This window comes from Micromonospora sp. NPDC005291, from assembly GCF_040607415.1.
GTDB lineage: Bacteria > Actinomycetota > Actinomycetes > Mycobacteriales > Micromonosporaceae > Micromonospora.
The window spans coordinates 1-113865 of sequence record NZ_JBEXGR010000022.1; the positions used below are offsets into that span (position 1 = coordinate 1).

111 protein-coding genes and 2 pseudogenes (1 of these 113 only partly in view) are annotated in these 113865 nt (G+C 70.8%); 42 read left to right on the plus strand and 71 right to left on the minus strand.

Features of this window, described 5'->3' with window-relative positions; all coding sequences use genetic code 11:
- The first annotated feature begins 1168 nt into the window (after positions 1-1168).
- Positions 1169-2062, plus strand: a complete 894-nt coding sequence (locus tag ABZT18_RS25105; RefSeq protein ID WP_354993133.1) for a hypothetical protein — start codon at positions 1169-1171, stop codon at positions 2060-2062.
- 110 nt (positions 2063-2172) lie between these two features.
- Here the strand turns inward: ABZT18_RS25105 and ABZT18_RS25110 are convergent, their stop codons facing one another.
- Positions 2173-3177 carry a D-alanine--D-alanine ligase gene (locus ABZT18_RS25110; RefSeq protein WP_354992993.1) on the minus strand — a complete coding sequence of 335 codons (1005 nt, stop codon included), beginning with the start codon at positions 3175-3177 and terminating at the stop codon, positions 2173-2175.
- A 7-nt stretch (positions 3178-3184) separates the two neighbouring features.
- A complete protein-coding gene (locus ABZT18_RS25115; protein WP_354992994.1) occupies positions 3185-4498 on the minus strand; it encodes a PLP-dependent aminotransferase family protein in 1314 nt (437 codons plus the stop codon).
- A gap of 292 nt (positions 4499-4790) precedes the next feature.
- On the opposite strand from ABZT18_RS25115, the gene ABZT18_RS25120 reads away from it, so the two are divergent.
- Positions 4791-5456, plus strand: coding sequence for a GNAT family N-acetyltransferase (locus ABZT18_RS25120; protein ID WP_354992995.1), 666 nt, complete (start codon positions 4791-4793; stop codon positions 5454-5456).
- 33 nt (positions 5457-5489) lie between these two features.
- On the opposite strand, the gene ABZT18_RS25125 is transcribed toward ABZT18_RS25120, so the two are convergent.
- The 7 genes from ABZT18_RS25125 to murJ form a co-directional block, all read right to left on the minus strand.
- A complete protein-coding gene (locus ABZT18_RS25125) occupies positions 5490-6653 on the minus strand; it encodes an N-acetylmuramoyl-L-alanine amidase (protein WP_354992996.1) in 1164 nt (387 codons plus the stop codon).
- Between the two features lie 170 nt (positions 6654-6823).
- Positions 6824-7147 (minus strand): thioredoxin, encoded by a 324-nt coding sequence (gene trxA / locus ABZT18_RS25130; RefSeq protein WP_354992997.1) that lies wholly within the window; start codon positions 7145-7147, stop codon positions 6824-6826.
- Positions 7148-7180: 33 nt separating this feature from the next.
- Positions 7181-8131 (minus strand): thioredoxin-disulfide reductase, encoded by a 951-nt coding sequence (gene trxB / locus ABZT18_RS25135; RefSeq protein WP_354992998.1) that lies wholly within the window; start codon positions 8129-8131, stop codon positions 7181-7183.
- Positions 8132-8314: 183 nt separating this feature from the next.
- A complete protein-coding gene (locus tag ABZT18_RS25140) occupies positions 8315-9325 on the minus strand; it encodes a hypothetical protein (protein WP_354992999.1) in 1011 nt (336 codons plus the stop codon).
- Entirely contained in the window at positions 9322-10038 is a 717-nt protein-coding gene (sigM, locus tag ABZT18_RS25145; protein ID WP_354993000.1) for an RNA polymerase sigma factor SigM, read from the minus strand. The genes ABZT18_RS25140 and sigM overlap by 4 nt, the downstream gene beginning before the upstream one ends.
- A 43-nt stretch (positions 10039-10081) precedes the next feature.
- On the minus strand, positions 10082-11689 hold the full coding sequence (locus tag ABZT18_RS25150) for a protein kinase family protein (RefSeq protein WP_354993001.1): 1608 nt from the start codon (positions 11687-11689) through the stop codon (positions 10082-10084).
- 447 nt (positions 11690-12136) lie between these two features.
- Entirely contained in the window at positions 12137-13888 is a 1752-nt protein-coding gene (murJ, locus tag ABZT18_RS25155) for a murein biosynthesis integral membrane protein MurJ (RefSeq protein WP_354993002.1), read from the minus strand.
- 126 nt (positions 13889-14014) lie between these two features.
- On the opposite strand from murJ, the gene ABZT18_RS25160 reads away from it, so the two are divergent.
- On the plus strand, positions 14015-15475 hold the full coding sequence (locus ABZT18_RS25160) for a CCA tRNA nucleotidyltransferase (RefSeq protein ID WP_354993003.1): 1461 nt from the start codon (positions 14015-14017) through the stop codon (positions 15473-15475).
- Positions 15476-15524: 49 nt separating this feature from the next.
- Here the strand turns inward: ABZT18_RS25160 and ABZT18_RS25165 are convergent, their stop codons facing one another.
- Both ABZT18_RS25165 and ABZT18_RS25170 read right to left on the minus strand, forming a co-directional pair.
- Positions 15525-17060 carry an SPFH domain-containing protein gene (locus ABZT18_RS25165; RefSeq protein ID WP_354993004.1) on the minus strand — a complete coding sequence of 512 codons (1536 nt, stop codon included), beginning with the start codon at positions 17058-17060 and terminating at the stop codon, positions 15525-15527.
- A gap of 28 nt (positions 17061-17088) precedes the next feature.
- A complete protein-coding gene (locus tag ABZT18_RS25170; protein ID WP_354993005.1) occupies positions 17089-17610 on the minus strand; it encodes a hypothetical protein in 522 nt (173 codons plus the stop codon).
- A gap of 78 nt (positions 17611-17688) precedes the next feature.
- On the opposite strand from ABZT18_RS25170, the gene ABZT18_RS25175 reads away from it, so the two are divergent.
- The gene (locus ABZT18_RS25175) at positions 17689-18174 is read left to right on the plus strand and encodes a methylated-DNA--[protein]-cysteine S-methyltransferase (RefSeq protein WP_354993006.1); all 486 of its coding nucleotides are present in this window, start codon (positions 17689-17691) and stop codon (positions 18172-18174) included.
- Positions 18175-18280: 106 nt separating this feature from the next.
- On the opposite strand, the gene ABZT18_RS25180 is transcribed toward ABZT18_RS25175, so the two are convergent.
- Entirely contained in the window at positions 18281-19360 is a 1080-nt protein-coding gene (locus ABZT18_RS25180) for an inositol-3-phosphate synthase (RefSeq protein ID WP_354993007.1), read from the minus strand.
- A 23-nt stretch (positions 19361-19383) separates the two neighbouring features.
- A complete protein-coding gene (locus ABZT18_RS25185; protein ID WP_354993008.1) occupies positions 19384-20022 on the minus strand; it encodes a PadR family transcriptional regulator in 639 nt (212 codons plus the stop codon).
- Positions 20023-20198: 176 nt separating this feature from the next.
- On the opposite strand from ABZT18_RS25185, the gene ABZT18_RS25190 reads away from it, so the two are divergent.
- The 4 genes from ABZT18_RS25190 (at position 20199) to ABZT18_RS25205 (ending at position 25764) form a co-directional block, all read left to right on the plus strand.
- Positions 20199-20648 (plus strand): DUF5318 domain-containing protein, encoded by a 450-nt coding sequence (locus tag ABZT18_RS25190; RefSeq protein ID WP_354993009.1) that lies wholly within the window; start codon positions 20199-20201, stop codon positions 20646-20648.
- Positions 20649-20845: 197 nt separating this feature from the next.
- A complete protein-coding gene (locus tag ABZT18_RS25195; protein WP_354993010.1) occupies positions 20846-23758 on the plus strand; it encodes a transglycosylase domain-containing protein in 2913 nt (970 codons plus the stop codon).
- Positions 23759-23883: 125 nt separating this feature from the next.
- Positions 23884-25404, plus strand: a complete 1521-nt coding sequence (locus tag ABZT18_RS25200; protein ID WP_354993011.1) for a glycosyltransferase 87 family protein — start codon at positions 23884-23886, stop codon at positions 25402-25404.
- Positions 25405-25482: 78 nt separating this feature from the next.
- Positions 25483-25764 carry a hypothetical protein gene (locus ABZT18_RS25205; protein WP_354993012.1) on the plus strand — a complete coding sequence of 94 codons (282 nt, stop codon included), beginning with the start codon at positions 25483-25485 and terminating at the stop codon, positions 25762-25764.
- Here ABZT18_RS25205 and ABZT18_RS25210 read toward each other — a convergent pair.
- On the minus strand, positions 25721-27832 hold the full coding sequence (locus ABZT18_RS25210) for a hypothetical protein (protein ID WP_354993013.1): 2112 nt from the start codon (positions 27830-27832) through the stop codon (positions 25721-25723). The two genes, ABZT18_RS25205 and ABZT18_RS25210, sit on opposite strands and share 44 nt — an antisense overlap.
- Positions 27829-28620, minus strand: coding sequence for a deoxyribonuclease IV (locus ABZT18_RS25215; protein ID WP_354993014.1), 792 nt, complete (start codon positions 28618-28620; stop codon positions 27829-27831). The genes ABZT18_RS25210 and ABZT18_RS25215 overlap by 4 nt, the downstream gene beginning before the upstream one ends.
- A gap of 644 nt (positions 28621-29264) precedes the next feature.
- Here ABZT18_RS25215 and rpsF point away from each other — a divergent pair.
- The 4 genes from rpsF to rplI all read left to right on the plus strand — a co-directional run bounded on the left by rpsF (position 29265) and on the right by rplI (position 30924).
- Positions 29265-29555 carry a 30S ribosomal protein S6 gene (rpsF, locus tag ABZT18_RS25220; protein ID WP_117668160.1) on the plus strand — a complete coding sequence of 97 codons (291 nt, stop codon included), beginning with the start codon at positions 29265-29267 and terminating at the stop codon, positions 29553-29555.
- Between the two features lie 81 nt (positions 29556-29636).
- Positions 29637-30182, plus strand: coding sequence for a single-stranded DNA-binding protein (locus ABZT18_RS25225; RefSeq protein ID WP_354993015.1), 546 nt, complete (start codon positions 29637-29639; stop codon positions 30180-30182).
- Positions 30182-30463 carry a 30S ribosomal protein S18 gene (gene rpsR, locus ABZT18_RS25230; RefSeq protein WP_051723758.1) on the plus strand — a complete coding sequence of 94 codons (282 nt, stop codon included), beginning with the start codon at positions 30182-30184 and terminating at the stop codon, positions 30461-30463. The genes ABZT18_RS25225 and rpsR overlap by 1 nt, the downstream gene beginning before the upstream one ends.
- Positions 30464-30477: 14 nt before the next feature.
- Entirely contained in the window at positions 30478-30924 is a 447-nt protein-coding gene (gene rplI / locus ABZT18_RS25235) for a 50S ribosomal protein L9 (protein WP_354993016.1), read from the plus strand.
- A gap of 116 nt (positions 30925-31040) precedes the next feature.
- On the opposite strand, the gene ABZT18_RS25240 is transcribed toward rplI, so the two are convergent.
- On the minus strand, positions 31041-32573 hold the full coding sequence (locus tag ABZT18_RS25240) for a hypothetical protein (RefSeq protein WP_354993017.1): 1533 nt from the start codon (positions 32571-32573) through the stop codon (positions 31041-31043).
- Positions 32574-32968: 395 nt separating this feature from the next.
- On the opposite strand from ABZT18_RS25240, the gene dnaB reads away from it, so the two are divergent.
- Together dnaB and ABZT18_RS25250 are read left to right on the plus strand one after the other, a co-directional pair.
- Positions 32969-34372, plus strand: coding sequence for a replicative DNA helicase (gene dnaB / locus ABZT18_RS25245; protein WP_354993018.1), 1404 nt, complete (start codon positions 32969-32971; stop codon positions 34370-34372).
- A gap of 153 nt (positions 34373-34525) precedes the next feature.
- Complete coding sequence (locus tag ABZT18_RS25250; protein WP_354993141.1) at positions 34526-34747, plus strand: hypothetical protein; 222 nt, start codon at positions 34526-34528, stop codon at positions 34745-34747.
- On the opposite strand, the pseudogene ABZT18_RS25255 reads toward ABZT18_RS25250, so the two are convergent.
- The 5 genes and pseudogenes from ABZT18_RS25255 to ABZT18_RS25275 form a co-directional block, all read right to left on the minus strand.
- Positions 34703-34864, minus strand: a pseudogene (locus ABZT18_RS25255) (hypothetical protein); the annotation flags it as partial. The gene ABZT18_RS25250 and the pseudogene ABZT18_RS25255 sit on opposite strands and share 45 nt — an antisense overlap.
- A gap of 161 nt (positions 34865-35025) precedes the next feature.
- A complete protein-coding gene (locus ABZT18_RS25260; protein ID WP_354993019.1) occupies positions 35026-35397 on the minus strand; it encodes a zf-TFIIB domain-containing protein in 372 nt (123 codons plus the stop codon).
- 22 nt (positions 35398-35419) lie between these two features.
- Entirely contained in the window at positions 35420-36052 is a 633-nt protein-coding gene (locus ABZT18_RS25265; protein ID WP_354993020.1) for a phosphoribosyltransferase family protein, read from the minus strand.
- Positions 36053-36093: 41 nt separating this feature from the next.
- The gene (locus tag ABZT18_RS25270; RefSeq protein ID WP_354993021.1) at positions 36094-37446 is read right to left on the minus strand and encodes a glycosyltransferase family 87 protein; all 1353 of its coding nucleotides are present in this window, start codon (positions 37444-37446) and stop codon (positions 36094-36096) included.
- A gap of 50 nt (positions 37447-37496) precedes the next feature.
- A complete protein-coding gene (locus ABZT18_RS25275) occupies positions 37497-39899 on the minus strand; it encodes a bifunctional diguanylate cyclase/phosphodiesterase (RefSeq protein WP_354993022.1) in 2403 nt (800 codons plus the stop codon).
- Between the two features lie 1080 nt (positions 39900-40979).
- On the opposite strand from ABZT18_RS25275, the gene ABZT18_RS25280 reads away from it, so the two are divergent.
- The 5 genes from ABZT18_RS25280 to ABZT18_RS25300 all read left to right on the plus strand — a co-directional run bounded on the left by ABZT18_RS25280 (position 40980) and on the right by ABZT18_RS25300 (position 46780).
- Positions 40980-43823, plus strand: coding sequence for a BTAD domain-containing putative transcriptional regulator (locus ABZT18_RS25280; protein ID WP_354993023.1), 2844 nt, complete (start codon positions 40980-40982; stop codon positions 43821-43823).
- Between the two features lie 260 nt (positions 43824-44083).
- The gene (gene moaC / locus ABZT18_RS25285; RefSeq protein WP_354993024.1) at positions 44084-44575 is read left to right on the plus strand and encodes a cyclic pyranopterin monophosphate synthase MoaC; all 492 of its coding nucleotides are present in this window, start codon (positions 44084-44086) and stop codon (positions 44573-44575) included.
- Positions 44572-45042, plus strand: coding sequence for a MogA/MoaB family molybdenum cofactor biosynthesis protein (locus tag ABZT18_RS25290; RefSeq protein ID WP_354993025.1), 471 nt, complete (start codon positions 44572-44574; stop codon positions 45040-45042). Before moaC ends, ABZT18_RS25290 begins: the two co-directional genes overlap by 4 nt.
- Before the next feature lie 53 nt (positions 45043-45095).
- A complete protein-coding gene (locus tag ABZT18_RS25295) occupies positions 45096-46355 on the plus strand; it encodes a molybdopterin molybdotransferase MoeA (protein WP_354993026.1) in 1260 nt (419 codons plus the stop codon).
- Positions 46352-46780, plus strand: a complete 429-nt coding sequence (locus ABZT18_RS25300; protein ID WP_354993027.1) for a molybdenum cofactor biosynthesis protein MoaE — start codon at positions 46352-46354, stop codon at positions 46778-46780. The genes ABZT18_RS25295 and ABZT18_RS25300 overlap by 4 nt, the downstream gene beginning before the upstream one ends.
- A 6-nt stretch (positions 46781-46786) precedes the next feature.
- Here ABZT18_RS25300 and ABZT18_RS25305 read toward each other — a convergent pair whose 3' ends face one another.
- Positions 46787-48232 (minus strand): glycosyltransferase 87 family protein, encoded by a 1446-nt coding sequence (locus ABZT18_RS25305; protein WP_354993028.1) that lies wholly within the window; start codon positions 48230-48232, stop codon positions 46787-46789.
- Positions 48233-48446: 214 nt separating this feature from the next.
- The gene (locus tag ABZT18_RS25310; protein ID WP_354993029.1) at positions 48447-48992 is read right to left on the minus strand and encodes a DoxX family protein; all 546 of its coding nucleotides are present in this window, start codon (positions 48990-48992) and stop codon (positions 48447-48449) included.
- 134 nt (positions 48993-49126) lie between these two features.
- Here ABZT18_RS25310 and ABZT18_RS25315 point away from each other — a divergent pair, with 134 nt between their 5' ends.
- A complete protein-coding gene (locus tag ABZT18_RS25315; protein WP_354993030.1) occupies positions 49127-49675 on the plus strand; it encodes an N-acetyltransferase in 549 nt (182 codons plus the stop codon).
- Positions 49676-49693: 18 nt separating this feature from the next.
- Here the strand turns inward: ABZT18_RS25315 and ABZT18_RS25320 are convergent, their stop codons facing one another.
- The 3 genes and pseudogenes from ABZT18_RS25320 to ABZT18_RS25330 form a co-directional block, all read right to left on the minus strand.
- On the minus strand, positions 49694-50935 hold the full coding sequence (locus ABZT18_RS25320) for an ATP-binding protein (RefSeq protein ID WP_354993031.1): 1242 nt from the start codon (positions 50933-50935) through the stop codon (positions 49694-49696).
- Between the two features lie 136 nt (positions 50936-51071).
- On the minus strand, positions 51072-51521 hold the full coding sequence (locus ABZT18_RS25325; protein ID WP_354993134.1) for a hypothetical protein: 450 nt from the start codon (positions 51519-51521) through the stop codon (positions 51072-51074).
- A 371-nt stretch (positions 51522-51892) separates the two neighbouring features.
- Positions 51893-52360: pseudogene (locus ABZT18_RS25330) on the minus strand (flagellar basal body protein FliL); the annotation flags it as partial.
- A gap of 462 nt (positions 52361-52822) precedes the next feature.
- On the opposite strand from ABZT18_RS25330, the gene ABZT18_RS25335 reads away from it, so the two are divergent.
- The gene (locus ABZT18_RS25335; protein ID WP_354993032.1) at positions 52823-53827 is read left to right on the plus strand and encodes an EamA family transporter; all 1005 of its coding nucleotides are present in this window, start codon (positions 52823-52825) and stop codon (positions 53825-53827) included.
- Positions 53828-53837: 10 nt separating this feature from the next.
- Positions 53838-54479 (plus strand): prepilin peptidase, encoded by a 642-nt coding sequence (locus tag ABZT18_RS25340; RefSeq protein ID WP_354993033.1) that lies wholly within the window; start codon positions 53838-53840, stop codon positions 54477-54479.
- A 25-nt stretch (positions 54480-54504) separates the two neighbouring features.
- Here the strand turns inward: ABZT18_RS25340 and ABZT18_RS25345 are convergent, their stop codons facing one another.
- The 5 genes from ABZT18_RS25345 to ABZT18_RS25365 all read right to left on the minus strand — a co-directional run bounded on the left by ABZT18_RS25345 (position 54505) and on the right by ABZT18_RS25365 (position 61199).
- Positions 54505-57696, minus strand: coding sequence for a UvrD-helicase domain-containing protein (locus ABZT18_RS25345; protein WP_354993034.1), 3192 nt, complete (start codon positions 57694-57696; stop codon positions 54505-54507).
- A gap of 61 nt (positions 57697-57757) precedes the next feature.
- Complete coding sequence (locus ABZT18_RS25350) at positions 57758-59002, minus strand: metallophosphoesterase (protein ID WP_354993035.1); 1245 nt, start codon at positions 59000-59002, stop codon at positions 57758-57760.
- Between the two features lie 13 nt (positions 59003-59015).
- A complete protein-coding gene (locus ABZT18_RS25355) occupies positions 59016-59264 on the minus strand; it encodes a MoaD/ThiS family protein (protein WP_354993135.1) in 249 nt (82 codons plus the stop codon).
- Positions 59265-59274: 10 nt separating this feature from the next.
- Positions 59275-60288 (minus strand): GTP 3',8-cyclase MoaA, encoded by a 1014-nt coding sequence (gene moaA / locus ABZT18_RS25360; protein WP_354993036.1) that lies wholly within the window; start codon positions 60286-60288, stop codon positions 59275-59277.
- The gene (locus ABZT18_RS25365; protein WP_354993037.1) at positions 60285-61199 is read right to left on the minus strand and encodes a fructosamine kinase family protein; all 915 of its coding nucleotides are present in this window, start codon (positions 61197-61199) and stop codon (positions 60285-60287) included. The genes moaA and ABZT18_RS25365 overlap by 4 nt, the downstream gene beginning before the upstream one ends.
- A 163-nt stretch (positions 61200-61362) precedes the next feature.
- Here ABZT18_RS25365 and ABZT18_RS25370 point away from each other — a divergent pair, with 163 nt between their 5' ends.
- A complete protein-coding gene (locus ABZT18_RS25370) occupies positions 61363-62409 on the plus strand; it encodes a DUF4192 domain-containing protein (protein WP_354993038.1) in 1047 nt (348 codons plus the stop codon).
- A gap of 188 nt (positions 62410-62597) precedes the next feature.
- Positions 62598-62915 (plus strand): helix-turn-helix transcriptional regulator, encoded by a 318-nt coding sequence (locus tag ABZT18_RS25375; RefSeq protein WP_354993039.1) that lies wholly within the window; start codon positions 62598-62600, stop codon positions 62913-62915.
- Positions 62916-62949: 34 nt separating this feature from the next.
- Here ABZT18_RS25375 and ABZT18_RS25380 read toward each other — a convergent pair whose 3' ends face one another.
- Positions 62950-63153 carry a DUF397 domain-containing protein gene (locus ABZT18_RS25380; RefSeq protein WP_354993040.1) on the minus strand — a complete coding sequence of 68 codons (204 nt, stop codon included), beginning with the start codon at positions 63151-63153 and terminating at the stop codon, positions 62950-62952.
- Positions 63141-63890 carry a DUF5753 domain-containing protein gene (locus ABZT18_RS25385; RefSeq protein ID WP_354993041.1) on the minus strand — a complete coding sequence of 250 codons (750 nt, stop codon included), beginning with the start codon at positions 63888-63890 and terminating at the stop codon, positions 63141-63143. Before ABZT18_RS25385 ends, ABZT18_RS25380 begins: the two co-directional genes overlap by 13 nt.
- Positions 63891-64145: 255 nt before the next feature.
- On the opposite strand from ABZT18_RS25385, the gene ABZT18_RS25390 reads away from it, so the two are divergent.
- Both ABZT18_RS25390 and ABZT18_RS25395 read left to right on the plus strand, forming a co-directional pair.
- Complete coding sequence (locus ABZT18_RS25390; protein WP_354993042.1) at positions 64146-64391, plus strand: flavin reductase; 246 nt, start codon at positions 64146-64148, stop codon at positions 64389-64391.
- Between the two features lie 149 nt (positions 64392-64540).
- Positions 64541-65254: a GAP family protein gene (locus ABZT18_RS25395; protein WP_354993043.1), complete on the plus strand. Its 714-nt coding sequence runs from the start codon at positions 64541-64543 to the stop codon at positions 65252-65254.
- Here the strand turns inward: ABZT18_RS25395 and fdhD are convergent.
- On the minus strand, positions 65244-66098 hold the full coding sequence (fdhD, locus tag ABZT18_RS25400; protein ID WP_354993044.1) for a formate dehydrogenase accessory sulfurtransferase FdhD: 855 nt from the start codon (positions 66096-66098) through the stop codon (positions 65244-65246). The genes ABZT18_RS25395 and fdhD overlap by 11 nt on opposite strands.
- Before the next feature lie 102 nt (positions 66099-66200).
- Between fdhD and ABZT18_RS25405 the strand changes: the two genes are divergently transcribed.
- The 3 genes from ABZT18_RS25405 to ABZT18_RS25415 all read left to right on the plus strand — a co-directional run bounded on the left by ABZT18_RS25405 (position 66201) and on the right by ABZT18_RS25415 (position 68270).
- On the plus strand, positions 66201-66818 hold the full coding sequence (locus tag ABZT18_RS25405; RefSeq protein WP_354993045.1) for an NTP transferase domain-containing protein: 618 nt from the start codon (positions 66201-66203) through the stop codon (positions 66816-66818).
- Complete coding sequence (locus ABZT18_RS25410) at positions 66815-67081, plus strand: DUF6457 domain-containing protein (protein WP_354993046.1); 267 nt, start codon at positions 66815-66817, stop codon at positions 67079-67081. The genes ABZT18_RS25405 and ABZT18_RS25410 overlap by 4 nt, the downstream gene beginning before the upstream one ends.
- 82 nt (positions 67082-67163) lie before the next feature.
- Positions 67164-68270, plus strand: a complete 1107-nt coding sequence (locus ABZT18_RS25415) for a hypothetical protein (RefSeq protein ID WP_354993047.1) — start codon at positions 67164-67166, stop codon at positions 68268-68270.
- Here ABZT18_RS25415 and ABZT18_RS25420 read toward each other — a convergent pair.
- A complete protein-coding gene (locus ABZT18_RS25420) occupies positions 68267-69223 on the minus strand; it encodes a zinc-binding dehydrogenase (protein WP_354993048.1) in 957 nt (318 codons plus the stop codon). The two genes, ABZT18_RS25415 and ABZT18_RS25420, sit on opposite strands and share 4 nt — an antisense overlap.
- 71 nt (positions 69224-69294) lie before the next feature.
- Positions 69295-69756 carry an Lrp/AsnC family transcriptional regulator gene (locus ABZT18_RS25425; RefSeq protein WP_354993049.1) on the minus strand — a complete coding sequence of 154 codons (462 nt, stop codon included), beginning with the start codon at positions 69754-69756 and terminating at the stop codon, positions 69295-69297.
- A 59-nt stretch (positions 69757-69815) separates the two neighbouring features.
- Between ABZT18_RS25425 and ddaH the strand changes: the two genes are divergently transcribed.
- On the plus strand, positions 69816-70649 hold the full coding sequence (gene ddaH / locus ABZT18_RS25430; RefSeq protein WP_354993050.1) for a dimethylargininase: 834 nt from the start codon (positions 69816-69818) through the stop codon (positions 70647-70649).
- A gap of 75 nt (positions 70650-70724) precedes the next feature.
- Here the strand turns inward: ddaH and ABZT18_RS25435 are convergent, their stop codons facing one another.
- Complete coding sequence (locus ABZT18_RS25435; RefSeq protein ID WP_354993051.1) at positions 70725-71912, minus strand: ABC transporter substrate-binding protein; 1188 nt, start codon at positions 71910-71912, stop codon at positions 70725-70727.
- A gap of 80 nt (positions 71913-71992) precedes the next feature.
- Complete coding sequence (locus tag ABZT18_RS25440) at positions 71993-72790, minus strand: alpha/beta hydrolase (protein WP_354993052.1); 798 nt, start codon at positions 72788-72790, stop codon at positions 71993-71995.
- A gap of 84 nt (positions 72791-72874) precedes the next feature.
- On the opposite strand from ABZT18_RS25440, the gene ABZT18_RS25445 reads away from it, so the two are divergent.
- The gene (locus ABZT18_RS25445; RefSeq protein WP_354993053.1) at positions 72875-73477 is read left to right on the plus strand and encodes a bacterial proteasome activator family protein; all 603 of its coding nucleotides are present in this window, start codon (positions 72875-72877) and stop codon (positions 73475-73477) included.
- A gap of 9 nt (positions 73478-73486) precedes the next feature.
- Here the strand turns inward: ABZT18_RS25445 and ABZT18_RS25450 are convergent, their stop codons facing one another.
- The 3 genes from ABZT18_RS25450 to ABZT18_RS25460 all read right to left on the minus strand — a co-directional run bounded on the left by ABZT18_RS25450 (position 73487) and on the right by ABZT18_RS25460 (position 76132).
- Positions 73487-74299, minus strand: a complete 813-nt coding sequence (locus ABZT18_RS25450; RefSeq protein WP_354993054.1) for an HAD family hydrolase — start codon at positions 74297-74299, stop codon at positions 73487-73489.
- The gene (locus ABZT18_RS25455) at positions 74299-75120 is read right to left on the minus strand and encodes an HAD family hydrolase (RefSeq protein ID WP_354993055.1); all 822 of its coding nucleotides are present in this window, start codon (positions 75118-75120) and stop codon (positions 74299-74301) included. The genes ABZT18_RS25450 and ABZT18_RS25455 overlap by 1 nt, the downstream gene beginning before the upstream one ends.
- Positions 75121-75388: 268 nt before the next feature.
- Entirely contained in the window at positions 75389-76132 is a 744-nt protein-coding gene (locus tag ABZT18_RS25460) for a hypothetical protein (RefSeq protein WP_354993056.1), read from the minus strand.
- A gap of 131 nt (positions 76133-76263) precedes the next feature.
- On the opposite strand from ABZT18_RS25460, the gene ABZT18_RS25465 reads away from it, so the two are divergent.
- From ABZT18_RS25465 to ABZT18_RS25475, 3 genes are all read left to right on the plus strand, one after another.
- Positions 76264-76695, plus strand: a complete 432-nt coding sequence (locus ABZT18_RS25465; RefSeq protein WP_110564777.1) for an OsmC family protein — start codon at positions 76264-76266, stop codon at positions 76693-76695.
- A 145-nt stretch (positions 76696-76840) separates the two neighbouring features.
- Entirely contained in the window at positions 76841-77188 is a 348-nt protein-coding gene (locus ABZT18_RS25470; protein WP_354993136.1) for a metallopeptidase family protein, read from the plus strand.
- Between the two features lie 116 nt (positions 77189-77304).
- Positions 77305-78027, plus strand: coding sequence for an AIM24 family protein (locus ABZT18_RS25475; RefSeq protein WP_354993057.1), 723 nt, complete (start codon positions 77305-77307; stop codon positions 78025-78027).
- Positions 78028-78073: 46 nt separating this feature from the next.
- Here the strand turns inward: ABZT18_RS25475 and pheA are convergent, their stop codons facing one another.
- From pheA to ABZT18_RS25500, 5 genes are all read right to left on the minus strand, one after another.
- Positions 78074-79030 (minus strand): prephenate dehydratase, encoded by a 957-nt coding sequence (gene pheA / locus ABZT18_RS25480; RefSeq protein WP_354993058.1) that lies wholly within the window; start codon positions 79028-79030, stop codon positions 78074-78076.
- 10 nt (positions 79031-79040) lie between these two features.
- The gene (locus ABZT18_RS25485) at positions 79041-79667 is read right to left on the minus strand and encodes a hypothetical protein (RefSeq protein WP_354993059.1); all 627 of its coding nucleotides are present in this window, start codon (positions 79665-79667) and stop codon (positions 79041-79043) included.
- Positions 79668-79752: 85 nt separating this feature from the next.
- Entirely contained in the window at positions 79753-80142 is a 390-nt protein-coding gene (locus tag ABZT18_RS25490) for an ACT domain-containing protein (protein WP_354993060.1), read from the minus strand.
- Between the two features lie 74 nt (positions 80143-80216).
- Positions 80217-80675 carry a hypothetical protein gene (locus ABZT18_RS25495; RefSeq protein ID WP_354993061.1) on the minus strand — a complete coding sequence of 153 codons (459 nt, stop codon included), beginning with the start codon at positions 80673-80675 and terminating at the stop codon, positions 80217-80219.
- Positions 80676-80843: 168 nt separating this feature from the next.
- Positions 80844-81581 (minus strand): hypothetical protein, encoded by a 738-nt coding sequence (locus ABZT18_RS25500; RefSeq protein WP_354993062.1) that lies wholly within the window; start codon positions 81579-81581, stop codon positions 80844-80846.
- Between the two features lie 163 nt (positions 81582-81744).
- On the opposite strand from ABZT18_RS25500, the gene ABZT18_RS25505 reads away from it, so the two are divergent.
- Entirely contained in the window at positions 81745-82968 is a 1224-nt protein-coding gene (locus tag ABZT18_RS25505; RefSeq protein ID WP_354993063.1) for an arginine deiminase, read from the plus strand.
- Between the two features lie 2 nt (positions 82969-82970).
- Here the strand turns inward: ABZT18_RS25505 and ABZT18_RS25510 are convergent, their stop codons facing one another.
- From ABZT18_RS25510 to ABZT18_RS25570, 13 genes are all read right to left on the minus strand, one after another.
- Positions 82971-83858, minus strand: coding sequence for a DUF5926 family protein (locus ABZT18_RS25510; protein ID WP_354993064.1), 888 nt, complete (start codon positions 83856-83858; stop codon positions 82971-82973).
- Positions 83859-83917: 59 nt separating this feature from the next.
- Complete coding sequence (locus ABZT18_RS25515) at positions 83918-84334, minus strand: ATP-binding protein (protein ID WP_354993137.1); 417 nt, start codon at positions 84332-84334, stop codon at positions 83918-83920.
- Between the two features lie 61 nt (positions 84335-84395).
- Positions 84396-85850, minus strand: a complete 1455-nt coding sequence (locus tag ABZT18_RS25520) for a PAS domain-containing sensor histidine kinase (protein ID WP_354993065.1) — start codon at positions 85848-85850, stop codon at positions 84396-84398.
- An 89-nt stretch (positions 85851-85939) separates the two neighbouring features.
- A complete protein-coding gene (locus ABZT18_RS25525) occupies positions 85940-86728 on the minus strand; it encodes a glycerophosphodiester phosphodiesterase family protein (RefSeq protein WP_354993066.1) in 789 nt (262 codons plus the stop codon).
- A 10-nt stretch (positions 86729-86738) separates the two neighbouring features.
- Positions 86739-87074: a rhodanese-like domain-containing protein gene (locus ABZT18_RS25530; RefSeq protein ID WP_354993067.1), complete on the minus strand. Its 336-nt coding sequence runs from the start codon at positions 87072-87074 to the stop codon at positions 86739-86741.
- 58 nt (positions 87075-87132) lie between these two features.
- Positions 87133-88095, minus strand: a complete 963-nt coding sequence (locus ABZT18_RS25535; protein WP_354993068.1) for an LCP family protein — start codon at positions 88093-88095, stop codon at positions 87133-87135.
- Between the two features lie 174 nt (positions 88096-88269).
- Positions 88270-89460 carry an LCP family protein gene (locus ABZT18_RS25540; protein ID WP_354993069.1) on the minus strand — a complete coding sequence of 397 codons (1191 nt, stop codon included), beginning with the start codon at positions 89458-89460 and terminating at the stop codon, positions 88270-88272.
- A 237-nt stretch (positions 89461-89697) separates the two neighbouring features.
- Positions 89698-90924 carry an LCP family protein gene (locus tag ABZT18_RS25545; RefSeq protein WP_354993070.1) on the minus strand — a complete coding sequence of 409 codons (1227 nt, stop codon included), beginning with the start codon at positions 90922-90924 and terminating at the stop codon, positions 89698-89700.
- Between the two features lie 76 nt (positions 90925-91000).
- Complete coding sequence (locus ABZT18_RS25550; protein ID WP_354993071.1) at positions 91001-91978, minus strand: NAD-dependent epimerase/dehydratase family protein; 978 nt, start codon at positions 91976-91978, stop codon at positions 91001-91003.
- Positions 91979-92068: 90 nt separating this feature from the next.
- Entirely contained in the window at positions 92069-93760 is a 1692-nt protein-coding gene (locus ABZT18_RS25555) for a cation acetate symporter (RefSeq protein ID WP_354993072.1), read from the minus strand.
- Positions 93738-94103 carry a DUF485 domain-containing protein gene (locus ABZT18_RS25560; protein ID WP_354993073.1) on the minus strand — a complete coding sequence of 122 codons (366 nt, stop codon included), beginning with the start codon at positions 94101-94103 and terminating at the stop codon, positions 93738-93740. Before ABZT18_RS25560 ends, ABZT18_RS25555 begins: the two co-directional genes overlap by 23 nt.
- 186 nt (positions 94104-94289) lie before the next feature.
- Positions 94290-95042 (minus strand): flavin reductase family protein, encoded by a 753-nt coding sequence (locus ABZT18_RS25565; protein WP_355252617.1) that lies wholly within the window; start codon positions 95040-95042, stop codon positions 94290-94292.
- 157 nt (positions 95043-95199) lie between these two features.
- Positions 95200-95427: a hypothetical protein gene (locus ABZT18_RS25570; protein WP_355252608.1), complete on the minus strand. Its 228-nt coding sequence runs from the start codon at positions 95425-95427 to the stop codon at positions 95200-95202.
- A 197-nt stretch (positions 95428-95624) separates the two neighbouring features.
- Here ABZT18_RS25570 and ABZT18_RS25575 point away from each other — a divergent pair, with 197 nt between their 5' ends.
- Together ABZT18_RS25575 and ABZT18_RS25580 are read left to right on the plus strand one after the other, a co-directional pair.
- Positions 95625-96410, plus strand: coding sequence for a helix-turn-helix transcriptional regulator (locus ABZT18_RS25575; RefSeq protein ID WP_354993075.1), 786 nt, complete (start codon positions 95625-95627; stop codon positions 96408-96410).
- Positions 96407-96613 (plus strand): DUF397 domain-containing protein, encoded by a 207-nt coding sequence (locus ABZT18_RS25580; RefSeq protein WP_355168646.1) that lies wholly within the window; start codon positions 96407-96409, stop codon positions 96611-96613. The genes ABZT18_RS25575 and ABZT18_RS25580 overlap by 4 nt, the downstream gene beginning before the upstream one ends.
- On the opposite strand, the gene ABZT18_RS25585 is transcribed toward ABZT18_RS25580, so the two are convergent.
- Together ABZT18_RS25585 and ABZT18_RS25590 are read right to left on the minus strand one after the other, a co-directional pair.
- Positions 96610-98313 carry an ABC transporter permease gene (locus ABZT18_RS25585; protein ID WP_355252611.1) on the minus strand — a complete coding sequence of 568 codons (1704 nt, stop codon included), beginning with the start codon at positions 98311-98313 and terminating at the stop codon, positions 96610-96612. The two genes, ABZT18_RS25580 and ABZT18_RS25585, sit on opposite strands and share 4 nt — an antisense overlap.
- Positions 98298-99062, minus strand: coding sequence for an ABC transporter ATP-binding protein (locus ABZT18_RS25590; protein ID WP_354993078.1), 765 nt, complete (start codon positions 99060-99062; stop codon positions 98298-98300). The genes ABZT18_RS25585 and ABZT18_RS25590 overlap by 16 nt, the downstream gene beginning before the upstream one ends.
- A 115-nt stretch (positions 99063-99177) precedes the next feature.
- Here ABZT18_RS25590 and ABZT18_RS25595 point away from each other — a divergent pair, with 115 nt between their 5' ends.
- Together ABZT18_RS25595 and ABZT18_RS25600 are read left to right on the plus strand one after the other, a co-directional pair.
- Complete coding sequence (locus ABZT18_RS25595) at positions 99178-99645, plus strand: hypothetical protein (protein WP_354993079.1); 468 nt, start codon at positions 99178-99180, stop codon at positions 99643-99645.
- Positions 99642-99995: a hypothetical protein gene (locus tag ABZT18_RS25600; protein ID WP_354993080.1), complete on the plus strand. Its 354-nt coding sequence runs from the start codon at positions 99642-99644 to the stop codon at positions 99993-99995. Before ABZT18_RS25595 ends, ABZT18_RS25600 begins: the two co-directional genes overlap by 4 nt.
- A 26-nt stretch (positions 99996-100021) precedes the next feature.
- Here ABZT18_RS25600 and ABZT18_RS25605 read toward each other — a convergent pair whose 3' ends face one another.
- The 5 genes from ABZT18_RS25605 to ABZT18_RS25625 all read right to left on the minus strand — a co-directional run bounded on the left by ABZT18_RS25605 (position 100022) and on the right by ABZT18_RS25625 (position 105566).
- Entirely contained in the window at positions 100022-101662 is a 1641-nt protein-coding gene (locus ABZT18_RS25605) for a cation acetate symporter (protein WP_354993081.1), read from the minus strand.
- Between the two features lies 1 nt (position 101663).
- Positions 101664-102074 (minus strand): hypothetical protein, encoded by a 411-nt coding sequence (locus ABZT18_RS25610; protein ID WP_354993082.1) that lies wholly within the window; start codon positions 102072-102074, stop codon positions 101664-101666.
- A 44-nt stretch (positions 102075-102118) separates the two neighbouring features.
- Positions 102119-103819: a DUF4153 domain-containing protein gene (locus ABZT18_RS25615; protein WP_354993083.1), complete on the minus strand. Its 1701-nt coding sequence runs from the start codon at positions 103817-103819 to the stop codon at positions 102119-102121.
- Positions 103816-104817: a HAMP domain-containing sensor histidine kinase gene (locus tag ABZT18_RS25620; protein ID WP_354993139.1), complete on the minus strand. Its 1002-nt coding sequence runs from the start codon at positions 104815-104817 to the stop codon at positions 103816-103818. Before ABZT18_RS25620 ends, ABZT18_RS25615 begins: the two co-directional genes overlap by 4 nt.
- Positions 104818-104885: 68 nt before the next feature.
- Entirely contained in the window at positions 104886-105566 is a 681-nt protein-coding gene (locus ABZT18_RS25625) for a response regulator transcription factor (protein ID WP_354993084.1), read from the minus strand.
- Between the two features lie 248 nt (positions 105567-105814).
- Between ABZT18_RS25625 and ABZT18_RS25630 the strand changes: the two genes are divergently transcribed.
- Entirely contained in the window at positions 105815-106336 is a 522-nt protein-coding gene (locus ABZT18_RS25630; protein WP_354993085.1) for a sigma-70 family RNA polymerase sigma factor, read from the plus strand.
- Positions 106323-107582 carry a hypothetical protein gene (locus tag ABZT18_RS25635; protein ID WP_354993086.1) on the plus strand — a complete coding sequence of 420 codons (1260 nt, stop codon included), beginning with the start codon at positions 106323-106325 and terminating at the stop codon, positions 107580-107582. Before ABZT18_RS25630 ends, ABZT18_RS25635 begins: the two co-directional genes overlap by 14 nt.
- A gap of 92 nt (positions 107583-107674) precedes the next feature.
- On the opposite strand, the gene ABZT18_RS25640 is transcribed toward ABZT18_RS25635, so the two are convergent.
- The 5 genes from ABZT18_RS25640 to ABZT18_RS25660 form a co-directional block, all read right to left on the minus strand.
- Positions 107675-108337, minus strand: a complete 663-nt coding sequence (locus ABZT18_RS25640) for a DUF5701 family protein (protein WP_354993087.1) — start codon at positions 108335-108337, stop codon at positions 107675-107677.
- A 64-nt stretch (positions 108338-108401) separates the two neighbouring features.
- The gene (locus tag ABZT18_RS25645; RefSeq protein ID WP_354993088.1) at positions 108402-109163 is read right to left on the minus strand and encodes a LytTR family DNA-binding domain-containing protein; all 762 of its coding nucleotides are present in this window, start codon (positions 109161-109163) and stop codon (positions 108402-108404) included.
- Positions 109164-109194: 31 nt separating this feature from the next.
- Positions 109195-110421, minus strand: coding sequence for a histidine kinase (locus ABZT18_RS25650; protein WP_354993089.1), 1227 nt, complete (start codon positions 110419-110421; stop codon positions 109195-109197).
- A 39-nt stretch (positions 110422-110460) separates the two neighbouring features.
- Entirely contained in the window at positions 110461-112032 is a 1572-nt protein-coding gene (locus tag ABZT18_RS25655; protein ID WP_354993140.1) for a sugar transferase, read from the minus strand.
- A 267-nt stretch (positions 112033-112299) separates the two neighbouring features.
- Positions 112300-113160 (minus strand): DNA-formamidopyrimidine glycosylase family protein, encoded by an 861-nt coding sequence (locus ABZT18_RS25660; RefSeq protein ID WP_354993090.1) that lies wholly within the window; start codon positions 113158-113160, stop codon positions 112300-112302.
- A 136-nt stretch (positions 113161-113296) separates the two neighbouring features.
- Here ABZT18_RS25660 and ABZT18_RS25665 point away from each other — a divergent pair, with 136 nt between their 5' ends.
- On the plus strand, positions 113297-113865 hold the start of the coding sequence (locus ABZT18_RS25665; RefSeq protein ID WP_355252614.1) for a glycosyltransferase family 4 protein. It continues 700 nt past the right edge of the window; the window shows 569 of its 1269 coding nt (coding positions 1-569); its start codon is at positions 113297-113299; its stop codon lies off the right edge, out of view.

Here is a 113865-nt window from a genome sequence, read left to right on the forward strand (position 1 = left end):
GCCGCCGCCCGCCGCCGCCGCCCGCCGCCGCCCGCCGCCCGCCGCCCGCCGCCGTCCGCCGCCGCGCGTCGTCCGCCCGTCCGCCGCGCGTCGTCCGCCGTCGCTGCGCGCCGCCCTTCATGTCGGCCGTCCGTAGTCCGGGCCTTTCTGTCCGCCGACGGCGGGACCCGAGCGCCCGCCGTCGCTGTGACTACTGGTCCCGCTCCTCCAGCCGGCGGCTGGAGGACCAGCGATGCCGGCGTACCCCACCTCGCCTGACCGGAATGCCGTGGCCCGCATTCCGCTGGCGCCCGCTGAGCCGCGAGCATTCGCGCCTCCTGCGGCCCATGCAGCGACTGCTCCGGCATGGACCATGTGCCCAGCGGCGACCATGCGTGGCAGGCCGCCACGGCCCTGGCCCACCGGGGCATGTCCTTCACCGGCGTAGAGCACAGGGCAGGACCGCACTACCGTGGCCGACCAGACATGGCTGGGGAGGCTGACGTCGGCCGCGCTGGAGCGTCTTGGCAGCCATCCTTGACGCACTGCGCTTCCGGAGTCGCTCTGAACGTCGATCAGCCACGGCGGTCCCCGTCCCGCCTTTTCCCTGAGGTGCGGGCCGGCTTACAGCTCCAGGCGCGACAGCTCGACCACGTTCAGAGAGCCGACGGTGGGGAGCCGCACACCGGTCGGTTCAGCGGTTCGCTGACAACGACCGACGAGCCGAAAAGTTATCCACACCCGTTGTCCACAGGTACCCCCTGTTTCACGTGAAACAGCGCGTGAGAGCGGGTGTGAGCCTGTGGATGACGGGCTGTGTTCAGGATCTCGGCAGCCTGTGGATATCGCTCAACGGCGCGATGGTGACCCCGCGCACGTCATCGACGAGAGGCACTGATCCGGTAGGCCGGGACCGATCAAACAGGTAGGGACAGCGGTGCCAGACTCGGTTAGGGTCAGCGTCGTGCACGACACCCCTCCCTCAGTCCCGGACTTCACCCAGTGGCCGTCGTTCCCCTTCGAGGGTGACCTCCACGTGAAGCAACTCGATGATCCGGTCCCGGTCGAACCGCCCCGGAAGGGCGAGGGTCTCCGGGAATGCACCGCCTGCAACGCACCCGACGACGCCTACATCTGGGTGGGTGAGCGGTGGCGGGTACGCGCCATGGACCGGCCCACCGGGCTGCCCATGGTGCTCATCCTGGAATCGCGAACCCACCTCGACCTCGGTGACCTGCCGAACCTGCTTGCTGCCGAGTTGGGTGTGATGACCGTACGTCTGGAGCGGGCCATCCGGTCTCTCGACGGCGTGGCTCGGGTGCACGTCAACCGGTGGGGCGACGGCTCGGCGCACCTGCACATGTGGTTCCTCGCCCGGCCGTACGGCCGACTTCAGCTGCGGGGGACCTTCCTGTCACTGTGGGACTCGATCCTGCCTCCGATCTCCGAGGCACAGTGGCGGGAAAATCTCGCGCTCGTCGCCGCCTGGCTCGCCGAGTTTGGTGGTCGTCCGCTCGCCGAGCCACCCCGCATCCAGTGGCAGGCACCGTCCAGCCTGCTGGCCCAGTCGGCTGCCGCCGACGCTGCCGCCGCGGACGCCGCTGCCGCGGCGGCGGCTGCCTCGGTCATCGAGGCGGCAGAGGAGATCCCGGAACCGGCGATCGACTCCACTTCCGGCGCCGAACCGACCGACGGCGAGACGGCCTCCTCAGCCGATCCGATCGCCGTGGACACGAACGCCTCCTCGGTCGACGTCACCGACCCGACGGGTGAACCCACTCTGTCGGCCACCAACGTGGCGAGCGGCGCGTCCTCCGGCCTACCGTCCGCCGTCTCCGTGGGGCGGCCCACCAACGGACCCGCAGTCCTCCGCAGCGCAGCGGACGACACCGTCGACGAGGCCGGAGCCGGGACCGTTGACGAGACCGGACCCGACACCGCTGACGAGGCCGCCGCTGGCACCGCAAACGAGGCCGCCAGAAAGGCGGCCCCGGATACCGGTACCCCGGCTGCGGCAGCTGCCGCAGCCGCAGCCGCACAGACCAACGGCCTCGGCGCACCGGGCGTCGGCCCCACCCGCTGATGCTGGACCGACCATGAGGTTGGCGACGGCACCCCGGCGTGCGGCGCCCGCCAACCTCATGGTCGACCTATGGGCAGCACCGCGTCATAGCTGACGCGTCGGCGAGTGGATCAGGAAGTGGCGAGGCGGGCCGCTGCCCGGGTGACCAGGGAGCCCAGGAGCCGGCCGAAATCCAGCCCCGCCGCCTGTACGGCGAGCGGCAGCAGTGACGTCTCCGTCATGCCCGGCGAGACGTTGACCTCCAGCACGTGCGGCTGGCCGGCAGCATCCACGATCACGTCGACGCGGGAGAGATCCCGCAGACCGAGCGCGGTGTGCGCGGCGAGGGCCACGTCAGCGACCGTCGCGGCCACCTCCGGGTCCAGCCGGGCCGGCGCGTGCCAGGTGGTCCGCCCGGCGGTGTAGCGGGCGGCGTAGTCGTACACGCCGTTGCGGGGCACGATCTCCACCGGCGGCAGTGCCTGTGGTCCGTCGCCGAGGTCGACCACGGAGACCGCCACGTCCATGCCGGGCACGTACCGTTCCACCAGCGCGGTGGAGTCGTACGCGAAGCAGCCGACCATTGCGGCGGGCAGCGCCGCCGCGTCCCGGACCACCGCGCCACCCAACCCTGAGCCGCCCTGCGCGGGCTTGACCATCAGGGGGAGGCCCAGCCGGTCGGCGATCCGGTCCAGCACGGCGACCGCACCGAGCTCGGAGAAGCGATCGTGCGGGAGGGCCACCCAGTCCGGGGTGGGGATGCCCGCCTCGCGGAGCACCGACTTGGCCGAGGGCTTGTCCCAGGCGACACGGGAGGCGCGGGCGTCGCAGCCGACGTACGGGATGTCGCACAGGTCCAGCACCCCGCGCAGCGAGCCGTCCTCGCCGGTGGCGCCGTGCAGTGCGATCACCACAGCGTCCGGCGGGTCGGCGGCCAGCGCCGGCAGCAGCGCCACGTCGGCGTCCCGCAGTTCGGCTTCCACGCCGACGGCGCGCAGCGCGTCGAGCACCCGGCGACCGGAGCGCAGTGACACGTCCCGTTCGTAGGAGAGCCCACCCGCGAGCACGACAACGCGCAGGTCGGCCGAGATGGCGGAATCGGTCACGAGGAGGCGCTCAGCGGCAGTCGTACCCATGCCGGCATCATGCCAAGTCAGGCCCTGGCACATCGGAGCCGGCCTGGCCGCGTCGGCCGGTGGCGCCGCCCACCGCCCCGAAGACCCGGCGCATCGCGATCTCCTGCTCCATCACGCCGGACAGCCGGCGAATGCCTTCGCGGATTCGCTCCGGCGGCGGGAAGCTGAAGTTGAGCCGCATGGTGCCGGTGCCGGTGCCGTCGGCGTAGAAGCCGGTGCCGGGCACGTAGGCGACCCGGGCGGCGACCGCTCGCGGCATCATGGCCTTCGAGTCGAGCCCTTCGGGCAGGGTGGCCCAGACGAACAGACCACCGGCCGGCCTGGTCCAGCTGGTGCCCTCGGGCATCAGGTCGGCCATCGCGTCGAGCAGGGCGTCACGGCGTTCCCGGTAGACCTCGCGATAGACCTTGAGCTGCTGCCGCCAGGGCATGGTGCTGAGGTAGGTGGCCACCGCGGCCTGGGCGTAACCGCTGGGGCAGAGGATCTGCGCCTCGCTGGCGATGACCAGCTTGTCGCGGACGGCGTGCGGCGCCAGGATCCAGCCGACCCGCAGCCCGGGCGCGAAGGTCTTCGAGAAGGTGCTGAGGTAGAAGACCCCATCCCGGCGGCGGGCCCGCAACGGCGCCGGCGCCTCACCCTCGAACCCCAGCTGACCGTACGGGTCGTCCTCGACGACGAGCAGGCCGGCGCGTTCGCAGATGTCGAGCACCCGTTCCCGGCGCTCCTCGCTGAGCGTCACGCCGGTGGGGTTCTGGTAGGTGGGGATGGTGTAGAGGAACTTCACCCGCCGGCCCGCGCGGGCCAGGTCGGCGATGGCCGTCTCCAGTGCCTCCGGAATGAGCCCGTCCGCATCCATCGGTACGTGCACAACCTGCGCCTGGGCGGCCTGGAACACTCCGAGCGCACCGACGTAGGTCGGACCCTCGGCGAGCACCACGTCACCCGGGTCGAGGAAGAGTCGGGCCACCAGGTCCAGTGCCTGCTGCCCGCCGACGGTGACCACGACGTCCTCGGGAGACGCGCCGCACGCGGCGTCGATCCCGGAGAGCGACATCACCTCGCAGATCCGCTCGCGCAGCTCGAGGGTGCCCTGACCGATGCCGTACTGGAGGGTGGTCACGCCATGCTCGGACCCGAGCCGGCCGAGCATCTCACCGACCGCGTCCAGCGGCAGGGCGGCGATGTACGGTGCGCCGCCGGCGAGCGAGACGACCTCAGGGCGGCTTGCCACCGCGAACAATGCTCGGATCTCTGAGGCGGTCATCCCGCGTACCCGCCGGGCGTACCGGTCGGTGTAGTCGTCGAGCGTCGTACCGGTCATGACCTCACCTCGATTGCTGCTCGGTGGCTCTCGCCCCGGGTACCCCACACACCCGTGACCATGGCGGCGGGGACACCGGTTGTCGATCCTAGTCCGCCAGAGCCACGCTGCCGCGTGCCGAGACGGATCGACCACATGGCGGACCGGCTCCGCATCACCCGGTCTGGTGAGGCATCTGCGAGTCCCCTCCCGTACCGTCGATCGGCGGCGTACGATCGCTCGTCGGGGGCAGGAAGGCGGCGCTGTCGTTCCATGCCGGCATACCACCGAGCCTATTGTGGGGATGCGCCATATGTCGCGACGTCTGGTCAGCCTGACCCTCGACACGTTGGAAGACCTTCCTCGCCCGTGCCGGCAGTGCGTCTACTGGGAGCTCGATCCGGTCTCCGCGGACCGGGCCTGCGCCGCCGGTGATCCGGGCCTGGAGAAGGAGGCGTGGGTCTCGCAGACGCTGCTGGAGTGGGGCTCCTGCGGCAAGCTCGCGTACGTCGACGGCATGCCGGCGGGCTTCGTGATGTACGCCCCGCCCGCCTACGTGCCCCGCTCGATGGCGTTCCCGACCTCGCCGGTCTCCGCCGACGCGGTACTGCTGATGACGGCCAACGTGGTCGCCGCGTTTTCTGGCGGAGGGTTGGGCCGGATGCTGGTGCAGGGCGTCGCCCGGGACCTGACCAAGCGGGGGATCAAGGCCATTGAGGCGTTCGGCGACGCCAAGTTCGGCGACGCGGACGACCCAGCGGGCGGCTGCGTGGCACCGGTCGATTTCTTCCTCTCAGTCGGGTTCAAAACCGTACGTCCGCATCCGCGGTTCCCCCGGCTGCGCCTTGAGCTGCGTACGGCGCTGAGCTGGAAGTCCGACGTCGAGTACGCGCTGGAGAAGCTGCTCGGCTCGATGAGCCCGGAGACCCTGCTCCGGCCGGTCCGTCCGGCCCCGGCAACCAGCTCCACCAACGGCTGACCGCTGAACCGGCGGGAAACGTCTCGCGGCGGATCAGTCGACCACCGTGCCGGCGGTCACCACGGCCCGCAGTTCGCTGACGTCCAGCGAGCCGGTCGGCACGTCCCGTTCGATCGGGTAGTACATCCGTTGCACCGCGGCCACGATCGCCTCCACCACCCGGTCCCGAAACCGGGGGTCGACCAGTTGGGCGCGGTCCGTCGGCGAGGTGAGGTAGCCGACCTCGACCCGGACGGCAGGCATCCGCGTCAGTCGCAGCAGGTCCCAGGTCTTGGCGTGGGTACGGCAGTCCCGCAGCCCGGTCCGGGCGACGATCTCCCGCTGCACCAGCCCGGCCAGGCGCTCACCGGTTGCCGAGGTCACGCCGTTGTCGGTGCCGTAGTGGTAGGTCGCCACGCCCTCCGCGTCCGGGTTGGCGTGGCCGTCCAGGTGCAGTGAGATGAACACGTCGGCGCCCAGCGAGTTGGCCAGCAGAGCGCGGTCGGTGTCCGGCAGGCAACTGTCGGGCGAGGGGCCCCGGGTGAGCTGCACCCGCACCCCGGACGCGGCGAGTCGCCCCTCCAGTCGGCTGGCCAGGTCGTGCATCAGGTCCGCCTCGGTCCAGCGCAGCGGCCCGTCCGGTACGACCATGCCCGGGTCGGTACCCCCGTGGCCGGGGTCGATGACGACGGTCTTGCCGACCAGCGCCGGCCCGGACTGCCGGATCGCGTCGGATTCGCGCAGCCACTGCGGGCGGCCACCGACCACCTTGCGGCCGATCCGGCGCAGTGCGTTCATGGTGTGCGGGCCGCAGGAGCCGTCGGGGGTGAGCCCGACCTCGCGCTGGAACTGGGCCACCGCCCGGGACGTCCGGATGCCGTAGATGGCGTCCGCCCGGCTCACGTCGTACCCCATCTCCAGCAGTCGCTCCTGCAGCGACCGGACATCCTCGCCGGTGAGCGGCTCGGGGACCGCGTGGTAGAGGGTGCGGGCACCGAGCCGCCAGCGGGCGGCGTCCAGGGCCCGCCAGGTCTCCGCTCCGACCCGCCCGTCCACGCTGAGCCCTCGGGACTGCTGGAAGGCGCGGACCGCCCGCTCGGTGTCGATGTCGAACTCGTCGCCGTGCGGTCCGGCGACGGCGAGCAGGTCGAGGCCGGTCAGGATGTTGCGGATTTCCGTGACCGCGGGGCCCCGGTCACCGGGTCGGATCGGACGCACGCACGACCCCCTCTGCACGACGCTGGCTGGCCGGGCGGCCCAGGCTTGAGGCTATGCGTTCCGGGACGGCGAGGTGGCTCGGGCCAGGAAAAACGTCGACGGTACGGCCGGAAGACACCGAACCCCGCACCCGGCGAGCGGGTACGGGGTTCGGTTGACGTTTCTGCTGGTCAGAGAGCCGATTCGATGAGCCGGACCAGCTCGCCCTTCGGCTTGGCACCGGCGATCGACTGCACCGGCTGGCCGTTCTTGAAGACGGTGAGCGTCGGCACCGACATCACCCGGTAGGCCCGGGCGGTTTCCGGGTTCTCGTCGATGTTGAGCTTGACGATGGTGACCTTGTCACCCATCTCGCCCGCGATCTCCTCGAGCAGCGGCGACACCTTGCGGCACGGCCCGCACCACTCGGCCCAGAAGTCCACCAGAACCGGCTTGTCGGCCTGCAGCACGTCAGCGACGAAACTCGCGTCGGTGACCGCCTTGGTATTTCCCACTATGCCCCTCCTCCGGGATGTGTTCAGTTTTGTTCAGCTGAGCGTCGCGATGAACCGTTCGGCGTCGAGCGCGGCGGCACAGCCGGTGCCGGCCGCGGTGATCGCCTGCCGGTAGGTGTGGTCGACCAGGTCGCCGGCGGCGAAGACGCCGGGCACGCTCGTCCGGGTGCTGGGCGCCTCGACCTTCACGTACCCCTCGTCGTCCATCTGGACCTGGTCGCGGAAGAGCTCACTGCGAGGGTCGTGGCCGATGGCCACGAAAATGCCTGTCACGTCCATCACCTTGGTGTCGCCGGTGTGCACGTTGCGGACCCGTACGCCGGTGACCTTGCCATCGGCACCGAGGATCTCCTCGACGGCGCTGTTCCACTCGACCTTGATCTTCTCGTTGCCCAGCGCCCGGTCGGCCATGATCTTGCTGGCCCGGAACGAGTCGCGCCGGTGGATGATGGTGACCGAGTCGGCGAAGCGGGTGAGGAAGCTTGCCTCCTCCATCGCCGAGTCGCCGCCGCCGACGACCACGATGTGCTGGTTGCGGAAGAAGAACCCGTCACAGGTGGCGCACGAGGAGACGCCGTGGCCGAGGTACTCCTGCTCGCCGGGCACGCCCAGCGGACGCCAGGCCGAACCGGTGGAGAGGATGATGGATCGGGCCCGGTAGGCGGTCTCGCCGACCCAGACGGTGCTCACCGCGCCGGAGCCGGCATCGCCGGTGTCCACCAGCTCGACCCGGGTCACGTCGTCGGTGAGGAACTCGGCGCCGAACCGCTCGGCCTGCTTGCGCATGTTGTCCATCAGCTCTGGGCCGAGGATGCCGTCAGCGAAACCGGGGAAGTTTTCCACCTCGGTCGTGGTCATCAGCGCGCCACCGGACTGCACGCCCTCAATGATCAGCGGCTTCAGGTTGGCGCGGGCGGCGTAGACCGCCGCCGTGTAGCCGGCCGGCCCGGAGCCGATGATGATCAGGTTGCGGACCTCGTCCACTGCCGTCTCCCGAGTTGTGTGTGTTCGGCGTCGGCGCGAGCACCGATGCTGATCCGAGTTGCCGACGCCTGGGTGAGGCCGGCAGCTGACTTCCAGAACGCCATCGTATGAACCGGGGATTCCCGAGCCGGGCATCCGGTGGGTCAGGTCACGTGGACGGTCATCATGCCGTTGACCGTGGATTCACCCTACCCGCGCCGAATACCGGCTGTCCGAGCCGGACCCGGGCACTCCGCACTCCGGGCCGCTCACCCAGGCCCAGCGCGCCCCGGTCGCGTCGGTGAAGTGGATGACCAGCGCCTGCTCGCCCTGGAACTGCGCGTAGTCGATCACCTCGACCACCAGCGGGGCGGATCCGTGCTCCGCCGCCACGTCGGCCAGGCAGGTCGTCAGGGCGGCCTCGTCGGTCAGCCGAGCCAGCTGGTTCAACCCGTCCGGCGAAGGACGTCGTTCCCCCTCGGCGTCGACCCCGGGCTGCGTGCCGGGCGTGTTGCCGGTGACCCGGCTGGGAGTTGGTCTGCTCTGCTCGTTGCCGAGGGTCTGCGGGGTGTAGTTCGTACCGCTGCGCAGCGCCGGTCCGGTGGTGCGGACCGCCCCGGCCGCCGCGGCGCCCTCGGGCGCGCTGGCCGGCCGGTCCAGGGCGCTGGTGCTGCCAGCATCATCCGATGCGCTCATCGACAGTTGGTTGAGGCCCAGCGCGACCGCGACGACGGCGACCGCGACGGCCGCCACCGGTGCGCCTCGGCGGGCCCAGCCGCGTTGGCGGCGACCCGGGCCGGCGGGCGCCCGGCGCCCCGAGCCGGTCGTTGTGGGGACGGCAGGCCGGCGACCGGCCCCGCCCTGCACCGGCACGACCAGCGGCGTCGCGACGCCGCCGTCCCGGTCGACCCCGGGCTCGGCGGCGGTGTCCTCGTCGGCAGGCGTGCCGTTCGGCGTCGACCCCGCGGCGGCCAGCGCGGCGGAGATGCGGTCGGCGATCGCCTGTGGCATCTCCGGCGACGGCTCGGCCCAGCGGGCCAGGTCCGCACGGACCTCCGGCAGCGCGGGAGCCAGCAGCGCGTACGCCTCGGCCCAGGCCGGGTCCGTGGACACCAGTTGGGCGACCTCATCCTGCTGCGGGGTGCCGTCCAACGCCCCGCCGAGGTAGTCAGCGAGCAGGTCGTCGTCGACCTCCCGGAACCCCTCGGTCGTCACGTGTCCTCCTGGTTGGCGTCCCGCCGGTACCGGCCCGACCCCGATCCGACGCCCTCCACAGGGCCCGGGTTCCCCGGCGTGACGCCCGGCACGTCCCCGATCGGGTCGGCCGGGACCGGTCGGGCCGAAGGCGTTGCGGCGATCGCTGGGCGAAGATGCCCGAGCATCACCGCCAGCCGGGCCCGGCCCCGGGCGCACCGGCTCTTCACCGTCCCCTCGGCGACACCGAGGATGCGGGCGACCTCGGCGACCGGGTAACCCTGTACGTCCACCAGCACCAGCGCGGCGCGTTGCTCTAGGGGCAGCGCGGCGAGCGCGTCGCGGACCACCAGCGCGGTGTCGTGGTCCGGTGCCGGGGCGGCCGGCTCCACCCCGCCAATGCCCGAGCCGTCCCCAGCACGGGTGCCATCGGGCAGCGGCACAGTCGGGTGCGACTGCCGGCGACGCATCCGGTCCAGGCAGGCGTTCACCACGATGCGGTGCAGCCAGGTGGTGACGGCGGAGTCACCTCGGAACCGGGCCGCCGCCCGGTGCGCGGAGAGCAACGCGTCCTGGAGTGCGTCGGCGGCCTCCTCGCGGTCACCGATCGTGCGCAGGGCGACCGCCCACAGCCGGTCGCGGTGCCGGTGGAACAGCTCGGCGAAGGCATGCCGGTCGCCATCGACGTGGGCACGCAGCAGCTCCAGATCCGTAGCCGCGGCGCGCCCGTCCATCACCACGTCCTGCGGATGCGGTGCCCCGGTGGAGGTGCCAGGATCACGACCCCTGGACCGTGATCTCCTGCACCCCCAGCTTGAAGCCACCCTCGGCCGGAGGCAGTTCGGTGATCCAGAACAGCAGGTACTGGTATTTCTTGTCCGCGTCGAAGCCGTTGAACGTCATCGTGGTGCCATCGTGGTCCTCGAAGGGCTGCCCGACGGGGTCCTTGTAGTTCAAGACCAACTGCTTGTCGCCGGTGGAGGTTGACGCCGGGTTGACCGTGCCGGCGAGGAGCTGGGCGGACGCGCCGGTGGCTGAGAGCACCGCCTGCACCGACCTGACGCTGTGTGGCTCGCCGAGGTCGAGCCAGACGCCCATGCCCTTCTTCAGGTTGCCGAAGTTGGGCCGGTCGCGGTACGTCTCCGTCTCCCAGCCCTTGTCCTCGTCACCGTCGATGATTTTGTCGGCACCGCCGACCTCGCTGCGGTTCTTGCTGTCCGGGTCGATGATCCGGACGCCCTTCACGGTCAGCTTGCGCGCAGTGGCGGCGGCCGGCGTGGCATCGCCGGCCGGGGCGGTGGCGGTAGGAGCGGGGCCCTGGTTGGCCTGCGGGTCCTTGTCGCGGTCGCCCAGCGCGCTGATCCCGATCAGCAGACCGACCAGGGCGACCGCCAGCAGGCCGGCGATGCCCACGGCTACCTTGCGACCGCCGGCCGCGGCCAGCGGCGACGGCTCTTCCTCGGTGTCGGCGGCGAACCGTAGCGGACCGCTGTTCTCGAGGTAGTGATCCTCCTCGGCCGGCACGTCCAGCCGAGCCAACTCCGCGGCGAGCACATCGGAGGACGGCGGCGCGATCTCGGCGTCGAGCAGATCCATGGTCAGGTCGTCCAGGTACGCGGGCACACCCGCCCGGACCTGGCGGGGCGCCGCGATGGCACCCCCGGCGTCCCGAACCGCGTCCGGGATGGCGGCGCGGCCGTGGCCGGCGGTGGCTCCGCGCAACGGTGCCTCGGCGTGCGGCCAGTAACCGGTCAGGGCAAAGTAGAGGACACCGCCGACGGCCCGGATGTCGTTCTCCTGGCTGTCGGCGCCATCGGTGCGGGCGTCGGCCAGGACCACGCGGCCCTCGTCACTGATCATGACGGTGCCGGGGTGGACGTTGCCGTGCACCATGCCGGTGGCGTGCACCGCGGCGAGCGCGCTCGCGACGGCGTTGCCGATCGCGGTGGCCCGGGCCGGATCCAGTGGGCCATCGGCCGCCAGGTCACGCAGGGACTGCCCGTCGACCCACTCGCGCACGACGTACGCCCGGTCGGCCTCGTCGATCGCGTCGTAGACGCCGACCAGGTTGGGGTGGATGACCCGGCTGGCCGCGACGGCGGCCTGAAGCATCTCGGTGGCGGAGTCGCCACCCGGGTAGCGCAGCACCACCGCGACGGGACGGCGCAGGATGACGTCGACCCCGCGCCAGACCAGCCGACCCGCGCTGTCGTTGTTGATGTGCTCAACCAGCTCGTACCGCTCGGCGAGGATTTCACCGGCCGTGGGAGCACCGAAGGTCATGACCGGAGGAGCGCTTTCGTCTGCCTCCTGACCCTCGCCGACCTGGGTCACCCGTCCTCCCTCGGTGATCGTGTCGATCGATGGACCCGCACTGCTGGGCATGTGGCTTCCCGCTCTGCCGTTGAAGGAACCGGCCGACCGGTGTCGACGCGACAGCGTCGCCCCTGCCGTACCCGTCGAGAGCGACCTTACCCGGGTTGCCCGTCTCCCCGACATGTCATCTTCCCGCCGTACCCGGCGGGGTCCCGGCAGTCGAAGAACTCGTCCGGTTACGACCGTTGTCAGCCACGTTGCTGGCACATGTACTAGCTAATCTACGGCTTCACCGCAAGTGACCGACGCCGGGGCCGGGCTGTCGCGGCGCTCCCGCCACCTGGCACGTTCCCGCCGATCGGCCTGCCACGCTCAGCCGTACGGTTGGTTATCCACAGGCTGATGCGGCGGTTGACCGGCGAATCGCGGAGTTATCCACAGGTGCGTCCCCAGCCTGGTGATCCGCGGTCACGGTCCGTGGGTGCGCCAACTTTTTTTGCGATCGAATGCTCGCGGTCAGCGACCGAGACGGCGGCGGACCATGCCGACCACCTCGGTGATCTCGCTGATCCGCAGCAGCATGGCCAGACCCAGGTAGGTCCCGCCAATGACCGCGCCGCCAATCACGAGCTGGACGATGGCCTCCAGCCGGCTCGGCGTGTCGTCGCCGGGGAGCAGCTTGACCACGAGCAGGCCGACCAGCGCCGCGCCGAGCGCCGCGACCAGGACCCGGCCGAGGGTTCGCATGATCCGACTCAGGCCGATCCGGCCGATTCGCGGACGGAGCAGCCAGGCTGAAGCAACGGCGGCAGCGAGGTACGAGACCGCGTTGCCGATCATCATGCCGGAGGCCGCGAAGCTCGCCGAGAAGGCGGCGAAGAGCACTATCTGGACCCCGGCCCGCAGTGCCACCACCGGAATGTTGACCAGTGCCGGTGTGCGGGTGTCCGGCAACGCATAGAAGGCGAAGGTGAAGAGCTGGCTGATCGCGAACGGCACCAGGGCGACAGCGGCGAAGAAGAGCACCGGCGCCACCGACTGGGCGTTCTGGTCGGTGAACGCTCCGTACCGGAACAGGGTGAAGGCGATCGGTGTGGCGAGCACGGCGTAGCAGACCGCGATGGGAGCGAGCACCGCGGAGACGGTGCGGGTGCCCCGGGACAGGTCAGCAGCCAGGTCGGCGTAGCGGCCGTCGGCCGCGGCGGCGCTCATCCGGGGCATCAGCGCGGTGATGATCGAGACGGCGATGATGCCGTGCGCCATCATCAACAGCAGGAAGACGTTGTTGTAGATCAGCGCACCTGCGGCGTCCTTCGGGACTCTGCTGAGCAGGTTGAAGACCACGACCAGCCCGAGTTGGCTGACCGCCACGTAGCAGAACATCCAGGCGCCGAGGCGGCCGAGTTCACCGAGACCCAACGCGCGGAAGTCGAACCGGAACCGCCAGCGGAATCCCACCTTGCGCAGAGCGGGCAGCAGGCCGGCGGCCTGCACGGCCACACCGAGCAGCGTGCCGCCGCCGATCAGCAGGATCTGCCCGGCGCCCAACTGGCCCGGGTCGAGGATCTTCGCCCCGAAGATCACGATGTAAAGGCCGGCGGTGGCGATCACCACGATGTTGTTCAGGATCGGCGCCCACATTGGCGCGGCGAAGTGACCCCTGGTGTTGAGCACCGCACTGATCAGCGCGCTGAGACCAGTAAAGAAGATCATCGGCAGCATGAGCCGGGCCAGGGCGGTAACGAGATCCTGATAGTCCTGGCTCGACTCGTCGCTGGCGTAGAGCCAGGTCAGCACCGGTGCGAGGATCACCGCCATGACCGCAGCCGCGCCGAGAGCGAGCACCGCGAGGGTCAACAGCCGCTGGGTGTACGCCTGGCCGCCGTCGGCGTCGAACTTCCGCCGGCGGACCAACACCGGGATCAGCACACTCGTGAGGATGCCGCCGAGCAGGAACTCGTAGACCATCCCGGGCAGGATCTGTGCCGTGGTGTAGGCGTTGCCGATCGCTGAGCCGAGCGCGGCGGTCAGCACCAACGTGCGCAGGAAGCCGGTGCCACGGCTGACCAGGCTGCCGATCGCCATCACCGCGCTGTTGGTCGCCGCACTGGCTTCGGCCACCTGCTCCTGCGGCGGCGCGGTCGACTCCATGGCCGGCTGGTTCAGCGGTTCGGCGGAGATGAAGGTGGCGCCGTCTCCCGGGCGCCCACCGGCTCCGGGCCCGCCGTCGTGCGCGGCGTTGGCGCTGCGGTAGAGCCCGCCGCTCATCTCCAGCCTCCCTGGGGTACGTCGAGCCGGGCACCGACCCGCACGCCACAGACCTTAGTCAACCGCTATCCGTTACCCGCGCCCGGCGGATCGGATCACCCCTCGGCCCGATACGCTGGCGGTCCCATGTCCGAAGCCTCCGCTCCCCACGCCGCCGACCGCCGCGAACTCACCGCAGCGCAGCGCAACGCCGTCGCCGAACTGCTCCGGGTTTCCCCGGTCGCCGACGAGTTGGGCCGCCGGTTCGTCCGCGCCGGTCACGAGTTGCACCTGGTGGGCGGTTCGGTGCGGGATGCGCTGCTCGGTCGACTCGGGGACGACCTCGATTTCTGCACCGACGCGCACCCCGACGAGACGCTGCGGATCATCAAGGGTTGGGCAGAGTCGATCTGGGAGACCGGTCGGGAGTTCGGCACCATCGGCGCCCAGCGCGACGGTCTCCGACTGGAGATCACCACCTTCCGCGCGGAGTCGTACGACCAGGTCAGCCGCAACCCGGTGGTCGTGTACGGCACCAGCCTCGACGAGGACCTGAAGCGGCGCGACTTCACGATCAACGCGATGGCGGTCAGCCTGCCGGAGCACCGTTTCACCGACCCGCACGGCGGGTTGGACGACCTCTCGGCCAAGATGATCCGTACTCCCAGCACCCCGCGTGAGTCGTTCGGCGACGACCCGTTGCGGATGCTGCGGGCCGCCCGGTTCGCCGCGCAGTTGCGCTTCGCGGTGCACCCGGACGTGCACACGGCGATGGGCGAGATGGCCGCCGACCTGGACCGGATCACCGCCGAGCGGATCCGAGACGAGTTCACCAAGCTGCTCTGCGGCACCGACCCGATCACCGGGCTGCGGCTGCTGGTCGACACCGGGCTGGCCGAGCGGTTCCTGCCGGAGCTGACCGGGCTGAAGCTGGAGATCGACGAGCACGCCCAGCACAAGGACGTCTACGAGCACACGCTGACGGTCGTCGAGAACGCGATCTCCTTCGAGGATGAGGGCTGCGACTTCATCCTGCGGATGGCCGCCCTCATGCACGACGTGGGTAAGCCGGCGACCAAGGCCGCCGCCCCCGACGGTCGGGTCAGCTTCCACCACCACGAGGTGGTCGGCGCCCGGCTGACCAAGGCCCGCATGAAGGCGATGCGGTACCCCAAGGAGGTCACCGCGAAGGTGACCGGGCTGGTCGCGCTGCACCTGCGCTTCTATGGGTACGGGCGGGGCGAGTGGACCGACTCGGCGGTGCGCCGCTACGTCGCCGACGCCGGTGACCTGCTGCCCCGGCTGCACAAGCTGACCCGCTCGGACTGCACGACCCGCAACCGGCGCAAGGCCGCCCAACTCGCGGCCGACTACGACGCGCTGGAGGATCGGATCGCCCGGATCGCGGCCGAGGAGGACCTGGCCCGGGTTCGGCCCGACCTGGACGGCAATGCGATCATGGAGCTGCTCGGCGTACCGCCGGGGCCGGTGGTCGGACAGGCGTGGAAGCATCTCAAGGAGCAGCGCCTCGAGCACGGTCCGATGGACCGCGACGCCGCTGAGGCGGAGTTGCTGCGCTGGGCCCGCGCCGAGGGCCTGATCGACTGAAGGGCGCCGCCCCCGAGTTCCGGGAGCGGCGCCCGTCGGGCGTTCGGCGTCAGCGGGTCTCGACGGCCGTTCCGTCCACGGCTGCGGTGCCCTTACCGGTCGCAGCGCCGTTGCCGCCCGCGCTGGACCCCGAGCCGAGCCGGGCGAGCAGCCCGGCCAGATCGACCCCGGTCAGGTCGCTGCCGAGCTGGAGGCCCTGGGCCACGTTGCCGGCCACGGCCTTCGTCAGCGACGACGCGCCATCGGTGGAGATGACGGTCATCTTGTCGATCGCCCCGATCGGCGCGCTGGCCGCCGCCACAACCTGCGGCAGCACCTTGACCAGCAGGTCCAGCACCGCCGCCTCCCCGTACGCGGCGAACGCCTCAGCCTTGCGCGCCATCGCGTCCGCCTCGGCCTCACCCTTGGCCAGGATGGCCGCCGCCTCGGCCTGACCTTCCCGCTCCACCGCCTCAGCGATCGCGGAGCGCCGACGCTGCTCGGCCTCACCTTCCTTGGCACCCTCGATCGCGTTCGCCTCGGCGAGCGCGGCACGGCGGGCACGCTCGCCCTCACCGGTGAGCCGCGCCTGCTCGGCGGAGGCCTGCGCGGCGGCGATGACCGACTGCCGTTGCGCGTCCGCGTGCAGCACCGCCGCGGCGCGGGACGCCTCAGCTTCCTGCTCCACCTTGTACCGGGCCGCGTCGGCGGGCTTGCGCACCTCGGTGTCCAGTTGGCGCTGCTTGAGTTCGGCGTTGCGCTCGGCGACCTTCTGCTGCTCGGAGAGGATCGCCTGGTCCCGCTCCGCCTGGGCGAGCGGTCCGGCTGCCGCCGACTTCGCCTTGGCCGCGTCGATCTCCGCCTGGATGCCGGCCTGCTTGAGGGACAGGTTCCGGTTGGCCTCGGCGATGGCCTCCTCGGCGAGCAGCCGCTCCTGCTCGGCCTGCTGCCGGGCGCGTGCCTCGGCGATCGCCGCGTCCTTGAGCACCCGGGCGGCCTCGGGCCGGCCCAGGTCCTGCAGGTAGGACCCCTCGGCAAGGATGTCCTGGAGCTGGAAGGTGTCCAGCACCAGACCCTGGTTGGTCATCGAGTGTTCGGCCTCCTCGGCCACCGCGCTGGCGAACGCAGCCCGGTCCCGGATGACCTCCTCGACGGTGAGCCGGCCGACGATCGAGCGCAGCGCGCCGGCGAGCACCTCACGGGTGAAGTTGTCGATCTCATCCTGTTGGTTCAGAAACCGCTGAGCGGCGGCCCGGATCGCGTCCTCGGTGCCGCCGACCTTGACGATCGCCACGCCGTGCAGGTCAGCTCGGATGCCCTGCTTGCTCACCGCACCCCGGATGCCGACGTCGATCCGCCGGCTGGACAGGTCGAGCGACTGGAGCTTCTGCACCACCGGCAGCACGAAGACCGAGGCGCCCAGCACGACCTTCTGCCCGGAGTTGTCGGTCGACCGGCCGCCGTCGGCGGTCTGGGTGGTGCGGCCCTTGCGGCCGGTGACGATGAACGCCTCGTTCGGGCCCGCCACCTTGATCCGGGAGAGCACGAAGAACACCAGGATGAGCACGAGGAGGATCGCGCCACCGATGGCGATTAATAGGGCCATAAAGGAGTCCCGTCTAAAAGGTAGGAAGTCAGTAGGTCTCGACCTGAACGCTGGTCTCGCTGAGCGCCTGCACGACGAAGATCTGGGCGCCGATCGGGATCGGCTGGTCCGCGCGGGCGCTGAGCTTGACCGGTTGGCCGGCGAGGCGCACCCGGACCTCGCCGTAGCCGTCGGCGGGCACCGGGGTGACGACCAGGCCGAGCGCGCCGACCAGGTCGTCGCGGGTGGGGGTGGGGTCGGTGCGCATGTTCCGCGCCGCCCGGCTCAGCCGGGACGCCATCCAGCCGGTGGGCACGGCGGCGAGCACGCCGCCGGCCGCCGCGCCGACGATCATGCCTGGTGTACGCGCACCGAGCAGTTCGTTGACGATGGCCGCGCCGAACCCGAACGCCCCGGCGAAGCCGGCGACCGTCTCGGTCGAGATCGGTCCGTCCACGTCGGCGTGCCCGAAGTGCAGCAGTTCGCTGCCGAGCAGCGCGAGCGCCAGTACCCCGACACCCGCCCCGCCGATGATCAGAAAGATGAGCGTCCCCGTTGCCACGACCTGCACGGTATCGACGCCGTGCAACGTCGATCGGTTCCTGGGGCGGGGTACGCCCGGGTCGCCCGGGTCGGGGAGAATGGGCCGATGCGCTGGACCGTGCTCGACTCACCGATCGGCGAGTTCTCCGTCGCCACCGATGGCACGAGTGTCTGCGGCGCCCACTTCGGCCGGGTTGAGGCGGCCACCGAGGCACCTGACCATGCGCTGTCCCGGCAGGCCGTCGCCGAGCTGCGGGCGTACTTCGCCGGCGAGTTGACCGCGTTCACCGTCTCGGTGTCGATGCCGCGCGGTTCGGAGTTCGAGCGGGCCGTGTGGCGGGAGATGACCCGCATTCCGTACGGCGAGACGCTGACGTACGGCGAGGTGGCCCGTCGGGTCGGCGATACCGGCGCGGCCCGGGCGGTTGGTGTGGCCTGCAACCGCAACCCCGTCCCGGTGATCGTGCCGTGTCACCGGATCGTCGGCGCAGGCGGCAAGTTGGTCGGTTTCGGTGGCGGCCTACCCCGCAAGGTCAAGCTGCTGGAGTTGGAGGCCGGGGTCGCCCTGCGACACGCCTGGAGCGAGCGTTGACGAGGCGGCGCTGCGGCTGTCGCCGTACCTGAAGATGTCGAACTGAACGCGGCGAGGGCCGGGTCCATACGGACCCGGCCCTCGGTCGTGCCTGTTGATCAGCGGGTCAGCGCTCGACCTCACCGGCGATGAACTCCTCGACGGCCTGGTGGGCGTCGTGGTCGGCGTACTGCACCGGCGGGGACTTCATGAAGTACGACGAGGCCGACAGGATCGGGCCGCCGATCTTCCGGTCCAGCGCGATCTTCGCAGCCCGGACCGCGTCGATGATGACGCCGGCCGAGTTCGGAGAATCCCACACCTCGAGCTTGAGCTCGGCCATGAGCGGGGTGTCACCGAACGAGCGGCCCTCCAGGCGGATGTACGCCCACTTGCGGTCGTCCAGCCACGGCACGTGGTCCGACGGGCCGATGTGCACGTCGCTCTTGCTCATCTCGTGCGGGATCTGCGAGGTGACCGACTGGGTCTTCGAGATCTTCTTCGAGACCAGCCGCTTACGCTCCAGCATGTTCATGAAGTCCATGTTGCCGCCGAAGTTGAGCTGGTACGTGCGCAGCAGCTCGACACCGCGGTCCTCGAAGAGCTTCGCCAGAGCACGGTGCACGATGGTGGCACCGACCTGGCTCTTGATGTCGTCACCGACGATCGGCAGGCCAGCGTCGGTGAACTTCTGGGCCCACTCCGGGTCCGAGGCGATGAAGACCGGCAGGGCGTTGACGAACGCGCAGCGCGCGTCGATCGCGGCCTGAGCGTAGAACTTGGCGGCCTGCTCAGAGCCGACCGGCAGGTAGCAGACGACGACGTCGACCTGTGCGTCGCGCAGCGCCTGCGCCACGTCGACGGGGGCGGCGTCGGACTCCTCGACGATCTCGCGGTAGTACTGGCCCAGACCGTCGAAGGTCGGACCGCGCTGCACGGACACGCCGGTCGGCGGTACGTCACAGAGCTTGATGGTGTTGTTCTCGCTGGCGACGATCGCCTCCGAGAGGTCCATGCCCACCTTCTTGGCGTCCACGTCGAACGCCGCGACGAACTCCACGGCGGAGACGTGGTAGTCGCCGAAGGCGACGTGCATGAGACCCGGGACGCGGTCGTTCGGGTTGGCGTTCCGGTAGTACTCGACGCCCTGAACCAGGGACGAGGCGCAGTTACCCACACCGACGATGGCGACGCGGACGGAGCCCATAGCGTCTGCCTCCTTCTTTTCTGTCACGGCCGCTCATTCCTGGTCTCTCCAGGCGGAGGCGGGCTGTTGTCTTCTCGTCGGCCACCGGCCGTCCCGATGTTCGGGACCGTCGGGGCTCGGCCGGAGCGCTCGTTGGCGATGAGCTCCTCCAGCCAGCGGACCTCGCGCTCACAGGCATCAAGGCCGTGGCGCTGCAGTTCCAGCGTGTAAGCGTCGAGGCGCTCGGCCGCCCGGCCCAGCACGTCACGAAGCCCTTCGCGACGCTCCTCGATCTTGCGGCGGCGACCCTCCAGAATGCGAAGGCGGGTCGCCTGGTCGGTCCGGGCGAAGAACGCGAAGTGCACCCCGAAGCCCGTGTCGTCGTACGTCTCGGGCCCGGCCTGTGCAATCAGCTGGGCGAAGCGTTCCTTGCCTTCCGCGGTGATTTTGTAGACCACCCGACCTCGTCGGCTGGTCAGCGCGGGAACCTCCTCGGCGGTGGCGGGTGTTTCGGCGGCTTCGGTGATCCATCCCCCCGCCTGCAACCTGCGCAGGGTGGGGTAGAGCGAGCCGTAGCTGATCGCCGCCCGGATCGCGCCGAGTTTGGCGGTCAGCTCCTTGCGCAGCTCATAGCCGTGCATCGGAGACTCCTGCAGGAGGCCGAGGATGGCGAACTCAAGCACTGCTGCCATCCTCTCTTTACCCCCGGCGTGGAGTGGTAACCGCCGCGATGTATCGGACCGATACATCGCACGTTAGCGGGTCGCGCGGGCCAGGGCAAACCCCCGTTCCGGGATGCTGTCGTCACGGATCGTGAGCGTGGTCGCCTGGTCGGGCCCGACCGCGTACCCTTCTTCGCATGCGTACGCAGCGCCAGGTCGTCGACTACTCGCTTCAGAAGCGAGCAGTGCTGCGTGAGCTCCTGGCCGGGCGGGTCGGCACGTACGACGTCTGCGACGCGTCGCCGTACCTGAAGAACGCCGCCCGGTTCCACGGTGAGCCGACCGACCGGCGCTGCCCGATTTGCCGGAGCGAGAACCTGACCCTCGTCCATTACATTTACGGCGACGAACTCAAGCAGTCCGCCGGGCAGGCCCGCACACTGACCGAGTTACCCGTGCTGGCGATGACGCTGCGTGAGTTCCAGGTCTTCGTGGTGGAGGTGTGCCTCGGCTGTGACTGGAACCATCTCGTCGAGCAGTACCTGCTCGGCCGGGACGGTCTGACCGGTGACGGTGACGGCACCGGAACGCAGAACGCGGCGGGCGCCGAAGGTGTCGGTCGGCGGAGGCGAGAGGCGCAACGGTGATCGCAGCTGGTTGGACCGGCCCCGGGGTCGTAGACGAAACCCGGGAAGGCCAACCGCTCGTTGGTCCGATTGGCCCCATTAATACAGCAATAACCCCGGTGGAACGGCACCCCCGTGCCGGTGTCCAGGGTGAAGCAACTCACGGCAACCCGGTGGCGGCGCAGCCGCGCCCCACCGCGACCGGCAGGGTGTGAGGAATGAACTCGTACGGCGATCCCAGTTCTGCGCGCGGACGGGCCCAGTACCCCGGCCCGGACGGTGAACCCGGACCTGGCGCGGACGACGCGTACCGCCGACCCGGCGGTGACTCCCGCGAGAGCGGCTGGTCGGCCTCGGAAGGCGGCACGGCAACCCCGGGCCGCGCCTCCGTGGCCCCACGGCCCGCCGGTGGGCGAGCCACGGTCGGCGGCTCCGCCTCGGTGCCACAGCGTGGCGCTGCGGCCGCCGGGTCAGCCTCGGTGGGTTCGGCAGCCCCGGGCCGAGCCGGGCGGGCCTCGGTGCCGGTGTCGCCGGCACCGGGCGCGGCCGCCGGTCGCGCCGGTGCGGGCCGCGCCTCGGTGCCCGTGTCCCCGGCGCCGGGCGCACCGGCAGGTCGGGCCGTGGTCGGTGCCGCCGCCGTCGGTGCAGCCTCTGTCGGCACCGCCTCGGCGGGACGGGCCAGTGTCGGCTCCGCCTCGGTGGGTGGCCGTGCCGCGGTCGCCCGGGCGAGCGTCTCACCGGTCTCCGGTCGCCCTGGTGGGCCAGGTGGCCCGGGCGGGCCGAACGGTCCGGGTCGGGGCGGTCGTGGTGCGGGTGACGCGGGCGCCGCGCGGGCAAAGAAGCGCAAGCGGATGAACCTGCTGATCGCCGGGTTCGCGGTCTTCATCATGCTGGCCGGCGTCGGTGTGGTCGGGTTCACCTACTACTCGACCAACGTGGTGCTTCCCGACGAGATCACCCCGCCGCAGGCGACCACTCTGTACGCCTTTGACAACAAGACCATCATCGCCAAGGTGGGCGATCAGAACCGCACCCTGGTCACCATCGACCAGATTCCCGAGTGGGTGCAGAACGCGGTGGCCGCCGCCGAGGACCGGAACTTCTACCGGCACTCCGGTGTGGATTACAAGGGCATTGCCCGGGCTGGCTGGAACAACATCTCCGGTGGTGACAAGCAGGGTGCCTCCACGATCACCCAGCAGTACGCGCGCAACGCCTACGACAATCTGAAGGACGACACCTACGCCCGGAAGGTGAAGGAGGCGATCCTTGCCTCCAAGCTCAACGACGAGTACACGAAGCCGCAGATCATGCAGCACTACCTCAACGTGATCTACTTCGGCCGAGGCGCCTATGGCATCGAAGCGGCGGCCCAGACCTACTTCGGCAAGCCGGTGAGCAAGCTTGATCCGGCCGAGGGTGCGGTGCTCGCGGCCCTGATCAAGCAGCCGGAGCCCAGTTCCACCCACCAGGGGTACGACCCGGCGATCAACCCGACTGCTGCCCAGGATCGCTGGAACTACGTGATCGAGGGCATGGTAAAGGAGGGCTGGCTGGGTGTGGCCGGCAAGCCGGAGCGGCCTGCCGCATATCCGAAGACCATCAAGGCCCCGAAGAAGGGCGGCATCGGCGTCGACTTCGGCGTCGACACGCCGTACGGCAATGTAATCAACTACGTCCGGGAAGAGATGCGGGACAAAGGCATCTGCGTCGACAAGGAGACGCAGGTGACGGACGCGAAGCCGCTGTGCTCCCAGGCGCTGATGGCGGGCGGCTACCGGATCCGCACCACCATGGACACCAAGATTCAGGCAGCGGCGGTCGAGACGGCCCAGCGCAAGTCCAAGGACTCCGAGTTGGCCGGTCAGCGAAGCAACATCATGGCCGCGGTGGTGTCGATCGACCCCACCAACGGTCGGGTCGTCGCGTACTACGGCGGTGACAACGGCACCGGCACCGACTATGCCGGCAAGAACACCGACTCCAGCGGGGCGATCAGCGGCGGTCACTCGCCCGGTTCAAGCTTCAAGATCTACACCCTGGCGGCCGCACTCAAGGAGAAGAAGTCGCTCGAGTCTCGGTGGAAGGGCAAGGCCTTCACCCCGGAGGGCACCAAGTTCAAGGTCAGCAACGCCGGCAAGGACAACCCCGACTGCGGCAACTCCTGCACACTGAGGTTGTCGACGCTTCAGTCCCTGAACGTGCCGTTCTACTACGTCACCGAGGAGATCGGCGCGGACAAGGTCGTGGACATGGCCAAGCAGGCCGGCGTCACCACCATGTGGCGCACGGACACCAACCCGGCGAAGGCCTACGACCTGACCAAGACCAACCCGAAGGACATCACGCCGGAGCCGTTCTTCAACGTGGTCGGCTACGGTCAATACCCGATCACGGTGCTGGACCACGCCAACGGCGTTGCCACCTTCGCCAACGGGGGCGTCTACAACAAGGCGCACTTCCTGTACTCGGTGGAGAAGCAGAACCCGAACACCGGTAAGTGGGACAAGGTCTACGGCGAGAAGCTCGACTCGAAGCGGAGAATCGACAAGAGCGTCGTGGACGACGTGACGTCCGTGCTGAAGGACTACCCGGCCGCTGTCAACCACCGGCTCGATGACGGTCGCAAGGCGGCGTCCAAGACCGGCACCTGGGAACTCAAGGACGACAGCGAGGACAACGGCGACGCCTGGATGATCGGTTACACGCCACAGTTGGCCACTGCGGTGTGGGTGGGCAACGTGAAGGACCGGAAGCCACTCATTCTCAAGGACGGCCGTAAGGTCAGTGGTGGAAACCTCCCGGGCGACATCTGGGAGCGGTTCATGAACGAGGCGCTGAAGGGCAAACCGAAGGTCGACTTCCCGCCAGCGGCGAACGTCGGCGACCCGGACTCCGGAAACGGTGAAGCACCGCCACCGCCACCCCCGCCGACGATCCCGGGTCTGCCCGGCCTGCCCGGTGCCTGTGACCCGCTGACCGACCCGTTCTGTCCGCGTAACGGCGGCAACAACGGTGGTAACAACGGTGGTAACAACGGCGGCAACAACGGTGGTAACAATCCCGGCGGGCCCGGTGCAGGTGGCGGCGGCGGCGGACTGCTGCCAGGCTTACCGCCTGATCGGGACTGACCCGTACCTCTGCACGATGCCGCCGCCGGCCGGACGACCTGTCCGGCCGGCGGCGGCGTTTTCGTACCCGGATCTCCGCGTCGGGGCGGGACGGGCACCCCCGTCGTACGGCAGGATGCCTCTTCATGAGCACCCAGTCGACGCCCGGCATCGACGACGCCGGAACCACCGACCACCCGTCCCGCTCCGATGGGTTCGTCCGCGGCATCTCCGGCATGATCGGTGGCCCGCTGGGCGACCACGCGACGGCGCTGGACCGGCCGGCCGGCCGGGAACGCCGCTTCTGGACTGCCGTCCGGATCGTGCTGGCGATGGTCTGCCTCACGCTCGCGCTGCACTGGGTGCAGAAGTCGCCCTGCCAGGACGGCGCCTGGCAGAACAACGTCCAGTACACGCGGTTCTGCTACACCGACGTCCTCGCCCTCTACTACGCCGAGGGACTCAACGAGGGCAAGGTGCCCTACCGTGACCACCCGGTGGAGTACCCGGTGCTGACCGGCTACTTCATGGGGGCGCTGGGCCTGCCGGTGCACGCCATCGGTGACGGCGACCCGAGCATCAACCAGGGCCAGTGGTTCTACAACCTCAACGCGCTGGTGCTGGGTGCGCTCGCGGTGGCCACCGTGGCGGTGATCCTGGCGCTGCGCCGCCGACGACCCTGGGACGCCGCGTTGTTCGCGCTCGCCCCGGCGTTGGTGCTCACCGCCACCGTCAACTGGGACCTGCTCGCCATCGGGCTGGCGGCGTTCGGGCTGCTGGCCTGGGCCCGGAAACGACCGGCGGTGGCCGGCGTACTGCTCGGGCTCGCCGGTGCGGCGAAACTCTGGCCGCTGTTCATTCTCGGCCCGATTCTGGTGCTGGCGCTGCGGGCCGCCCGGCTACGCGCCGCGCTCATCGCGGTCGGCAGCGCCATCGGCGCCCTGGTGTTGGTGAACCTGCCCCCCGCGCTGGCGTATCCGGAAAACTGGGACCGGTTCTTCGAGCTCAACAGCACCCGACCCATCGACTGGGGCACGTTCTGGTACATCGGACGCTACCTGGACGGCAAGGTCGGCAACGACCCCGCCCGGCTCGGCCCGTTCGAGTGGCTGAACGTCAACATCCCCACCCTCAACACCCTCTCGTACGCCCTGTTCGGGCTGGCCTGCCTCGGTGTGGCCGTGCTGGCGCTGCGGGCGCCGCGCCGACCGCGGCTGGCGCAGTTGGCCTTCCTGGTGGTCGCCGCGTTCCTCATCTTCAGCAAGGTGTGGTCGCAGCAGTTCGTGCTGTGGCTGCTGCCGCTGGTGGTGCTGGCCCGGCCGAAGTGGGGTGCCATCCTGGCCTGGCAGATCGCCGAGGTCTGCTACTTCGTCGCCTTCTACGGTGAGCTGCTCGGCGCGGCGACGAGCCGCCCGGTCTTCCCGGAAGGGGTGTTCGTGCTGGCCTCGACGTTGCGGTTGGCCACTGTGGTGGTGCTCTGCGTCCTGGTCGTCAAGGAGATCCTGCACCCCGAGCGGGACGCGGTGCGGGCCACCTATCCTGACGACCCGGACGGAGGTGTCCTGGACGGCGCACCCGATGCCCCCTGGATAGACCGCTGGCGCCCACGTGGCAGCACACCAGCGATGGCCAGCTCCGAACCCGTCGCCAGCGAGTCGGGCCGTTAACCGGAGGCCGACATCGGACTGAGCGGTACGACTGCCGTCAACTGGATCCTGCCCGGCCTGTTCGTCGTAATCTGGATCGTGCAGCTCGTCAACCGCCGGGTCTCCGGATGGTTCTTCGGTCTCGCCAGCTGTGTAGCCCTGCTGTGTTTCCCCGCGGGCATCGTCGCCAGTCGCATGGAATTGAGCGGCATCGACTGCACCGCGGGGAATCTGTGCTTCTCCGCCAACGAGGTCCAGTGGTGGCTCAGCGGCGTGCTCGCGCTGTTCACCGTGGCCGCAGTGGCGATCGTGTCGGTCGTCCTACGGCCGGTCGGCATCACAACCGGAAGACCACCGCGTCGCCGACATCCTGCCGGCTGATGCCGAGCGACTCGACGGGTGCGTCGATGCTGATCTCCCAGGGTGTGCCCGCCACCTGCCCGCGCAGCAACACCACCGTGCGGACGCCGAGCGTGCGCAGGTAGTCGACGCTGGTCTGGTCGGGGAACGACTGGCTCACCCGACGGACGTCGTCGAGTTGGCGCGGGGTGAAGCCGCTACCGCCGTTGACCACGTCGGGGAACCCGCTGGTCGACCAGAGCATGACGTGCTGGTCCAGGCTCTGGTTGCTGGGCAGCACCAGCAGGGGCCCCTCCGCCATACGCATCGCGGCCGGTTGGGTCGGCACCACCGGATGGGGCGTGCTGTTCAGGCCCTCGATGGTGACCAGCAGCAGCGGCAGCAGGGTGGCCATCCGCAGCCACGGCCCCGGCCACGACGGGATCCGCTGCGCGGTCAGCTCGCGGACCCGGTCGGTGAGCGCGGTGACCGCGCCCGCCGCGAGCAGGCCAAGTAACAACGTGGTCCAGAGCATCAACCGACCAGGGGTACGCAGCGCACTCCAGCCCGGCACGTGCTCGAAGAGCGGCACGTAGGTGAAGGTGCCGTCGAAGAAACGGGTGCCCATCGCGAAGGCCATCGTCACCAGCACCCCGGCGAGCAGCAGCAGTCGGTGTCGCAGCCGCCAGACCGAGAAGAACAGCCCACCCGCGGCGAGCGCGTAGAGCACAAAGCCCGGCAGGAGTGTCATCTCCGGGTGCCACGGCAGCGCCGCGCGCGCCCCCTCGTGCAACCCACCCCAGATCCTCGACTCGGTGGGCGCCGTCACGAAACCCGACGCCGGCGGCGAGAAGATGCTGATGTCACGGATGGTGCGCTCGGCGTACGGATGCAGCTCGGTCACCTTGAAGAACGGGAACGCCATCAGCAGCCCCACACCGGCGAACAACAACCCGCCGAGCAGGTCGGCGACGAACAACCGGCGACCGAACGGCACGGCCTGGCCGGTGCGCAGCCGTCGCGCGTAGAAGAGGACGACGACGACCAGCACCCCGCCGGCCATGATGTACGCGAACGGCAGCCCGATGCCGAAGCCGAGGCTGAGCTGCCAGGCCGCCACCAACCAACCGGCGTAGACCCAACCGTCGTGCCGGCGCTCGGGTCGGTAACCGTGCCGCAGGGACCAGCCGTGCCCGCGCGCCAACATCGCCAGCGCCAGCGGAATCCCGCCGTTGGAGAGCACGTGCAGGTGCCCGGCCTGGGACAGCAACCACGGCGCGTAGGTGTAGCTGACGCCAGCAACGGCCGCGCCGATGCGGCCAGCCCCGAGCTGTCGGGCCAGCGCGTATGCCCCGAGCGTCGCGAGCGCGTGCGCCAACACGAACATGATGTTGTAGCGCAGCACCGCGTCCTCGGGGCCGCTGCCGAGCATCCCGGCCGGGGCGTAGCCGAGCAGTGTGTCGGAGAACGCGAAGCTCCACAGCTCGGGGAAGAACGTGTTGGACTGCCACAGGCGCGCCGGCTCAGTCAGCAGGATGTGCCCGGACCACGCCATCTGCCAGGCCTGCAGGCTCGGGTCCCAGTAGTCCTGCGGGAGTGTGTAGCGCGGATAGCGCAGCGTCGGCCAGGTCATCAGCACGGCCAGTGCCAGCGCGCCGAGGCTGGCCAGGGTCCACTCGTGGATCAGGAACCGGCCGACGGCCCGGCCTGCCCGGCTGAAAACGGAGGGCACCGGCTCCGGAGCGGAGGCGAACGCCTCCCAACGCTCCGGGCCGACCGGCTTCGCCTCACTCTCGGCGTCGCCCGCCTTCTCATCCTTGCCTGGGTCGCTGTCCTTGCCTGCGTCGTCTTTGGTCGCGTCGCCGTCCTTGGCTGGGCCGCTGTTCTTGGCCGCGCCGTCCTTGGTCGCGTCGGTGACCTTGGCTGCGTCGCTGTCTTCGGCCGCGTCGTTCGTCGCGGGGTCGGAGTCGCCATTCTGGGAGGCGGTGTCGAAGGTTCGAGCCGGCTGGGCGGGGGTGCTCGTCGCGGACGCGGTGGCGGGTCCGATCTCGGGGTCCGCGCCGGCGGAGGTGGGCCGGGCCTTCCCGGTCCCGGGCTGTCCGGTCGTCATGCTGCCGGGCTCTCCGTCCCGAGCTGCTGACGGAGGAAGTCGATGTCGCCGGCCTGGCCGGGTACGCCGCCCGGTGTCTCGACGACCACCGGCGCCCCGGCCGCCCGGATCACCGCCACCACCAATTCCGGGTCGATCGTCCCGCCGCCCAGGTTGTCGTGCCGGTCCTGGCCGGAGTTGAACGCGCCCTTGGAGTTGTTGGCGTGCACCAGGTCGATCCTCCCGGTGATCGCCTTGACCCGATCGACGAGGCCGAGCAGCTCCTCGCCCCCCGCGTACGCGTGGCAGGTGTCCAGGCAGAAGCCGACCTCGTAGTCGCCGATGGCGTCCCAGAGTCGGGCGAGCGCGTCCAGTCGTCGGGCGCACGCGTTGTCGCCGCCGGCGGTGTTCTCGATCAGGACCGGCACGCCGAAGCCGCCGGAGTCGGCTGCGTACGCGAAGGTCTTGCGCCAGTTGTCGAAGCCGACGGCCAGGTCGTCGCCGGCGTTGACGTGCCCACCGTGGACGATCAGGCCCTTGGCGTCGATGGCGGCGGCCGCGTTGGCGTGCCCGAGCAGCAGCTTTCGGCTGGGGATCCGGATGCGGTTGTTGAGGGTGGCCACGTTGATGACGTACGGCGCGTGCACGTAGAGGTCGACCTCGGCCGCGCGCAGCCGCTCCGCGTCCTCCCGCGGCTTGGGTGCCTTCCACCCCTGTGGGTCGGAGAGGAAGAACTGCACGGTGTCGGCAGACCGGGCGGCCGCCTCTGCCAGCGGGTCGGTCGAATCGACGTGGGCTCCGATACGCATGCGAGCGAGCCTACGTCGCGCCCCGGACGGCCGGGGCGACGGCCGAGGCGTTGTCGCGTGCGGCCGCGTCACCGCAGGGACCGACGATCGTTGATGGGATTGAACCGGCGACCAGCGCCCGGTCCCGCCGGCGGCGCGAGCGCCGCGTACGGCGATCGGTGGTCGACGGCCGACGGCCGACAGCGAGGTCACCCCACCGCGCGGCCCGGCGCGGCGGGGGACGGCCCTTCGCACACCGGACCTGGACCGATGAAGAATCTCGGAAATTTGTGCTTTTCCCCCCGACAAGGTACGAGTGCCGTTGTATCGTCGGATAACAACATGATAAAGCTCCGCGGGGCGTCTTCAGTCCAACCTCATCGGTGTGGTCGTTCCTCCCCAGGTCCCACCCAAGGAATGCGGACGGGACGCCCCGCGGCCTCGTTGACGGGGGTCCACCACCGGCCGGTAGACGGTCGGGCGGCGGACCCCCGTCAGCACGTCCGGGAGCTGACCCGACCACCCCCAGCATGATCGTCCGGACCAGGTATCCTGGTCAGGTTGTCCGCGTCCGGCCGAGTTCCCTCGGCACGTGCGGGCAGCGACGCACGACCTCCTGCCACGGAAGGACCGTGGCCGCCTAGCCCACAGGAGGTGAGCACGTCTTGCGTCATTACGAAGTAATGGTGATCCTCGACTCCAGTCTCGAGGAACGCACCGTCGCCCCGTCGCTCGACACGTACCTGAACGTGATCCGGACCGCGGGTGGCTCGGTTGAGAAGACCGACGTGTGGGGCCGCCGGCGCCTCGCGTACGAGATCAACAAAAAGGCCGAGGGCATCTACGCCGTCATCGACCTGCAGGCCACGCCTGCTGCGGTGGCCGAGCTGGACCGTCAGCTGCGACTCAACGAGTCCGTGTTGCGCACCAAGGTCATCCGGCCGGAAATGCGCTAAGCATCCAAACCCCCGGTTCGTCCGGATCAGCCTCCACGGCTCTGTCGTACGGCTCTGCGAGCCTGTACGACGAGACGTTGAGTGCGCGAGGAGATGGTCATGGCAGGAGACACCACCATCACGGTCATCGGCAATCTGACCGATGACCCCGAGTTGCGGTTCACCCCTTCCGGTGCGGCGGTCGCCAAGTTCCGGGTCGCTTCGACGCCCCGTTTCATGGACAAGACCACCAATGAGTGGAAGGACGGCGAGCCGCTCTTCCTGGCCTGCACCGTGTGGCGTCAGGCGGCGGAGCACGTCGCCGAGTCGCTGCAGCGGGGCGCCCGCGTGATCGTCTCGGGCCGGCTGCGTCAGCGGTCGTACGAGACCCGCGAGGGCGAGAAGCGCACCGTCATCGAGCTTGAGGTCGACGAGATCGGCCCGTCCCTGCGCTACGCCACGGCGAAGGTGCAGAAGATGTCCCGCTCCGGCGGTGCTGGCGGCGGGTTCGGTGGCGGTGGCGGTCAGGGCGGCGGTGGCGGTCAGGGTGGCGGCGGAGGCAACTTCGACGACCCCTGGGCTTCGGCTGCACCATCTCCCGCGCGTGCCGGTTCGGGCGCCAATTTTGACGAGGAGCCACCGTTCTAATGGCGCCGAGCGCCCGCGATCGCAAACCAGGAGCACGTGCAACGGCGAAGGCTGCGGCACTTCGCAAGCCCAAGAAGAAGGTGAACCCGCTCGACAAGGACGGGATCGCCTACATCGATTACAAGGACACCGCGCTGCTGCGCAAGTTCATCTCCGATCGCGGCAAGATCCGCGCTCGGCGGGTGACCGGCGTGACCTCGCAGCAGCAGCGGCAGATCGCCCGTGCGGTCAAGAACGCCCGTGAGATGGCGCTCCTGCCGTACACGGCCACCACCCGCTGAGAGGAGGCACCGATATGAAGATCATCCTGACTCAGGAAGTGTCCGGCCTCGGTGCCCCGGGCGACATCGTCGAGGTCAAGGACGGCTTCGGCCGTAACTACCTGCTGCCGCAGGGCTTCGCGATCGCCTGGACCAAGGGCGCGGAAAAGCAGGTCACGGTCATCAAGCGGGCCCGTTCGGCCCGCGAGATCCGCGACCTCGACCACGCCAACGAGGTCAAGGCTCAGCTCGAGGGTCTCAAGGTCAACCTGAAGGTCCGCGCCGGCGACGGCGGACGGCTCTTCGGCTCGGTCACTCCGGCCGAGATCGTCGACGCCGTCAAGGCGTCCAGCGGTCCGGTCCTCGACCGGCGTCGGCTGGAGGTGCCCGGTCACATCAAGTCGACCGGCACCTACCCGGTGAAGATCAAGCTGCACCCCGAGGTGACCGCGTCGTTCAACCTGAACGTTCTTCAGGGCTGACGTCCGCAACACCATCACGAGGGCCCGCACCGAGCGATCGGTGCGGGCCCTCGTGCGTACGTCGTCGAGTCCGGCCAGGCCGGGCTTGGCCCAGGCCTGAGCTGGTGCAGGGGCTGTCACCCGATCGGCTGACCGGTCACCGCGCTGATCAGCACCGTGGAGAGGCCGCCGCCCACCACCGCAGCGGCGAGTGCGATGGTGGCCGAGCGCCATGTCGTGCCCACCCGACGCAGCAGCGCCGCCACGACCAGGCTGCTCACCAACGCCAACCCGAAGCGCGGCGCACCGGCGAGCAGCGACTCCAAAGCGCGTGACCGGGCCGAGTCGCACCCGCCCCCGCTGATGTCGGTCACACAACCAGCAGGCGCCTGGCTGTCCAACGTCAACAGCCAGACGAAGATGAGCATCGCCGGCACCAGGTAACAGGCGGCCGTGTACAGCAACGGTCGGAAGGACCCACCCGGATCCGGATCGAGCAGGTCGTCCTCCAGACGACGTGCCCAGGCACCCGTGGCCGCCGACTCGACCCGCTGGCGCACTGAAGCCGCCCCAACCGCCGGCCGGTCGGCCCGACGTCGTGGCGCACCCCCGGGCGGCACAGGCGCGCTGCGCGGCCGCGGAGCGGTGTAGCCCACCACCGGTGACCGGGGCGCCGACGTCGACGGATCCGTCCAACGGGGGTCGTCATCGGCCAGCCGAGTGCCGGGCCAGAACCCCTCGTCCCGGGTCGGCCAACCCTCTGCCGCCACCGAGCGGTCGGATCGCGGCGGCACCGTACGGTCCCACTGGTCGGCCTCGATCGCGGACCGCTCCCACTGGCCGGTGCGGTCGGACCGCTCCCAGCCACCGACGCTCTCCACCGCCGACCACTGCTCGCTCAGGTCCGCGCCGTCCGCGCCGGCAGCGGGCGGCCACGCGTGCACGCCCGAGGCGTCCCATGGATCCACCGCGGGCGGGTACGACGGCTCGGGCTCCGCCGCCCGGGCCGACCCGCGAGTCCAGGGGTCGGCCGCCGGACGGGACCACGACTCCTCCGCCGCACGACGGCTGCGCCGGCTGGGACGGCTCACGTCCTTGTCAGGCGCCGGCTCGGTCGGGGCGGGCTCCAGATCCCCGCCCGACCAGATCACCTGCGGACGGCCAGCGGGCGCACGGCGGGGACGGCGGTCCGGGACAGCACCGGAGACCGGCTCCTCCTCCCCGGCGTCGGCGCGCCGGCGGCCGGAGTACCCCTGCTCCTGCGGACGGTCGAGCGTCCACTCCTGGGTGTGGTCCGAATCGGGTGCCGCGCCGATTGCCGCCTGCTCCCGCCAACTCGTCTCGCTGACCCGCCGCCGGCTGCTCGGCGACTCGGCGGACCGTCGGCCGGCTCCGGAAGTTGGCCGTTCGGGCTCGGGCTCGTCCGGCGCCGCGTGGCGACCGCCGCCGTCAGCGTGCAGGACCCCCGACTCCAGAGCCCATCGGGGCAGGTAGGCGTCGACCGGCTCGTCCTGGCCACGGTCCAACGCACGCTGGCGGCTGGAGGTCCGGTAGCGCCCGTCCTCGTCGTACGGGTCAACCGGAAGGGACGCCGCGCGCTCACCCCACGAGGCGATCGGCTGGCGCTCGCGCGGGCTGCCATCCCCGCGTCCCCAGTCCCGGTAATTCACGGCCGGAGTGTGACCCTTCTGAACCGAAAGCGGAATCCGCTGTCCAGGTGTAGCCGTTCGCTGGAGATAGTACGGGACGATCGTGTCACAGGCCCGACCGAAATATTCTCCTCCACAGGCTGGGGAGTATGTTTCCGCAGGTCAAGGGCATGCGGCCAAGAATTCCCCAATGGTTATCCACAGCCTGTGCACACGCTGCGCACATGCTGTCCCCCGACATCCACAGGTTGTCCCGAGGCTCGTCCACCGGCGTTGTTGAGTCTCTGACCTCGGGGTCCGTATGGTTGGCCCTCGACCGCCGGCGATGGCCCCCGATCGACCGGCCCGGTCGGACGGAAGTGTCGTACCCCAGCGGTAGAGCTGGGATCGGATCCGGCGCAGTGGAGGGGGGACCCGTGTCGGTCACCGACGACATGCGGGCAGAGCCACGCTCCGGCGGCGGCCAGTCACCCGCGCAGCGGGACGGCCAGTTCGACAAGACCCCGCCCCAGGATGTTGCCGCCGAGCAGTGCGTCATCGGCGGAATGCTGCTCTCCAAGGACGCCATCGCCGACGTCGTCGAGATCCTCAAGACCAACGACTTCTACCGGCCGGTGCACGCCACCATCTTCGACATCATCCTGGACATCTACGGCCGGGGTGAGCCGGCCGACTCGATCACGGTCGCGGCGGCGCTCGCCGACTCCGGCGACCTGGTCCGCATCGGCGGTGCGCCCTACCTGCACACCCTCATCGCGAGCGTGCCCACCGCCGCGAACGCGGCCTACTACGCGCGGATCGTCAGCGAACGGGCGGTGCTGCGCCGGTTGGTCGAGGCCGGCACCAAGATCGTGCAGTTGGGCTACGGCACCGCCAGCGGCGGCAGCCGCGACGTCGACGACGTCGTGGACCTCGCCCAGCAGGCCGTCTACGACGTCACCGAACGCCGGGTCAGCGAGGATTTCGCGATCCTGGCCGACATGTTGCAGCCGACGCTGGACGAGATCGAGGCGGTGGGGGCGTCCGGCGGCATGATGACCGGCGTACCGACCGGCTTCAGCGACCTGGACCGCCTGCTCAACGGCCTGCACGCCGGGCAATTGATCATCGTGGCCGGCAGGCCCGGTTTGGGCAAATCGACCGCAAGTATGGATTTTGCCCGAAATGCTGCTATTCGCGCTAATCAGGCAGCCGCCATCTTCTCGCTGGAAATGAGCAAGGTCGAGATCGTCATGCGACTGCTCTCCGCCGAGGCGCGGGTGCCGCTGCACGTGCTGCGCAGCGGGCAGCTCTCCGACGACGACTGGACCAAGCTGGCCAGGTGCATGGGCGAGATCAGCGAGGCACCGCTCTTCGTCGACGACACGCCGAGCATGAACCTGATGGAGATCCGGGCCAAAGCTCGGCGGCTCAAGCAGCGGCACGACCTCAAAATGATCGTGGTCGACTATCTGCAGCTGATGACCTCACCGAAGCGCACCGAGAGTCGACAGCAGGAGGTCGCGGACCTTTCCCGTGGCCTGAAGCTGTTGGCCAAGGAGGTCGAGTGCCCGGTCATCGCGGTCAGTCAGCTGAACCGTGGCCCCGAGCAGCGCACCGACAAGCGCCCACAGCTGTCCGATTTGCGTGAATCAGGATCAATCGAGCAAGATGCCGACGTTGTCATCCTTCTGCACCGCGACGACTACTACGACAAAGAGTCGCCGCGGGCGGGCGAGGCGGATTTCATTGTTGCCAAGCATCGAAATGGGCCAACTGACACCGTGACCGTCGCTGCGCAGTTGCATCTCTCGCGATTCGTGGACATGGCAATCGGCTGAGAGGTCTCGGGTTTCACCTGTCGACGGCGCAGATCGAGGGTGGTTTGCCGCACTGGCCGGGACCGCTGTCATCCTCTTAGCGGCCCAGTCGCAGATCGACCGGCCGTAACGGCCGGTGAGCGGGAGTCGGCCGGTGGCCTTCAGAAGGAACTCATGGTCGTCCCAGCCAGTGGGGCGTACCGTGTCGTCGCTGAGCAGGCCGTCCATGGTGGCCACCGCGACCCGTACCGCCAGTGGGTCGGGCGGCGGCGCGTCGGGCAGTTCCGGTGTCAGGTCGAGGTGATGGACGACGGCCTCGGTGGTCAGGGTGGCGAGGAAATCCGGTACGCGCAGCACATGCCCCTGCGTGGTCACGTACCCCTCGGGGTCGGCTGACGCGGCGGCGCGGACCGCCGCCGGAGCGGTCTCCCGCCAGAGCCGGACGATCCCGGTCGGACGGTCGAAGGCGGCGGCCGAGCGGCGCACACCAGGCGTGCCGGGTGGACTTCTCATCGCTGACGGGGAAGTCACGCCAGTAGCTCACGTCGTCGACGTCGGCGGGGCCGTCGACGGGGCTGGCCAGTGCGACCAGTGCCACCCGCCAACCATCGACGGTGTAGATCATGCGCCCGGGCCGACGCGTGGATCGGCCCGGGCGGGATGCCGGTCTCGGCTTAGCCGAACATGTCGTCGAGGAAGCCCTTGCGCTTCTTCTGCCGGTAGTGCCCGTGGTAGCCGTGGTGTTGCTGCTGCTGGTGGCCATAGGCCGGCGCCGGGGGGTAGCCGTGTGCCGGCGGGGGCGGCGGCGGGACGGCACCGTAACCGGGCTGCGGCGGCTGCGGCGGGTAGCCGGCCGGCTGCTGGGCGGGCGGCGGTGGCGCACCGCCGGCCTGTTGGCGGCTCCAGTTGGCCTCCGCCTCGAACAGCTTCTCCAGTTCGCCGCGGTCCAGGAAGATGCCTCGGCACTCCCCGCACTGGTCGATGACGACGCCGCTGCGCTCGTACTGGCGCATTTCTCCGTGACACTTGGGACAGGTGAGGCTCATCTCCCGACGGTACCCGGTCGACCTAAGCAGTTGCTGTGAGCGCCTCGGTGACTTCTTCGTCGGACACCTCGTGGAAATCCTCGTAGTAGACGCTCACCGCGCCGAAGTCCGGTGGACGCTGCGCACAGATGACCTGGTCCGCCTCGGCTGCGAGCAGTTCGTACGCCTCCTGCGCGCCGACCGGGACCGCGACCACGACCCGGCGTGCCCCGAGGTGGCGAACGACCTCCACGGCGACGCGGGCGGTCGCGCCGGTGGCCAGGCCGTCGTCGACGATCACCGCCGTCCGCCCGGTGAGGTTCAGCTGGGGGCGACCGCCCCGGTAGAGGCGTTCCCGGCGTTCCAGCTCGGCCTGCTCCCGGTGGCTGACCTCGGCGATGTCGTCGCTGCTGAGTCGGCTGGCCACGGCGTCGTTGAGCACCTGGACACCGCCTGGGCCGAGCGCGCCGAAGGCGACCTCCCGGGCCCATGGCATGCCGAGCTTGCGGACGACCAGCACGTCCAGTGGCGCGCCGAGCCGTTCGGCGACGACCCGGGCGACCGGCACGCCGCCACGGACCAGGCCGAGGACGACGACGTCCGGTTCGCCGATCAGTGCGGTGAGCCGTTCGGAGAGCATCCGGCCCGCCTCGGCCCGGTCGCGGTACGTCGTCATGCCTTCAGGTCTACGCCCTGGCGCGCCGTTCCGCCCGGCAGTTACGCCGAAGTGGTCCGACCGGACAGGTCGTCGGCAACCAGGGCGGTCGGCGCGTCGACCGGGCGGTGCAGGGCGGGCGCCCAGGTGAGCAGGGCCAACGGGTACAGCAGGTAGCCGAAGCGGGTCGAGGGCATCAGGGCGATCGCGACGAGTAGCCCGTACCCGCAGATCAGCGCGGTGGCGACAGCCGTGCGGGGCGGGCGGCGGACGAGCCGGACGGCGATGGCCACGCCGGCCGCGACCAGCAGTGCGGCGGCGATCAGCCGGCCGGCGGGCAGCGCGGTGGCAATCAGGTAGCCGGGGAACGGGGACTGCGCGGGGCTGGTGACCAGGCCGTGGCCGAGGGGGAAGCGCAGCACGTTCTCGGTCAGCGCGTCGCGGTCGACCAGCATCGCCGGCAGCAGGGCCGCGACGGGCAGGCCGATCGCGCCGACGGCGACTCGCGTGCCGGCGCGCCGGGTCAGGCCCCAGACGATCAGGACCAGGGCGACCGGCCAGGCGAACAGCTTCAGCGCGCCGGCCAGCCCGACCGCGAGGCCGGCCCGGCCGGGTCGGTCGGCGGCGGCGAGCGCGAGGGCCAGCAGACAGAGCGCGAGTACGGGCAGGTCGTCGCCGCCGGTGGCGAGGGTGAGTGCGCAGATGGGCAGTACGGTGGCGGCCTGTACGCCTCGCAGCAGCGCGGCGTCCTGCCGGTGACCCGTATCGGTGGGGGTGGCCTGACCGGCGGTGGCCGGTGTTCTGCGCAGGGCGGCCACGGCCAGGGCGAGCGCGAGCGCGGTGCCCACCGCGAACCAGACCCGGGAGTCGGTCCACCAGGTGTCCGCGAGCGCTCTGGGCAGGCCGAAAATCGCCATGCCCGGCTGGTACGGGGTGTAGCCGAGCAGTTGCTCAGCGGGGGGTAGCGCGGCTATCGCGTCGGGTCCGAGGTACGGCGTGCCGTGCTCCAGGAGGCGGGTGCCGGCCTGCTCCACGACCAACACCTCCTCCTGGGCCCGGTCGGTGCGCCCGCTGGCCCGCTCGATGCTCTGCCAGAGCAGGGGCAGCAGTGCGGTGCCCGCCCAGGCGAGACCGGTGACCGCCCACCGGGCTGGCAGACCGATCAACCGGGAGGTCGGGGAGCGTCGGCGCAGCAGGAGTTGGGCGATCACCGCCAGCGTCGCGACCAGGTAGCCGACGGCGGCGACCGCGCCCCAGGCCCGGTGCGGCAGCAGGGTCGATGTGACCGCGGTGATCGCGGCGAAGATGGCCGAGACCGCGTAGAGGCCGAGGTCGAGAGCGAGCCCGCCAGCGGCAGCGTCGAGCTTCCGCCAGTGCCAGCGACGGCGGCGGGCAGTCGGGTCGGCGGCGATCACGGCCGCCAGTCTGGCAGATCGGCCTGCTTTCGCACCGGGCCGGTGCTCGGTCAGGCGGGGAGGTGCGGGAGGCGGTCGGGGCGGGCGCGACCGGCCTGACGGCGGTTCTGGTTCAACCGGATCACCGCGCCAGCGTCGTGCAGCGGCGCAGCCAGGGCACCAGGCCGGCCGCCCGAACCGCGCTGCATCGCCGCGAGCAGGGTGCCGGACGGCATCGGCCGGGCGAACAGGTGCCCCTGGCCGGCGACGCAGCCCAATTCCCAGAGTGCCCGTCGCTGCGGCTCGCTCTCCACCCCCTCGGCCACCACATCCAGGTCGAGGCTGCGGCCCAGGTCGAGGGTGGAGCGGATGACAGCGGCGGCCTCCGCCGAGCTCTCCATCGTCGTCACGAAACTCCGGTCGATCTTCAGCTCGTGCACCGGGATCCGGGAGAGCAGGGAGAGGGAGGAGTAGCCGGTGCCGAAGTCGTCCAACGCCAATCGGACACCCTCGTCGCGTAGACGGCTGAGCACCCGGTCGACCACGTCGAGCTGGCTGAGCGTCAGTGTCTCGGTCAGCTCCAGCACCAGTCGGTCCGGTGGCAGGTCGTGGGCGCGCAGGCGGGCCAGCACCGAGCCCGGGAACCGCGCGTCGAGCAGGCTGCGCGGGGACACGTTGACCGCGACCGGTACGTCGAAGCCGGCGTCGCGCCAATTGGCCGCCGCGATCAGCGCCTGGTCGAGGATCGCTTCGGCGAAGGCCGGGAGCAGGCCCGAACGCTCCACCGCCTCCAGGAAGCGCAGGGGGTCGATCAGCCCGTGGGTGGGGTGGTGCCAGCGGGCCAGCGCCTCCGCGCTGGTCACCTCGCCGGTGCCCAGGTCGACGATCGGTTGGAAGTTGACGATGAACTCGTGGTCGGCGACCGCCCGTGGCAGTTCGCCACCGAGGGTGAGGCGGCCCAGGTCGGCGGTGTCCCGGGTCGGGGCGTACGTGGAGATCCTCTGCCCGGCCCGTTTGGCCTGGTACATGGCAACGTCGGCGCGGCGCAGCAGCTCGGCCATGCCACCGCTCGGCGGGGCGACCGAGATCCCTCCGCTGGCCTCGACGCTGATTCGCATGCCGTCCAGCTCGAACGGCTCATGCAGAGCGGCGAGCAGCGTCTCGGCCCGGTGTGCGGCCACTGCCGGGGCCGGCAGCCCGCGCAGGAGTACGGCGAACTCATCGCCGCCGAGGCGGGCCACCAGGTCATTCGCCTGGGCGGCGACCCGCAACCGGTCGGCCACCTGCACCAGCACCTGGTCGCCGGCGGCGTGCCCGAGCGTGTCGTTGACCTCCTTGAAGTGGTTGAGGTCGATGAGTACCAGCGCGGTCACTCCGTCCGCGTGTCGGGCGCTCAGCTGCTCGGTGCCCTGGTCGAGGAGGTGCCGCCGGTTGGCCAGGCCGGTCAGCGCGTCGTGCGTGGCGGCGTACGCGTGCTCGTCGGCCACCCGGGCCAACTCGGCGTACGCCTGGGCGTTGCGGACGGCTGTGCAGAGCGCGGAGGCGAAGGTGCGCAGGGTGTACTGCTCCCGCTCGGAGAGCTGCACCGGGCCGCGGAAACGCAGTCGCAGCACGCCGACGTCGACGGACCGGTCGTGGCCTTCCAGCGGGGCGGGGACGATGGTGCCGTCCACCTCGGTGGGCGTACCGGTCGGGCCGTCGAAGGTGATGCCGCCGGTGCCGCCGCGCACGGTGCGGTCACCGTCGCGCAGCTCGATCTCGACCTCGTCGGCGGAGAACAACTCGGCAGCCTGGGTGACGGCGGTGGTGAGGACCTTGTCCAGGTCGACCACGTTGAGCGCGTCGGTGGTGCGGGCCAGCCGCTGCCACGCCTGCTGTTCCGTCCTGGAACGGATTCGCGTGGAGTAGGCCAGGTGCAGGCTGAGCACGAGTGGCGGAACGGCCAACAGGAGTTTGAGGTTCGCGTCGAGGATCAGCAGCGTGCAGGCCGCCACGATGAACCGTACGGCGAAGCCGGCGAGCCGGAGGTCGAGGTTGCTTCGGAACTGTTTCGAGATCTTGGTCCTGGACGCCAGCGCGATGACCGGGATGGCCAGGATGTCGTCCAGAAGGGCAGCGACCATGTAAGCCAGCGCCAACGGCACGATCAGGGCGACGGGGCTCTCGGGCGGCCAGGTCCAGCTGGTCGTTGCCAGCGCGACGCCGGCACCCCAGGCCACGATGACGTTCTTTCCCACGCTGAAGGCCAGCTTGATCGGCGGCTGGCGGCGCGAGGTGGACGCGATGCCCACCGCGGTGCAGAGCACCACCATGGGGGCCGGAGCGATGGCGAGACCGATGATGATCGCAGTTTCGGTCCAACTGATCGAGTGGGTGGTGGATCGGATCCGCACCCTCGCTTTGACCAGAGTTCCCAGAGCGATCGTCACGGTGAGCACGACGAGGACCGCGGCCTCGTTCGGCGTAGCGGTCATCGCAGAGCGCACTGCGACCGGTAACGAGGTGGCCGTGATGACAGCCGCTACAACGACGACGAGACCGACGAGCAGCCGTAGCCGCTGATCGGTCTCAGTCTCTCGTCGCTGAGGAAGGGTCACACCACCCCCGAAGGACTGCCTCCGCCGTGCTCGTAGCCTAACGTGCGGGAGTCGCGCACGTCCCCTGCCAACTGGTCAGTCCCACTCGCTGCCGCGCATCGCAACGCCCCTCTCTGCTGCCGTGCCATTCGATGACCTTCCCGCAAGGGGAGGTCTTCCTAACGAAAGGCAGCTTAAGAGGTAGAAGGGCAGCTTAGAAGAATTAAATGTCGGTATGCGCAACATTAGTCAAGCTAGAGTAGATTTATCACGTTCTGTCCATCACTGCTAAACGGAGTGCGGTCGAGACTCGCCGGCGTTGGATTCGAAGCGAGGCTCATAACTCGGACGGTATCTGCTCAGGTTATGAACGTGTTATTCCCTGAGTCTGGCGGCTCTCTGTCGGTTGCCTCACCCGGAGTTTGGCTCGGCGTAGCGGCGGATTGGGCAAATTTGGCACGGCTGATGCATGCACGGGCGTTGAAAGTCTTTGCGCCTTCGTCCGGGTGACGGCGGCGACCACGTCGACAGCGGTGTCGTGGCAGGCGGTGATGCAACTTGCTGCCGACATGCTGCCGGTCGTGGGTGGGCAACCGGGATCCTTCCCGCGAGATTCTGAGGACGGTCCACGACCGTCGCTTCGCCGCACGAGCGGTAAGTTGCCGAAGGTGGACTGCGGACTTCGTTGTGTGAGCGTCTGAATACTCGCGACGGCTGGAGCAGGGACGGGTGGAGATTCGGGTTCTGGGTGGCCTTTCGGTGCAACTGTCTACCCGCACGTTGCGCCTCGGAACGCCCAAACAGCAGGCGATCTTCGCGATGCTCGCAGTTCAGCCGTGTCGACTGGTGACAGTGGACGACTTCGTCGATGAGCTATGGGCCGATCGCCCACCGCGATCGGCCGTAGCTAATGTGCGGACCTATGCGGCAAATCTGCGCCGGACTTTCGAGACTTTCCCGGCCGGGCGAGGGGTTATCGTGCGCCAGCGCAACGGCTATCGACTCGACGTGCGGCCTGAGCTGATCGATGTTTCGTGCTTTCAGTTGGAGCGGAGCGCCGGCCGGGAAGCCCTGACGGCCGGCCACCTGGACCGAGCTCGGGAGCTGCTGGGCCGAGCCGTGGCTCGGTGGCAGGGACCGATGCTCGCCGGCATACCGCTGGGACGCGTGCTCAGCGCCCGCGCGGTGGCCGCCGAGGAGGAGCGTCTGCTGGCCGTGGAACTCCTCGCCGACACACAGCTGAGATCGGGGCGGGACGACCTGGCGATCCCGCTTCTGCGGGAGGTCATCGTTCGTCACCCTCTCCGGGAGCCGGCATACGTCCTTCTCATACGGGCTCTCTACGAGCGCGGCGATCACGCGGGCGCGCTCATCGCGTACGACGAGATCCGGACACGGCTGATCACTGAGTTGGGAGTAGGCCCCGGGGTCACCATCGAAGAGCTGCATCACAGGATTGCCGCCCCGAGCCCGGTGCCCCCCGAGGTCTCCAGGCCGGGAAACCGGCCAGGACGCCCCGGGGTGGTTATGCCCGGCGTGGCGGGTGACGCGGCCATCGAACAGGCGGGTCAGATCAAGCCGGTCGATCATCTTCCCCGGGCGGTCGCCGACTTCGTCGGGCGGGAAGACGTGTTGGCGCGGCTACTGGCGGAGACTCGGCGAGTCGAGGAACGAGTCCCGGCCGTGCACATGATCGACGGCATGGCGGGCAGCGGCAAAACGGCCCTCGCCGTGCACCTGGCGCGTCAGGTGTCCGCCCGGTATCCGGACGCCGCACTGTTCATCGACCTGTGTGGGCATGGCGAGAAGAATCGGGTGGAGCCAGCGAGCGCCCTGGTCACCCTGCTTCGTCAGCTTGAGGTGCCAGCCGATCAAGTTCCGGTCGAGTTCGACGCCAAGGTGGAGTTGTGGCGACGAGAACTGGGCCGCCGGAGGTCGGTGATCGTCCTCGACAACGCCGCGAGCAGCGAACAGATCCTGCCCCTCCTGCCGACCGAGCCGACCGCCGTCGTGTTGGTGACGTCGAGGCGACGACTCTCTCACCCGGACGTCTCGCCGTCGCAGACACTGCCGGTGATGAGCCCCGAGGAGGGTGTGGACCTTCTCGCACTGACCGTTGGGCGGGCTCGGGTCGACGCTGAGCCGGAGGCGGCCGCCGAGGTGGTCCGGCGGTGCGGTCACCTACCCTTGGCGATTCGGCTGGCCGGCGCGAGGCTGGCCCATCGGCGCAGTTGGCGGTTGGCGGACCTCGCCGAGCAGATGGGAGATGGCACACCGGCGTTGCACCACCTGGCACAGGAGGAGAGCACGGTCGCCGGCGCCTTCGCCGCCTCCTATCAGCCCCTGCCGGAGCCGATCAGGCGAGTCTTCCGGTTCCTGGGCCTGTATCCCGGCAACCGGCTCAGCCCGCCGGCCGTCGCCGCACTGACCGGCCTGACGGTGGCGGAAGCTCACGCGGCGCTCGATGACCTCGTCGACCGAAACCTGCTGGAGGACCTGGACTCCACGCGATACCGGCTGCACGACCTCATGCGCCAGTACTCAGTCGAGCTGTGCGTTCGCACCGACTCCCCGAACGATCGGAGGCTCGGGCTGACCCAGCTGTTCGACTTCGCGCTGGAGGCAGCCCTCAGGGTTGCCGATCTGCTGGAGCCCGGCGTCATCAGATCCCAGGTCACTCACCTCTCCTCCGGACGTCCCGAGCTGGTCGAAGCCCTCGGGGAACCGAACGTCGACTGGTTGGAGACTGAGCGGACGGAGCTGGTGACGATGGTGTTGTTCGCACAGGAGTCAGGCTTTCACCGGCACTCCTGGCAACTGGCTCGTGCCCTCTGGCGCTTCTGTTACATCCGCGGATACTTCGAGGACATCATCCTGACCCACCGCCATGGGCTGGTGGCGGCGGAGGCGGCCGGCGACATCGATGCGCTGGCGTTGATGAACAACTACCTGGCCTCCGCCTACGTACGCACCGGTGACAAGCGGGGGGCGCTCGACCACCTGACGCGTTCCGTAGATCTCTCCCGCAACTCCCGGGACGTGCTGAACGCTGCGCGGTATCGCGCCAACCTCGCCGCTGTCTACTGGTGGAGCGGTCACCTGACTGAGTCGGTGAAGCTTGGCCTTGAGTGTCTGCGAGATCACAAGGTGTACGGGAACGCCGGGGGGTCCATCCTGCTGCCGAATCTTGGCTTGGCGCTGACGGCCCTGGGGCGCTACGAGGAAGCCTTGCGGCTACACCGCCTGCACCTGGCGTGGGCCCGGACGAACTCCGACAAGTTCCATACGCTCAACGCACTCAGCCACATCGGTGCCGTGCGCGTCCGCATGGGCGATTACCCCCAGGCGATCCGAATCCTCATGGCCTCGTTGGCTCTGCGTGACCGCACCGGCCACCGGTATGCCGAGGCCGAGGTGCGCAACGACCTCGGGATCGCCTATCGCGGTCTTGGCCGTCTGGTCGAGGCCGAGCAGCAACACGAGGTGGCCCGGAAGCTGTCGATCGGCTCGGGGGAACGACACGTCGAGGCGGCTGCGCTGAACGAGCTCGGGCGCACCCTCGTGGCACAGGGGCGAGGCGGCGAGGCGGCCGAGATGCACCAGGAGGCGTTGCGGTTGGCGACTCGGATCTCACACCCGCACGAGCAGGGGCGCGCTCTGGCCGGTCTCGCCGAGCACTTCGCCCGCGTCGACGCGGCGGAGGCCCGGCGGCACTGGGAGCGGGCGTTGGCGATCTTCCGGAGGATGGGCGTGCCGGAGCGCTTCGAGGCCGAGCGTCGCCTCGCCGAGCTGGATGACAGGGCCGTGGACGCGGGGCACTGACCAGCCTGCCGGCGCTTATCGATTTCTTATCGCCGGGCCCGGTAACTTTTCGGCCGTATCGACGAACGGGGGAGGTTCTGCCCCTGGGCAGAACCGGGTCGTCGACACGCGCCCGCTGCCAGGTCCCCCCAGCGACCTCGGCGGCGGGTGGGTGAGGAAGGAGCGGCGTCCGGCCGGCGCGTCGTCAGCACCCGGCGCGGCGGGCAGCGCGGCGCCGCTCCTTCCGAGCACCGTCGTACCGCACCGATAGGCTCACGACCGTGACCGAACCCCCGCAGCTCAGCCACGTCGACCGCGCTGGCGCGGCCCGCATGGTCGATGTCTCCGCCAAGGCGGTGACGGGCCGACTGGCCGTCGCGGCCGGCCGTTTGCGGACCACGCCCGAGGTCATCGACCTGCTGCACCGCGACGGGCTGCCCAAGGGTGACGCCCTGGCTGTGGGTCGGTTGGCCGGGATCATGGGGGCCAAGCGCACTCCGGACCTGATCCCGCTGTGCCACCCGATCGCCCTGCACGGCGTCACCGTCGACCTGCGGTTGACCGCCGACACCGTGGAGATCACGGCTACCGCCCGCACGGCGGACCGTACGGGGGTGGAGATGGAGGCACTCACGGCGGTTGCCGTCGCCGGTCTCGCTCTGATCGACATGGTCAAGGCCGTCGACCCGGCGGCCTCGGTGGAGGCGGTCCGGGTGCTGCGCAAGGAGGGCGGCAAGACCGGCGAGTGGGTCCGGCCGGAGGATCGGCCGTGATCCGGGCCCGGGTGATCGTCGCGTCCAATCGGGCCGCCGCCGGTGTCTACGCCGACACCAGCGGGCCGCTGCTCGTCGCCGGCCTGCGTGAGCTGGGGTGCCAGGTCGACGAGCCGGTGGTGGTGCCCGACGGTGAGCCGGTCGGCGCTGCCTTGCAGGCCGCCCGCGCTGACGGTGTCGACGTGGTGCTGACCAGCGGGGGCACCGGGGTGACCCCGTCGGATCGGACACCGGACGTGACCCGGGGTCTGCTGGATTACGAGATCCCCGGCATCGCCGAGGCGATCCGCGCGCACAGTCGGGACCGGGTGCCCACCTCGGTGCTGTCCCGGGGCCTGGCCGGGGTCGCCGGTCGGATGCTGGTGGTCAACCTGCCCGGCTCGACCGGCGGCGCCCGGGACGGCTTGGCCGTGCTCGGGCCGATCCTCGGGCACACCGTCGATCAACTTCGCGGCGGAGACCACTGACCCGTCCACGGCAGGCCCGGGCGGGTGTCGGTCCGTGCCGATAGGCTCGGTCGGTGAGCACGGAAACCGCACCCGCCGCGGATCGGGTCGCCGCACCCCCGCCGCCAGCCGGGTGGGAGGAAGCACGGTCACGGGTCTACGCGGTCGGTCTCGCCGCCGCGCTGCCTGTCGTTGCCCGACCATTGGTCGACACTGACGGGTCGACCCTGGCTGAGCCGCTGACCACCCGCACCGACCTGCCCGCCTTCCCGACCTCCAGCGTGGATGGCTGGGCGGTGCGCGGCGGTGGCCCGTGGCGCGTCGTCGGCCGGGTGCTGGCGGGCAACACCCCCGCGCCGCTCACCGAGGACGACACGACCGTCGAGATCGCGACCGGAGCCATGGTGCCCGAGGGCGCCACCGCCGTGCTGCGCGTGGAGGAGTCCACGACTACCGATGGCCTGGTCAGCGGCACTCCCCGGGAGACGCCGGAGTGGCGGCAGCCCGGCGAGGAGGCGTACGCCGATGAGGAACTGTTGCCGGTCGGCACGCCGGTGGACCCGGCGGTGATCGGCTTGGCGGCCTCCTGCGGGCACGACACGCTGCGGGTCCGGCGGGCGCCGCGCGCCGCGCTGCTGGTCTTCGGCGACGAGTTGCTGACCACGGGCCCGCCCGCGGCCGGTCGGGTCCGGGACGCGCTGGGCCCCGCGGTGCCGGCGTGGCTACGGCGGTACGGCTGCCAGGTCCGCCCATCCGACGTGGTCGGTCCGGTGGCTGACACGCTGCCCGCGCACGTGGCGGCCCTGCGCTCGGCGCTGGCCCACGCCGACCTGGTGTGCACCACCGGCGGCACGATGAACGGCCCGGTCGACCATCTGCACCCGACCCTGGAGGCGCTCGGCGCCGACTACGTGGTCAACACCGTGGCGGTCCGCCCGGGCTTCCCGATGCTGCTGGCCCGGCTGTCCGGCCACGACGGGCGGGTCCGGTTCGTGGCCGGGCTGCCGGGCAACCCACAGTCCGCCATCGTCGCGCTGGTGTCGCTGGTCGCCCCGCTGCTCGCCGGCCTACAGGGCCGCTCGATGCCGGTGCTGCCGCAGGCCACGTTGGCCGAGGCGGTGCCCGGTCGCGGTGACCACACCCACCTGGCACTGGTCCGGCTCGACCGGGCCGCCGGCACCGCGTCGCCGGTGCGGCACGTCGGCTCGGCGATGCTGCGCGGGCTGGCCGGTGCCGACGGGTTCGCCGTCATCCGGCCGGGCACCAGCGGCGAGCCGGGCGACCGGGTGCCGATCGTGCCGCTGCCGTTGCTACCCGGGGAGCGTGCGTCATGACCGCACCGGCGATCACCTTCGGCGAGATCACTGATCAGCCGCTCGACCTCGCCACGCACGAGGCGGCGGTCGCCGACCACCGGGCCGGCGCGGTGGTCTCCTTCCAGGGCGTGGTCCGCGACCACGACCACGGCCGCCAGGTCACGAGCCTGGAGTACGAAGGACACCCGAGCGCCGCGCAGGTGCTGCGCGAGGTGGCCGCCGAGATCGCCGCCGAGCCCGACGTCTACGCGGTGGCGGTCTCGCACCGGGTCGGCCCACTGGCGATCGGTGACGTGGCGCTGGTCGCCGCGGTCAGCACCGCCCACCGGGCGGCGGCCTTCGCGGCCTGTGCCCGCCTGGTCGACGAGGTCAAGGCGCGACTGCCGATCTGGAAGCGGCAGGTCTTCACCGATGGCACCGAGGAATGGGTCAACTGCCCCTGACCGTGCTCAACGGCGGCCGTTGAACACCACGGCCCTGGCGAGCCGGTCACCGTAGAACGCCGGCTCCGCACCGGGGCGCCAGGGCAGTGCGGCGACCAGAACGATCAGGGCGACCGCGAGAGAGTTCTCCATCAGCGCTCCGAAGAGACCGTCCTGGTAGTGCGACATCTCCGGCAGTTGGTGCTCGTACGGCCAGATCGGGGAGATCAGGAACAACAGGTAGAGCCCGACCGCGGCGACGCCGTGGCGGAGCCCGGTCAGCGTGGGGTACCAGATCGGCGGGCGGAGCCCGTTGACCCCGGGCAGCCCGCCAGACATCGAGCCCTGGCCGGTGCGCTGCGGCACCCCCCGGCTCGCCTCTCGGCGGCGCACCGCGGCGTCGCCCAGCACGATGATCGCCGGGATCACCCAGACCAGGTGGTGCGTCCAGGAGATCGGGCTGATCACGTTCGCGGTCAGACCGACCAGCGTGAACGCGGTCAGCTCGTCGCCATCGGCGCGGGAACTGGCCGCCCGGGACAGGCCCAGCGCCAGGATCAGCACCGAGAAGGCGAGCCAGAGCAGCCCGGGCGTCTCGATCGAGTCGTACAGCCGGGCGAGCAGGCCGGCGAGCGACTGGTTGGGTGTCATGTCGGCCGCGCCGACCCGCTCGGTCTGCCAGAGCACGCTGCCGAAGTACGCCCGTGACTCGTCGCCGACGATCGCGAAGCTCGCCACCGTCACGCCGATCGTGGTGCCGATGGCAGTGGCCGCCACCCGCCACTGGCGGGTGATCAGCAGGTAGGCGATGAACAGTGCCGGGGTGAGCTTGACGGCGGTGGCCAGGCCGATGCCGGCGCCGGCCCAGGCTCCGCCGTAGACGAAGCGCAGCAGGGGGCCGTCCGTCGCGGCGTAGTGGGTGCCTCGGCGGGAGCGCCAGCGCAGGCCGATCAGGTCAGCCATGATCAGCGCGAACAGCAGGATGTTGACCTGGCCGTAGCCGAGCGTCTCCCGACCTGGCTCGATGGCGATCGCGAGTGGCACCGCCACGGCCACCGTGAACCACAGTGGCCACGCCAGCCGGTCCACGATGGGGCGGAGCAGCCCGGCGAGCACCAGAGCCAACGCGGCGATGCTGGCGGCAGCGTTGACCATGCCGGCCGCGCCGATCGGGAGCTGCGCCATCGGCAGCATGACCAGCCCGGCGAACGGCGGGTAGGTGAAACCGAGCGTGGTCCCGGGCGCGATGAACTCGTAGAGCTCGTGACCGCTCGCCCACCACACCACGGCACCGTGGTAGATCTTCATGTCGAAGAAGTTGTACGGCCGCCCGAAGGCGCCGATGGCGAGCCATGCGGCGTAGACGACGGCGACCACGATGGCACCCCGTACAACGTTCCTGCGATCGATCCCACGCGTTACGCGTTGTATCAGGGCGAGGCGGTCCGCCCGTCTACCGACAGCCGTCGGCATGGCGTGGCCACCCCCATACCAAGGTCGTCCTACCCGTCCAGGTCCTGCACGGAGCCTAGAGCGGCGCCTCACGTCAGTGCCTCCCGCGTTATGCGACCGTGTCCGATCCCACACATGTTTTTGACATTTCCACCGCGTTAACGCCTACCGGGTGGTTCAGGTAATTCGCGGCCTTAGCGGGGGTGGGGGCGGCGCAGAGACGGATCGACGCAGGTCAGCCCGGGAGTCGGCGTGCGGTGGCGGCGGACCGGACGGCGATCCGGGCCTCCCGCTTGGCCGTCCGGACGGCGCGCTCCATGGAACGTCGAGAGTGGCCGATGCGGTGGCCGGTTCGCCAGCGCAGACCTGGCTTGCCCTCGGTGTCGGCCGCGGCGAGCAGCAGACCGCCGAGGAGACCGACGTTCTTCAGGAAATTGACCTTGTTCGCGTCGCGCGTGGCCGGGTCGTCGTCGTTCCAGAAGGCATGTCCGGCAATGGTCGTCGGCACCAGCGTGCCGGCGAGGACCAGCGCGGCGGGCCGGGTCAGTCGCCCGGTGGCGAGCATCAGCCCGGCGCCGAGCTGCACCGCGGAGTTGATCCGGATCAGCTGCTCGGTCCCGGTGGGGAAGCTGGGGTGCACCTTCTGCAGCAGCGGCGCCACCCGTTCGGTCACCGGCGCGGCCTTCTGGGCGAGCCGCTGCGGGGAACGGAAGTTGCGGTATCCGCTGACCACGAAGATGCCGCTCAACATGGCACGGGCGAGGGAGCGTACGGGCGTCATGGATCAGTCATACCCCGTCGCGGCGTTTGCTACCCCGGCAACAGCCGGATCCGGATCGGTGGTCGTGTACCTGCGCCACGCCGATTCGAGCGACCGTCACGGATGGACCGGCCGTGGCGGGTAACGTCGCGCGGGTGACCACGCTGCGACTACGACCCGAGGACCCGGCCGACGCCGGCCCGGTACGCCGCGTGCTGGCCGCCGCTTTCGCCCGCCCGGACGTGGCGACGCCGCCAGAGGTGAGCCTGGTCGAGGAGTTGCGCGGCACCGCCGCCTGGTTGCCAGAGTTGGCCATGATCGCCGAGTACGGCGGCGAGGTGGTCGGGTACGCGCTGCTCACCCGGGTGCGGGTGCGGCCGGAGCGGGGCTCGGACGTGCCCACCCTGGCCCTCGGCCCGGTGGCGGTCGCGCCGCACCGACAGCGCGTCGGGCACGGCACGGCGGTCGTGCAGGCCGCCCTGGACGCGTCCACCGAGCTGGACGAGCGGTTGGTCGTGGTCCTCGGTGACCCGGCCTTTTACCGCCGGTTCGGCTTCGGCCCTGCGACCGAGCTGGGCCTGACCGGCCCGTGGGCCGGTCTCGGTGAGCCCTGGCAGGCGCTGGTGCTGCCGCCGTCCACCAGTGAGGAGGGTCCGCCGCCCCGCGGCGAGGTGCTCTTTCCGGCGCCCTGGTCCAAGGTCTGACTGCGCCGATAGTGCCGGTCAGGCCGGCTGGGTGCGCAGGTACCGGCCGAAGTGCGGAACTGTGAAGGCGACAGTGCCCCGCTCACCGGAGTAGATCAGCCCCTTCTTGATCAGCGCGTCCCGGGCTGGGGAGAGGCTGGCGGGTTTGCGGCCGAGGGCCCGGGCGATCTCCGCGGTGGGCACCGCGGCATCCATGTCGTCGCGGACCACCGCTCCGGACTCGCCGTCGACCACGGACATCGTGGCCATCGCCCGCATGTACTCGCGTTCGGCGGGGGTGGCTCGTTCGAACCGGGAACCGAAGAACCCGACCGCCAGTTCGGCTTCCGCCTCGGGCGCGGCAACCCGAACGTCGGCGGCAGTGATCGGCGAGCGCGGCGCGTGATCCCAGGTCGCCTTGCCGTACGCCTGGACGAAGTAGGGATAGCCGCCGGACTTCTCGTAGAGCAGGTCGAGTGCCTTCTGCTCGTACTCGACCTCTTCGCGTTCGGCGGGCGCGCAGAGTGCCTGGTCGGCGGCGATCCGGTCGAGCCGGTCGATGCGCTGGTAGCGGAACAACCGTTCGGAGTACGACTTGGCGGCGCTGAGTACCGCCGGCAGGTGCGGCAGGCCGGCGCCGACGACGATAAGCGGCGCACCGAGCTGGGACAGCTCATGGCAGGCGGCGCAGAGCGCCGACACGTCCTCCGGGCCGAGATCCTGCATCTCGTCGATGAAGATGGCAATGCCGGTGCCTACGTCGCTGGCCACGGCGGCGGCGTCGCTGAACAGCTCGACCAGGTCGATCTCGATGTCGCCGGAGTCGGCCCGGCCGCTGGCCGCCGGCACGTCGATGCCGGGCTGCCACCGGTCGCGCAGCTTTGGGGCGGCACCGGCCCGGCCGGTCGGGGTGGACCGTTGGGCGAACGCCTTGAGGACGCCGAGGAACGCGTCGATCCGATCGGGCGCGCGGTGTCGGGGAGCGAGCTCCCGGACCGCCATGTGCAGCGCGGCGGCGACCGGGCGACGCAACGACTGGTCCGGCCGTGCCTCGATCTTGCCGCTGCCCCAGAGGCGGTTGATCGCTTGCGACCGGAGAGTGTTGAGCAGGACCGTCTTGCCGACTCCGCGTAGCCCGGTGAGCATCAGGCTGCGTTCGGGTCGGCCTCGTGCGATGCGCTCGAGCACGATGTCGAAGACGTCCAGCTCCCGCCCCCGCCCGGCGAGTTCGGGCGGACGCTGGCCGGCGCCCGGCGCGTACGGGTTGCGGACCGGATCCACGCATCGCAGAGTATCGGGCCGTCTAGCTGCGAGGCTAGAGATGGGTAGATGGGGCTACTGGCGTGTCGAGGCCGTCGACAGAAAACTAGGGCTGTCTAGTGTCCACGCTAGACAGCCCTAGTTTTGGCAATCGGAGCTACCGCTTCTTCAGACAGAGCACGTAGTCGAACAGGTCGACCGAGTTGTCGTGCACGTAGTTCGCGGTTGCCTGCGGCGCGAGCGTGTCGCACCGGTCCGCGTCGGTCGTCGCCGGAATCCGCAACAGCACCTGGTAGGTGTTCGGGCCGCACGACACCTTGCGCAGCTCCGCGTCGTCCTCAGTGCCGTCGTTCACCACGCAGTCTCCCCGGGCGAACTCCTCATCCGGAGTCGGCGCGGCCGACCTCGGTGCGTCGCTGGGCAGGGCGGGCGGAACGACCGGCGCGCTCGTCGACGACGTACCCGCGGCGTCACCGCTGGCGTCGGCGACCTTCCAGACCGCCCAACCGGCCAGGCCGAGGCATGGGCAGAGCACGAGTAGCACCACCAGCGTGATGATGAGCGCGACCTTGCCGCCGGTCTTCTTCACCGGCGCGACGGGCGGCATCCCGTAGCCGCCAGGAGGCGACTGACCCCACGGCGCGGGCGGCTGACCCGACGTCGGCCCGGCTGGCGGGAACGGCCCGGCCGGCGGCATCGGCCCTGCCGGCGGGAACGGCCCGGGCGGCGGGTAACCCGGGCCCGAGGTGGGCGGCGGTGCCCACATCGGTACGGTCGGCGGCTCAGCGCCGGTCGGCGGCGGCCCCCACTGCTGGCGGGTCGGATCATCGTCGGGCGGCGGGGCACCCCACTGAGGCAGGGTCTGCTCGACCGGTGGCGGGCCGTCGGGCCCGGTGGGCGGGCGTTGGTACGGGTCGTCCGGCTGACCGGAACCCGCTGGTCCGTAGGTCGTCATGTCATCCCCAAGGGTGGGTGGTCTCAGCGCTGCTTGAGGCAGAGGACGAAGTCGAGAGTGTCCAGCTCGCTGTCGAAGGAGAACCAGTCGGTGTAACCCTCGACCTTCTCGCACTTGGCCTTGGCGTCGCGTTCGCCGCTGGTCGCGCCGTCGATCCGACTCAGCACCTCGTACGACTTCGGGGCGCAGCCGCTGATCAGCAGCTTGGGCTTGCCGCCGGGCACGCCGTCATTGCGGATGCACTGGCCGACCTTGACGAACCGGGGATCGGCCGACGACTCCGGCGCGGCGGCGCTCGGTGCCGGGGCTTCCACGTCCGCGTTCGAGTCCGCGCTGGGCTCACCAGGGACGGTCGATCCGCTCGGTGCGGCTGCCGGTGCTGAATCGTCCTGCCCGCGGAGGAGCCAGAACGCACCGCCGACAGCCACCACCAGCAGCACGACGGCCAGTACCGCGATCAGCGGTCCTCGACCGCGCCTGCGCGGTGTCGGTGCGGGCTCCCCGCCATACGGGCTGTCGTCGGGTCGGTACGGCTGCCCGCCGTACGTCGGGCTCGCCTCGGTCGGCCGGTACGAGCCTCCGTACGACGTCCCGGGAGCACCGCCGTACGGCGATCCCGGCGCGCTGCCGTACGGCGCGCCCGAACCGCCTCCGTAGGACGTCTCCGGCGCACCCCGGTACGGCGTCCCCGAACCACCGCCGTACTGCGCGGGTCTTCCCTGTGGTGCGGGCGGGTAGGACGGAACGGCCGGCGGGTAGGGCTCGGGCGCTGCCGGGTAGGGCGGCTGTACCGGCCGTCCGGGCGTCTCGTCGGGTCGTTGTCCACGCCACGGTCCCGGGTTGTCACCCCCCGGTGGTCCGTAGTTCGTCATGCCGCCCTCCTGCACAAGTGGTGAGAGGCCGGCCACCAATGCGCGACGCCGACTCCGACGTCACCGTAGCGTGGTCCACCGATGAGCTCACCTCCACCGAGCGCCGCAGCCCTCGCCGGCCGCCGCGCAGGCGCCGCACCGACCCTGATCTGGACCGCGCTGATCGTGGTCTACGTGCTCTGGGGTTCCACCTATCTGGCCATCCGGATCACCGTGGAGACGCTGCCTCCGCTGATGTCGGCCGCCCTGCGGTTTGCCGTCGCCGGCCTGATCTTGGCGGTGGTGCTGCGGCTGCGCCGAGGCCCGGGCGCACTGCGGGTGGACTGGCGGCAGCTCGGCTCCGCCGCGCTGATCGGGGTGCTCCTGCTCGCCGGCGGCAACGGCCTGGTGGTGCTCGCCGAATCCGGGCCGCCCGGAGTCGCGGTGCCGTCCGGGATCGCCGCGCTGCTGGTGGCGACCGTGCCCCTGCTCGTGGTGCTGTTGCGCTCCGCCACCGGGGACCGACCGCCGATCTGGACGTTCGCCGGGGTCACCCTGGGCTTCGTGGGTCTGGTCCTGCTGGTGCTGCCCGCCGGCAGCGCGGACGCGGTACCGCTGGTCGGGGCGTTGACCATTGTCGCGGCGGCCACCTCCTGGTCGGTCGGCTCGTTCCTGTCCGGACGGATCCGGATGCCCGCCGACCCCTTCGTGGCCACGGTGTACGAGATGCTGGCCGGCGCTCTGCTGCTGGCCGTCATCGCCGCTGGCCGGGGCGAGTTCGCCGACTTCCACCCGACTGCGGTCAGCACCCGGTCCTGGTTGGCGTTGGGCTACCTCATGGTGGCCGGCTCGCTGGTGGCGTTCACCGCGTACGTCTGGCTGCTGCACAACGCACCCATCTCGCTGGTGTCGACGTACGCCTATGTCAACCCGGCGGTCGCGGTGGCGCTCGGCGCGCTGCTGGTGGCCGAGCCGATCACCCCGCAGGTGCTCCTCGGAGGCGCGGTCATCGTCGCCGGGGTTGCTGTGGTCGTGAGCACCGAGCGTCCCCGCCGGGTGGGCGCGGGATCACGGTCGGGGGCCGCGCCGGTGGGCGACCGCCGGTAACGTCCGGCCCATGTCGGCCGCTGCGCTGGTGCCGGTGGCGCTGCTCGGCGCACTGGTCGGCCTCGTCGTACCTCGGCTGGCCCGGCGCTTCACGACCGTGTCGATCAGGCCTCGACCTCGACGCGACACCCGGGCGTGGCTCAGCCCGGTGGTGGCGGCCGTGGTGTTCGCCGGGCTCGCGGTCGCGCGGGCTGACGACCCGGCGTTACCGGTCCTCCTCGCGGTGGCAGCGGTGGGGCTGGTGCTGGCCGTGGTGGACCTGGCCTGCCTGCGACTGCCTGACCCGCTGGTCCTCGCCGCCGGGGTGCTGGCCCTCGTCGGCCTGACCGGTGCGGCGCTGCTGGCCGGCACTCCGGGCCGGTTGGTCAACGCGCTGGTCGGCGCGGCCGTCGCTGGCGCGGCGCACGTGCTGCTGGCCCTGCTGCCTCGGTCCCGGTTGGGCTTCGGGGACGTGAAGCTCGCCGCCGTCCTCGGCCTGCCGCTCGGCTGGCTGGGCAGGGACGCCCTGTTGACCGGGCTGCTCCTGCCCCACCTGCTGCACGGTGGCCTGGTGCTCGGGCTGCTCGCCGCGCGACGGGTGCGCCGGGACACCCTGCTGCCACTTGGTCCAGCCCTGCTCGCGGGCGCCTGGCTCGCCGTGCTCCTCGGGTGATCGGCCCGCCCGGCTCGGGCGGATGTCAGATGAGGCGGAGCTGGCGGTCCTTGGGGCGACGCGGCTCCGCCTCGCCGAACCTCTCGAACAGGCCCGGGTCGACGACGCCGAGGAACGGCGACGGAGCGCAGTCACGCTCCGCGCCGTGTCGGGTGCGGCGGGCGGCGTGACTGACGTACAGCCGGTCCTGGGCCCTGGTCAGGCCGACGAAGAAGAGCCGGCGCTCCTCGGCGACCGCGTCCTCGTCGGGCGTCGAGCCCGGCCAGCGCAGCGGCAGCAACCCGTCCTCGACGCCAACCAGGAACACCACCGGGAACTCCAGGCCCTTCGCGGCGTGCAGGGTGAGCAGGGTGACCGCCTCCGCGCGTGGGTCGAGCGCGTCGACCTCCGCGCCGGTGGCCAGTTGCGACAGGAACGTCTCCAGGTCGTCGCCGCAGCGTCGGGCCAGCGGGGTCAGCAGGTCCACCGCCGACCGGACGTCCTCGGGACGTACCGTGCCGCCGGCGCCATCCAGGGTGGGCATGGCGAACCGCTCCGCGACGACCTGGCCGGCCAGCCGTACCCGGGCGGCCAGCGAGCCGGCCAACCCGTCGGCGTGCCGCAGCTCGCGGGCGATGGCCGCCACCCCGGGCCGGTCCCGCAGCCGGTCGTGTGAGCGCTTCTGCACCGGGATGTTGGCCCGGGTCAGGGCGTCCACGATCGGCGCGGCCTGCGCGTCGGTGCGGTACAGCACGGCGATGTCGGAGAAGGACAGCGAGGTGGACCGGCCGTCGATCCGGCCCGAGTCCAATGACCGGTGGGACAACCCTCCAACCAGCTCGTCGACCGTACGGACCACGAAGTCGGCCTCCTCGGCGACGGACGCCGCCGGGTACCGGCCGATCAGGGGTGCCTCCGGGTCGAGTCGGGCCGGGTCCAGCCGTCGGCCGCGGACCAGCGAGGACGGTGCGATGGCCTGCACGGCGGCGGCCAGGATCGGCGCCGACGAGCGGTAGTTGCGGTTGAGCCGGACCAGCCGGGCATCGGTGAAGTCCTGGGAGAAGCGCAGGAAGTAGCCGACGTCGGCGCCCCGGAACGAGTAGATCGCCTGGTCCGGGTCACCGATCGCGCACAGGTTGCCGTCCGCCGGGCTGAGCAGCCGCAGTAGCTCGTACTGCACCGCGTCGACGTCCTGGTACTCGTCGACGAAGATCCACCGCCAGCGGTCCCGGTACCGCTCGACCAGCTCACGGTCGGCCCGCAACAACTCCACCGGCAGGCTCACCAGCTCGTCCAGGTCGACCAGGTCCTGCTTGCGCAGCAGCGCCGCATAACCGGCGCTGTCGTCGCCGGCCTCCGACCGGGCTGCCGCCCTCTCCGCGTCGTCGGCGATGCGGAAGTCAGCCGGTAGGCCCGCCGCGTCGGCGTTCTCCCGCAGGATGGTCAACCCCAGTGCGTGGAACGTGCCGACGGTGACGTCCTCGGCGACCGGGCCGAGCAGGTTGTCGAGGCGGTGCCGCAGTTCCTCGGCGGCCCGGCGGGTGAACGTGATCGCGAGGCAGCGCTCGGGAAAGACGTTCAGCTCCGCGCACAGGTACGCGATCCGGTGGGTGAGCGTCCTGGTCTTGCCGGTGCCCGGACCAGCGACGATCAGCAGCGGACCGCCGGGAGCGGAGGCGGCCACCCGCTGCATCGCGTCCAGCCGGTCCAGCAGGCCGGTGCCGACCTCCTCCATGCCGGAGAGCATCGGCTCGAACGGTTCGTGGGGAGACGGCGGCGACGCGATCGGCGGGGCGGGGGGCGGGGTCGGCTTACGCTTCGGCTCCGCCTTCGCCGCCGGACGCTTGGCCGTCGAGCGGGCCGCCGGCTCCGCGGGTCGCCGCTGCGCAGGCACCGGTACGTCGAACAGCGTCTCCTGGGCCGCGCCCGCGCTGGCACCCAGCTCAGCCGGGTCGAAGAGCGTGATCACCCCGTACTCGCCGTCGTAGCCCGGCACCCGGCGCACATCGCCGCGCCGCAACCGCTCGATACCCTCCGCGAGCAGCTCACCACCTGCCTGCGCGATGTCGGTCAGCGGTGTCGTGGTGAGGATCTCCAGCTCGGGGCCGAGCGCGGCCAGCAACTCGTTGAGACGCCCCTCGACCTTCTTCGACCGGGCGCCCACCTTGTTGATCTCGCCGAGGATCTCGGCCAACGGCACCAGGTGGGTGACGTCCCGAGCGTGCGCCGGCCGGTGCCCCTCCGGGCGGTCCGCCAGCTCCTCGACCCGACTGAGAACGCCCACGGTGAGCGGCTTGCCGCACTCGGGGCAGCGCCCGCCAGCGGCCCTGGTCCGCTCCGGAGACCAGCTGACCCCACACAGCCGGTGCCCGTCCGCGTGGTATTTGCCCTCTTCCGGGAAGAACTCGACGGTGCCGGCCAGGCCGTCGCCGGTCCGCAGCGCCTCCCGGACGGCGAAGTAGTCCCGTTCAGCGGTCAGCACGGTTGCCTCCCGGCCCAGGGCCGGCGGAGAGTGCGCGTCCGAGTTGGACACCAGTTGGTAGCCGTCCAGGCTGCCGACCCGCCAGTTCATCGCCGGATCGGAGGAGAGACCGGTCTCCACGGCGAAGATGTGCTCGGCCAGGTCGGCGTAGCAGTCCGCGATCGCGTCGAAGCCGGACTTCGAGCCCAGCGCGGAGAACCACGGCGTCCAGATGTGCGCCGGCACCAGGAAGCCGTCCGGGCTGGCCTCCAGGGTGATCTCCAGCAGGTCGCGAGAGTCCAGCCCGAGGATCGGCCGGCCGTCGGAGCCGAGGTTGCCGATCCGGCCGAGCGCGGTGTTGAACCGGGCCACCGCGTCCAGATCGGGCAGGTAGATCAGGTGGTGCACCTTGCGGGTCCGGTCGTCCCGCTTGTAGATGGTGGAGATCTCCACGCTCAGCATGAACCGGACCGGGTCCGCCTCCGCCGTGCTGGCGAGTCGGGGCGGTAGCCGGCGGGCGACGTCCCGCTCCGCCTCCGGGTCGAGCCGGTAGAGCCCCGGTTCGGCCGGACGCAGTGTCTCCCGCAGGTGGTCGTACCAGGCGGGGTGGGTGAAGTCTCCGGTGCCGAGCAGGCCGATGCCCTTACGCCGAGCCCACCACGCGAGGTTCGGTGTGGTGAGGTCACGGCTGCACGCGCGGGAGTACTTCGAGTGGATGTGCAGGTCCGCGACGAATGGCGTGGGGCCACCGGGGGGTACGGCGCTGAACGGGGGCACGCCGCATCCTGTCACGCCCGCCGCGACGGCCGCCTGCCGCCACGCGCGGACGTGACGTCCGCTATGCCGAGCGCAACTCCACCAGGGTGATCTGCGGTTTGGCCCCGACCCGCACCGGCGGACCCCAGAAGCCGGCGCCGTTGGTCACGTAGACCTTGGTGCCGTCGACCTCCCCGAGCCCGCTGACCACCGGCTGTTCGAGTCGGACGGCAAGGTTGAACGGCACCATCTGCCCGCCGTGGGTGTGCCCCGACAGTTGCAGGTCGACGCCGTACGTGGCCGCCTCCACCGCTGCCAACGGCTGGTGCGCGAGCAGGATCACCGGCCGGCTCGTGTCACGGTCGCCGAGCGCGGCGGCGAAGTCCGGCCCGGCAGCGAGGCCGGTGCCCGTGCCGGACAGGTCGTTCACGCCGGCCAGGTCGAGCACGCCGCCCCGGGCCTGGATCTCCTGCCGCTTGTTCTGCAGCACCCGCAGGCCGAGCCGGTCCACCTCCTGGACCCACTCCTCCACCCCCGAGTAGTACTCGTGGTTGCCGGTGACGAAGAAGCTGCCGTACCGGGAGCGCAGGTCACGCAGCGGCGCGGCGGCCGAGCCCAACTCGGCGACCGAGCCGTCGACCAGGTCACCGACGACCGCCACCAGGTCCGCGTCGAGCCGGTTGATCGCGGCGACGATCCGCTCGGTGTGCGCCCGGCCGCGCAGTGGGCCGAGGTGGATGTCGGAGACGGTCGCGATGCGCAGGCCGTCCATGCTGCGCGGGAGCTTCGCGAGCGGGATCCGCACCCGGTCCAGTTGGGGTGGGCCGAGCGCGGTGCGTACGCCGTACCCCGTGATGCCGGTGGCGGTGAGGCCGGCGAAGATGGCCGCCCCACGGGCCAGCAGCAGCCGGCGGGCCGGGTCGTGGTCCGGTGCCGCGACGGCGCCGACGGCCGGCGGCTCGGTCGGCCCGGCTGCGCCGACCAACACCGGCTCGGGCGCGGCGGCGGTCGGTTCCGCCGCAACCACCCGGCGGCGCAGCACCAGTCGGGTGACCAGCATCGGCACTTCCAGCACGACCAGCACGACCAGCAGGTAGAACATCAGCGCGAGCCACAGGTAGCCCGGCCAGGCGAGCCAGTAGAGCCCGGCCTGCGTCCCGGCGAGGGTGACCGGCACCAGCACTGCCAACACCGCGGCGGCGATCGCGCCGACCCGCCGCCAACGGCCCGGGGTGGTGGTGTCCCGAACGAGCCGCTTCCACAGATAGAGGTGGATGAGACCGGTGACCAGTGCCAGGACAGCCACGAACCCCAGAACCGCCAACATGTGTACGCCTCCCTCAGCCGCCCGCGAACGGGGGCAGGACATCGATCGTGGCCCCGGCCGGCAGGGGTGCCTGACGATCATGACAGGTGACGCCGTCCACCAGAAAACTCGACACCCGCAGCACGGAGGCGAGTCGATCGCCGTGTCGCTGGGTCAGCTCGGCGCTGAGGTCATCGAGCGACCGGCCTGCGGGCACGACCTCCTCGGTGCGCCCGGCGGCGGCGCGGGCGCCCGCGAAGTAGCGGACGGTCAATGGCGTCATGTCCACGCCCTCAACCTCCGATCGCGGACATCGGCCGGGTCGGCTGGAGGAAGGTGGGGTCGTCGATGCCGTGCCCGGCGCGCTTGCCCCACATCGCGGCACGCCAGCGCCGCGCCAACTCGTCGTCGTCCGCGCCGGTGCGTAGCGCGGCGCGGAGGTCGGACTCCTCGGTTGCGAAGAGGCAGGCGCGGACCTGGCCGTCTGCGGTCAGCCGGGTGCGGTCACAGTCCCCGCAGAACGGGCGGGTGACGCTGGCGATCACACCGACCCGGGCGGGGCCGCCGTCGACGAGCCAGGTCTCCGCCGGTGCCGCTCCGCGCTCGGCCGGGTCGGGGCTGAGGTCGAAGGCGGTACGCAGGGAGGTCAGGATCTCCTCGGCGGTGACCATCGTGTCGCGGTTCCAGCCGTGCTGGGCGTCCAACGGCATCTGCTCGATGATCCGCAGTTGGTAGTCGTGGTCGACGGCGAAGCGGAGCAGGGCCGGCGCCTCGTCCTCGTTGACTCCCCGCATCAACACAGAATTGATCTTCACGGGGCTCAGCCCGGCGGCGGCCGCCCCGGCAAGCCCGGCCAACACCGCGTCCAGGCGGGGACGACGGGTGAGTTGGGTGAACCGGGCCGGGTCGAGGGTGTCCAGAGAGACGTTCACCCGGTCCAGGCCGGCCGACCTCAGCGCCGGCGCCAGCCGGTCCAGCCCGATGCCGTTGGTGGTCAGCGAGACCCGGGGGCGGGGCTTCAACGCGGCGACCGCGGTCACGATGTCGACCAGCCCGGACCGGATCAGCGGCTCACCGCCGGTGAACCGCACCTCGGTCACACCGAGCCGCTCGACGGCAACCCGGACCAGCCGGACGATCTCCTCGTCGGTCAGCAACTCGGGGCCGGCCAGCCAGGGCAGCCCTTCCGCCGGCATGCAGTAGGTGCAGCGCAGGTTGCACTTGTCGGTGAGGGACACGCGCAGGTCCCGGGCGACGCGGTCGTACCGGTCGACGAGGACGCCGTCGGTCCCCGGGGCGACGCTCATCTGTCGACCGTAGCGCGCTCGGCCCGGCCCAGGACGGCACCGGCGGTCTGGACGACCGCATCTCGGTAGCTGCCGCCGAACAGCGCGGTGTGCACGAGCAGCAGATGCAGTTGATGCAGTGGCACCCGCTCGCGCCAGCCGGCCGGCAGTGGCCAACTCTCGCGATAGGCGGCCAGCGCCCGATCCAGGTGTGGGATGCCGCCGAAGAGAGCGAGCTGGGCGAGATCCGTTTCCCGGTGCCCGCCGTGCGCTGCCGGGTCGACCAGCCAGGCCCGGTCGTCGGCGCCCCACAGCACGTTGCCCGGCCACAGGTCGCCGTGGATGCGCGCGGGCGGCTCGTCGCCGCCGAGCCCGCTAACCCGACCGATCACCTGCTCGACCAGCGTGGCGTCGGCGCTGGTAAGCGCACCGCCGTCGACCGAGCGCGCCAGGTAGGGGGCGAGGCGTCGTTCCGCGAACCACGTCGACCACGGCCCGTCGGTGGGGGTGTTGTCCTGTGGGAGCGCCCCGATGAAACCGGGCCAGGTCGCACCGAAGGCGGCTGAGCCCGCCCGGTGCAGGTCGGCCAACTCCCGGCCGAAGCGTTCCGCTGCCTCAGGCGTCGGCTCGCCGGGCTCCACCCAGTCGAGCGCCAGCAGGTCTGGCAACGCCACGATCACCTCGGGTACGGCGACCGCGCCGGCCTCCCGCAGCCAGCGCAACCCGGCCGCCTCGGCGGAGAAGAAGCCCTCCGGCACCGGTCGGGTGGCCCCTTCCGGCCAGGACTTGGCGAAGACGGAGTGACCGTCGTCCAGGGTCAGCCGGGCCGCGGCGCAGATGTTCCCACCGGCGACCGGCGTCTCCCGGATCCGTTGGTGGGTCCGGAACGTCGGCAGGTGTGCCGGGTGTGCGCGCAGGTACGCCAGGTCCATCAGCGCACGGTAACCGCTCCCCACGACACATCGGTGCCACCCGAACACATCGAGCCATCCTTGATCTGCGATGACCAGGCAAAACACTCTGAGTAACTGTGGATAAGCCGCGTGTCATCCACAGGGGCGGCGGGGTCGGGCACACCCGCCGCAGGCTTCCGGCATGACCTCGACCGATCGCCCTCAGCTCGCCGTCCGCTCACCCGCCGACCTGATCGCCGCTGTGCCGTACCTGCTCGGGTTTCATCCCACCGACAGCGTGGTCGCCGTGGCGTTGCTCGGCCGGCAGATCATCTTCGCGGCCCGCGCCGACCTGCCCGACCCGTCGACTGATCCGGTCGAGCGGGCCCGGCACCTGGCCGGCGTGATCCGCCGGCAGGGTGCGGAGGCCGCCACCGTCGTGGGTTACGGGCCGCCTGACCGGGTGACTCCGAGCGTGGATGCCGTACGCGCCGCTCTGACCAGAGTCGGCCTGGAGGTGCTCGACGCGCTGCGGGTGACCGACGGCCGATGGTGGTCCTATCTCTGCACCGAGCCGGGCTGCTGCCCGCCCGAGGGGCGGCGCTACGACCCGGCGGCCAACCAGGTGACCGCCTCGGCCGTCTTCGCCGGCCAGGTGGCTCTCCCCGACCGGGCCGCCCTCGTGGCGCAGGTGGCACCGGTGGACGGGCCTGCCCGGCACGCGGTCAGTGCGGCCACGGCTCGCGCCGAGCTGAGGCTGGCCGAGCTGATCGAGCAGGCGCCCTCAGGTGACCTGCTCGGCGGTCGGGCGGTGCGCTCCGCCGGGGTGGTGGCTGTTCGCGAGGCCCAGCGTCGACAGCGGCGCGGTGATCGGCTTGACGACGACGAGGTGGCCTGGTTGAGCCTGTTGCTGACCCACCTGCCGATCCGCGATCACGCCTGGGAACGCACCGACGGTCGGGACCGGGACATCGCCCTCTGGACCGACGTGCTGCGCCGGGCCGAGCCGGAGTTGACCGCCGCGCCGGGTGCGTTGCTGGCGTTCGCGGCCTGGCGCGCGGGGCACGGGGCGCTGGCGGCGGTCGCCCTCGAACGCACGCTGAGCCTGCACCCCGACTACTCGCTCGCCGTGCTGCTGGACGACCTGCTCCGGCGCGGCGTGCCCCCGTCCGAGCTGGATGGCTGGCCGTCGGTCGGGATGCCTGGAGTGGTCCGCCCCCGCAAACGGAGCCGACGTGGCCGACGCTGACAAGCCTGTTGCCAGCCGCCGCCCGGCCGCAGCTGACTCCCCGCAGCCGTATCGCAAAGTTGCTATAGTCGCCACGGCCCCTGGCCAGGCCTCTATCACCCGGAGGCCCTGAACAGCTCCAGTCAGCGAGACTTCAAACGAGCCGTCACAGTCGCAGAGCGAAGGATCAAGGACCTGGAGGGGGAGTGATGGAAATTTCCGACCTCAAGACCTCGCAGCAGGTCGTCAGGGAGCGTGGCCGTGAGGACCCGGTGTTCCGCGCAGAGTGGGATCGGACAGCCTTCGCCCGGGAGGTCGCTCTCCGTATCGTGCAGTACCGCACCGATAACGAACTGACCCAGACCGCGCTCGCTCGCAAGGTGGGCATGACCCAGTCGGTCATCGCGCGACTGGAGTCCGGCGACCAGCCGCCGTCGATCGCGACGCTCGTCAAACTTTCCAGAGGCACCGGCATGGAGTTCGACGTCAAGATCTCTCAGGGTGCCGTCGAAATCGTAGCGGCGTGACCCGAGTCGATCGTGAAGATCGACAGGGCATGCCCTAGCCGACGGGGCCGATCTCCCTCGCAAGCCTGACGAAGCCCGCCCAGGCCGCCGGCCCGAACGTCAGTGTGCCGCCGTCCCGGTCCTTGGTGTCGCGCACGAGCACGACGCCCGGCAGGTTGTCGGCCACCTCGACGCAGGCCCCACCGTTCGAGCTGCTGCGGGTGCTCTTGCGCCAACGGGCGCCGGTCAGGTCATCCATGCTCGCGCTCTCATCAGGTCGATGGTCAGGTCTCGCGGTAGCGCCAACGACCTCACGCTATCCCAGACCGCCCACAGCGGAGCAACGTCATTACTGAGGCGTCCGGCCGCCTGGTCATCGAGGTAGCCGACGTCGCCGCCGTCGGGTGTGCTGGCGATGACGAACGGCCCGGCCTGACCGGGGTGGAAGCCAGCCGTCAGGGGGAGCACGTGAATCATCACGGCCGGCCGCTCGGCGAGCACCATCAGATGGTCGAGCTGGTCGGCCATGATGTCCGGTCTTCCTCGGCGCAGCGCGGCCTCGTCGATCACGAAGACGCTCAACGGCGGACGCGGTCGATCGAACACGGCAACCTGTCGGCGAAGGCGGGTCTCCACGTGCGCCTCCAGGTCGTCGTCGGCCCAGAGCCCGCTGCTCAACACGGCTCGGGCGTACGCCTCGGTCTGTAGGAGGCCGGGCAACACGGCGGATTCGTACCACCGCAGCCCCACCGCCTCGCGCTCGATGTCCGTCCAAGGTCGGAACCACGCCGGCTCTCGCCGCTTGAACAGGTCGGGCCAGAGGTCGCCCTCGTCGCGACGGAGAATCTCCGCGACCTTCGACCGGTGGCGAGTCTGCGGAATCCGTCCCGGGTTCGCCCACTTGGCCGCCGTCTTCGGGTCCACCCCGATCTGAGCGGCGAGGCTGTCCGCTGTCAGGCCGGATGCTGACATGGCCTCAGCGACTGCACGGTTCATCCGGAACCCCTCCGTACGTCCGAAACGTCCACAGGAGATATTGCTACGCAGTGTATTCGGCTCGCAACCCTTGGAAGTGTGCCTCTTGAGACGGCGCGGCCGGCAGGGACCACCCGAGACCCGGCGGTCGCGTTCGTGCCGGGGCCGCCCCGTGAGTGAGCGAACACTCAGGGGCGGCCCCTCCCAACGACGAGGGGACGCCATGCAGGACAAGCCGAAGCCCACGAACCCGCCACTGACAGTGCGGGCTGGCCGATGACCGACAACGCAAATCATCCCCTGCTCAAGCCGACATGGCGTTGCCGCACCTGCGGGATCGCCTGGCCCTGCTCGGTTGCGAAACTGCGCCTGCTCGGTCAGTACCGCGGTCGCCCCGTCGAGCTGGTCGAGCACCTGAAGACGCTACAAGCCGAGGCGACCGAGCACCTCACTGAGTTGTACGGCGGGACGCCGCCGGATGGCCTGACCGAGCGCTTCGTCGGCTGGGTCCAGGCTCGATAGCCGCCGAATCCGGACCCGGAGCTGATAGAGCGGTTTCCCGACGAGGGCATCCGTCGAACGATGTACGCGTTTCTCCTGTTCACGACCGACGCGTCGGAGCCGCCGTCCCCGAACAATCATCAGGTGCCCCTATCCAGTGAATGCCCCACATGAGTGTCGGACTGCTGCTGTCGCTCGCCGGCCTGGCCCTGATCGACAGCACCAGCATCGGCACCCTCTTCATCCCGGTCTGGTTGCTGCTCGCACCCGGGACGGTCAACGCCCGCCGGATCCTCGTCTACCTCGGCACCATCACCGTCTTCTACTTCGCAGTCGGGTTGCTGCTCGCCTTGGGCGGCAGCCAGCTGGCCGACGTCCTCGGCGGGGCGATGGACAACCGGCCGGTGCTCTGGGCGCAACTCGCTCTCGGGGTCGGGCTGTTCGCGCTCAGCTTCCGGTACGACGGCAAACGACGCCCGCGCGGCGGCAGTGTGCTGCGGTGGCGGGACCGGGTCACCGCCGGCGACTCCTCGACGCGATGGCTGGTGGGGCTGGCGCTACTCGCCGCGCTCGCGGAGGTGGCGACGATGCTGCCGTACCTCGGTGCGGTCGGCCTGCTGACCACCTCCGGGGTCGGTGCGGCGGAGATGGTGGGGGTGCTCGCCGGCTACTGCCTGGTCATGGTGCTGCCGGCGGTGCTGCTGCTGGGGGCGCGGGTGGCGTGGCCGAGGCTGGTCGAGCCGGTGCTGGTCCGGCTCAACGCCTGGATCGCGCGGCACTCCGGCGGCATGCTCGGCTGGATCCTCGGCATCGCCGGTTTCCTGCTGGCCCGCGACGCCGTGATTCGGCTGGGGCTGTTGGACGAGCTGGTGGTCAGACTGTGACCCGTTGGGGATGCGCGTAGACGTTCATCGTGTTGCCGCGCAGGAAGCCGACCAGCGTCATCCCCGCTTCGTCGGCCAACTCGGCGGCGAGGGTGCTCGGGGCGGACACCGCCGCGAGCAGCGGCAGGCCGGCCATCCACGCCTTCTGGGTCAGCTCGAAGCTGGCCCGGCCGGAGACCAGCAGCAGGTGCCCGGCCAGTGGCAGCCGGCGTTCCCGTACCGCCCAGCCGATCACCTTGTCCACGGCGTTGTGCCGGCCCACGTCCTCCCGGAGCACCACCAGCTCACCGTCGGAGGTGAACAGCCCCGCCGCGTGCAGTCCGCCGGTGCGATCGAAGCCGCGCTGGCCGGCGCGGAGCCGGTCGGGCAGTTCGGCGAGGAGTGCGGCCGGCACGCTGAGCGGGTCGGCCGAGACCGAAAACAGTGACCGGGTGCGGATCGCGTCGATGCTGGCCTTGCCGCAGACCCCGCAGGAACTGGTCGTGTAGAAGTTCCGGGACGGGTCGGTGGTTGGTTCCGGCACGCCAGGGGCGAGCACCACGTCCACCACGTTGTACGTGTTCGGCGTCTCCGCGCCAGCACAGAGTTGCGCGGTCAGCACATCGTCGGTCGACCGGATCAGCCCTTCCGTCAACAGGAACCCGATGGCCAGGTCCAGGTCGTCGCCGGGGGTGCGCATGGTGACGGCGAGGGGCCGTCGCCGGCCGGGGCCGGCCGCGCCAACCCGGATCTCCAGCGGCTCCTCCACGGCGAGGGTGTCCGGCCGGCGGACGGACCCACGCCCTGCGGTCGCAGCGTCCAGGTCGATCCGGAGTACGCCCCGTCGATCAGTTGCCCGTCCCATTCCGCCATCCTCCACCCCGCGCCGGCACGCCCGCACGGCCACCGGGCATCGGGCGCGCGGCAGCGAGCGCCGCCGGGGCGTTCACACGGTTACCGTGGCCGGGTGGGGACGTATGCCGCAGTGGTGCTCGCGGGTGGGGCCGCCCGACGCATGGGCGGGGTCGACAAACCCGCGCTCCCGGTCGGTGGCCGGCCGATGCGCGACCGTGTGCTGGACGCCGTCGCCGATGCCACGCCACGGGTGCTGGTCGGTCTGGCCGACGCCGTTCCGGAGGGCGTGCGGGTCACTCGGGAGGATCCGCCCGGCGGAGGGCCGGTCGCCGCGGCGGCTGCCGGGCTGGCGCTGTTGGATCTCGACACGGCCCTCGTCGCGCTGCTCGCGGCCGACCTGCCGCTGCTCACCCGTTCTGCGATCGGCGAGTTGCTGAGCGAGCTCGCACGGGCGGGGGACAGCGGCGAGCGGCGGCTCGACGGGGCTTGCTTCGTCGACGCGGACGGGCGACGGCAGTCGCTCTGCGGTGTGTGGCGGGTCGATGCGCTGCGGGCCGGGCTCGACCGGCTGGCGGTCGCGCGGGGCGGCAGCCTGGCCGGGGCTCCGGTTCGGGCGCTGCTGGCCGGCCTCGTCGTGCGGGAGTTGCCGTGGTCTGGCGAGGGCCCGCCGCCCTGGTTCGACTGCGACACTGACGAGGACGTACGCCGGGCGGAGGAGTGGGCGCGATGACGGTGATGGACGACTGGGTCACGGCGGTGTGTGCCGAGTTGGACCTCGACCCGGCCGGGGTGCCCGTGCCGACGGTGCTCGACCTGGCCCGCGACGTCGCTCACCAGGTGCTGCGGCCGGGTGCGCCGGTCACCGCGTACCTGCTCGGGCTGGCGGTGGGCCGTGGTGCCGACCCGGCGGACGCCGCGGCCCGGCTCAGTGCGCTGGCGGGCACCTGGCCGGTCGAGCTGGGCGCCGACCCCGCCGACCCAACCGTTTCCTGACCGCTGTTGTCCGATCCCGGTCCGGGCTGATTCGGCCCCCCGGGCGGCGTGGGTAGGGTGATCGTGACGGACGGAGGCGATCATGACGGCTGACCACCCCTCGGCGCCGCACGATGAGCTGCCCGGCGCTACGGCTGAGCCGGCGGAATCGATCTTGCTCGACGAGCCCAGCACCACCGACCTGCGGGCGAAGGTGACCGAGGCGTGGCAGGAGTTCGCCCGCGCGCTCGCCGTACGGCTGCGGGAGCTTCCTGTCGGCGCGCACCTCGAGGTGACCCTGGACCCCACCGCCTCCGGCACCGGGGACGCCGTCTACTCGATCAGCGTCGACGTGGACGGCGACGGCGTGTTGTCCGCCCGGGCGGTCGGCAACGCCGCCCTACCGGCGGGCTACCGGCTGGACCGCCGCGCGGTGGCGGACATGATCGCGCTTGGCTGGTCCCCGCCCGGGGTCGTCGCTGGCTCTGGCGGTTCCTTCGGGCTGGACGGTACGACGACCGAGTCGACCCGGATCGCGGCGCTGCTCTCTCGGACGCTGCGTGACGTCTACGGCGCCCCGCACCCGGCCTTCCTCGTCTACGTGGTGCACGACACCGAAGGCGAGCCGCTGGCCGTGGACCCGCTGGGCACCGCGCGTAGCGAGTTCGGTCCGGACGCCGACGTCGAGCACGACCTGGAGGAGGCGCTGGCCGAGGCGGCTGCCGCGCAGGTCGAGCGGGATGACGTGCTCGACCTGGCAGATCGGGTCCGGACGGTGGTGTCGACGATGCTGAAGTCCGACACCGACCGGTTGCAGATCGACTCGGACGGCGACATCAACATCCGCGCCGGCTCGGCGATGGTCTTCGTACGGGTACGGGACAATCCCGCCCTGGTCGATGTCCTCTCCCCGGTGCTCACCGAGGTCGAGCCCACCGAGCGGCTCTACGTCAAGCTGTCCGAGCTGACCAACCGGATGCCGATCGGCCGCCTCTACTGCGCCGACGACACGGTCTGGGCGTCCATCCCGGTCTTCGGCCGCAACTTCCAGGCCACCCACCTGATGCTGGCGGTGCAGGTGATGACCGGTCTCGCCGACGAGCTGGACGACCGGTTGCACGGCGAGTTCGGCGGCAGGCGGTTCTTCGGCGAGGGCGACAAGCCGGTTCTGCGCGACGAGTCGCAGCACCGCACCGGCATGTACCTCTAGGAGACGTCCAGCAGGGTCTTGCCGACCGTCGCGCGCGCCTCGATGGCGGCGTGCGCGTCGGCGGCGCGTTCCAGCGGGAAGCGCTGGCCGATCAGCGGTCGCAGGCGTCCGTCCGCCGCGTCCGCCAACGCGCGAACGGTGTACGCCCGCATCCGCTCGGGTGGCGCGTCCGACCGGACGAGCGTGATCTGCCGGGCCGTGGCGTCCTCCGCCGACACCGGGGACCACTCGCCGCTGGCCAACCCGAAGCTGGCCATGCGGCCACCCGGGGTCAGCAGCTCGAACGCCGTCCGGGCGATCGACCCGCCGACGCCGTCGAACACCACGTCGACTCCACCCACCGCAGCCCGGATCCGCTCGGCCCAGCCCGGCACGCGGTAGTCCACCGCCAGTTCGGTGCCGAGGTCGGGCAGCAGGCCCACCTTGCGGGGCCCGCCGGCGGCGCCGATCACCCGCGCGCCGGCCGCCGCCGCGAGCTGCACGAGCAGGCCGCCCACGCCGCCCGCCGCGGCCTCCACCAGCACCCGGTCGCCGGGGCGGACGCCGACCGCCTCGACCAGCAGGGTGGCGGTACGTCCGTCGGCCAGCAGCGCCACCGCCGCGTCGAGCGCCAGCCCGGCCGGCACCTCGAAGGGCGCTGACGCGTCCACCACAACCTGTTCGGCGTACGCGCCGGAGCCGCCGGTGGCACTGATGACCCGGCGTCCGATCAGTGCCGGGTCGACGTCCGGCCCGACGGCGGAGATCACCCCGCCGACACCGTTGCCGGGGATCAGCGGTGGGGTGACCCGGAACGGCCCGGGGCGACCGGCGCGCAGCTGGGTCTCGACGAACGTGATGTTGGCGTGCGCCACGTCGATCAGCACCTGGCCGGTGCCGGGCGTCGGGTCGGGTGCGGTGCCTGGCACCAGCACTTCGGGCCCACCGAACTCACGCAACCAGATCGCACGCATGCAGTCCCCCTCGGCCACGGCGGGCGTCGTGCCACGCCACGACCATTGCAACTGTTGAACCGGGCTTCAGGTCAAGGTCGGGTGGAGGGCCCGACGCCGGGAGACTCGACCAGCCGGGAGAGCACGATGGTGCTGCGGGTGGAGGTCACGAAGGACTCGCCACGCAGCCGCTCCAGCGCCGCCTCCAGGTGGGCGATGTCGGCGGCGCGCAGGTGCACCAGCGCGTCCGCCTCCCCGGAGACGGTGTACGCGCCGACCACCTCCGGGTGCCGGCGGGCGGCCACGCCGATCTGCGCCGGGGTGGTCCGGCCGGCGCAGAACAGCTCGACGAACGCCTCGGTGGTCCAGCCGACGGCGGCCGGATCCACCACAGCCGTGAATCCCCTGATCACGCCGGTGGCGCGCAGCCGGTCGACGCGACGCTTGACCGCCGGGGCGGAGAGTGACACCCGAGTGCCGATGTCGGCGTACGACGCACGGGCGTCGGCGACGAGTAACGCAATGATCCGCTGGTCTACCGCGTCTATCTGCAACGTTCCGCCTCTGGGAAGCAACGGTTGTGGCTGTTACCAAAGTTCAACGGTACCTACTCTTGGTGACCGTGAACCAGCAGCGACTCCCGCGAAAGCGGACATATCTCATGTGCTCGCCCGAGCACTTCGCGGTCGAGTACGCGATCAACCCGTGGATGGACGTCACCACCCCGGTCGACCGGGACCTGGCCGTCAAGCAGTGGAGCCAGCTGCGCGAGACGCTGGTCGGCCTCGGCCACGAGGTGCACCTGCTCACCCCCGAGCAGGGCCTGCCCGACATGGTCTACGCCGCCAACGGCGCCTTCATGGTCGACGGGAGCGTGTACGGCGCACGGTTCAAGCACGAGCAGCGGGCCGCTGAGGCCGCCATCCACCACGCCTTCTACGAGTCGCAGGGCTGTCGGTTCATCGCACCGAGCGAGACCAACGAGGGCGAGGGCGACTTCGCGTACGTGCCGGAGGCGCACGGCGGGCTCATCCTGGCCGGGCACGGCTTCCGCACCGAGATCCCGGCGCACGCCGAGGCGCAGGAGGCGCTGGGCCGACCGGTGGTGTCGTTACGCCTGATCGACCCCCGCTTCTACCACCTGGACGTGGCGCTGGCGGCCATCGACGACTCGAACGTCGTCTACTTCCCGGGCGCGTTCTCCGCCGCGAGCCAACGGGTGCTCACGCAACTCTTCCCGGACGCGGTGATCGCCGACGACGAGGACGCCCTGGCCTTCGGGCTCAACCTGGTCAGCGATGGCGCGAACGTGGTGCTCAACAGCGAGGCCGCCCGGCTGGCCGGCAAGCTCAAGGCCGTCGGCTACAGCCCGGTCCCCGTCGAACTGGCCGAGCTGAAGAAGGCCGGCGGCAGTGTGAAGTGCTGCATCGCCGAACTGCGGCACTGAGCCGAACTCCGCCGCGTACGCCAGGGGCCGGCCTCCCACCTGGGAGACCGGCCCCTGATCGCGCTGCGTGGGCGCTCAGCCCAGCGTGGCCAGCTCGTTGGTCAGCACGTTCGACATGACCTGACCATCGCGCTGCACCTCTCGCAGGTACCACTTCTGCTGGGGGGTACGCGGCTGGTTGAACTGCCAGATGCCCCGCGGGCTGTCGATCTGGCCGATCTTGCCGAGTGCCAGGTTGACCTGCTGCGGGGTGGGCGAGCCGCCGGTCAGCTGGATCGCCTGGTCGAGCACCTGCGCCGCGTCGTACGACGCCATCGAGTAGGTGGTGGGCGTGACCTGGTATTTCTTGCGGTAGGCCGAGGCGAAGACCCGGTTGGACGTGTTGTTCAGATCGGCCGAGTAGTTCAGCGCGGTCTGGATGCCCAGCGCGTTCTCCTTCAGGTTCTCCAGCACGCTGCCCTCGGTGAGGAAGCCGGGTGCGTAGATCGGCCCGGAGAACTCCTCGCGCAGCTGCTTGATGAACTCCACGGCAGCCGCCCCGGCGAAGAAGCAGAAGACCGCGGTGGGCCTCTTGGCCAGTGCCCTGCTGATGTCCGAGGCGTACGTGGTCTTGCCGGGGGTGTTGGTGGCGTTGGTGTAGGTCACCGGGTTGCTGATTCGCGCGTCGGCCGTGCCGAACTCCTGCCGGAAGCCTCGCACCACGTCGGTGCTGCCGACGTTCTCCGGCATGATGATCGCGACGCGGCCATTCGCCGGCAGTTTGTCACGCAGGTAGCGGCCCAGCGCCCGGCCAGCCTCGTCCAGCACGTACGACGTCCGCCAGATGTAGAAGACGCTCTGCAGGCTGCTCGGTGAGGCGTTGGAGCCGATCAGCGGGACCCGGGCCTCCTCCACGGTGTCCCGGATGCCGACCATCACTGCCGAGTTGACCACCCCGGTGAGCGCCAGCACGCCTTGCTTGAGCAGGCCATCGACGGCGGCCTTGCCCGACTGGGCGGTGTCACCCTCGTCGGCGGTCAGCAGGTTCACCGGGTGGCCGCCCAGCCGTTGGTCGTGCAGGTCGAGGAAGAGCTGGAAGCCGTTGGTGATGTCGTCGCCGATGCTCTTGAAGCCACCGCTCTTCGGCGTGATCAGCCCGATCTTGATCGGGCCGCGGTTGGCGGTCGGCTGGGCGTCGGTGTCGGAGCCACACCCGGCGACGAACCCGGTGGTACCGAGGGCGGCCAACAGTTGGAGCGCCCGTCTGCGATTCATCTGTGACACCCAGTTCCTTCCAAGGAGCGTTGCAGGGCAGAACACCGCCCCTCCGGCGTTCTACCTGGTCCGCGACGCTGCGTCAATGGCTAGTGATCATCGTGCAGGGACCGCAATACATCGAGGACCCGGGGCCAGGCGGGGGACTCCGGATCGATCAGCCCGAAATGCTCGCATCCGGGAAGTTCAACAAGGGAGATATCGGATCCTGCGGCACGAGCTTCCACGACGAAGTCCCGGCTGATCTCCGCCGGAACCTGCTGATCCTCTGCACCATGCATGACTACGGTCCGTGCCTGCATGGGCACCAATCTTCGCGGATCCGCAGCCGCGTACCGGTCCGGGACCTCTGCCGGGCCGCCGCCGAGCAACGCGGCCACCGCGCCCGAGTCCAGATTTCGTCGGTACGCCTCGCCCAGGTCGGCCACCGGGGCCAGGGCGAGCACCCCGCCCACCGTCGCCGGGGCGGTGGCCGCCACGTACAGCGCCAGGTGGCCGCCAGCGGAGTGCCCGATCAGAATCGGCGCGGCCTGGGTCACCCGGCCGGGCAGCGCCTTGGAGGCCAGCACGGGCAGTTCGGCCACCCCGGTCACTACGTCGGTCAACGTGCCCGGCCAGCCACCTCCCGGCTGCCCGGTCCGCCGATACTCCAGCTGCGCCACCGGGTAGCCGCGAGCGGCGAGCGCCGCGGCCAGCGGGTCGGTGTGCCGCCGGTCGTACTCGACCCGCCAGAACCCGCCGTGCACCACGATGACCAGCGGCCGCGCCGGACCCGTCCCCGCCGGACGCCGTAGGTCGGCGACCTGATCCGGGTGGTCGCCGTACGCCACGGTCCGGTCGGGCTCCGGTGCGGGCCGGGTCAACACGGCACGCGGGTCGACAGGCATGGCGCGACGGTAGCGCGCCCCGCCCGGGTGGTTCAGCCCCGGGAGTCGGTCCCGGGGGGCATGGGTCGCGCCCACTGGGTAAAGATGGACCCCATGACCGAAGCGCGCTCCGCTGGACAGAATGACGAGCCCGGCCCCGACGACTCCGGCCACTCCGGCACGGTGGTGGTGGTGGGCCCGGACGGCCGGCCGATCGGCACGATGCAGACCGACGAGGGCCAGGGCGAGGACCCGACCCGACTGGTCGAACAGCCGGCCAAGGTGATGCGGATCGGCAGCATGATCAAGCAGTTGCTGGAGGAGGTGAAGGCCGCACCTCTCGACGACGCCAGCCGCAGCCGGATGCGAGAGATCCACGAGCGATCGATCGTCGAGCTCAAGGAGGGCCTCGCCCCCGAGCTCCGCGACGAGCTGGAGCGCATCTCGCTGCCCTTCGCCGAGGACAAGGCCCCCAGCGAGAGCGAACTGCGGATCGCGCACGCCCAGCTCGTCGGTTGGCTGGAGGGCCTGTTCCACGGCATCCAGGCGGCCCTGGTGGCTCAGCAGATGGCCGCCCGGGTTCAGCTGGAGCAGATGCGCGGCGGCCGGCAGGCGCTGCCCAGCGGTCCCGGCGGGATCGTGCCCGGGATGCCGGGCATCGGCCAGCCGGGCGGCGGTGAGGGTCACAACACCGGCCAGTACCTCTGACCGGCCCGATCAGCCCACCCCGAAGACCTTCTCCAGGTACGCCGCCACGCCGTCCTCGGAGTTCGCCGTCGTCACCTCGTCGGCGACCGCCAGGACGGCGCGGTGCGCGTTGGCAACCGCCACGCCACGCCCGGCCCAGCTCAGCATCGGCACGTCATTGGGCATGTCGCCGAAGGCCAGCACGTCTGCCGCCTTGACCCCGAGTCGGTCGCAGTACCAGGCCAGCCCGGCCGCCTTGGTCACCCCGGCCGCGGAGATCTCCACCAGGCCGGAGGACGACGAGTGTGTCGCCTCGGCCAGCCCCGCCACCGCTGCGGCGATCAGCTCGACGAACACGTCCGGGTCCTGCTCGCCGGCCCGGGCGAGCAGTTTTACCGCCGGCACCGAGAGCAGCTCCTCCGGCGTCTCGATCGGTCGGATGCCCTCGGGGTCGACGTCCCAACGCAGCGGGTAATGCGCCTCGTGCCGCATCTCCCGGCTGTCCAGGATCTCCACGGCGAAGCTGATGCCGGGCACCTCGGCGCGCAGCCTCCGGGCCACCTCGGCCAGGTGCTGCGGCGCGAGCGGGTCGGCCCGCAGCACCTCGTCGGTGAACGGGTCGTAGACCACGGCCCCGTTGGCGCAGACAGCCGGCAGAGGCTCGGCCAGTTGGTCGTACACCATCTTGAGCCAGCGGACCGGACGGCCGGTGACCAACACGACCGGCGTGCCTTGCGCGGAGATCCGCGCGAGCACGTCGGCGGTGTGTGGGCTGACCGTGTGGTCGTCGCGGATCAGCGTGCCGTCGATGTCAGTGGCGATGAGCCGGGGTGTCTCTCCCATCACCGGGAGAGTAGTCGGTCCAGATACACCGCCACCCCGTCGTCGTCGTTGCGCAGGGTCACCTCGTCGGCGGCGGCCCGCACGTCGTGGTGCGCGTTGGCGACCGCCACCCGTGACCAGCCGGCCCACTCGAACATCGGCAGGTCGTTGGGCATGTCGCCGAAGACCAGCACCTCGGCCGGGTCGACCCCGAGGGTCTGCGCCACCACGGTCAGCCCGCTCGCCTTGTCCACGCCGGGCGGGCAGATCTCGATGAAGCCGAGCCCGGCCTGGGTGAGCGTGGCGACCTGCGGCGGGACGATCCGGCGGGCCACCGCCAGCAGTTCGTCCACGTGGTGGTCGGCGGTCCGGGCGAACGCCTTGATCACGTCGCAGGAGAGGCACTCCGCACGGCTACGCGCCTCGAACCGGTCCTGGTAGGGCCAACTCTCGTGGTAGTCGCCCCACAGCGGGGCGTCGTGCTCGTCGGACGCCTCGACCATCACGGTCAGCGGGCCGACCTCGGCCTCCAGGTCGGCGAGCAGCCGGGCCAGCACCTCGGCGGGCAGCCGCTCATCGCGGAGCACCAGCGGGCCGGTCGGGTCGCTCTGGTCGACCACCCGTCCGCCGCCGGCCATCACCAGGAAGTCGGCGGCGCGGATGTCGTTGCGGGTCAGTTCGGTCAACCGAGGGCCGCGACCAGTCGCGCCGACCACCGGAATTCCGGCGGCCCGCACCCGGTCGAGCACCCCATGGGTGTACGCGGAGACGGTCTCATCGCTGCGGACCAGTGTCCCGTCGAGGTCGGTCGCGATCAGCTTGGGAAGTCCCGGGCGGGTCATCGTTCCTCCTTCGCCCGCCGCCGTCGCAGCCTGCCGTGCGGTCGGAGAAGCCGAGACCCGGCGTGACGGCGGGCAGCAACCATACCTCGCGCAACGGGTCGCAACCATGGCTTCCAGGCGAATCGGGCACCACCAGGCTGGCGCCCCCAACCCCCACGCGATCTTGCACTTTCGATTGCCGTTACGCGCGGAATGCGGGTATTTGTCGAGGCAGGAAGTGCAAGATCGGCGCAGAGGGCGGGGGTGGGGTTCAGGTTTGGGGGTCGGCTCAGGAGGGGGGTTCGGGGCGGGCGAACGGGGCGGCCGGGGTGACAGTGAGGTCGGCCGGGGCGGACAGGCCGCCCTCCTCGACGGGGTCGCGGTCCCGGCGACGGCGCCAGGTCGGTGTCGCTGACTCGTCCCCGGGGCGGTCGTCCTCCGGTGGGCCGGCCAGCGCACCGGGCGGTGCGGCCGGGGCCAACCACAGAGCCGCTCCGAGGAGCACGCAGGCGACGAACGCCATCACCAGGCCGCGTCCGTATTCGGCCCGGAAGCCGTCCTCAGGCGCGTAGAAGAAGTTTCGCTGACTGGGATCGTTGAGGGTGGCCGTTGCGGCGACCAGCAGCGCCAACAGGGCACCGGCCAAGGTGAGACCAGCGAGCCGGGCGTTCGGCCGCACGGCAGCCGTGCCCCGCAGCGTCAGCGCCACGACGCAGACGAGGCCGAGAAGCCCGACCAGGTAACCAACCCCGAAGCCGCCGACCTCGGAGACCCCGGCGGGCACCTTGATCGTGCCGATGCCGTCGGGTCCCTCGTTGGGCAGAGTCATCACCTGCCACTCGCCTACCAGCGAGGCGACCCCGGCCACCGCGCCCAGGCCGGCGAGCAGCAGGGGCAGCCGAGGGTCCTGCGTGAAGCCGGCCAGGGACCAGCCGAAGCGGCTCCGGGGGGTCGGGTCGGCAGCACCCCACTCGATCACGGCCGGGTCCTCGGACCGGTCGCCCTGCCGTGGGATTGGAAGCTCCTCGGGCATCGGCCATCCTTCCGCCGGTCACGGACCTGGGTCGAATCATGGCACAGCCGACTGGTGGTGACAGGGATCGCAGGGCCGGCGTGCGTGCCGGTCGGTCGCTCGGCGGTCACCTTTCCGCTAGCGTTCTCCTCATGCCAATCCGTACCGCTTCAGCACAATGGCAGGGCAATCTCACCGAGGGCGCCGGCACTGTCCGCACCGGAAAGGGCGGTCTGTCGGGCAACTACTCCTTCAAGTCGCGCTTCGAGGAGGGCGAGGGCACCAACCCCGAGGAGTTGATCGCCGCCGCGCACGCCGGCTGCTTCTCGATGGCGTTCTCGAAGGCGCTTGCCGACGCTGGCTCGACGGCCACCTCGGTGGAGACCACCGCCAAGGTCCACCTGGACAAGACCGACGCCGGGATGACCGTCACCCGGATCGACCTGGAGACCGTCGGCCAGGTCCCGGGGATCGACGACGCGGAGTTCCAGAAGCTCGCCGAGGCCGCCAAGGCCAACTGCCCGATCTCCCGCCTGCTCTCGCCGGGTGCCGAGATCACCCTCAGCGCCCGCCTGGCTTCCTGAGTCGGTCGACCCACACCGCCCGTCCACGGACAGAGTTCCCGCCCGCCCTGGGCGGTCGCTCTCTCCGTGGACGCGCGAACCGGTCAGCGGTGCGTCGTGACCGTACGGGCCGCCTCCGGCATCGGGCAGAATGGCTGAGATGCCGGTGGAGATGACCCGCGAGCGCTTCGAAGAGTTGGTCGGCGAAGCCCTCGACGAGGTGCCCGAGGAACTGCTCGGCCTGATGAGCAACGTGGTGATCCTCGTCGAGGACGACTCGCCGCAGGGCGAGCCCGACCTGCTCGGCCTCTACGAAGGCCACGCCCTCACCGAACGTGGCTGGGACTACTCCGGCGTCCTGCCGGACCGGATCTTCATCTACCGACGCCCGATCCTGCGGATCTGCGACAACGACGACGATGTCGTCGATGAGGTAGCGGTGACCGTGGTGCACGAGATCGCCCACCATTTCGGCATCGACGACGAGCGGCTGCACGCGCTGGGCTGGGGCTGAGCCCCACCGGTCAGCGCCAATCAGAGCGCGCCGCGCCGCTCGGCCGATGGCCCGTGGTTGCCCTGGTCGCCTACCTTCGGTGCAGCGACCGCAACCCTTTCAGGAGGCACCCTTTCATGCGCAGCGAGCTGTTCTCCTCGGAGAATCTGGAGAAGGAGTCCGCGCAGCCCGGCATGCGGCTGCAAAGCTCCAAGATGTTGAAGATCGAGCTCAACGGCGAGGCAATGGCCCGGGTCGGGTCGATGGTCGCCTACCAGGGGAACGTGCAGTTCCAGGCGCTGGGCTCGGGCGGGCTCGGCAAGTTCCTCAAGCAGAAGCTCACCGGCGAGGGTGTCCCGCTGATGAAGGTCTCCGGCCAGGGTGACGTCTTCCTCGCCGAGCTGGCCAAGGACGTGCACATCATCGACCTGGAGCCAGGCGACGCGCTCTCCATCAACGGCTCCAGCGTGCTCGCCTTCGACTCGACCCTCCAGTACGACATCAGGATGGTCGGCGGCGCCGGCATGGCCTCCTCGTCCGGCCTGTTCAACTGCGTGTTCAGCGGCTACGGGCGGATCGCCATCACCACCAGGGGCACCCCGGTCGTGCTCAATGTGGACGCTCCGACGTACGTCGACCCGCAGGCCGCGGTCTGCTGGTCGGCCAACCTCCAGACCGGCTACCACCGTGCCGAGCAGCTCGGCCTCGGCACGCTGCTCGGCCGCCGCACCGGTGAGTCGTTCACGATGAGCTTCGCCGGCCAGGGCTTCGTGGTGGTGCAGCCGTCCGAGGAGCCGCCGATCATGGGCAGCGGTCAGCAGCAGCAGGAGGGCGGTCTGCTCGGCGGTCTGCTGAGCTGACCCCAGCGGTGCGGGCGCTCCCGGACGCCGGGAGCGCCCCGCCGCATCAGGTCAAGTCGCCGGTGCGTAGCCGGGCCAGCCAGGCCGCCGCGTCGGCGTAGTCGACGTCGGAGAGGCCCGCCGGCGCGGGCACCGGCCGCTCGCCCGCCGCCACGGACCACCGGTGCCGGGGGTACGAGCCCAGGAAGCGGACGTCGGCGCAGACCCGGCGGAGCCCCTGCAACGCCTCGCCCAGGCGTACGTCGGCCACGTGCCCGGTGCAGTCCAGGAAGAAGACGTACCGCCCCAGCGCCTCGCCGGTCGGGCGGGACTCGATCCGGGTCAGGTTGACCCCGCGCACGGCCAGCTCCATCAGCACGGACAGCAACGCGCCGACCCGGTCGTGGGCGATGTAGACCGCGAGCGAGGTGAGGTCGTCGCCGGTCGGTGGCGGGGGCGGCCCGGGGCGGGACACCAGCGCGAACCGGGTCACCGCGTCGGCGTGGTCGGCGATCTTGTCGGCGAGTGTCGCGAGCCGGTGCCGAGTCGCGCCGATCGGGGCGCAGATCGCCGCGTCGTACTCACCGGCACCGGCACCAGCGGCGGCTGCGCCGTTGGAGAGCACGTCGACCACCACGGTGTCGGGCAGGTGGTCGCGCAGCCACCCCCGGCACTGGGTGGACGCCTGCGGATGGGCCGCCACGGTGCGGATCGACGTCAGCGAGGTGCCGGGACGGGCGCCGAGCACGAACTCCACCGGCAGGATCACCTCCCGGGTGATCACCAACGGGTCGCCCTCGGCCATCTCGTCCAGAGTGACGCCCACCGCGCCGCCGATCGAGTTTTCCAACGGCACCAGCGCGGCGTCGGCGTCCCCGGTTCGGACGCTGTCGAGCGCCTCCCCGACGCTGCGCGCAGGCGTACGGCTGCCGCGCTCAGCGGCGGGGACGGAGCGCAGGGCCTGCTCGGCGAAAGTGCCCTCTGGCCCGAGGTAGACGAAGCGCGTTGGCGGTGTTCCCGGCATGTCGATCAGCCTACGCACCCGGCTGGGCGGCCGGACCGGCGTCGCAGGCGAGGGCGCGGATCCCGGCCGGGCCGGTGGCGCGTACCTCGATGGTGCAGACGTCGGTGCCGGCGGTGACCAGCGTCGGCGCGGTGGGCTGGCCCCGGGTGACCACCTGGAGTTCCTCGTGCCCGGTCACCTCCAGCACGGTGTACTGCCAGTCAGCGGCGCAGAGCGGCCCGGTGTGGACCTGGACCCGGACGTTGGCCGGAAGCACTCCTGCACGGCCGCGCAGCAGTTGCACCACCCGCTGCCCAGTCGGCCCGTTCCGGCAGGCCGTAGCGACCAGCCCGGCGTCCGGAGTGGGCGTGACCGTACCGAGTGGCGGTGCGGTGGTTGGCGGGGTGGTGGGTGCGGTGCTCGGGTTGGGTGCCGTCGGGGCTGCGGTGCGGGTCGGCACGGCAGTCGGCTCATCCAGCCCAGGTGGGGCGCCACAGCCGGCGAGAGCCGCGACGGTGAGCAACGCGAGAGCCACCGGCAGGATCCGGGCCGTAGGCCGTGCGGGGACGAGATCGCCCGCCGGGTCACGGGTCATCGGTGGGATGTGGCTCGTCGTCCGCGCTGGGGGAGACGCGGGGCGGGGCGGGGTGAACGGCACGGGCCGATCCTCGGGACATCGGAGAATTCTTCACGGCCGGGGTTGGCCGAGCCCATCGTAGGGCGAGCGGCCGGTCGGGTGAAGCTCAGCCGATGACGCGGTGCCCGGCGCGCTGCAGCGCGGCCGTGCCCTCGGTCAGCCGGACGGCCGGCACCAGCAGGTAGTCGGTGTCGAAGGTGGAGAATGTGACCACGCTGACCCGTGCCTCGGCGAGCGGGTCGACGAGCGCGGCCAGGTTGCCGGTGCTGGCCGACTCCGCCGGGGCGTTGACCCGTAGGCAGCGCCAAGCGGTCTCCACCACGGCGTGCGTCGGGGCCCGGTCGGTCGGGCAGATCACGGAGATCCCGTCGGCCGTCCAGCTCACCGTGACCACGTCAGTGCCGCGCAGCCCGCTCGACAAGGCGTACGGCAGGGTGGCGCCGGCGGTCAACCGGCACACAGCGTATTCCCCCGGCAGCAGAGCGATATCGAGCATGAGGGCACCTTACGGCCTTCGCGTGGGCCATCCCAACAACGCGGTGTGCGGCGAAGGACACACTCCGCCGCAGGTCAGACCTCGGAGAAGAAGGTGAGTGAGCCGGCGACGGCACCATCGGTGAGCACCGGCGTGGAGATCGCGTCGACGGTCGCGTCGGAGCTGTTCGCCGAGGCGGCCTGCACGCGGAGTAGCCCGCGGGCGAGTCGGCCGGAGGTGAGCGCCAGCAGGGGCGGGATCTTGTCGGCCTCGGCCTCGGTCAGCTCGCCCCGGTTGGCGGTGAAATCGAGGAGGCGCAGCCCGCCATCGAGCAGCGGTCGCCCGATAAGGCCACCCGGCTCGCCCAGGCAGAGCAGCTCGCACCCGGCAGTGGAGATCGCCACCACCCGGGTGTCGGCGTCGATCAGCAGGCAGGGCTCATCGGCCCGGGAGACCGTCGAGGACCATTGACCGACGTTGTCGGACTCCGGCTCTGTCGAGGCCCGCGCCGCCGGCACGAACGCTTCCGAGAGCGAAAGTTCGACGTGGGCCACCGCGCCTCCTATGTACACCGATCGACTGTCCACGCTAGCGGGTCGCCGACGGAATCACCGAGCGCACCGGGTCACCGGGCCGCGCGGCCTGAACCGGGGCGGCCGATGACGGCGCGGGGACCGGTGAGGTGGAGAGGGGACCGGAGCCGCGTGGCGTCGCCGGTGACGTTACCGGTGGTGGGCTTGCTTGTCAGCGGCCGTTCGGCCCTCGTCATACCACCGGTAGTCGGCGGTTGGACGGTACGTGCCGTTCAGCCAGGTGCCGGGGTGTTGCGCGACCCGGGAAAGCTTCTCGGCCGTGGCAGGGCTGATCCGGCTGCCACCGGCCACGAGGAGCCGGTCCAGCTCCCGGTGTGTGGCCATCAGACAGTCCTTTGGAAGGCCGTAGACACTGATCACGCCGGAGCCGACGAAGGTCAGCACCGGCGTCACCGGAACGGGCAGCCCCACCGCGTCGGAGAGGGCCTTACTGGCCCGCTTGGCGTCGCGGCGGGACTCGGCCACGTACGGAGGCCGCTTGCCGTTGATCTGCACGACGTCCCCGGCGACGAGCACCCTGGCCCGGCCGTGGTCGGCGATGGTCACGGCGAAGAGGCCGCTCGGCCCGATGGCGAGGAACCCGGCGCGATCGTCGTGACCGCGGTCGAGGACGTCCGTCACGTCGGTGCGCGGCCACTCGATGACGTGCCAGGCAGGCCCGAGGTGGTCGAGTTGGCCCAGCGCCCGCGCCCCGGCCGCCTCCAGGCGGCGGGCACCCCGCTCGGCCCGACGGCGGCGCGCCCATTCGAGCGGTGTCGGACGGACTGGTTCGAGAACCCCCGGCGACTCGACGCGGGGGTGTGGCACCGCGACGGGCGGCAGTGCCCGAGCGGACGGTACGGCTCGTCGTGCGGGAAAGACAGTCATCGCGACCTCCGGCAAAAGGTCCCTCGAAGTTATGTCCTCACTACCCTACGTTGCCACTACCGGTGTTCGGCAAGCCGGAACGCCGGAGTGACTGTGGATGAATGCCATATTCATCCACAGTTCTTTTCTCGGATGCCGCCAAACCCTGCCCTACGCTGCGGGAGTGACCCACTACGTCGACAGTGAAGTCGGCCGGCTCGGCACCGTACTGCTGCACCGGCCCGGCCCCGAACTGGCCCGGCTCACCCCGCGCAACAACGACTCTCTCCTGTTCGACGCGATCCCCTGGGTCGGGCGCGCCCAGGAGGAGCACGACGCGTTCGCCGCCGCCCTGCGCGAGCGCGGGGTCGAGGTGCTCTACCTGGCGACCCTGCTGACCGAGACGCTGGCCGTCGCGGACGCCCGAACCGAGCTCATCGAGCAGGTGCTGCGTTCTCGGCGGCTCGGCGACACCCTGCGGGCCCGCGTCGCCGACCACCTCTCCTATCTCGACCCGGCCGCCCTGGCCGACGTGCTCACCGCCGGGCTGGCCCACGAGGAGCTTCGGATCAGCTCGGAGCGGCCGGGTGGGTTGGTCTACACGTTGATGGATCGACACGACTTTGTTATCGATCCGTTACCCAACCTGCTGTTCACCCGCGATTCGTCGCTGTGGATCGGCGATCGGGTCGGTGTCACCAGCCTGGCCATGCCGGCCCGCCGCCGGGAGACCACCCTCACCGACGCCATCTACCGCCACCACCCACGCTTCGCCGGCACCGAGTTCGTCTACCGCCCGAACCTTGAGCACCTGGAGGGCGGGGACGTGCTGCTGCTCGCACCCGGGGTGCTGGCCGTCGGGGTGGGCGAGCGGACCACGCCAGCCGGCGCCGAGCGCCTCGGTCGGCAGGTCTTCGCCGCCGGCCTGGCCCACACCATCCTGGTGGTGCCGATCGCCCAGAAGCGCGCCACCATGCACCTCGACACCGTCTGCACGATGGTCGACGTGGACGCCGTACTGATGTATCCCAACATCGCGAGCACACTGTCCGCGTACACGGTGATCGCCGGCGCGGACGGTGAGGACCCGCGGGTGGACGGGCCCGCGCCGTTCCTGCGGGCCGCCGCCGACGCGATGGACCTCGACCTGCTCCGGGTCATCGACACCGGGCTGGACCCGGTCACCGCGGAACGCGAGCAGTGGGACGACGGCAACAACACGCTCGCTCTGGCGCCACGGCTCTGCGTTGGCTACGAGCGCAACACCGAGACCAACGCCCAGCTGGAGCGAGCCGGCATCGAGGTGATCCCGATCGCCGGCTCAGAGCTGGGCTCCGGTCGGGGCGGGCCGCGCTGCATGTCCTGCCCGATCACCCGCGAGCCCTTGCCAGGAAAGGGCCCTTCCTGACCTCAGCGGAGGGTGAGTTGGCGGCCGAGCAGCCCCTGGCGGGCCCGGCGGCCGGCAGCGTCGAGCGGGTCGGTGGCGGTGAGAGCCTCGGCGTACCGCTTGGCGAACTGCGCCACCGGCTCCTCCCACTCGGTCGCCGGAGTCTCCTCCGGTAGGTCCCAGACCGGCACCAGCCGACCGTGCGCGCGGAACATGCCGGCGAACTTGGTCTGCTCGCCGAGCGTCAACGTGCCGGCCGCGCCGAGCCGCGCCAGCGCGTCCAGGGCGGCGTCCTCGTCGTCCGGCAGCACCCAGCGCACGTGTGCCTTCTCCGGGACCTGGCACCAGTACGCGGCCTTCGCCGCGGTCAGCCGCACCGTCGGGTAGATGGCCGCGTTCGCCCGTTCCAGCGACGCCTGGACGGTCGGATCGTCGGCGGCCCCGGGGTCGAGCCAGAACTCGAAACCCTCGTGCATGCTGATCTCCAGCGGCCCGTCCACCAGGATGTCCTGCAGGCGGGGGCCGGGGCCGGGTAGCGGCGGCACGGTCACCTGAGCGCCCGGCTCGGTCCGCAGCGCGCAGAGCAACGCCTCGGCCAGGTCCCGGGAGACGTCACCGGACTGCTGGTGGCGCTGGAGACCGATGAGCACCCGACCGTCGGGCTTCGTGATCGCCGGGGCGGCCATCGGCAGCACCGTTGCCAGCGTCGCCGACCGGTCACCGAACTCCTCGACCAGGGCGGGTGCCAGCCTCAGCGGCGCGGAGGCGGCGGGCACCAACTCGCGCAGCGCGATCCACTCGGGCTCGTCGACCAGCCCGTCGAAGGGACGCGGCACGAAGACGTCCCGCACCTTGTCTCGGCGGGGGGCGGTGTCGGCGGCGGTGCGCTGGCTCTTTCGACGCTTGCTCACGGCGTCACAGCCTAGAGCCCCGACCGGCTCGCCGTGAGCGGGACCCGCCCGAGCCGCACTCAGCCCGCTGGCACCAGGTGGGGTCGGGGTGTCGGCGCCAGGTCGAACTCCGCCCAGACGCGCTGGCCCATGCCGTCCCGCTCGACGCCCCAGCGGGTGGCCAGACCGGCCACGATGTGCAGCCCCCGCCCGTCGGCCGCGTCGGGGCTGGCCGTGCGGATCCGTGGCCCGGTGCTCGCGCCGCCGTCGGTGACCCGCAGCTGAATCCGTGGGCCCTCGGCCGAGGGCCGCAGCCCCCAGGCCACCCGGACCACCCCGCCAGGCAGGGGCCGCGCGTGCCGCACCGCGTTGCCCACCAGCTCCGCGAGCACCGCGATCAGATCCGCGAGGAGCGGCGGGGGTACGACATCCGCCAGCTCACCGGCGAGCCGGTGCCGGGCCAGCCGTGCGCCGGCCGGGTGATGGGGAACCACCACGCACCACGCCCGCTCCCTCGCTGCCGCTGCCACCGTCGCCTCCACGTCGCGCCACCCTCGGTCAACCGCGCGGTAGCCGCACCTCTGCGACCGTACCGCCGCCGGTCCTTGGACGTAGGGATACCCATCCATTTTGCTGTTCAACGATTCGGCGGACGAGATAGAGGCCCAGCCCTGCCCCCGGGTAGCCGCGTCGGTCGCCGGACTCGCCCTGCCAGAACCGGTCGAACGCCCGCTCCACGTGCTCCGGTCGAATGCCGATGCCCCGATCGCTGACCCGGAACGCCACCAGTTGACCGTCGACCGAGGCGGTGATCTCGATCGGCGAATCCGGTGCCGAGTACTTGCCGGCGTTGGTCGTCAACTCGGTCAGCACGGTGGCCAGGCTGGGTCGATGGCCGAGCGCCTTGGGCAGATCGGTCGGGAGGCCGAGCACCAGCCGGCGACGCAACTCCGCCGGCAGGTCCAGGACGGCGGAGCGCAGCGCCTCGCCGAGGTCGAACGGGGTGGGTGGGTCGTCCCCCGGCCCCGCCTCGGCCGCCGAGGAGAGGAGACGGTCGACCAGCCGGGCCAACTCGTTGGCGCGCTGACCGATCACCCGGGCAGCCTGCCGTCGGTCGACCTCGGTCAGCGACTCCCAGTGGTCGGTGAGCGTGTCCGCGTACCCCTTGATCACGGTGACCGGGGTACGCAACTCGTGGCTGGTGACCGCGACGAACAGCTCCCGGTCGTGGTCGCGGCGCTGCTGATCGGTGATGTCGCGGAAGGTGACCACCCGCAACGTGCCGGGGCCGGGCAGCTCGCCGGAGGTGATCCGTAGCCAGCGGCCGTCCGGCATCCGGTGGTCCCGCACCTGGCCCGAGGGCGGCAGCGGGAACGGCAACGGGCGGCTCAGCGCCTGCTCGACCGACCGGCCGGTGACCTGGGCGGCGGCCGGGTTCCAGAGTCGGACGTGCCCGTCCCGGTCCACGACGGCCAGCCCGTCGGCGAGTGCCGCCACCACCGGGCCGTCGCCGTGCACCGGCAGGCCGCCCTGGTCGCCGTACATGTGCCCGATGCAGGACGCGAGGTAGCCGACGACCCCCTGCTGCTCGGCGCCCGGCTCGTCGTCGCCCGGGTAGAGCGCGTGCATGCTCCCGACGGTGTGGCCGCCGATCTCGGCTCGCGAGACCACCATCCGGCGCAGACCGCTGCCCGCCAGCTCACCGGCCAACTTGCCGTTGAGGTCGCCCACCCGGACCTGGCGCACCCGTGGCCCGGAGAGCAGACAGACGGTGTCCGGGTCGTCGGCCGCCAGCGGACGGCCGAGGGCCCATTCCGCCGCGCCGGTCGCGGCGATCACGCGACCGCCGGTCGGCCCGAACTCGACGAACGCCATACCGGTCGCGCCGAGTGCCGGCTGGGCCACCCGGAGCAGCTGGGTGAGGACCGGCAGGCCCGCATCCCCAGAATTGATCATCTCGATCACGACCGTGTGGCCGGCGATGAGAGCGGGGAAATCAATACGCTCCGGCATGTGCCGAGTCTGCCCCGCCGACCCCGATTTGCGCACCCCCGCCCGGTGGGCCTGCTCGGGTCCGCGCAGACCGGGCGCCGGGCCGCCGGTCAGCGGTCCAGCCGGGCCAGGGCGTACGCCGGCCGATCGGTGATGATCCCGTCCACCCCGGTGGCCAACACCAGCTCCAGGTCGGCCGGTTCGTTGACCGTCCAGACGTACACCTGGTTGCCGGCCGCGCTCAGTGCGGGCAGCAGTTGCGGGCGGCCCCGGACCAGGCCGATGCTCGGCCCGACGACGCGGGCGCCGAACGGCAGCCGGCCCAGCCGCAGCCAGCGCGGCAGCACCTCCAGCAGCAACACCGTCGGCAGCGTCGGAGCCAGCTCGCGGAGCCGCCGCAGCGCCAGCGGGGAGAACGACATGACGGTCACCTGCACCGGGTCGTCCGGCGCCGGATCAGCCAGCCCGTACCGGCGCAGCAGGCTGACCAGTCGCCGTTCCACGTTCGAGCCGTAACGGGACGGGTGCTTCGTCTCCACCAGCAACCGGACCGGCCGGCCGGCGGCGAGCACCGCGTCCAGCAGCCGCGCCAGGGTCAGCAGCCGGGTGTGCGACTCGTCGGGCGGCAGGTCACCGCTCGGCGCGCTGCCCGGATGCCACGAGCCGAAGTCGAGCGCATCCAGCTCGGCGAGCGTACGCGCGCTGACCAGACCGCGACCGTTGCTGGTCCGGTCGAGTCGTCGGTCGTGCACGCAGACGAGGTGCCCGTCCCGGGTCAGTCGGACATCGCACTCCAGGCCGTCGGCGCCCTCGTCGAGAGCGCGCAGGTACGCGGCGAGGGTGTGCTCGGGAAGGTCGTACGACGCACCGCGGTGCGCGAAGACCAGTGGCCCGCCCATTCCGGCCGCCTCAGATGACCTGGCCGGGCTGCCCGTTCGCGTCGACCACCGGTCGGCCGACCGCAGCCCACTGGCGCATCCCGCCGTCGGCGTTTCGCACCTGCTCCCAGCCGTTGTTGATGAGGTAGGCGACGACCTGGGCGGAACGCCCGCCGGAGCGGCAGACGACCGCCACGTCCCGGTCGGTGGGCACCTCCGCGAGCCGGGCCGGCAGCTCCATCATCGGCAGGTGGTGGGCGTTGGGAGCATGGCCGGCCGCCCACTCGTCGTCCTCCCGCACATCCAGCAGGTAGGTCTCGTCGGCGATCTCGGTCACGGGCACGGTGGGAACCTGGGGTCCGAACACAGGAAGCAACACTAGATCCTCAGCGGCCGGTTCGGCACCGACCCGGCCGTCAGCACGGTCACAACCGGGTCACCCAACGGGGGTTGGCCTGGGCCCACGCCGGCACCCGTGTGCCGCGAACCGCCTCGAAGAGTCCGTTGCCCCCGTTGTCCAGCACCACGTACGAGACCTCGTCGATCATCTGCGGGGAGGACGGCACCTGGACGCCGCGCATCCCGTCGGGCGGCAGCGCGCGCAGCGCGAGGAGCAGGTCCTCCAGGGGTACGCCGTTGGTGTCGACGGTCAACGAGCTGCCCACCGCCCGGAGCACCTGGTCCAGCTTGACCGGGTTGCTGCGCAGGTCGGCCTTGCCGGCGCTGTCCAGCATCGCCCGGAGCAGTTGCTGCTGGTGGCGCTGCCGGTCGTAGTCGCCGCCGGGCAGGTCGTAGCGCTGTCGTACGTAGTCCAGCGCCTTCGCCCCGTCCATCTGCTGGCATCCGGTGGGGAAGACCCGGTTGGTGTGGATCGAGCGCACCTCGGTGTCCACGCACATCTGCACCCCGCCGAGCAGGTCGATGACCTTCCGGAAGCCGGAGAAGTCGATCAGCGCGGCACCGTCGAACCGGATGCCGGTGAGCCTGTTCAGGGTGGCGGAGAGCAGTTGGGCGCCGGCCTGCCCGCCGCCGCCGTGCTCGTACGCCGCATTGATCTTGTCTTGACCGCCGCCGAAGCCGTTCGCGGGCGGAATGGCGACCAGCAGGTCACGTGGGATGGAGACCAGGTACGCCTCCCGCTGCCCGGCGGGGACGTGCACGATGAGGATGGTGTCCGAGCGTTGGTCCGGGCCGGTTTCGCCCGGGCGTCGGTCGGAGCCGACCAGGAGATAGTTGAGCGGCCCGTCCAGGTCGGTGCGGGCGGTGCGGGCGTCGGGGTCGAGCAGTTGCTCCTTGGTCACCGTGCGGTCGTACCGGTGGCTGAGCATCTTGAGCCCGGCTGCGGCGAGCCCGGACAGCAGGACGAGTGCCAGGCCGACGCCGAGCATGATCCGCGAACCACGGGCGCGACGTGACCGGGCGGACGGGACCTCTCCGGCCCGGCCCGCTGCGTTCCGTCCCCACCTGGACGTGACCGCCTCCCCGCAGCCGATACGTGAAACCTGCTCACGTCAGGCTACGGGCGGTGACGAGGCCGTCGCTGGCTTTCCTCGACTCCCGTCTCACTTACGGGTGGAGATCACCTCGGGGTGAGTGAAGACGAACTCGGCGAGCTTGTCCTGCTTGACGGCCCGGAACATGTCCATCGTCTCTTCGCTCAAGCCCTCGGTGTTGTTGCCGTTGGCGTGGAAGGTGCCGTTGTTGGTCTTGAGCATGGACAGCTCGTTGCCGGTGACCCCACGCATGGTGAAGATGAAGTCCTCGATCGGCACACCGCCGGTGTCCAGCACGAACGCCTTACCCGCCGCCTTGATCAGGTTGTTCATCTTGGCCGGGTTGGACAACATCCCGCCCTCGGTGGCCTTCTTGGCCATCGCCTTGATCAGCTGCTGCTGGTTCGCCTGCCGGTCGTAGTCGCCGTTCTTGAGGGTCTTGCGCTGCCGGGAGTAGTCGAGCGCAGCCCAACCCTCCATCTCCTGGCAGCCCTTCTTGTGCACCACCGGGGTCCGCGCCTTGCCGGTCTTCTTGGCGTCCGCGTTCCACATCGGCTTGCCGTCGACGTACGACATGTGCAGCGACTGGACCTCCTGGCTGACACAGATCCGCACCGTGCCCAGGGTGTCGATGACGTTCTTGAAGCCGCCGAAGTTGATGATCGCCGCGCCGTCGAAGCTGACCCCGGTGAGCTGCTTGATCGTCTGGGCCATCAGCTGGGCGCCACCCTCCCAGCCGCCACCGTTGGCGGCACCGGCCTGGAACGCGGCATTGATCTTCCCGGAGCCGCCGCCGTAGCCGCTCTTCTTGAACGCCGGGATCTGCGCCTCGGTGTCCCGGGGGATCGAGATCAGGTACGCCTGGTCGTGGGTGGCCGGAATGTGCAGAATGATGATGCTGTCCGAGCGGACGTCGTCGGCGGCCCAGCGCTCCCGCGCGTCCACGCCCAGCAGCAGCATGTCGATCGGGCCGTCCAGGCTCGCACCGCCCTCGGCGTCGGACTTGCCCGCATCACCCAGCAGGTTGCCCTTCGCGATGCCGCCGGTCGCCTGCCCGATCAGCGCCTTGCTGCCGACGATGGCCACGCCGCTGCTCAGCATCAACACGGCACCGAAGACCACGGTCAGCCTGGCCCAGAGCGGGTCCTTGCGCTTGGTCCGCTTCTTCGACCCACCGCCACCCGGACGGTCGCCACCGCCACCACCGCCGCTGCCGGGAGGGCGCGAGCCCGGACCACCGCCAGCGGGGCGCGCCTGCACGGGTATGGCCGCAGCGACTCGACCGCTGGGGGCGGCGGACCCGGGGGAAGAAGGGCGACGACTGGCCTGAACCGGCATGCGTGCTCCAGCTCGTGATCAGGAGGGGGCGGCACCACTGTACGGACATCAAATCGACTTGGCGAGTTCATCTCGGGTCAATCCGGACGTCGAATTTCGTCGACTCAGACGATCATCGCCGCTCGATGGCCCGAACGGCTGGTGCCCCTCGGGCCGTGGTCAGCCGCCGTCGTTGCTCTTCGGCGGATTGGCCTTGACCCAGTCGGCCATCGTGTCCGCCGACATGGCCTGGTACATCGCGAGCGCCTTCTCCCGGTCCGACACCACCACCGACTCGCCGTTGATGGTGTCGCTGCCCGAGTTCGGGCTGGTCACAAAGGTGAGGTTCTGGCCGCGCAGGTTACGGAACTGCAGCGCCATGTCTGTAACCGAGAAAGACTGGTCGACGGTTACGGCCGCGGTCACCGACTGGAGAAAATCGTTGAGCTTCTTCGGGTTCGCGAGCGTGCCGGTGCTCGCCGCCTTGTCCATCAGTGCCCGGAGGAACTCCTGCTGATGCCGCATCCGGGCGAAGTCCCCGTCCGGGAACTGCTTGCGCTGCCGGATCCAGTCCAGCGCCTCCGAACCGTCCATGTGGTTGGTGCCCTTGGTGAACGTCCGGTACGGCTTGTGGATCGAGGTGACGGTCCGCTCCACCTTCAGGTCCACCCCGCCGAGGGCGTCGGTGACCTCCTTGAAACCGCCGAAGTCGATCGCCATCACGTGGTCGATCCGAACGTCGGTGAAGCACTCCACGGTGCGCACCGCCAGCGGCAGCCCGCCGAACGCGAACGCCGCGTTGATCTTCGCGCGTTGTCCGGAACCGCAGTCCGCGCCGGCGCTCTCCGGGATCGGCACGTAGAGGTCACGCGGGATGGAGACCAGGTACGCCTTCTGGTGGTCGGCCGGAATGTGCATCACGATGATCGTGTCGGCGCGCCACTGACTCTTGGAATCGACCGGTGCGTCCGGGTCCCGCGAGTCGCTGCCGACCAACAGGATGTTCAGCGCGCCGTCGACGGTTTTGGCCGGCCGGCCACCGGTGATCTCCGCGAACGGGTCGGTGCGGGCCAGGTCACTGTTGAGGTTGCGGGCGTACAGCCAGGCGCCCACGCTGCCGAGCAGCGCCAGCACCAGCACCGCGACCCCGGCCACGAGGGCGATCCGACCCCAGCGTGGTCGGGGGCCACGCCGCCCCGGCCCGCCGGTGCCACCCGGCCCGCCGGGCCCCTTCGGCCCCGCCGGACCGCCTGGACCGGGCTGCTCCTCGTCGTACGACGGGTAGAAGCGCGCCTCGGTCGGACGGGCGCGCCCGGAGACGCCCCGATCGGGGCCGGGCACCGACGCGCGCCCGGCGCTGCGATGCAGGAACGGATGCGGGACGCCGGCAGACGAGGTCGCGGACATGTAACTCAGGGTACGTAGCGGGAGCCACTGCCGCCTTCAGGCGACACTCAGCGGCAGGCGGTGCGACGTGAACCGGTTACCCTAGTCGCGCCCGGAAGTACTCGATCGTGCGTCGCAGGCCATCTTCGGGCGCCACCGTCGGCTCGTATCCGAGCAGTTCACGGGCGAGCGTGAGATCGGGGCGGCGCATCTCCGGGTCGTCCGAGCTGCGGGTGACGTAGGTCACCTGTGAGCTGCTGTCGGAGAGCGACACGATCAACTCAGCGAGTTGCCGCATGGACAGTTCGTGCTCGGTGCCGCAGTTGATCGGGCCCGTCTCGGTCGAGTCGAGCAGCAGCAGGATGCCCCGCACCAGGTCCTCGACGAAGCAGATGGACCGGGTCTGGTTGCCGGTGCCGTGCACGGTGATCGGCTCGCCGCGCAGCGCCTGGGAGATGAACGTGGGGATGGCACGGCCATCGTCCGGGCGCATCCGCGGGCCGTACGTGTTGAAGATCCGGACGATCGCCGCGTCGAGCCCGCGGTGCCGGTGGTACGCCATCGTCGCGGCCTCGGAGAAGCGCTTCGCCTCGTCGTAGACGCTGCGGACCCCGATCGGGTTGACGTTGCCCCAGTAGGTCTCGCGCTGCGGGTGCTCCTTCGGGTCTCCGTACGCCTCGGAGGTGGAGGCCATCAGGAACCGGGCACCATCGGCGACCGCGCGGTCCAGCAGGTGCAGGGTGCCCACCGAGCCGACCCGGAGGATCTCCACCGGGAGTTGGGCGAAGTCGGTGGGGCTGGCCGGCGACGCCATGTGCAGGATCGCGTCGAACCGCTCGGCCAGCGCCGGGTGGTGGGTCGGCAGGCCGTCGGAGATGTCCGCTTCGACGAGGGTGAAGGTTGGCCGATCCAGCAGGTGGGCGACGTTTTCCTTGGAGCCGGTCACGAAGTTGTCCAGCGCCACCACCGTGCAACCCCGAGTGATCAGGACGTCTACCAGGTGCGATGGGACGAAACCAGCTCCGCCGGTGACGAGAATGCGGTGACCGGACCCGAAGCGCTCAGCAACCTTCATACCGTTCAGCCTACCGACCCGGAAATTCAAGGAAGGGACCCCGTTGAGCATGGCGTCAACAGGGCCCCTTCCTTGCAACAGGTGCCGCGGCTAGTGGGCGCCAGCGCCGGTGAGGGCGCGTACCTCTAGCTCCGCGTACTTGTCCTCGTCGTGCTCCTTGGAGATGACAGTGCCGATCCACCCGCACAGGAAACCGAACGGGATGGAGAGGATGCCCGGGTTCGACAGCGGGAACCACTGCCAGTCGTGATCCGGGAACATCGAGGTCGGCGCACCGGAGACCACCGGCGAGAAGAACACCAGCAGTACGGCCGCGAGCAGTCCGCCATAGATCGCCCACACCGCGCCGGAGGTGTTGAACCGCCGCCAGAAGAGGCTGTAGAGGATCGCCGGCAGGTTGCCCGAGGCGGCGACCGCGAAGGCCAGCGCCACCAGGAACGCCACGTTGAGGTTCTGCGCGTAGATCGACAAGGCGATCGACACCGCGCCGATCCCCAGGGCGGAGATCCGGGCGACCCGCACTTCCTGCCGCTCCGACGCTTCACCCCGCTTGATGACGTTCGCGTAGAAGTCGTGCGCCAGGCTGGACGAAGAGGCCAGCGTCAACCCGGCGACCACGGCAAGGATGGTGGCGAAGGCGACCGCCGCGATGATCGCCAGCAGAGCCGCTCCACCGAGTTCGCCGCCGAAGAAGTCGATCCCGAGCGCTTCGGCCAACTGCGGCGCGGCGGTGTTGCCGGCCTTGTCCTGCGCGGTGATCGCCTCGCTGCCCACCAGCGCCGCCGCACCGAAGCCCAGGGCCAGGGTGAGCAGGTAGAAGGTGCCGATGATGCCGATCGCCCAGAGCACGCTCTTACGGGCCGCCTTCGCGGTCGGCACGGTGTAGAAGCGGATCAGGATGTGCGGCAGACCGGCGGTGCCGAGCACCAGCGCGATACCCAGGGACAGCAGGTCGACCTTGTTGTAGAAGGTCTGTGTCGAGTTGCCGGCGACTTCGACGCCGTACCGCAGCCCGGGTTCGAGGAACGCGTTGCCCTTGCCGGAGGCCGCGGCCGCCTGGCCGAGCAGCTCCGACAGGTTGAAGTTGAACTTCGCCAGCACCAGCACGGTCATCACCAGCGCGCCGCCCATGAGCAGGAACGCCTTGACGATCTGCACGTAGGTGGTGCCCTTCATGCCGCCCACGGTGACATAGATGATCATCAGGGTGCCGACCATGATGATGGTGGCCACCTTCGCGGTGGCCGCGTCCATGCCGAGGAAGGTCGTCCCCGGCCGAATGCCGAGCAGCAGCGCGACCAGCGCGCCGGCACCCACCATCTGCGCGAGCAGGTAGAAGATCGACACCGTGATGGTGGAGACCGCCGCCGCCGTACGCACCGGACGCTGACGCATCCGGAAGGCCAGCACGTCGGCCATCGTGTACCGGCCCGAGTTCCGCAGCAGCTCCGCGACCAGCAGCAGGGCCACCAGCCACGCGACCAGGAAGCCGATCGAGTAGAGGAAGCCGTCGTAGCCGTAGAGCGCGATGATGCCGGCGATACCGAGGAACGAGGCGGCCGACATGTAGTCGCCACCGATCGCCATGCCGTTCTGGAATCCGGTGAAGGACCGGCCGCCCGCGTAGAAGTCGGTCGCCGTCTTGGTCTGCCGGCTGGCCCAGATGGTGATGGCCAGGGTCACCGCCACGAAGACGAGGAAGAGCGTGATGGTCAGGTTGCGGGCGGTGTGGTTGCCCGCCTCGGCCGCGAGGAACGTCTCAACCGCGAGGACCTTGGTCATGGGTCACCTCCCCGATCTCGGCGCGGATCCGGTCCGCGATTGGGTCGATCTTCCGGTCCGCGTACCGGGAGTAGAGCCAGGCGATCAGGAACGTGGAGACGAACTGGAGCAGGCCGAAGACCAGCGCGACGTTGATGTTGCTGTCGAACAGTCTCGTGCCCATGAAGTCCCGGGCGTACGCGGAGAGAATGACGTAGAGCGCATACCACAGGAAGAACGCGACGGTCATCGGGAAGACGAAGCCGCGCAGTGCACGCCGCAGCCCGGCGAACTCGTCCGACCGTTGTACGGCCAGGTACTTGTCCGACTGGGAAGCGGCCGGAGCGGGCGTGTCCGTGGACATCTGTGGATCACCACCTTCACAGGCGTCAGAGGAGTTTCGCGCACCGTAAAGAGCGCGCTCCCCGACGGGGAAGGGCGAGATCGACGCCGGTCGTCGAGTGCGCCGAGCGGTTGGCTGGCTGCGCCGAGTGACTCAGATCACTCCGGTGACCGGTCGGTCGACTCTGGTGGTCGCGAGGCTGCCCGTTCAGCCCGGCAGCTCGTGATAGCGACCGCGATAGTGCAGCAGCGGCGAGGCCTCCTCGGCCAGGTCGACCACCTCGATGGTGGCCTCCACCAGCAGGGCCCAGCCGTACTCCCGGGCGGTGTCCAGTCGACACCCGGCCCAGCCGCCAGCGTCCCCCGGCACCGGCCCGTACGGCGTGTCGATCCATTCGCCGGTGGCGAAGAGCCCGCCCGGGGCGGGAAAGAGACCGGCGAATCGATCGGCGAGCTGGCGGTGCGGCGGGCCGAGTGGCGCGACCGCGAACCGGCCAGCCTCCTCGACCGCCGCCCACAGGTCGGACTCCGGGTCGATCAGCCCGATCAGCCGGTCCGGTTCTCCCTCGGCCACCAGAGTGGACGAGACCGTCAGCCCGGCGGGGCCGGGCGCCGTCCAGAGGGTCACCGGTGCGGCGAGTCGACCACGCAGGCGGCGTACCGGCGATCGCTGCCCGCTCGGCACCGCGAACGGATCGGTGTGGTGGATTTCGGCTCCCGGCTCATGATTCACGTGAAACATTGTGCCGCCCCGCCCCCGCGCCCAACCCAGGAAGCGCTCGTGCAGGTCGGTGGGCCGCCCGTTGAGCCGGGCAAGCTGATCACCCGCCTCCGCCATCGCCGTGCCCAGGTAGACCAGCAGCGCCAGGCGGTCGTGTCGGTACTCGGCGAGCAGCGCCAGCCGCGCCGGCTGGCAGGGCCAGAGCGCGCCGCAGCCTCGACACCGCCAGAGCGGCCGCATCGGCAGGTGTGGCCGGCTCACCACCGCCCTCCGGTCGACCGCGTCGGCGGGCAGTCCCGATTGAAGGAATATGACTCAGAGGCATGAATATGCCTGAGAGTCATATCGCTCGTGGGGACACGACGGTCTTCGCCGCGATGCTCCCGGCCGGCGGCCGTCACCAGCGGCCGCCGTTTGCCCGCCAGGTCTGCGCCGGGGTCAGCCAGCCGGCCCGGCCCGGTCGCGGCAGGGCCACCGTCGGCCCGGTCGCCCACGCGGGTGGTTGATTCGGCAGGCCTGCCGACCGCTCCGATCCGGTCGCGCCCGGCACCGCCGCCGGTGCCGCGATCTTCCTTCTGCGGTACGACCACCGCGCCCCGTTCCTGCCACGGATGAATCCGAACATGGCTGATCTCCTCCCGGTCAATGGGGGCCGCCCCGGTCGGGGGGATGACCGGGGCGGCCCGAGCGCAGGACCGGACGGCGGGACATCGCCTCCACCGGCCGGGCCGCGTACCTCCACCCTGGACGGAGAGGCGCGGACAGGGGAGGATGCCAGGGCTTACTACGCAGCGGGGTCACGTACTTACCGGAGAGGTAAGGATGAACGTCGAGATGTGGGTACGGGCGTTGAAGGCCGCCCGGGCCGGTGCCGAGGTGTCTCAGGAGGCATTGGCGACCCTGACCAGGTGGAGTCCCTCCACGGTGGCTGCCATCGAGACCGGCCGGCGCCGGCCAACCATGGAGTTCGCGGTCGCCGCAGACGAAGCTCTCGCCACCGGCGGCCTCCTCGCCGAACTCCTCAAGGCGGCGGACCAGGAGCGCGGCCCATCCTGGTTCGTCCCGTGGCGGGGATATGAGCAACAGGCGACGCGCCTCCGAGCTTTCGAGGCATGCCTCGTGCCCGGCCTCCTGCAGACTGAGGAGTACGCCCACGCCGTTATCTCGGCGGGTGGACTGCATCCGCCGGCTGTGGTCGACGAACTTGTTGCGCTTCGTTTGGAACGCCAACTGCTGCTGTCCCGGGATATGCCGCCGTATTGCGTTTTCCTGGTGGACGAGATGGGCCTCCACCGGCCGGTGGGCGGCCCCGCCGTGCTTAATGCCCAGCTCGGCCGACTGCTTGAGGTGGCAGAGCTGCCGTTCGTCCGGTTGCACGTCATCCCACTGAGCGTCGGTGAGCATGTCGGCCTTGGCGGTGGGTTCGTGTGCGCCGAGTTGCCCGGCGGGGACGTGGTTCTCTACCTGGAGAATGCCGCTCGCGGACACGTCATGGACGACCCGGAAATGATCGGATTGATTAGTCTCAAATGGGATAGCCTGCTCGGCGAAGCGCTCTCCACAAACGCCTCAATGGATCTGATCCGGAAGCTGAAGGTGACGCCATGACGACGAATGAGCCACGCTGGCGCACGTCCACCCGGTCGACCGATTCCGGCGGCAACTGTGTCGAGGTTGCGGACAACCTGCCCGGTGTCGTCCTGGTCCGGGACAGCAAGGACCGCTCCGGCCCGACCCTCGCCTTCGCTCCGGCTGCGTGGCGTGGCTTCGTCGCCGACGCCGCCCAGACCCCCAGCCGACGCGCTGGTTAACGGCGGGGGGTGACCGTGGCCAGCAGCTCCGGCTGGCGCCGGTCCAGCACGTCGCCGGCCAGGTAAGCGCCCAGCAGCGCCGCGCCCAGCCCGTACGCCGCGCCGAGCGGAAGGGCCAGCCACAGCCAGGCGTCACCGAGCAGCGCCGCGGCCACCAGCATCGGCACCGCGGCGACTGCCGAGACGATCATGGCCAGCAGGGTGAGCAGACCCTTCGCAAGGCCCGCGCCGCTGTTCATCGCGAACGGGTTGCTCGTCTCCGGCAGCGAGTACGCCCCGAGCACCGAGACGAAACTGTTCACCGCCAGTCCGGCGCCGTAGGTGGCGGCCAGGCTGCCGGCGGTCAGCCCGATCCAGCCCGGCCGACCGAGCACCACCGCCAGCACCACCGCGACGAACGCCAGCATCGGCAGGACGTACAGCGAGAAGGCCGTCATCCGCGCGCGCAGCTCCACCCGGCCGGGCACCCCGGCCACCACGTTCGCGGCGTAGGCGCTGCCGTCGAAGCCGAACTGGTTCGCCAGCGTGACCGAGGCGAGCACGCCGACGAAGATCATGGAGAGGGTGACCAGCACCGGCGAGCTGTCGCCGGCACCCATCGTGAAGCCCTGCCCGTCCTCGACCGCGAAGCTTGAGCCACCAAGGTTGATCATCACGGGGATGAAGATGCCGACCACCGCGATCGTGATCAGGTTTGCGCGGCGGCGGGCGTCCCGCCACCAGTAGCGTGCCTCCCGGGCGACCAGCGCACCGAAGCGGTCCCGACGCGCCCAGCCGGCAACCCGGGGAAACAGCTGTGCGACCGCGCCGCCGATGACGCCGCGTTGCGCCGGGGCCTTACCGGAGCTCGCCGCACCCACCATCGCCGACTCCAACGACCGCGACCACCAGGCCAGCAGGGCGCCAATCGTCACCACCGTGATCAACAACTTGACCGGCGCGGCCCACACCCGTCCCTGCGCCAGGTCGATGCCGGCGGTCCACGGAGCGCCTAACGGCGTCCAGCCGATCACGGTCGCCACCCCGGTCAGCCGGGTCCAGTCCGTCTCCCGCAGCGCCGCGAGGCCGAAGACCTGCAACGGGCCGAGCAGCGCCGCCGTCACCGCCAACAGCACAGCAGCCAGGTCACGCACCCGGCGGGACCGCAGCATGGTCGCGAAGGCGCTGGTCACCGCCCGGCTGGCAGCCACGCAGAGCAACAGCCCACCGACTACGCCGAACAGGGCCACCAGGCCAGCGGACCATCCCCCCAACACCCAGGAGGTCAGCACCAGCCCCGACGACGCGATCAACACCGCCAGCACCGGAACGCTGACCAGCGCGGCGGCGAAGAGGCCGGTGACCAGTGTGCGACGCGGCAGCGGCAACAACGCGAACCGGGCCGGGTCCAGCGTTTCGTCCACCCCGAAGAAGACCAGCGGCAGCAGCAGCCAACCCAGCACCAGCAGCCCACCACCGGCTGCCGCGACCAGCACCGCGTACCGGCCGTTGTCCGTCAGCCCCGGCGCGGCGAACAGGAAGAAGCCGCTGGCGGCGAACCAGAGCCCGAACAGCACACCGCCGATGAACAGCGCGATCCGCCAGCCCTGGCCCCGGAAGCTGTTGCCCATGACCCGCAGCTTGAGCCGTACGAAGTGCCGAGCGGAGACAGCGCGCACAGGCGCGGCTTGTGCGGCGCCGACGCTCACCGGGACAGCCACGACAACTCGTCACCGGTCGCGGTGCGCCCGCCGACCACCTCGACGAAGACCTGCTCCAGCGAGCGCTCGCCGCGTACCTCCGCGAGCGTGCCGACCCGCTTGATGACGCCTTGGGCGAGGATCGCCACGTGTGAGCAGAGCCGCTCGACGACCTCCATCACGTGACTGGAGAAGACCACCGTGCCGCCGCCGGCCGCGTACCTGGTGAGGATGTCCCGGATCAGCGCGGCGGAGACCGGGTCGACCGCCTCGAACGGCTCATCCAACACCAGCACCCGAGGGCCGTGCAGCAGCGCGCAGGCCAGGCCGATCTTCTTCTTCATGCCCGCCGAGTAGTCCACCACCAGCGTCCGACCGGCGTCGCCGAGCGCCAGCACGTCCAGCAGTTCGGCGGCCCGCTGGTCGACCACCGCCGGGTCCATCCCCCGCAACAGACCGTTGTACGCCAGCAGCTCCGCCCCGGTCAGCCGGTCGAACAGGCGCACCCCGTCGGGCATCACCCCGAGCAGCCGCTTGGCAGTCACCGGGTCCTGCCAGACGTCGTGCCCGAGCACCCAGGCCGAGCCGGCGTCCGGCCGCAGCAGCCCGACCGCCATCGACAGGGTGGTGGTCTTGCCGGCGCCGTTCGGGCCCAACAGGCCGTAGAAGGAGCCGGCGGGCACGTCCAGGTCGACGCCGGCCACCGCGATGGTGCCGTCGAACCGCTTGGCCAGGCCACGCAGCGCGAGCGCGGGGTGCTCAACAGTCATGGGCCGACGCTATCTGCCGGTCGCCAGTTCCGCCCTCCGGCGACGGACGGACCCGCGATCATCCTGGAGGCGGAGTTCCTCAAAAGTCCCCGACTTCTGTAGTAGTGTTGAAGTCATGTCGATGCCTTCGGAGTCCGTACCGTTCTCGGAGTTGCTGCGGCAGCCCGCCGAGACAGCCGAACGGCTCTCCCGCGCTCGTACGGTGCGGCTGCGCCGCCGTGACGCCGCTGATCTCGTGCTGATGTCGGCCGACCGGGCGGCGGCAGAGGGCGAAGTGGTGGACCTGACCGCCCGGCTGCTGGCCAGCGTCGTGCGTCGGGATCCAACCCTGGTGCGTGAGGCGTTGCCCACCGTCCTGCCGTGGGTGCGGTTCCTGCCGCCGGGGGATGTCGCGCAGATGGCCAGCGAGTTTGTCGCGACGGTGGAAGCGGCCGTGGCGGTGGGCAACACCGCGGCGATATCCCAGCTGCTCACCGAATGGCGGCACAGCGCTGAGGTTCACTCGGACCCAGATCTGCATCGGATCCTGGCTGCACCAAGCTCTGGCGACTTCGGGCCGGTTGCGCCTCCGGTCGGCGAGTGAGCGCCAAGCGAGGCGACCGGGTGGCGCCACCGGCCCGCCCCGGCGACTACCTCCTGCGGTTCGCCACCAACGACGCGGCCAAGGGCTGGGAGGAACTGTGCCGTCAGGCTGCGGCCAACACCCGCGCCGCATTCGACGCCATCGAGTCCAATCCCTGCCCGGCCCCACCGACCAGCCGACAGCACCCCCTCAAGGGCTCTCTCGCCACCGCTGATCACAACGGGAAGACGCTGCCCCAGTGGCAGTACGAGGTCACGGCGGGCGGTCGCATCTGGTACCTCCCCGACCACGACACCCGCACGTGCTGGGTCAAACACGCTGGCACGGGCCACCCCAAGGTCACCGACTGACCGGAGCTGTCAGAGTCCCGTGATCACTACAACCGGAGGGCTTCGGGGGTGTGGAGGCGGAGCATGGTGGCCGCTACGTCGGCGGGGGCACGACGGCGGGTGGCGATCGACACCGCGACCATCACGGTGAAGGCCAGCGGCACCGTCCAGGCGGCCGGCTGCGTGGTGAGCGTGGCCGGCCAGCCGGACAGTGGCGGCCCGAGCACCGTGATCAGCACCGCACCGATCGCCGCCCCGCCACCGACCAGCACCCCCGCGGCGGCGCCCAGATCGGTCAGCCCGCGCCACCAGATGCCGAGCACCAGCAGCGGGCAGAAGCTCGACGCGGCGACCGCGAAGGCCAGCCCGACCACCTGCGACACGTCCAGCCCGGAGACGTGCAGCGCCAGCACCGTCGGCACAGCTCCGGCTATCACCGTCGCCAGCCGGAAACCGCGTACCGAGCCCCGGCCGAGCACGTCCGTCGAGATCACCCCGGCGACGCTGGTCAACAGGCCGGACGAGGTGGAGAGAAAGGCCGCGAACGCGCCCGCCGCCACCAGGGCGGCGAGCAGACGCCCGACCATCCCGTCGCCGAGGGCCGCACCGGGCAGGAGCACCACCACCGCGTCGGTCTGCCCGCTGATCAGCAGCTGCGGCGTGTAGATCCGGCCGAGCACCCCGTACAGGGTGGGCAGCAGATAGAAGGCGCCGACCAGGGCCAGCACGACCAGGGTGGTACGGCGTGCCGCCGCGCCATCCGGGTTCGTGTAGAAGCGGACCAGCACGTGTGGCAGGCCCATGGTGCCCAGGAAGGTGGCCAGGATCAGTGAGTACGTGGCGAACAGGCCCCGGTCGTCGTCACCCGCGGCGCTGGGCAGCAGCCAGTCGCTGGCGTCGGTGGCCACTCCGGACACCTCCGGCACCGGGTCGCCCGGGGCGAAGGTCAACTCGTCGCCGGGGCGTACCTCCCGGATCTCGCCGTCGGGCAGGGTGAGGGTCGCGCGGTGCTCGACCACGACGGTGGTCGCGGCCCGGAACGTCGGCCCGTCGGGCGGGGTCACCGGGGGCCGGCCATCAGCCTGCCACTGCAACGCCAGGAAGATCACCGGTACGGCGAGTGCGGTCAGCTTGAGCCAGTACTGGAACGCCTGGACGAAGGTGATCGCCCGCATCCCGCCCAGCGCCACGTTCGCGGTGACCACGGCGGCCACCAGCAGGGCACCGAGTGGGTACGGGGAGCCGGCCACCGTGGCCAGGGTCAGCCCGGCGCCCTGAAGCTGCGGCACCAGATACAGCCAACCGATGAAGATCACGAAAGCGGTCGCCAGGATGCGGAGCCGGCGGGAGCCCAGCCGGAGCTCGCAGAAATCGGGCAGGGTGAACGCACCGGACCGGCGCAGCGGCGCGGCCACGAAGAGCAGTAGAGCCAGGTAGCCGGCGGCGAACCCGACCGGGTACCAGAGCACGTCCACGCCGTACTTGAGAACCAGGCCGGCGATGCCGAGGAAGCTTGCCGCCGACAGGTACTCCCCGCCGATGGCCGCGGCGTTCCACGTCGGACTGATCGCGCGGGAAGCGACCAGGAAGTCGGATGTGGTGCGGGCCAGCCGCAGCCCGTAGAAGCCGATCCCGAGGGTGACCAGCGTGACCGTGACGATGGCCGGGACCACGTAGTCGTTGCCCACCTCAGTGCTCCGGCCGCTGCACCAGGTCGCTGAAGTCCTGCTCGTTGCGCTCGGCCAGCCGCACGTACGCCCAGCCCACCGCGATCAGGAACGGGAAGGAGACCACTCCGAGCAGCAGCCAGGGCAGGTTGACGCCGGCGACGGTGGTCCGGCCGAGCGACGGCGCGATGGCGAACAGCCAGGGCAGCCCACCCAGCCCGATGACGACCACCAGCGAGAGCCGCAGCGCCAGCGCGAGCTGGGCCCGGACCAGGCCACGGACCAGCGCCTCGCCGACCTGGGTCTGTTGGGCCAACTCGGCGCGGGTCCGCTCAGCACGGGTGTCCTGCCGGGTGATCTCGGCCAGCACGATCCGAGCCCGCCGGGGCGGCGGTACCGCACCGCCCGATCCCACGTCCGGGAGTTTGGCCACCCCGGCAGTCTTGCCCGCCGCGTGGGATTGTCAAGCGTTCGCGCTCACCAGCTCCGCAGACCGGGACAGCTCGTCGTGCTGCTGGTCACCTGGAGCGCGTCAAGGACCGACCGGGCCCGTTCCCGGCCGATGTTCGTCGCCCAGAAGCCGTCTCGGGGCAGCTCGAAGGCGATCTCCCGCAGCGCGCACGTCCGCATCGGCTCGGGTAGCCGGTCCAGGGCCGGTACGGCGTCGGCGGAGAGCCCGGAGACGTAGCTGACGTCCAGGCGGCCGGTCTCCAGGTAGCGGTCGACGTTCCGGTCGGCGATCAACCGGTCCGGGTTGACCAGGGCCAGCCCGAGCAGCGCCAGCACCGCCGTTCCGATCACCAGCCGGGGCAGCCAGTCCGCCCGCAGTCGCGCCACGGCCACGCCGACGAGGACGAAGAGCAGCCCGAGCCACAGCTCGACGGTCGCCACGAAGAGCCTCAGGCGGGTGGCGCCGTACGCGTCGGCGTAGACCTGCATCCGGTAGAGCGCCGAGGCGACGACGACCAGACTGAGCGCGGCGAGCGTGCCGAGCAGTGCGCGGACGAGCAGCCGGTCGGCCCGGGTGGCCTTGGGTGCTCGCCGAGCGGCGACCGCGATCACCAGCAGGGTGAGCCCGGTGACGGCGAGCAGTTGCCAGAACCCGCCGCGGGCGTACTGGGCGTAGGTGAGCCCCGCCGTGCGCAGCACGTGCCCCGCGCCGCCGAAGAACACCGTCAACTGCACCAGCACGAAGGCAGCGAAGAGGGCGTCGAGCAACGCCAGTGGCAGGGCCCATTCCAGCCGATGCACCGGGCGGGCCGGTGCCGGCCGCAGGCCGTCCAGGTCGGGTGGGCGACTCACCAGGTACGCGCCACCGAGCAGACCACCGCCGATCAGCAGCAGACGCATCAGCCAGCCGATCACCCCGGCCGGATCGATGTCAGGCAGCAGGCCCGTCACCAGGTCGGCGAAGACCGCGTCGGCGGAGGAGAAGAGCAGACCGAACAGCGTCAGCAGGCCGACCGAGATCGCCAGGCTGGTCACGATCCGGCCGATTCCGGGGCCGGCCGAGCGGGTGCGGCGCAGCCCGCGTACCGCCCAGGGGAGCGCCCGTACCGTGGCGGCCGGCGGCAGCCACGCGGCGACCAGCATCCCGAGTGGGCTCCGCCCGCCGGTCACCGCGAGTGTCCCGGTCACCGCTGCGGCGACCAGGCAGAGCGCGAAGAGCCAGCCGGCGGCCCGGACCGCGCCCACGGCGACGAGACCAACCGTCGCGGCGGCCCAGACGGCCTGCGCCACCCGCCCCGGTGCCCCCGTGGCACCGGGACGGGCGGCGACCTCCGCGGCCGACGCAGCCCGTGCTGGCCGCGCAGTGCTCGTGGCCGCCGTCGCGGTTGACGCGGCGGCGACGAGCGCGGCGGTGGCCGTCAGCGCGGCGGCCAGCCAACCGAGTCCGGGACGGACCACCGTCAGCGCCGAGGCACCGAGGACTGCCGCCGCCGCCAGCACGGCCAGGAGCAGCGGGTGGGGCGCGCGGGACGGCCCCGGCCAACGTTGTTGGATCAGCGAAGGTGGCCGTGGTGTGACCGGCTGCGCGGGCGAGGGCTGGGGCCGGCCGGCCGTCGGCGGGATCGCCGGGCCGGGACCGAGACCGGGCTGGCCGGTCCCGACGGGTGGGGAGGGCTGCGGTCCCGCCGGGCCGGTCGCCGGAACGGACGTGCTGCCGGGGCTGGTCATGCGGCCTCTTCTCGATGCGGCCCGTTGCTCGGGATGGTGACCTGGATGCGGCAGCCGGGTTGGGAACCCTTGGCGATTCCGACGGGGTCGAGGACGCCGATCCGGCCGCCGTGAAGTTCGACGACCCACCGGGCGATGGCCAGGCCGAGCCCGGTCCCACCGCCGGCCGCCCGGTCGCCGCGGGTGAACCGCTCGAACACCCGGGAACGCTCGGCCGACGGGATGCCCTGCCCCTCGTCGCTCACCTCGAAGCGGAGGTGGCCGGCGTGTTCCTCGGCGCTCACCCGCACGGTGCCGCCGGGTGGGCTGTGCCGCGCGGCGTTGTCCAGCAGGTTCGCGAACACCTGGTGCAGCCGCCACGGGTCCGCGTGCATGGTCAGCGGTACCGCCAGCTCGCGGAGCCGGAAGTGCACGTCCAGTCCCGCGCCGGCCGCGCTGGCGGTGGCGTGCTCCACCGCCTCGTCGAGGAAGTCCCCCACATCGATGCGGACCCGGCGCAGCGGCACCACCCCGGCGTCGAGGCGGGACAGGTCGAGCAGGTCGGCGACGAGGTGTCCGAGCCGCTCGGTCTGGGACAGCGCCGAGCGCAGCGCCGCAGGCTCAGGCTCGGCCACCCCGTCCACCATGTTCTCCAGAACGCCCTGCAACGCGGTGATCGGCGTACGCAGCTCGTGGGAGACGTTCGCGATCAGCTCGCGTCGGCGCTGATCCGCGGCGTGCAGGTCCTCGGCCATCTTGTTGAAGGCCTGGGCCAGCTCACCGACCTCGTCGCGGGAGGTGGCGCGTACGCGTCGGGTGTAGTCGCCACGGGCCATCGCCCCGGCGGCGGCCGTCATCTCGCGCAGCGGCGAGGTCATCCCGTGGGCGAGCACCTGCGAGGTGACAAGCGCGATGCAGATGACCGTGATCGACGTGCCCGGTGGGAGCCAGCCGATGCCGTACCAGAAGTAGCCGATGGCCACGGCCCAGGAGGCGACCAGCAGGACGCCGAGCTTCATCTTGATCGAGCGGACCGGATCCAGCGGGCGGGGCAGCACCCGATCGAGCCAGTCGTGCAGCCGGCCGATCACGCGGGCACCTCCAGGGCGTACCCGACGCCGTGAACGGTTCGGATCAGGTCGGCGCCGAGCTTCCGTCGTAGTGCCTTGACGTGGCTGTCCACGGTGCGGGTGCCGCTGCCGTCGGGCCATCCCCAGACCTCGGCGAGCAGCCGTTCCCGGGGAAGGACCGTGCGCGGTCGTCCCGCGAGATGCACCAGGAGGTCGAACTCGGTAGGCGTGAGGTGCACGTCCGCGCCGGACCGTCGTACCCGCCGCTCGGCCTCGTTGATCTCGATGTCGCCGAGGCGGATGGCCGGTGGGGTGGGGGCGGCGGCGGCCCGTTCCACCCGGCGCAGCAGCACGTGCACCCGGGCGGCCAGCTCCCGCATCGAGAACGGCTTGGTGAGGTAGTCGTCCGCGCCGATCGCGAGCCCGACCAGCAGGTCGGTCTCGTCGTCGCGGGCGGTGAGCATCAGCACCGGCACCGGCCGGACGGCCTGGATCCGTCGGCACACCTCCAGGCCGTCGAAGCCGGGCAGCATCACGTCGAGGACGACAAGGTCCGGCTGCCAGGCCCGGAACCGCTCCACCGCGCTGGGGCCGTCCGGGGCGATCTCCACCACGAAGCCCTCGGCGCGGAGTCGGGCGGCGACCGACTCCGCGATGGTGCGTTCGTCCTCGACCACCAGTACCCGGCGTTCCTTCATGGGCTCTGACTGTAGGGAGCCGCCGTGGAGATCAGTGGGTGGCATTGTGAATAACCTGTGGAGAACCGCTCATCCCTGTGGATAACCCGAGGACCACGACCGTTGGCCTCGGTGAACTCCCGAGCCTCGTTGTGGACGGACGACCGAGTTGTCAGGGTGGGCGCACCGAGCACCCGACATCTTCGGACCGGTCACCCGGAACCTTCCCTTCCTCCCAGGAGTGGGACAGGTAAAGAGGGGAGGTGACAGTGTCCGACGGTGATCTGATTTCCGATCTGTACGCCGGCAGTTTCCGGCGCCTGGTGGTGCAGCTCTACGCGGTGACCGGAGACCTGAACGAGGCGCAGGAGGCGGTCCAGGAGGCGTTCACCCGGGCCTTGGTGGCACCCGGTCGGTTCACCAGCCTCGACAATCCGGAGGCATGGCTGCGCCGGGTTGCGGTGAACGTCGCCCGCAGTCGCTACCGCCGACGGCGCGTGCTGGACGGGCTGCTGCGCCGGATCGGGCCACCCCCGGCGGTCGCCGACCGTTCACCGGAGCATCTGGCGCTGCTGGCCGCCCTGCGCGGCCTTCCCGAGGGACAGCGGCACGCGCTGGCCCTGCACTACCTGGTCGACCTGCCGATCGGTGAGGTGGCGGCGACACTCGGCGTTTCGCCGGGCACGGTGAAGTCCCGGTTGTCCCGGGGCCGGCAGGCGCTGGCGGCGCTGCTCAACGACTCAGAGATCAGCGAGAGCATGAACATCGGGAGGATCGATGTCCGAACGTGAGTTCACCGGCTTCGACGTCGACACCGTCGCCGACGCGGTCCGCCAGCCACCCCTGGACGACATGTGGACGGCAGCGCGGGCCCGCCGTCGGCGGCGTACCAGCGGGGTGGCGATTGTTCTGGTTATCGCCCTGGCCGGCGTGGCGATGCTGCCACTGTTCGGCAACACCGGCCGGGGTGAATGGACCGGTCCGGACCAGCCGCCGGTCAAGCCGGACCGCGGCGGCGAACTCTTCCTGACCGGGCCGGAGTCGGCCGTCGTTGCGGGGGTGTGGGACGCCGACGAGGGTTGCTTCTCGGTGCGGTTCCGGCACACCGACGACGGCGGGCGGAGCTGGACCGATGACGAGATGACCCGTTACCGCACCAGCCAATGCGGACAGGATGAACAGGGAAATCCGGTGAGCATGCCGGAGTTCTCGGTGCTGGGCCAGCGCTCCTACCTGGTCCGGGATGGCGACCAGCTCCGGCTCTCCACCGACTACGGCCGCACCTGGCGGGACGCCGAGCAGGCCATGGTGACGGTGCCGTCCTTTCCGGCGAGAGCGCAGCCGGTCTTCTGTCAATGGGGTCGGGGCTGCGGGGCACTCCGTGAACCGGTTGCGGTCTCGTCGACGGGGACGGTGTACCGGCTCAAAGGCAAGCCGCCGTCGCCCTATCCGCCCGCGAGCATCTATCCGAGTGCGGACGGAACTATCTGGGTGACCTATTGGCCGGGGGACATCGGCGTCATGGTGGTCGCTCGGAGCGTGGACCGGGGAGCCACCTGGACCACCTGGCAACCGGCCGAGGGGGCGAACGCGATCGCGATAGCCGGGGTCAGCGCACAGGAGGCGTACCTGTTGATCGCGCCGCCACCACCGGCCGGTGCCCAGCCGATGGAGGTCGAGGGGACGTCGCAGCTGCTGCGTACCACGGACGGAGGGCGAACCTGGGCGGACATGGGCACCGACCTGCCCAACTCATTGGAGACCCGGTTTCTCGTCGTCGGCTCGGACGGGTCCCTGCTGCTCGTCGAGGCGGGAAACATGCAGCCCTCCAGCAACAGATCCAAAGCCATGATCAGCCTGGATGCCGGGCGACACTTCAAGACGGTCCGCGAGTACGACCGACGCGACGGGGGCGTCGGTGCCGCGCCCGGATACGCCTGGCTCTACGGCCGGGACGACATGACGGTTGGCGGTGCGGACCACGTGCAGCTGACTGGCGACGGCACAGCCTGGACGCGCTTACCGCTCTCGAACTGAGCTTCGCCGGACGTGCGGCAGGGGCGGTGACGACGTGCGACGGGGCCGGTGAACTGCCACCGGCCCCGTCGACAGGGCACCGATTTCGGCGGTCACTCCAGGCCGACGCGCTCCGGACGGGCCGAGGCGGAGCCGAGCCAGGTGTGCGGGTTGCCGTACCAGCACCAGCCCAGCTTCGGTGCGCCTTGGCTGATCCAGAGCGCCGGCACCCGCTTGTCGCCGCAGCGGGAGCCGACCAGCGAGAAGCACCGGTTGCTCGCCAGTGCGGCCGGGTGCAGCGTGATGAAGGCGAGGCCCTCGTCGATGGTGAGCGGCAGCCGCCCCTGGGCGGTCATCCCTTCCATGGCCGTGGAGGGAGCGAGGTTGCGGAACTCCTCGCCCCGGTCGACGTCGAAGAGCAGGTACGCCGGCCCGGCCGGCACCTCAAGCTCCTTGATCGGGTCGAAGCGCGGCAGGTCGTCCTCGGCGTAGTGCTTGTCGAGGAAGCCGGGCTTGCGTTTGCCGGCCAGGGTGGTGAGCTCGAGCCGGGCCTCGACTGCGATCAGATCGCGGCTGATGACCAGCACGAAGGGCACCCGGGCGTCGGTGGGCGCGGGCAGGCCGTCGGCGCCCTCGACGGCCCTGGCCCGCAGCGGTGCGACCAGGTCGCGGAAGGTGGTCTCGGGCAGCCCGGCCAAAGCGGGATAGCCGAGCTGCACCAGTCGGTCGAGTTGACCGTCGAACTCGCTCTCGGCGTCGAACGGGGTCACGGTCACGGCGGCCTCCGGAAGTCGTACGAACTAGCGTACAACGTACGACGGCCGTCCTCCCATTCCCGGCTCAGCGACTCCAGTCCTGTTTTGCCGCCCTCACCAGTTTGTCCTTCAGCTCCCGGGTGTGCCGCCGGCTCACCGGCAGCTCGGTGGAGTCGACCACCACCACGTAGCCGGAGTTGACCAGTCGCAGCTCCGCGATCAACTTCAACTGCACCAGGTACGACCGGTGCACCCGCACGAAGCCGGCATCGGCCCACCGCTCCGCCAGCGTGGCCAGCGAGACCCGCACCAGGTGCGACCCCTCCGCGGTGTGCAACCGGGCGTAGTCCCCCTGCGCCTCCACCCAGCGCACCGCCGAGCGCGGCAGCATCCGGGTGGTGCCGGCCAACTCGATGGGGATGGTCGGGTCCTCCTCGGCGCGGGCCAGCGCCGCCGGGTGCGACGGCACCACCCGCGAGCCGATCACCCGTCGCAACGACTCGGCCAACCGGTCGGCGCGGACGGGTTTGCGGACGTAGTCGGTGGCACCCAGATCGAAGGCGTCCACCGCGCCGTCGTCGTAAGCGGTGACGAAGACGATCGCCGGTGGCCGGGCGAACCGGCGCAGCACCCGGGCCAGCTCCATCCCATCCAGCCCGGGCATCCGGATGTCCAGGAAGACCACGTCCACGTCACCGTCACGGAGCAGCCGCAGCGCCTCGGTCGCGTCCCCGGCGGTGTGCAGTCGGGCCACCCGGGGGTCGGCCCGCAGGTGGTACGCCAGCTCGTCGAGCGCGGGCGGCTCGTCGTCCACCGCCAGCACCCGGAGGAAACCGGATGTCGTCACTGCTCTGCCCCGGTCCGCTCGCTGCGCTCGCTCACGATCCTGCCCGTACGCCGGGGTGGAACTTCGGCACCCGCATGCTCACCTTGGTGCCCGAGCCCAGCCCGGTCTCCACGACCAGGCCGAACCGATCCCCGAAGACCGACCGCAGCCGCTCGTCGACGTTGGAGAGGCCGACGTGCTGGCCCGTGTCGTCGCCCGGGTCGCCGGTGCCGCGAGCCAGCTCGGCGATGCCGGCGGTCAGCGTGGTCGGATCCATTCCCACTCCGTCGTCCTCCACCGTGATGTGGCATTCGGCGCCCGCGTCCCGGGCCTCGATGCTCACCATGCCTGTGCCCGGCTTGCGGGACAACCCGTGGCGGACCGCGTTCTCCACCAACGGCTGCAGGCAGAGGAACGGCAGCGTCACCGGCAGCACCTCCGGGGCAATCTGCAACTGCACCTGCAACCGGTCGCCGAACCGGGCCCGCTCGATGGTCAGGTAGCGGTCGATCGACCGCAGCTCCTCGGCGAGGGTGGTGAACTCCCCGTGCGCCCGGAAGGAGTACCGGGTGAACTCCGCGAACTCCAGAATCAACTCCCGGGCCCGCTCCGGATCGGTGCGGACGAACGAGCCGATCGCGGTCAGCGCGTTGTAGATGAAGTGCGGGCTGATCTGCGCCCGCAAAGCCCGGACCTCGGCACGGGCCAACCGCTCCCGCGACGAGTCCAGCTCGGCCAGGGCGAGCTGGTTGCCGGCCCAGTGCGCGGTCTCCAGGGTGGCCTGCACCAGCCCCGGCGCGGGCGGGCTGTCGGCGATCGCCACCAGCGCGCCGACCACCCGACCATCCGCTCCCTGCAAGGGCGCGACCACCGCCCCTCGGATCGGGCAGTCGACCCGGTCGCAGTGCAGATCCTGCTCACCGAGCACCGTCGAGCGGCCGGTGTCCACCGTCCGCCGGGCCGCCGCGAGCAACTGCTCGCCGTGGTGCGTGCCGCGCCCGTCGAGGGCCAGCACCCGGTCGGCATCGGTGAGCGCCAGCCCGGCCGCGCCCACCAGGGCCCGCAGATGGCGTACGGCCTTCGCCGCGCCCGCCTCGCTCAGCCCAGCTCGCAGCGGCTCGGCGGCCAGGCCGGCGGTGTGCAGCACCTCGTAGGTGGCCCGCTGGGTGGCGGTGGCGATGCCACGGCGGGCACGCAGCCGCAGCACCGCCAACAGGGCTGCGGTCAGCGCGGTGACGAGTGATACGACGCCGACCACGGCGGAGAGGTTGGCACCCACGCAGCGATCCTTGCCCCTGCGAGCCCGCGCGCCAACCCCCTAGTACGCGCCCTTGCGGGCGAGCACCACCCCGACGGTGCGCCACAGGATGCTCAGGTCGTACGCCAACGACCAGTTGTCGACGTAGTAGAGGTCCAGTCGGACCGACTCGTCCCAGGACAGATCGGATCGGCCGGAGACCTGCCACAGGCCGGTCATGCCGGGGCGGACCAGCAGCCGGCGGCGCACGTCACCCAGGAAGTCGCCGTCGTCGGCCGGCAGCGGCCTGGGCCCGACCAGCGACATCTCACCCCAGAGCACGTTGATCAGCTGCGGCAGCTCGTCCAACGACGAGGCCCGCAGGAAGCGCCCCACCGGGTAGACCCGCGGGTCCAGCTTCATCTTGAAGAGCATGCCGTCGGTCTCGTTCCGGTCGACCAGGCTGGCCAGCCGGTCCTCGGCGTCGACGTACATGGTCCGGAACTTCCACACATGGAACGTGCGTCCCTCGTGCCCCACCCGGGGCTGACGGAAGAAGACCGGCCCACGGTCGGAGATCTGGATCGCCACGGCGATTGCCGCGAAGAGCGGGGCCAGCAGCAGCAGGCCGAGGCCGGCGGCGACCCGGTCCATCAGGTTCTTGGCCAGCAGCGCCGGCCCGGAGAGGGTCGGTTCCTCGACGTACAGCAGGGGCAGGCCCTCGATCGGCCGGATGTGCACGCGCGGCCCCGCGATGTCGGTCAGCTGGGGGGCGACCACCAGGTCGACCCCGGAGCCCTCCAGCTGCCAGGCCAGCCGGCGCAGCTCGCCCGGCTCGGCGCTGGCCGACCCGCAGACCGCGATGGTGTCGCCGCCGACCTCCCGGACCAGGGCCAGGACGTCGCGGCCGGCGTGCACCGGCACCGGGGTCGGCATCCCCCGGGCGGCCGCGTAGCCGTCGGTGATGTGGATGGCGACGGGCACCAGCCCGGCGTTCGGGCTGCGGGTGACCGCCGCGTAGACCTCCAGGCACTCCGGCAGGGTGCCGACCAGCACCATCCGGTGCGCGGCCTGCCCGGCCCGCCGACGGATGTAGTGCAGCGCCCAGCGGGCCACGAACCGGCCCCAGAGGATCAGCAGCGTCGCACCGACCAGCGCTGTGCCCACGGTGAATCGGGAGAGCTGAGTCACGGTGGAGAAGGCGAGGAAGGAGACGCTCGCGGCTACCGTCACCGAGGCTCGGATCACCCGCTTGAACTCGTCGGGCCCAAGCCCCAGGTAGCGCCGGTCGTAGGCCCGGTTGCTCCAGAGGATGATCACCCAGCCGAGCGGGAGCAGCAGGTAGGAGATGGTGTGGAACCAGGTCGGGTCCTGCTCGGTGCCAGAGAAGCCGGAGGCGGCCTGGTCGAAGAGCTGGATCGCGATCCAGCTGGCGAACGCCGCCGCGCCGAAGTCGAGCAGCAGCAGAGCCGCGATGTAGGGGCGGTGCCAGCGGGAGACACGGCGTCGCGCCCTCGTCCACGCCGACCGAGGGACGCCGTTGTGTGACGGCGGCGTCGGCGGCTGGATCTCGAAGCTGTCGACGTGCCGCACGAGTCTGCTCCGGCCTTCGTTGGTTACCGGGCGCTGGAGGCTTGCCGTCACCTCACCCATGTCCTCCCGCATGACACGGGCCGCTCACTCGGCGTGAGGGCCCGGGTCGCCCACCGTCCCAGTCTCCCACGCGGGCTCCGACCGGTCGCCGCCCCGAAAAAGATTGGCGACCGATGGCGTCGGCGGGATCTGGCCGGCTCCGCACCATTTCAAGAGAGCCGGGGACCGGGGCCACTATACCGATGGATGCGCGCGTGGCGAGAACGGTGGACCGGAGCTTCCGCTCAGTAAGGGCGATTCCGCTCCGTAGTCGTCGAGTGGAATTACTCACCGTACGAGGCGGGACAACCGTCGGTCAGCGAGCGGCTTTCCGCCGGTCTGGCACGTCGGGCAGTACTGGAGGCTGGAGTCGGCGAACGACACCTCCCGCACGGTGTCCCCGCAGACCGGGCAGGGCAGCCCGGTGCGGGCGTGCACCTTCAGCCCGGAGCGCTTCTCGCCCTTCAGTTCCGCGGCCCGTTGGCCGAGGGACCGCTCGACCGCGTCGCCGAGGATCTGCCGGGTGGCCGCGTGCAGGGTGGCGACCTGGCCGTCGGTGAGCCGATCGGTGATCGCGAACGGGGACAGCTTCGCGGCGTGCAGGATCTCGTCGGAGTACGCGTTGCCAACCCCGGACAGCACCGACTGGTCGGTCAACACTCCCTTGACCTGCCCCCGCCGGCTACGCAGCCGCTCGGCGAAGGTGGGCAGGTCGGCGGCGAGCGCGTCGGGGCCCAGTTTGGCCACCCCGGGCACCGCCGCCAGGTCGGTGACCAGGTACGCGGCCAGCTTCTTCTGCGTGCCCGCCTCGGTGAGGTCGAAGCCGGAACCGTCGTCCAGGCGTACGCGCAGCGCGATCGGGCCCTTGCCAGGACGCAGCGGGGTGGTTGCCGGGAACGCCTCGCGGTAGTGCAGCCAGCCCGCCCGGGCCAGGTGCACCACCAGGTGCAGGTTGCCCTCGAAGAGGACGTCGAGGAACTTGCCGTGCCGGCTGGCGTCGACCACCGTCAGACCGGTGACAGCGGTCGGTGCCGGTTCGTATGTCTTCAGGGCGCTGATCGCGGCGATCTCCAGCCGGTCGACACGCCGCCCCACCGCGCGCTGTCGCAGGTAACCCGCGAGCGCCTCAACCTCCGGTAGTTCGGGCACGACACAACGGTAGCCTTCTTTCCGGTGAGCGCGAGGAATGAGCTTGCGAGTTCCCACCGCGAGCGCGAGGAGTGAGCTTGCGAGCCCCGCAGTCGCGAGCAAAAGTCGGCCCAGCCGCGAACGAAAGGCGAGCTTGTTGAGAATCGTGGTGGCGCACAACCGGTACCGGGAAGCCCAGCCCTCCGGCGAGAACACGATCGTCGACTCGGAGATCGCTCAGCTGACCGAGGCTGGCGTCGAGGTGCTGCCGTTCATCCGGAGCTCGGACGAGATCCCGTCGATGTCGAAGGCGGCGAAGGCGCTGCTGCCGATCTCGCCGATCTGGGCTCCGCGCGCCCAGCACGACCTGAGCCGGCTGCTCACCGAACACCGACCGGACGTTCTGCACCTGCACAACCCGTACCCCCTGATCTCGCCGTGGGTGGTGCGGACGGCGCACCGGCACGGCGTGCCGGTGGTGCAGACGGTGCACAACTACCGGCAGGTCTGTTCCTCGGGGATCTACTTCCGGGACGGCGTGATCTGTCAGGACTGCAAGGGTCGGGCGCTGGGGGTGCCGGCGATCAAGCACCGCTGCTACCGCGACTCGGCGGCGCAGAGCGCGTTGATGGCGACCACCCTCGCGGTGCACCGGGGCACCTGGCGCTCCGTGGACCGGTACGTCGCGCTCACCTCGGCGATCGCCGATCATCTCCGGGATTACGG

Coding starts and splice junctions, on each gene's coding strand:
- ABZT18_RS25105 (WP_354993133.1), top strand. CDS start 1,169: ATGGTGCTCATCCTGGAATCGCGAACCCACCTCGACCTCGGTGACCTG.
- ABZT18_RS25110 (WP_354992993.1), bottom strand. CDS start 3,177: ATGGGTACGACTGCCGCTGAGCGCCTCCTCGTGACCGATTCCGCCATC.
- ABZT18_RS25115 (WP_354992994.1), bottom strand. CDS start 4,498: ATGACCGGTACGACGCTCGACGACTACACCGACCGGTACGCCCGGCGG.
- ABZT18_RS25120 (WP_354992995.1), top strand. CDS start 4,791: ATGTCGCGACGTCTGGTCAGCCTGACCCTCGACACGTTGGAAGACCTT.
- sigM (WP_354993000.1), bottom strand. CDS start 10,038: ATGGACGGGCGCGCCGCGGCTACGGATCTGGAGCTGCTGCGTGCCCAC.
- ABZT18_RS25150 (WP_354993001.1), bottom strand. CDS start 11,689: ATGCCCAGCAGTGCGGGTCCATCGATCGACACGATCACCGAGGGAGGA.
- murJ (WP_354993002.1), bottom strand. CDS start 13,888: ATGAGCGGCGGGCTCTACCGCAGCGCCAACGCCGCGCACGACGGCGGG.
- ABZT18_RS25160 (WP_354993003.1), top strand. CDS start 14,015: ATGTCCGAAGCCTCCGCTCCCCACGCCGCCGACCGCCGCGAACTCACC.
- ABZT18_RS25165 (WP_354993004.1), bottom strand. CDS start 17,060: ATGGCCCTATTAATCGCCATCGGTGGCGCGATCCTCCTCGTGCTCATC.
- ABZT18_RS25175 (WP_354993006.1), top strand. CDS start 17,689: ATGCGCTGGACCGTGCTCGACTCACCGATCGGCGAGTTCTCCGTCGCC.
- ABZT18_RS25180 (WP_354993007.1), bottom strand. CDS start 19,360: ATGGGCTCCGTCCGCGTCGCCATCGTCGGTGTGGGTAACTGCGCCTCG.
- ABZT18_RS25190 (WP_354993009.1), top strand. CDS start 20,199: ATGCGTACGCAGCGCCAGGTCGTCGACTACTCGCTTCAGAAGCGAGCA.
- ABZT18_RS25195 (WP_354993010.1), top strand. CDS start 20,846: ATGAACTCGTACGGCGATCCCAGTTCTGCGCGCGGACGGGCCCAGTAC.
- ABZT18_RS25200 (WP_354993011.1), top strand. CDS start 23,884: ATGAGCACCCAGTCGACGCCCGGCATCGACGACGCCGGAACCACCGAC.
- ABZT18_RS25210 (WP_354993013.1), bottom strand. CDS start 27,832: ATGACGACCGGACAGCCCGGGACCGGGAAGGCCCGGCCCACCTCCGCC.
- ABZT18_RS25215 (WP_354993014.1), bottom strand. CDS start 28,620: ATGCGTATCGGAGCCCACGTCGATTCGACCGACCCGCTGGCAGAGGCG.
- rpsR (WP_051723758.1), top strand. CDS start 30,182: ATGGCGCCGAGCGCCCGCGATCGCAAACCAGGAGCACGTGCAACGGCG.
- rplI (WP_354993016.1), top strand. CDS start 30,478: ATGAAGATCATCCTGACTCAGGAAGTGTCCGGCCTCGGTGCCCCGGGC.
- ABZT18_RS25250 (WP_354993141.1), top strand. CDS start 34,526: ATGGTCGTCCCAGCCAGTGGGGCGTACCGTGTCGTCGCTGAGCAGGCC.
- ABZT18_RS25260 (WP_354993019.1), bottom strand. CDS start 35,397: ATGAGCCTCACCTGTCCCAAGTGTCACGGAGAAATGCGCCAGTACGAG.
- ABZT18_RS25265 (WP_354993020.1), bottom strand. CDS start 36,052: ATGACGACGTACCGCGACCGGGCCGAGGCGGGCCGGATGCTCTCCGAA.
- ABZT18_RS25275 (WP_354993022.1), bottom strand. CDS start 39,899: ATGACCGCTACGCCGAACGAGGCCGCGGTCCTCGTCGTGCTCACCGTG.
- ABZT18_RS25300 (WP_354993027.1), top strand. CDS start 46,352: ATGACCGCACCGGCGATCACCTTCGGCGAGATCACTGATCAGCCGCTC.
- ABZT18_RS25305 (WP_354993028.1), bottom strand. CDS start 48,232: ATGCCGACGGCTGTCGGTAGACGGGCGGACCGCCTCGCCCTGATACAA.
- ABZT18_RS25310 (WP_354993029.1), bottom strand. CDS start 48,992: ATGACGCCCGTACGCTCCCTCGCCCGTGCCATGTTGAGCGGCATCTTC.
- ABZT18_RS25325 (WP_354993134.1), bottom strand. CDS start 51,521: ATGCCGCCCGTCGCGCCGGTGAAGAAGACCGGCGGCAAGGTCGCGCTC.
- ABZT18_RS25335 (WP_354993032.1), top strand. CDS start 52,823: ATGAGCTCACCTCCACCGAGCGCCGCAGCCCTCGCCGGCCGCCGCGCA.
- ABZT18_RS25340 (WP_354993033.1), top strand. CDS start 53,838: ATGTCGGCCGCTGCGCTGGTGCCGGTGGCGCTGCTCGGCGCACTGGTC.
- ABZT18_RS25350 (WP_354993035.1), bottom strand. CDS start 59,002: ATGTTGGCGGTTCTGGGGTTCGTGGCTGTCCTGGCACTGGTCACCGGT.
- ABZT18_RS25355 (WP_354993135.1), bottom strand. CDS start 59,264: ATGACGCCATTGACCGTCCGCTACTTCGCGGGCGCCCGCGCCGCCGCC.
- moaA (WP_354993036.1), bottom strand. CDS start 60,288: ATGAGCGTCGCCCCGGGGACCGACGGCGTCCTCGTCGACCGGTACGAC.
- ABZT18_RS25365 (WP_354993037.1), bottom strand. CDS start 61,199: ATGGACCTGGCGTACCTGCGCGCACACCCGGCACACCTGCCGACGTTC.
- ABZT18_RS25370 (WP_354993038.1), top strand. CDS start 61,363: ATGACCTCGACCGATCGCCCTCAGCTCGCCGTCCGCTCACCCGCCGAC.
- ABZT18_RS25375 (WP_354993039.1), top strand. CDS start 62,598: ATGGAAATTTCCGACCTCAAGACCTCGCAGCAGGTCGTCAGGGAGCGT.
- ABZT18_RS25380 (WP_354993040.1), bottom strand. CDS start 63,153: ATGGATGACCTGACCGGCGCCCGTTGGCGCAAGAGCACCCGCAGCAGC.
- ABZT18_RS25385 (WP_354993041.1), bottom strand. CDS start 63,890: ATGAACCGTGCAGTCGCTGAGGCCATGTCAGCATCCGGCCTGACAGCG.
- ABZT18_RS25390 (WP_354993042.1), top strand. CDS start 64,146: ATGACCGACAACGCAAATCATCCCCTGCTCAAGCCGACATGGCGTTGC.
- ABZT18_RS25395 (WP_354993043.1), top strand. CDS start 64,541: ATGAGTGTCGGACTGCTGCTGTCGCTCGCCGGCCTGGCCCTGATCGAC.
- fdhD (WP_354993044.1), bottom strand. CDS start 66,098: ATGGGACGGGCAACTGATCGACGGGGCGTACTCCGGATCGACCTGGAC.
- ABZT18_RS25410 (WP_354993046.1), top strand. CDS start 66,815: ATGACGGTGATGGACGACTGGGTCACGGCGGTGTGTGCCGAGTTGGAC.
- ABZT18_RS25415 (WP_354993047.1), top strand. CDS start 67,164: ATGACGGCTGACCACCCCTCGGCGCCGCACGATGAGCTGCCCGGCGCT.
- ABZT18_RS25420 (WP_354993048.1), bottom strand. CDS start 69,223: ATGCGTGCGATCTGGTTGCGTGAGTTCGGTGGGCCCGAAGTGCTGGTG.
- ABZT18_RS25440 (WP_354993052.1), bottom strand. CDS start 72,790: ATGCCTGTCGACCCGCGTGCCGTGTTGACCCGGCCCGCACCGGAGCCC.
- ABZT18_RS25445 (WP_354993053.1), top strand. CDS start 72,875: ATGGACCCCATGACCGAAGCGCGCTCCGCTGGACAGAATGACGAGCCC.
- ABZT18_RS25450 (WP_354993054.1), bottom strand. CDS start 74,299: ATGGGAGAGACACCCCGGCTCATCGCCACTGACATCGACGGCACGCTG.
- ABZT18_RS25455 (WP_354993055.1), bottom strand. CDS start 75,120: ATGACCCGCCCGGGACTTCCCAAGCTGATCGCGACCGACCTCGACGGG.
- ABZT18_RS25460 (WP_354993056.1), bottom strand. CDS start 76,132: ATGCCCGAGGAGCTTCCAATCCCACGGCAGGGCGACCGGTCCGAGGAC.
- ABZT18_RS25465 (WP_110564777.1), top strand. CDS start 76,264: ATGCCAATCCGTACCGCTTCAGCACAATGGCAGGGCAATCTCACCGAG.
- ABZT18_RS25475 (WP_354993057.1), top strand. CDS start 77,305: ATGCGCAGCGAGCTGTTCTCCTCGGAGAATCTGGAGAAGGAGTCCGCG.
- pheA (WP_354993058.1), bottom strand. CDS start 79,030: ATGCCGGGAACACCGCCAACGCGCTTCGTCTACCTCGGGCCAGAGGGC.
- ABZT18_RS25490 (WP_354993060.1), bottom strand. CDS start 80,142: ATGCTCGATATCGCTCTGCTGCCGGGGGAATACGCTGTGTGCCGGTTG.
- ABZT18_RS25500 (WP_354993062.1), bottom strand. CDS start 81,581: ATGACTGTCTTTCCCGCACGACGAGCCGTACCGTCCGCTCGGGCACTG.
- ABZT18_RS25520 (WP_354993065.1), bottom strand. CDS start 85,850: ATGCCGGAGCGTATTGATTTCCCCGCTCTCATCGCCGGCCACACGGTC.
- ABZT18_RS25525 (WP_354993066.1), bottom strand. CDS start 86,728: ATGGGCGGGCCACTGGTCTTCGCGCACCGCGGTGCGTCGTACGACCTT.
- ABZT18_RS25535 (WP_354993068.1), bottom strand. CDS start 88,095: ATGCTCGGCGTCGGCCTGGCACTCGTCCTGCTGTCCGGGCTCGCCGCA.
- ABZT18_RS25545 (WP_354993070.1), bottom strand. CDS start 90,924: ATGTCCGCGACCTCGTCTGCCGGCGTCCCGCATCCGTTCCTGCATCGC.
- ABZT18_RS25550 (WP_354993071.1), bottom strand. CDS start 91,978: ATGAAGGTTGCTGAGCGCTTCGGGTCCGGTCACCGCATTCTCGTCACC.
- ABZT18_RS25555 (WP_354993072.1), bottom strand. CDS start 93,760: ATGACCAAGGTCCTCGCGGTTGAGACGTTCCTCGCGGCCGAGGCGGGC.
- ABZT18_RS25560 (WP_354993073.1), bottom strand. CDS start 94,103: ATGTCCACGGACACGCCCGCTCCGGCCGCTTCCCAGTCGGACAAGTAC.
- ABZT18_RS25565 (WP_355252617.1), bottom strand. CDS start 95,042: ATGCGGCCGCTCTGGCGGTGTCGAGGCTGCGGCGCGCTCTGGCCCTGC.
- ABZT18_RS25570 (WP_355252608.1), bottom strand. CDS start 95,427: ATGTTCGGATTCATCCGTGGCAGGAACGGGGCGCGGTGGTCGTACCGC.
- ABZT18_RS25575 (WP_354993075.1), top strand. CDS start 95,625: ATGAACGTCGAGATGTGGGTACGGGCGTTGAAGGCCGCCCGGGCCGGT.
- ABZT18_RS25580 (WP_355168646.1), top strand. CDS start 96,407: ATGACGACGAATGAGCCACGCTGGCGCACGTCCACCCGGTCGACCGAT.
- ABZT18_RS25590 (WP_354993078.1), bottom strand. CDS start 99,062: ATGACTGTTGAGCACCCCGCGCTCGCGCTGCGTGGCCTGGCCAAGCGG.
- ABZT18_RS25595 (WP_354993079.1), top strand. CDS start 99,178: ATGTCGATGCCTTCGGAGTCCGTACCGTTCTCGGAGTTGCTGCGGCAG.
- ABZT18_RS25615 (WP_354993083.1), bottom strand. CDS start 103,819: ATGACCAGCCCCGGCAGCACGTCCGTTCCGGCGACCGGCCCGGCGGGA.
- ABZT18_RS25620 (WP_354993139.1), bottom strand. CDS start 104,817: ATGAAGCTCGGCGTCCTGCTGGTCGCCTCCTGGGCCGTGGCCATCGGC.
- ABZT18_RS25625 (WP_354993084.1), bottom strand. CDS start 105,566: ATGAAGGAACGCCGGGTACTGGTGGTCGAGGACGAACGCACCATCGCG.
- ABZT18_RS25635 (WP_354993086.1), top strand. CDS start 106,323: ATGTCCGAACGTGAGTTCACCGGCTTCGACGTCGACACCGTCGCCGAC.
- ABZT18_RS25655 (WP_354993140.1), bottom strand. CDS start 112,032: ATGGGTGAGGTGACGGCAAGCCTCCAGCGCCCGGTAACCAACGAAGGC.